116 protein-coding genes and 1 tRNA gene (1 of these 117 cut by a window edge) are annotated in these 109,196 nt (G+C 72.0%); 51 read left to right on the top strand and 66 right to left on the bottom strand.

The annotated features are described in order from the left end of the window. The 4 genes from ABLE68_RS01330 to ABLE68_RS22270 form a co-directional block, all read left to right on the top strand. Window positions 1–725: the end of an acetolactate synthase gene (locus tag ABLE68_RS01330; RefSeq protein WP_348869274.1), read on the top strand. It extends 910 nt beyond the left edge of the window; only the last 725 of its 1,635 coding nucleotides appear in the window; its start codon lies off the left edge, out of view; it ends in the stop codon at window positions 723–725. Beyond that, window positions 718–1,206, top strand: coding sequence for a GNAT family N-acetyltransferase (locus ABLE68_RS01335; protein ID WP_348869276.1), 489 nt, complete (start codon window positions 718–720; stop codon window positions 1,204–1,206). Before ABLE68_RS01330 ends, ABLE68_RS01335 begins: the two co-directional genes overlap by 8 nt. Next, window positions 1,206–1,565: a thioesterase family protein gene (locus tag ABLE68_RS01340; protein ID WP_348869277.1), complete on the top strand. Its 360-nt coding sequence runs from the start codon at window positions 1,206–1,208 to the stop codon at window positions 1,563–1,565. The genes ABLE68_RS01335 and ABLE68_RS01340 overlap by 1 nt, the downstream gene beginning before the upstream one ends. 82 nt (window positions 1,566–1,647) lie before the next feature. Then, window positions 1,648–1,722 (top strand): 50S ribosomal protein bL37, encoded by a 75-nt coding sequence (locus tag ABLE68_RS22270; protein WP_369759046.1) that lies wholly within the window; start codon window positions 1,648–1,650, stop codon window positions 1,720–1,722. A gap of 80 nt (window positions 1,723–1,802) precedes the next feature. On the opposite strand, the gene rsrA is transcribed toward ABLE68_RS22270, so the two are convergent. From rsrA to ABLE68_RS01365, 5 genes are all read right to left on the bottom strand, one after another. Then, window positions 1,803–2,084, bottom strand: a complete 282-nt coding sequence (gene rsrA / locus ABLE68_RS01345; protein ID WP_348869278.1) for a mycothiol system anti-sigma-R factor — start codon at window positions 2,082–2,084, stop codon at window positions 1,803–1,805. After that, complete coding sequence (locus ABLE68_RS01350) at window positions 2,084–2,710, bottom strand: sigma-70 family RNA polymerase sigma factor (protein ID WP_348869279.1); 627 nt, start codon at window positions 2,708–2,710, stop codon at window positions 2,084–2,086. Before ABLE68_RS01350 ends, rsrA begins: the two co-directional genes overlap by 1 nt. 92 nt (window positions 2,711–2,802) lie before the next feature. Continuing rightward, window positions 2,803–3,453: an alpha/beta hydrolase family protein gene (locus ABLE68_RS01355; RefSeq protein ID WP_348869280.1), complete on the bottom strand. Its 651-nt coding sequence runs from the start codon at window positions 3,451–3,453 to the stop codon at window positions 2,803–2,805. Continuing rightward, window positions 3,450–4,202, bottom strand: a complete 753-nt coding sequence (locus ABLE68_RS01360; RefSeq protein WP_348869281.1) for an SOS response-associated peptidase — start codon at window positions 4,200–4,202, stop codon at window positions 3,450–3,452. The genes ABLE68_RS01355 and ABLE68_RS01360 overlap by 4 nt, the downstream gene beginning before the upstream one ends. A 16-nt stretch (window positions 4,203–4,218) precedes the next feature. Further along, window positions 4,219–4,935 (bottom strand): hypothetical protein, encoded by a 717-nt coding sequence (locus ABLE68_RS01365; protein ID WP_348869283.1) that lies wholly within the window; start codon window positions 4,933–4,935, stop codon window positions 4,219–4,221. Window positions 4,936–5,050: 115 nt separating this feature from the next. Here ABLE68_RS01365 and ABLE68_RS01370 point away from each other — a divergent pair, with 115 nt between their 5' ends. The 4 genes from ABLE68_RS01370 to rsgA are packed head-to-tail and all read left to right on the top strand — an operon-like array spanning window position 5,051 to window position 9,264. Continuing rightward, window positions 5,051–6,415: a sigma-70 family RNA polymerase sigma factor gene (locus tag ABLE68_RS01370; RefSeq protein WP_348869284.1), complete on the top strand. Its 1,365-nt coding sequence runs from the start codon at window positions 5,051–5,053 to the stop codon at window positions 6,413–6,415. A 38-nt stretch (window positions 6,416–6,453) separates the two neighbouring features. Further along, a complete protein-coding gene (locus ABLE68_RS01375) occupies window positions 6,454–6,978 on the top strand; it encodes a DoxX family protein (RefSeq protein WP_348869286.1) in 525 nt (174 codons plus the stop codon). 19 nt (window positions 6,979–6,997) lie between these two features. Beyond that, a complete protein-coding gene (gene aroA / locus ABLE68_RS01380; protein ID WP_348869287.1) occupies window positions 6,998–8,269 on the top strand; it encodes a 3-phosphoshikimate 1-carboxyvinyltransferase in 1,272 nt (423 codons plus the stop codon). Next, the gene (rsgA, locus tag ABLE68_RS01385; protein WP_348869289.1) at window positions 8,266–9,264 is read left to right on the top strand and encodes a ribosome small subunit-dependent GTPase A; all 999 of its coding nucleotides are present in this window, start codon (window positions 8,266–8,268) and stop codon (window positions 9,262–9,264) included. Before aroA ends, rsgA begins: the two co-directional genes overlap by 4 nt. Here the strand turns inward: rsgA and ABLE68_RS01390 are convergent. Continuing rightward, window positions 9,261–9,692, bottom strand: a complete 432-nt coding sequence (locus tag ABLE68_RS01390; protein WP_348869290.1) for a DUF2231 domain-containing protein — start codon at window positions 9,690–9,692, stop codon at window positions 9,261–9,263. The two genes, rsgA and ABLE68_RS01390, sit on opposite strands and share 4 nt — an antisense overlap. Window positions 9,693–9,733: 41 nt before the next feature. Between ABLE68_RS01390 and hisN the strand changes: the two genes are divergently transcribed. Together hisN and ABLE68_RS01400 are read left to right on the top strand one after the other, a co-directional pair. Beyond that, window positions 9,734–10,606, top strand: a complete 873-nt coding sequence (hisN, locus tag ABLE68_RS01395; protein ID WP_348869292.1) for a histidinol-phosphatase — start codon at window positions 9,734–9,736, stop codon at window positions 10,604–10,606. 39 nt (window positions 10,607–10,645) lie between these two features. Beyond that, entirely contained in the window at window positions 10,646–11,077 is a 432-nt protein-coding gene (locus ABLE68_RS01400) for a CBS domain-containing protein (protein WP_348869294.1), read from the top strand. Window positions 11,078–11,084: 7 nt separating this feature from the next. Here ABLE68_RS01400 and ABLE68_RS01405 read toward each other — a convergent pair whose 3' ends face one another. Next, window positions 11,085–12,125, bottom strand: a complete 1,041-nt coding sequence (locus tag ABLE68_RS01405) for a PP2C family protein-serine/threonine phosphatase (RefSeq protein WP_348869295.1) — start codon at window positions 12,123–12,125, stop codon at window positions 11,085–11,087. A gap of 54 nt (window positions 12,126–12,179) precedes the next feature. Here ABLE68_RS01405 and ABLE68_RS01410 point away from each other — a divergent pair, with 54 nt between their 5' ends. After that, a complete protein-coding gene (locus ABLE68_RS01410) occupies window positions 12,180–12,548 on the top strand; it encodes an FKBP-type peptidyl-prolyl cis-trans isomerase (protein WP_348869297.1) in 369 nt (122 codons plus the stop codon). Between the two features lie 7 nt (window positions 12,549–12,555). Here ABLE68_RS01410 and ABLE68_RS01415 read toward each other — a convergent pair whose 3' ends face one another. Beyond that, entirely contained in the window at window positions 12,556–12,804 is a 249-nt protein-coding gene (locus ABLE68_RS01415) for an RNA-binding S4 domain-containing protein (protein ID WP_348869298.1), read from the bottom strand. Window positions 12,805–12,818: 14 nt separating this feature from the next. Beyond that, the gene (locus ABLE68_RS01420; protein ID WP_348869299.1) at window positions 12,819–14,084 is read right to left on the bottom strand and encodes a DUF445 domain-containing protein; all 1,266 of its coding nucleotides are present in this window, start codon (window positions 14,082–14,084) and stop codon (window positions 12,819–12,821) included. 46 nt (window positions 14,085–14,130) lie between these two features. Between ABLE68_RS01420 and ABLE68_RS01425 the strand changes: the two genes are divergently transcribed. From ABLE68_RS01425 to ABLE68_RS01435, 3 genes are read left to right on the top strand one after another with little or no spacing between them, the layout of a single operon-like run. Then, window positions 14,131–14,529 carry an FAD synthase family protein gene (locus ABLE68_RS01425; protein WP_348869300.1) on the top strand — a complete coding sequence of 133 codons (399 nt, stop codon included), beginning with the start codon at window positions 14,131–14,133 and terminating at the stop codon, window positions 14,527–14,529. Window positions 14,530–14,569: 40 nt separating this feature from the next. Next, a complete protein-coding gene (locus tag ABLE68_RS01430; RefSeq protein ID WP_348869301.1) occupies window positions 14,570–15,868 on the top strand; it encodes an APC family permease in 1,299 nt (432 codons plus the stop codon). 12 nt (window positions 15,869–15,880) lie between these two features. After that, window positions 15,881–16,690: a ceramidase domain-containing protein gene (locus ABLE68_RS01435; protein ID WP_348869303.1), complete on the top strand. Its 810-nt coding sequence runs from the start codon at window positions 15,881–15,883 to the stop codon at window positions 16,688–16,690. On the opposite strand, the gene ABLE68_RS01440 is transcribed toward ABLE68_RS01435, so the two are convergent. The 8 genes from ABLE68_RS01440 to ABLE68_RS01475 all read right to left on the bottom strand — a co-directional run bounded on the left by ABLE68_RS01440 (window position 16,667) and on the right by ABLE68_RS01475 (window position 24,303). Continuing rightward, complete coding sequence (locus ABLE68_RS01440) at window positions 16,667–18,124, bottom strand: LLM class flavin-dependent oxidoreductase (protein ID WP_348869305.1); 1,458 nt, start codon at window positions 18,122–18,124, stop codon at window positions 16,667–16,669. The two genes, ABLE68_RS01435 and ABLE68_RS01440, sit on opposite strands and share 24 nt — an antisense overlap. Next, the gene (locus tag ABLE68_RS01445; RefSeq protein ID WP_348869307.1) at window positions 18,121–18,633 is read right to left on the bottom strand and encodes a nuclear transport factor 2 family protein; all 513 of its coding nucleotides are present in this window, start codon (window positions 18,631–18,633) and stop codon (window positions 18,121–18,123) included. The genes ABLE68_RS01440 and ABLE68_RS01445 overlap by 4 nt, the downstream gene beginning before the upstream one ends. Before the next feature lie 9 nt (window positions 18,634–18,642). Then, window positions 18,643–20,379: an alpha/beta hydrolase gene (locus ABLE68_RS01450; RefSeq protein ID WP_348869309.1), complete on the bottom strand. Its 1,737-nt coding sequence runs from the start codon at window positions 20,377–20,379 to the stop codon at window positions 18,643–18,645. A 168-nt stretch (window positions 20,380–20,547) separates the two neighbouring features. Further along, a complete protein-coding gene (locus ABLE68_RS01455; RefSeq protein WP_348869310.1) occupies window positions 20,548–21,237 on the bottom strand; it encodes a RibD family protein in 690 nt (229 codons plus the stop codon). Continuing rightward, window positions 21,230–22,000 carry a lysylphosphatidylglycerol synthase domain-containing protein gene (locus ABLE68_RS01460; RefSeq protein WP_348869311.1) on the bottom strand — a complete coding sequence of 257 codons (771 nt, stop codon included), beginning with the start codon at window positions 21,998–22,000 and terminating at the stop codon, window positions 21,230–21,232. The genes ABLE68_RS01455 and ABLE68_RS01460 overlap by 8 nt, the downstream gene beginning before the upstream one ends. Further along, window positions 21,997–22,896: a glycosyltransferase family 4 protein gene (locus ABLE68_RS01465; protein WP_348869313.1), complete on the bottom strand. Its 900-nt coding sequence runs from the start codon at window positions 22,894–22,896 to the stop codon at window positions 21,997–21,999. The genes ABLE68_RS01460 and ABLE68_RS01465 overlap by 4 nt, the downstream gene beginning before the upstream one ends. Window positions 22,897–22,900: 4 nt before the next feature. Then, window positions 22,901–23,281, bottom strand: a complete 381-nt coding sequence (locus ABLE68_RS01470; RefSeq protein WP_348869314.1) for a 6-pyruvoyl trahydropterin synthase family protein — start codon at window positions 23,279–23,281, stop codon at window positions 22,901–22,903. Further along, window positions 23,281–24,303 carry a zinc-dependent alcohol dehydrogenase gene (locus tag ABLE68_RS01475; RefSeq protein ID WP_348869315.1) on the bottom strand — a complete coding sequence of 341 codons (1,023 nt, stop codon included), beginning with the start codon at window positions 24,301–24,303 and terminating at the stop codon, window positions 23,281–23,283. The genes ABLE68_RS01470 and ABLE68_RS01475 overlap by 1 nt, the downstream gene beginning before the upstream one ends. A 48-nt stretch (window positions 24,304–24,351) precedes the next feature. Here ABLE68_RS01475 and ABLE68_RS01480 point away from each other — a divergent pair, with 48 nt between their 5' ends. Both ABLE68_RS01480 and ABLE68_RS01485 read left to right on the top strand, forming a co-directional pair. After that, complete coding sequence (locus ABLE68_RS01480; protein ID WP_348869317.1) at window positions 24,352–26,370, top strand: CDP-alcohol phosphatidyltransferase family protein; 2,019 nt, start codon at window positions 24,352–24,354, stop codon at window positions 26,368–26,370. Between the two features lie 62 nt (window positions 26,371–26,432). After that, window positions 26,433–26,750: a hypothetical protein gene (locus tag ABLE68_RS01485; RefSeq protein WP_348869318.1), complete on the top strand. Its 318-nt coding sequence runs from the start codon at window positions 26,433–26,435 to the stop codon at window positions 26,748–26,750. A gap of 1 nt (window position 26,751) precedes the next feature. Here ABLE68_RS01485 and ABLE68_RS01490 read toward each other — a convergent pair whose 3' ends face one another. The 4 genes from ABLE68_RS01490 to ABLE68_RS01505 form a co-directional block, all read right to left on the bottom strand. Further along, window positions 26,752–27,462, bottom strand: a complete 711-nt coding sequence (locus tag ABLE68_RS01490; RefSeq protein WP_348869319.1) for an anti-sigma factor family protein — start codon at window positions 27,460–27,462, stop codon at window positions 26,752–26,754. Beyond that, on the bottom strand, window positions 27,459–27,974 hold the full coding sequence (locus ABLE68_RS01495; protein ID WP_348869320.1) for a sigma-70 family RNA polymerase sigma factor: 516 nt from the start codon (window positions 27,972–27,974) through the stop codon (window positions 27,459–27,461). Before ABLE68_RS01495 ends, ABLE68_RS01490 begins: the two co-directional genes overlap by 4 nt. Window positions 27,975–28,038: 64 nt before the next feature. Continuing rightward, window positions 28,039–30,177, bottom strand: a complete 2,139-nt coding sequence (locus ABLE68_RS01500) for a DEAD/DEAH box helicase (RefSeq protein WP_348869321.1) — start codon at window positions 30,175–30,177, stop codon at window positions 28,039–28,041. Between the two features lie 204 nt (window positions 30,178–30,381). Then, complete coding sequence (locus ABLE68_RS01505; RefSeq protein WP_348869323.1) at window positions 30,382–31,476, bottom strand: phosphatase PAP2 family protein; 1,095 nt, start codon at window positions 31,474–31,476, stop codon at window positions 30,382–30,384. Window positions 31,477–31,570: 94 nt separating this feature from the next. On the opposite strand from ABLE68_RS01505, the gene ABLE68_RS01510 reads away from it, so the two are divergent. From ABLE68_RS01510 to ABLE68_RS01520, 3 genes are read left to right on the top strand one after another with little or no spacing between them, the layout of a single operon-like run. Continuing rightward, window positions 31,571–32,611, top strand: coding sequence for a lysylphosphatidylglycerol synthase domain-containing protein (locus ABLE68_RS01510; protein ID WP_348869324.1), 1,041 nt, complete (start codon window positions 31,571–31,573; stop codon window positions 32,609–32,611). After that, window positions 32,611–33,702, top strand: coding sequence for a glycosyltransferase family 4 protein (locus tag ABLE68_RS01515; protein ID WP_348869326.1), 1,092 nt, complete (start codon window positions 32,611–32,613; stop codon window positions 33,700–33,702). Before ABLE68_RS01510 ends, ABLE68_RS01515 begins: the two co-directional genes overlap by 1 nt. Beyond that, complete coding sequence (locus ABLE68_RS01520; protein WP_348869327.1) at window positions 33,699–34,466, top strand: PIG-L deacetylase family protein; 768 nt, start codon at window positions 33,699–33,701, stop codon at window positions 34,464–34,466. Before ABLE68_RS01515 ends, ABLE68_RS01520 begins: the two co-directional genes overlap by 4 nt. 12 nt (window positions 34,467–34,478) lie before the next feature. On the opposite strand, the gene ABLE68_RS01525 is transcribed toward ABLE68_RS01520, so the two are convergent. Together ABLE68_RS01525 and ABLE68_RS01530 are read right to left on the bottom strand one after the other, a co-directional pair. After that, window positions 34,479–35,579 (bottom strand): hypothetical protein, encoded by a 1,101-nt coding sequence (locus ABLE68_RS01525; RefSeq protein WP_348869328.1) that lies wholly within the window; start codon window positions 35,577–35,579, stop codon window positions 34,479–34,481. 1 nt (window position 35,580) lies between these two features. Further along, a complete protein-coding gene (locus ABLE68_RS01530; protein WP_348869329.1) occupies window positions 35,581–36,075 on the bottom strand; it encodes a SigE family RNA polymerase sigma factor in 495 nt (164 codons plus the stop codon). Window positions 36,076–36,218: 143 nt separating this feature from the next. On the opposite strand from ABLE68_RS01530, the gene ABLE68_RS01535 reads away from it, so the two are divergent. The 9 genes from ABLE68_RS01535 to ABLE68_RS01575 all read left to right on the top strand — a co-directional run bounded on the left by ABLE68_RS01535 (window position 36,219) and on the right by ABLE68_RS01575 (window position 45,891). Then, window positions 36,219–37,133 carry a transporter substrate-binding domain-containing protein gene (locus ABLE68_RS01535; RefSeq protein ID WP_348869330.1) on the top strand — a complete coding sequence of 305 codons (915 nt, stop codon included), beginning with the start codon at window positions 36,219–36,221 and terminating at the stop codon, window positions 37,131–37,133. Beyond that, a complete protein-coding gene (locus tag ABLE68_RS01540) occupies window positions 37,130–38,038 on the top strand; it encodes an amino acid ABC transporter permease (protein ID WP_348869331.1) in 909 nt (302 codons plus the stop codon). Before ABLE68_RS01535 ends, ABLE68_RS01540 begins: the two co-directional genes overlap by 4 nt. 11 nt (window positions 38,039–38,049) lie before the next feature. Continuing rightward, entirely contained in the window at window positions 38,050–38,793 is a 744-nt protein-coding gene (locus ABLE68_RS01545; protein ID WP_425475641.1) for an amino acid ABC transporter ATP-binding protein, read from the top strand. An 11-nt stretch (window positions 38,794–38,804) separates the two neighbouring features. Then, entirely contained in the window at window positions 38,805–40,004 is a 1,200-nt protein-coding gene (locus ABLE68_RS01550; RefSeq protein WP_348869333.1) for an aminomethyl transferase family protein, read from the top strand. Continuing rightward, on the top strand, window positions 40,001–41,590 hold the full coding sequence (locus ABLE68_RS01555) for a phytoene desaturase family protein (protein WP_348869334.1): 1,590 nt from the start codon (window positions 40,001–40,003) through the stop codon (window positions 41,588–41,590). The genes ABLE68_RS01550 and ABLE68_RS01555 overlap by 4 nt, the downstream gene beginning before the upstream one ends. A gap of 213 nt (window positions 41,591–41,803) precedes the next feature. Next, window positions 41,804–42,811: a hypothetical protein gene (locus tag ABLE68_RS01560; RefSeq protein ID WP_348869335.1), complete on the top strand. Its 1,008-nt coding sequence runs from the start codon at window positions 41,804–41,806 to the stop codon at window positions 42,809–42,811. A gap of 48 nt (window positions 42,812–42,859) precedes the next feature. Beyond that, on the top strand, window positions 42,860–43,663 hold the full coding sequence (locus ABLE68_RS01565; RefSeq protein ID WP_348869336.1) for a COG4705 family protein: 804 nt from the start codon (window positions 42,860–42,862) through the stop codon (window positions 43,661–43,663). A 54-nt stretch (window positions 43,664–43,717) separates the two neighbouring features. Next, window positions 43,718–45,424 carry an MFS transporter gene (locus ABLE68_RS01570; RefSeq protein ID WP_348869338.1) on the top strand — a complete coding sequence of 569 codons (1,707 nt, stop codon included), beginning with the start codon at window positions 43,718–43,720 and terminating at the stop codon, window positions 45,422–45,424. Next, window positions 45,421–45,891, top strand: a complete 471-nt coding sequence (locus ABLE68_RS01575; protein WP_348869340.1) for a GtrA family protein — start codon at window positions 45,421–45,423, stop codon at window positions 45,889–45,891. The genes ABLE68_RS01570 and ABLE68_RS01575 overlap by 4 nt, the downstream gene beginning before the upstream one ends. Before the next feature lie 8 nt (window positions 45,892–45,899). Here the strand turns inward: ABLE68_RS01575 and ABLE68_RS01580 are convergent, their stop codons facing one another. The 5 genes from ABLE68_RS01580 to ABLE68_RS01600 form a co-directional block, all read right to left on the bottom strand. Then, the gene (locus ABLE68_RS01580) at window positions 45,900–46,733 is read right to left on the bottom strand and encodes an ABC-2 transporter permease (protein WP_348869341.1); all 834 of its coding nucleotides are present in this window, start codon (window positions 46,731–46,733) and stop codon (window positions 45,900–45,902) included. Continuing rightward, window positions 46,730–47,683 carry an ABC transporter ATP-binding protein gene (locus ABLE68_RS01585; RefSeq protein WP_348869342.1) on the bottom strand — a complete coding sequence of 318 codons (954 nt, stop codon included), beginning with the start codon at window positions 47,681–47,683 and terminating at the stop codon, window positions 46,730–46,732. The genes ABLE68_RS01580 and ABLE68_RS01585 overlap by 4 nt, the downstream gene beginning before the upstream one ends. 74 nt (window positions 47,684–47,757) lie before the next feature. Next, window positions 47,758–48,084, bottom strand: a complete 327-nt coding sequence (locus tag ABLE68_RS01590) for a hypothetical protein (protein WP_348869344.1) — start codon at window positions 48,082–48,084, stop codon at window positions 47,758–47,760. 60 nt (window positions 48,085–48,144) lie between these two features. Beyond that, a complete protein-coding gene (locus ABLE68_RS01595; RefSeq protein ID WP_348869345.1) occupies window positions 48,145–49,509 on the bottom strand; it encodes a sensor histidine kinase in 1,365 nt (454 codons plus the stop codon). Next, on the bottom strand, window positions 49,506–50,171 hold the full coding sequence (locus tag ABLE68_RS01600) for a response regulator transcription factor (protein ID WP_348869346.1): 666 nt from the start codon (window positions 50,169–50,171) through the stop codon (window positions 49,506–49,508). The genes ABLE68_RS01595 and ABLE68_RS01600 overlap by 4 nt, the downstream gene beginning before the upstream one ends. A gap of 98 nt (window positions 50,172–50,269) precedes the next feature. On the opposite strand from ABLE68_RS01600, the gene ABLE68_RS01605 reads away from it, so the two are divergent. From ABLE68_RS01605 to ABLE68_RS01620, 4 genes are all read left to right on the top strand, one after another. After that, complete coding sequence (locus ABLE68_RS01605; protein ID WP_348869347.1) at window positions 50,270–51,700, top strand: hypothetical protein; 1,431 nt, start codon at window positions 50,270–50,272, stop codon at window positions 51,698–51,700. An 84-nt stretch (window positions 51,701–51,784) separates the two neighbouring features. Further along, entirely contained in the window at window positions 51,785–53,080 is a 1,296-nt protein-coding gene (locus tag ABLE68_RS01610) for a bifunctional DedA family/phosphatase PAP2 family protein (RefSeq protein ID WP_348869348.1), read from the top strand. Beyond that, window positions 53,077–54,339 carry a COG4705 family protein gene (locus ABLE68_RS01615; protein WP_348869349.1) on the top strand — a complete coding sequence of 421 codons (1,263 nt, stop codon included), beginning with the start codon at window positions 53,077–53,079 and terminating at the stop codon, window positions 54,337–54,339. The genes ABLE68_RS01610 and ABLE68_RS01615 overlap by 4 nt, the downstream gene beginning before the upstream one ends. Window positions 54,340–54,490: 151 nt before the next feature. Continuing rightward, the gene (locus ABLE68_RS01620; protein WP_348869351.1) at window positions 54,491–55,099 is read left to right on the top strand and encodes a TetR family transcriptional regulator; all 609 of its coding nucleotides are present in this window, start codon (window positions 54,491–54,493) and stop codon (window positions 55,097–55,099) included. Here ABLE68_RS01620 and ABLE68_RS01625 read toward each other — a convergent pair. The 7 genes from ABLE68_RS01625 to ABLE68_RS01655 all read right to left on the bottom strand — a co-directional run bounded on the left by ABLE68_RS01625 (window position 55,080) and on the right by ABLE68_RS01655 (window position 61,325). After that, a complete protein-coding gene (locus tag ABLE68_RS01625) occupies window positions 55,080–56,213 on the bottom strand; it encodes an FAD-dependent oxidoreductase (RefSeq protein ID WP_348869353.1) in 1,134 nt (377 codons plus the stop codon). The two genes, ABLE68_RS01620 and ABLE68_RS01625, sit on opposite strands and share 20 nt — an antisense overlap. Further along, complete coding sequence (locus ABLE68_RS01630) at window positions 56,200–57,021, bottom strand: glucose 1-dehydrogenase (RefSeq protein WP_348869354.1); 822 nt, start codon at window positions 57,019–57,021, stop codon at window positions 56,200–56,202. Before ABLE68_RS01630 ends, ABLE68_RS01625 begins: the two co-directional genes overlap by 14 nt. After that, a complete protein-coding gene (locus ABLE68_RS01635; RefSeq protein ID WP_348869356.1) occupies window positions 57,018–58,088 on the bottom strand; it encodes an NAD(P)H-dependent amine dehydrogenase family protein in 1,071 nt (356 codons plus the stop codon). Before ABLE68_RS01635 ends, ABLE68_RS01630 begins: the two co-directional genes overlap by 4 nt. 67 nt (window positions 58,089–58,155) lie before the next feature. After that, window positions 58,156–58,659 carry a nuclear transport factor 2 family protein gene (locus ABLE68_RS01640; RefSeq protein ID WP_348869357.1) on the bottom strand — a complete coding sequence of 168 codons (504 nt, stop codon included), beginning with the start codon at window positions 58,657–58,659 and terminating at the stop codon, window positions 58,156–58,158. Window positions 58,660–58,789: 130 nt separating this feature from the next. Continuing rightward, window positions 58,790–59,575, bottom strand: a complete 786-nt coding sequence (locus ABLE68_RS01645; RefSeq protein WP_348869358.1) for a hypothetical protein — start codon at window positions 59,573–59,575, stop codon at window positions 58,790–58,792. Between the two features lie 5 nt (window positions 59,576–59,580). Beyond that, window positions 59,581–60,390: an ABC transporter permease gene (locus tag ABLE68_RS01650; protein WP_348869359.1), complete on the bottom strand. Its 810-nt coding sequence runs from the start codon at window positions 60,388–60,390 to the stop codon at window positions 59,581–59,583. After that, the gene (locus tag ABLE68_RS01655) at window positions 60,387–61,325 is read right to left on the bottom strand and encodes an ABC transporter ATP-binding protein (protein ID WP_348869360.1); all 939 of its coding nucleotides are present in this window, start codon (window positions 61,323–61,325) and stop codon (window positions 60,387–60,389) included. The genes ABLE68_RS01650 and ABLE68_RS01655 overlap by 4 nt, the downstream gene beginning before the upstream one ends. Before the next feature lie 68 nt (window positions 61,326–61,393). Here ABLE68_RS01655 and ABLE68_RS01660 point away from each other — a divergent pair, with 68 nt between their 5' ends. Then, the gene (locus ABLE68_RS01660) at window positions 61,394–62,080 is read left to right on the top strand and encodes a response regulator transcription factor (RefSeq protein WP_348869362.1); all 687 of its coding nucleotides are present in this window, start codon (window positions 61,394–61,396) and stop codon (window positions 62,078–62,080) included. Continuing rightward, entirely contained in the window at window positions 62,077–63,483 is a 1,407-nt protein-coding gene (locus ABLE68_RS01665) for a sensor histidine kinase (RefSeq protein WP_348869363.1), read from the top strand. Before ABLE68_RS01660 ends, ABLE68_RS01665 begins: the two co-directional genes overlap by 4 nt. Here the strand turns inward: ABLE68_RS01665 and ABLE68_RS01670 are convergent. The 10 genes from ABLE68_RS01670 to ABLE68_RS01715 all read right to left on the bottom strand — a co-directional run bounded on the left by ABLE68_RS01670 (window position 63,452) and on the right by ABLE68_RS01715 (window position 71,203). Further along, complete coding sequence (locus tag ABLE68_RS01670) at window positions 63,452–63,694, bottom strand: ferredoxin (RefSeq protein WP_348869364.1); 243 nt, start codon at window positions 63,692–63,694, stop codon at window positions 63,452–63,454. The two genes, ABLE68_RS01665 and ABLE68_RS01670, sit on opposite strands and share 32 nt — an antisense overlap. After that, window positions 63,691–64,926: an NADH-ubiquinone oxidoreductase-F iron-sulfur binding region domain-containing protein gene (locus ABLE68_RS01675; protein ID WP_348869365.1), complete on the bottom strand. Its 1,236-nt coding sequence runs from the start codon at window positions 64,924–64,926 to the stop codon at window positions 63,691–63,693. Before ABLE68_RS01675 ends, ABLE68_RS01670 begins: the two co-directional genes overlap by 4 nt. After that, window positions 64,923–65,522, bottom strand: a complete 600-nt coding sequence (locus tag ABLE68_RS01680) for a hypothetical protein (protein ID WP_348869366.1) — start codon at window positions 65,520–65,522, stop codon at window positions 64,923–64,925. The genes ABLE68_RS01675 and ABLE68_RS01680 overlap by 4 nt, the downstream gene beginning before the upstream one ends. Beyond that, on the bottom strand, window positions 65,519–66,430 hold the full coding sequence (locus ABLE68_RS01685; RefSeq protein ID WP_348869368.1) for an FAD:protein FMN transferase: 912 nt from the start codon (window positions 66,428–66,430) through the stop codon (window positions 65,519–65,521). Before ABLE68_RS01685 ends, ABLE68_RS01680 begins: the two co-directional genes overlap by 4 nt. Continuing rightward, the gene (locus ABLE68_RS01690) at window positions 66,427–66,708 is read right to left on the bottom strand and encodes a hypothetical protein (protein ID WP_348869369.1); all 282 of its coding nucleotides are present in this window, start codon (window positions 66,706–66,708) and stop codon (window positions 66,427–66,429) included. Before ABLE68_RS01690 ends, ABLE68_RS01685 begins: the two co-directional genes overlap by 4 nt. Before the next feature lie 85 nt (window positions 66,709–66,793). Further along, window positions 66,794–68,149, bottom strand: coding sequence for a sensor histidine kinase (locus ABLE68_RS01695; RefSeq protein ID WP_348869370.1), 1,356 nt, complete (start codon window positions 68,147–68,149; stop codon window positions 66,794–66,796). Next, window positions 68,146–68,835: a response regulator transcription factor gene (locus ABLE68_RS01700; protein WP_348869371.1), complete on the bottom strand. Its 690-nt coding sequence runs from the start codon at window positions 68,833–68,835 to the stop codon at window positions 68,146–68,148. The genes ABLE68_RS01695 and ABLE68_RS01700 overlap by 4 nt, the downstream gene beginning before the upstream one ends. 17 nt (window positions 68,836–68,852) lie before the next feature. Further along, window positions 68,853–69,317: a DUF2231 domain-containing protein gene (locus ABLE68_RS01705; RefSeq protein WP_348869372.1), complete on the bottom strand. Its 465-nt coding sequence runs from the start codon at window positions 69,315–69,317 to the stop codon at window positions 68,853–68,855. A gap of 122 nt (window positions 69,318–69,439) precedes the next feature. Beyond that, a complete protein-coding gene (locus ABLE68_RS01710; RefSeq protein WP_348869373.1) occupies window positions 69,440–70,171 on the bottom strand; it encodes a YoaK family protein in 732 nt (243 codons plus the stop codon). A 54-nt stretch (window positions 70,172–70,225) separates the two neighbouring features. Beyond that, window positions 70,226–71,203 (bottom strand): alpha/beta hydrolase, encoded by a 978-nt coding sequence (locus ABLE68_RS01715; RefSeq protein ID WP_348869374.1) that lies wholly within the window; start codon window positions 71,201–71,203, stop codon window positions 70,226–70,228. 109 nt (window positions 71,204–71,312) lie between these two features. Between ABLE68_RS01715 and ABLE68_RS01720 the strand changes: the two genes are divergently transcribed. From ABLE68_RS01720 to ABLE68_RS01730, 3 genes are all read left to right on the top strand, one after another. Beyond that, window positions 71,313–74,084: a helix-turn-helix transcriptional regulator gene (locus tag ABLE68_RS01720; protein WP_348869375.1), complete on the top strand. Its 2,772-nt coding sequence runs from the start codon at window positions 71,313–71,315 to the stop codon at window positions 74,082–74,084. Window positions 74,085–74,216: 132 nt separating this feature from the next. Further along, entirely contained in the window at window positions 74,217–74,936 is a 720-nt protein-coding gene (locus tag ABLE68_RS01725; protein WP_348869376.1) for an alpha/beta fold hydrolase, read from the top strand. A 16-nt stretch (window positions 74,937–74,952) separates the two neighbouring features. Then, on the top strand, window positions 74,953–75,855 hold the full coding sequence (locus tag ABLE68_RS01730; protein WP_348869377.1) for a DUF5996 family protein: 903 nt from the start codon (window positions 74,953–74,955) through the stop codon (window positions 75,853–75,855). A 12-nt stretch (window positions 75,856–75,867) separates the two neighbouring features. On the opposite strand, the gene ABLE68_RS01735 is transcribed toward ABLE68_RS01730, so the two are convergent. Together ABLE68_RS01735 and ABLE68_RS01740 are read right to left on the bottom strand one after the other, a co-directional pair. Next, on the bottom strand, window positions 75,868–76,131 hold the full coding sequence (locus ABLE68_RS01735) for a metal-sensitive transcriptional regulator (RefSeq protein ID WP_348869378.1): 264 nt from the start codon (window positions 76,129–76,131) through the stop codon (window positions 75,868–75,870). Window position 76,132: 1 nt separating this feature from the next. Continuing rightward, window positions 76,133–76,528, bottom strand: coding sequence for a DUF302 domain-containing protein (locus ABLE68_RS01740; protein ID WP_348869379.1), 396 nt, complete (start codon window positions 76,526–76,528; stop codon window positions 76,133–76,135). A 78-nt stretch (window positions 76,529–76,606) separates the two neighbouring features. Between ABLE68_RS01740 and ABLE68_RS01745 the strand changes: the two genes are divergently transcribed. The 3 genes from ABLE68_RS01745 to ABLE68_RS01755 are packed head-to-tail and all read left to right on the top strand — an operon-like array spanning window position 76,607 to window position 79,323. Beyond that, window positions 76,607–78,772 (top strand): MMPL family transporter, encoded by a 2,166-nt coding sequence (locus ABLE68_RS01745; RefSeq protein ID WP_348869381.1) that lies wholly within the window; start codon window positions 76,607–76,609, stop codon window positions 78,770–78,772. Between the two features lie 27 nt (window positions 78,773–78,799). Further along, a complete protein-coding gene (locus tag ABLE68_RS01750; RefSeq protein WP_348869382.1) occupies window positions 78,800–78,967 on the top strand; it encodes a hypothetical protein in 168 nt (55 codons plus the stop codon). Next, window positions 78,964–79,323, top strand: coding sequence for a carboxymuconolactone decarboxylase family protein (locus tag ABLE68_RS01755; protein WP_348869383.1), 360 nt, complete (start codon window positions 78,964–78,966; stop codon window positions 79,321–79,323). Before ABLE68_RS01750 ends, ABLE68_RS01755 begins: the two co-directional genes overlap by 4 nt. A gap of 57 nt (window positions 79,324–79,380) precedes the next feature. Here the strand turns inward: ABLE68_RS01755 and ABLE68_RS01760 are convergent. The 6 genes from ABLE68_RS01760 to ABLE68_RS01785 form a co-directional block, all read right to left on the bottom strand. Next, window positions 79,381–79,454: transfer RNA gene (locus ABLE68_RS01760), tRNA-Met, on the bottom strand. A 48-nt stretch (window positions 79,455–79,502) separates the two neighbouring features. Next, entirely contained in the window at window positions 79,503–82,544 is a 3,042-nt protein-coding gene (locus ABLE68_RS01765; protein ID WP_348869384.1) for a UPF0182 family membrane protein, read from the bottom strand. Between the two features lie 21 nt (window positions 82,545–82,565). Next, a complete protein-coding gene (locus ABLE68_RS01770; RefSeq protein WP_348869385.1) occupies window positions 82,566–83,156 on the bottom strand; it encodes a PPA1309 family protein in 591 nt (196 codons plus the stop codon). Beyond that, a complete protein-coding gene (locus ABLE68_RS01775) occupies window positions 83,153–84,205 on the bottom strand; it encodes a YlbL family protein (RefSeq protein WP_348869386.1) in 1,053 nt (350 codons plus the stop codon). Before ABLE68_RS01775 ends, ABLE68_RS01770 begins: the two co-directional genes overlap by 4 nt. A gap of 35 nt (window positions 84,206–84,240) precedes the next feature. Next, window positions 84,241–84,486, bottom strand: a complete 246-nt coding sequence (locus ABLE68_RS01780; protein ID WP_348869387.1) for a hypothetical protein — start codon at window positions 84,484–84,486, stop codon at window positions 84,241–84,243. Between the two features lie 46 nt (window positions 84,487–84,532). Further along, entirely contained in the window at window positions 84,533–84,955 is a 423-nt protein-coding gene (locus ABLE68_RS01785) for a molybdenum cofactor biosynthesis protein MoaE (RefSeq protein WP_348869388.1), read from the bottom strand. A gap of 31 nt (window positions 84,956–84,986) precedes the next feature. On the opposite strand from ABLE68_RS01785, the gene ABLE68_RS01790 reads away from it, so the two are divergent. Both ABLE68_RS01790 and ABLE68_RS01795 read left to right on the top strand, forming a co-directional pair. Beyond that, on the top strand, window positions 84,987–86,318 hold the full coding sequence (locus tag ABLE68_RS01790; protein ID WP_348869389.1) for a zinc-dependent metalloprotease: 1,332 nt from the start codon (window positions 84,987–84,989) through the stop codon (window positions 86,316–86,318). Further along, window positions 86,315–86,890, top strand: a complete 576-nt coding sequence (locus ABLE68_RS01795; protein WP_348869390.1) for an NUDIX hydrolase — start codon at window positions 86,315–86,317, stop codon at window positions 86,888–86,890. Before ABLE68_RS01790 ends, ABLE68_RS01795 begins: the two co-directional genes overlap by 4 nt. A gap of 70 nt (window positions 86,891–86,960) precedes the next feature. Here the strand turns inward: ABLE68_RS01795 and ABLE68_RS01800 are convergent, their stop codons facing one another. The 3 genes from ABLE68_RS01800 to ABLE68_RS01810 all read right to left on the bottom strand — a co-directional run bounded on the left by ABLE68_RS01800 (window position 86,961) and on the right by ABLE68_RS01810 (window position 89,680). Further along, complete coding sequence (locus tag ABLE68_RS01800) at window positions 86,961–87,503, bottom strand: M48 metallopeptidase family protein (RefSeq protein ID WP_348869391.1); 543 nt, start codon at window positions 87,501–87,503, stop codon at window positions 86,961–86,963. Between the two features lie 9 nt (window positions 87,504–87,512). Continuing rightward, window positions 87,513–88,568: a PHP domain-containing protein gene (locus ABLE68_RS01805; RefSeq protein ID WP_348869392.1), complete on the bottom strand. Its 1,056-nt coding sequence runs from the start codon at window positions 88,566–88,568 to the stop codon at window positions 87,513–87,515. A 317-nt stretch (window positions 88,569–88,885) separates the two neighbouring features. Next, complete coding sequence (locus tag ABLE68_RS01810; protein WP_348869393.1) at window positions 88,886–89,680, bottom strand: enoyl-CoA hydratase/isomerase family protein; 795 nt, start codon at window positions 89,678–89,680, stop codon at window positions 88,886–88,888. Window positions 89,681–89,882: 202 nt separating this feature from the next. Between ABLE68_RS01810 and ABLE68_RS01815 the strand changes: the two genes are divergently transcribed. Beyond that, window positions 89,883–90,041: a DUF5679 domain-containing protein gene (locus tag ABLE68_RS01815; protein ID WP_089503918.1), complete on the top strand. Its 159-nt coding sequence runs from the start codon at window positions 89,883–89,885 to the stop codon at window positions 90,039–90,041. A 136-nt stretch (window positions 90,042–90,177) separates the two neighbouring features. Then, entirely contained in the window at window positions 90,178–90,954 is a 777-nt protein-coding gene (locus tag ABLE68_RS01820; protein WP_348869394.1) for a hypothetical protein, read from the top strand. Between the two features lie 12 nt (window positions 90,955–90,966). On the opposite strand, the gene ABLE68_RS01825 is transcribed toward ABLE68_RS01820, so the two are convergent. From ABLE68_RS01825 to ABLE68_RS01850, 6 genes are all read right to left on the bottom strand, one after another. Continuing rightward, on the bottom strand, window positions 90,967–91,128 hold the full coding sequence (locus tag ABLE68_RS01825; RefSeq protein ID WP_348869396.1) for a hypothetical protein: 162 nt from the start codon (window positions 91,126–91,128) through the stop codon (window positions 90,967–90,969). A 104-nt stretch (window positions 91,129–91,232) separates the two neighbouring features. Then, a complete protein-coding gene (locus ABLE68_RS01830) occupies window positions 91,233–91,439 on the bottom strand; it encodes a hypothetical protein (protein ID WP_348869397.1) in 207 nt (68 codons plus the stop codon). A 36-nt stretch (window positions 91,440–91,475) separates the two neighbouring features. Then, complete coding sequence (locus ABLE68_RS01835) at window positions 91,476–91,640, bottom strand: hypothetical protein (protein ID WP_348869398.1); 165 nt, start codon at window positions 91,638–91,640, stop codon at window positions 91,476–91,478. 59 nt (window positions 91,641–91,699) lie between these two features. After that, window positions 91,700–92,032, bottom strand: coding sequence for a WhiB family transcriptional regulator (locus ABLE68_RS01840; protein ID WP_348869399.1), 333 nt, complete (start codon window positions 92,030–92,032; stop codon window positions 91,700–91,702). Between the two features lie 136 nt (window positions 92,033–92,168). After that, a complete protein-coding gene (locus tag ABLE68_RS01845) occupies window positions 92,169–92,405 on the bottom strand; it encodes a hypothetical protein (protein ID WP_348869400.1) in 237 nt (78 codons plus the stop codon). Between the two features lie 144 nt (window positions 92,406–92,549). Continuing rightward, complete coding sequence (locus ABLE68_RS01850; RefSeq protein ID WP_348869401.1) at window positions 92,550–94,580, bottom strand: ATP-dependent DNA helicase UvrD2; 2,031 nt, start codon at window positions 94,578–94,580, stop codon at window positions 92,550–92,552. Between the two features lie 77 nt (window positions 94,581–94,657). On the opposite strand from ABLE68_RS01850, the gene ABLE68_RS01855 reads away from it, so the two are divergent. Further along, the gene (locus ABLE68_RS01855; protein WP_348869402.1) at window positions 94,658–94,909 is read left to right on the top strand and encodes a mycoredoxin; all 252 of its coding nucleotides are present in this window, start codon (window positions 94,658–94,660) and stop codon (window positions 94,907–94,909) included. 10 nt (window positions 94,910–94,919) lie between these two features. Here the strand turns inward: ABLE68_RS01855 and nudC are convergent, their stop codons facing one another. Beyond that, window positions 94,920–95,828 (bottom strand): NAD(+) diphosphatase, encoded by a 909-nt coding sequence (gene nudC, locus ABLE68_RS01860; RefSeq protein WP_348869404.1) that lies wholly within the window; start codon window positions 95,826–95,828, stop codon window positions 94,920–94,922. Window positions 95,829–95,890: 62 nt separating this feature from the next. On the opposite strand from nudC, the gene ABLE68_RS01865 reads away from it, so the two are divergent. From ABLE68_RS01865 to ABLE68_RS01875, 3 genes are read left to right on the top strand one after another with little or no spacing between them, the layout of a single operon-like run. Further along, entirely contained in the window at window positions 95,891–96,724 is an 834-nt protein-coding gene (locus tag ABLE68_RS01865) for a bestrophin-like domain (RefSeq protein ID WP_348869405.1), read from the top strand. Beyond that, the gene (deoD, locus tag ABLE68_RS01870; RefSeq protein ID WP_348869406.1) at window positions 96,721–97,428 is read left to right on the top strand and encodes a purine-nucleoside phosphorylase; all 708 of its coding nucleotides are present in this window, start codon (window positions 96,721–96,723) and stop codon (window positions 97,426–97,428) included. The genes ABLE68_RS01865 and deoD overlap by 4 nt, the downstream gene beginning before the upstream one ends. Before the next feature lie 27 nt (window positions 97,429–97,455). Continuing rightward, window positions 97,456–98,526, top strand: coding sequence for an NAD(P)-binding domain-containing protein (locus tag ABLE68_RS01875; protein WP_348869407.1), 1,071 nt, complete (start codon window positions 97,456–97,458; stop codon window positions 98,524–98,526). A 151-nt stretch (window positions 98,527–98,677) separates the two neighbouring features. Here ABLE68_RS01875 and ABLE68_RS01880 read toward each other — a convergent pair whose 3' ends face one another. Together ABLE68_RS01880 and ABLE68_RS01885 are read right to left on the bottom strand one after the other, a co-directional pair. Then, window positions 98,678–101,851, bottom strand: a complete 3,174-nt coding sequence (locus tag ABLE68_RS01880) for an ATP-dependent helicase (protein ID WP_348869408.1) — start codon at window positions 101,849–101,851, stop codon at window positions 98,678–98,680. After that, window positions 101,848–105,051 carry an ATP-dependent helicase gene (locus ABLE68_RS01885; protein WP_348869409.1) on the bottom strand — a complete coding sequence of 1,068 codons (3,204 nt, stop codon included), beginning with the start codon at window positions 105,049–105,051 and terminating at the stop codon, window positions 101,848–101,850. Before ABLE68_RS01885 ends, ABLE68_RS01880 begins: the two co-directional genes overlap by 4 nt. 45 nt (window positions 105,052–105,096) lie before the next feature. On the opposite strand from ABLE68_RS01885, the gene ABLE68_RS01890 reads away from it, so the two are divergent. The 3 genes from ABLE68_RS01890 (at window position 105,097) to ABLE68_RS01900 (ending at window position 107,681) form a co-directional block, all read left to right on the top strand. Next, entirely contained in the window at window positions 105,097–105,690 is a 594-nt protein-coding gene (locus ABLE68_RS01890) for a DJ-1/PfpI family protein (RefSeq protein WP_348869410.1), read from the top strand. 207 nt (window positions 105,691–105,897) lie between these two features. Further along, the gene (locus ABLE68_RS01895) at window positions 105,898–107,055 is read left to right on the top strand and encodes a CaiB/BaiF CoA transferase family protein (RefSeq protein ID WP_348869411.1); all 1,158 of its coding nucleotides are present in this window, start codon (window positions 105,898–105,900) and stop codon (window positions 107,053–107,055) included. Further along, window positions 107,052–107,681, top strand: a complete 630-nt coding sequence (locus ABLE68_RS01900; RefSeq protein ID WP_348869412.1) for a class I SAM-dependent methyltransferase — start codon at window positions 107,052–107,054, stop codon at window positions 107,679–107,681. Before ABLE68_RS01895 ends, ABLE68_RS01900 begins: the two co-directional genes overlap by 4 nt. A 39-nt stretch (window positions 107,682–107,720) precedes the next feature. Here the strand turns inward: ABLE68_RS01900 and ABLE68_RS01905 are convergent, their stop codons facing one another. Continuing rightward, window positions 107,721–109,178: a benzaldehyde dehydrogenase gene (locus tag ABLE68_RS01905; protein ID WP_348869414.1), complete on the bottom strand. Its 1,458-nt coding sequence runs from the start codon at window positions 109,176–109,178 to the stop codon at window positions 107,721–107,723. Window positions 109,179–109,196: the final 18 nt, after the last annotated feature.

Here is a 109,196-nt window from a genome sequence, read left to right on the forward strand (position 1 = left end):
CCGGCTCGGTCAGTGGTGACCTGTCCTCGGTCTTCGATGGGCTGCAGACCGCTCTCGAGGGAGCGGCAGCCCGTCCCGACTGGTCCGCCTGGGTCGGCGACCTGCAGGCCTCCGTCGCTGCCGCGACCGAGCGCGACGCCGCCCTGCTCGGTGCCGAGGCCGACCCGATCCACCCGGCCCGCATCTACGGCGAGCTGCTCCCCCGGCTGGCCGACGACGCCGTGGTCATCGGCGACGGCGGTGACTTCGTCAGCTTCGCCGGCAAGTACGTCGAGCCCCAGCGACCCGGCGGCTGGCTCGACCCGGGTCCCTACGGCTGCCTCGGCGCCGGCCTCGGTGCCGCGATCGCCGCCCGGCTGGCCCGTCCGTCGTCCCAGGTCGTGCTGCTGCTCGGTGACGGCGCTGCCGGCTTCTCGCTCATGGACGTCGACACCCTGGTGCGCCACAACCTCCCGGTCGTGATGGTGATGGGCAACAACTCCGCGTGGGGCCTCGAGAAGGGCCCGATGCAGATGCTCTACGGCTACGACGTGATCGCGGACCTCGCGCCGCACACGCCGTACGACAAGGTCGTGCAGGCGCTGGGTGGTGGCGGCGAGACCGTCACCGACCCGCGCCAGATCGGGCCGGCCCTGGATCGTGCCTTCGCTGCCAACGTCCCCTACCTGGTCAACGTCATCACCGACGTCGAGGCCGTCTACCCGCGCAGCAGCTTCGGTGTCTGACGTCCTCGTCCGCCGCGCCAGGCCCGAGGACCTCGGCGCTGTCGGCGAGGTGACCGTCGCGGCGTACGAGGAGTTCACGCTCGGCCCGGACGACCCCTACCTCGACCACCTGCGCGACGCCGCGCGGCGCGATCGCGAGGCAGAGCTGTGGGTGGCCGAGCAGGACGGTGCGATCGTCGGCACCGTCACGGTGACGCCCGAGGGCTCCGCGTGGCGCGAGATCGGCGAACCCGGCGAGGGTGAGTTCCGGATGCTGGCCGTCTCGCCCGCAGCGCGGGGCGCCGGGGTGGGCGCCGCCCTGACCGAGCTGGTCCTGACGCGCTTCCGCGAGGCCGGGTGCCACGCCATCGTGATGTCGAGCCTGTCGGCGATGAGCGCCGCGCACCGCCTCTACGGCCGGCTCGGCTTCGAGAGGATGCCGGAGCGGGACTGGTCGCCGCTGCCCGGTGTCGACCTGATCGCCTTCCGCAAGGAGCTCTGATGGACGCCACGCTGCGCTTCACCGTCACCGAGTCGGACACGGCGTCGGCCGTCGGCTCCGGCAGCCTGCCGGTGCTCGGCACGCCCCGGCTCCTGGCCTGGTGCGAAGCGGCCACCTGCGCGGCGATCGACCCGACCCTGGCGGCCGGATCGACGAGCGTCGGCACCCGGATCGAGCTCGAGCACGTCGCCGCCAGCGCCGTCGGCCAGGAGGTGGAGGTCACCGCGTCCGCGTCGTACGTCGACGGGCGCCTGCACCGCTTCACCGTCGGCGCCCGCAACGTCGGTGGGAAGGTGATCGGCACCGGCGAGATCACCCGCGTGGTGGTCGACGCCGAGCGGTTCATGTCGCGGGTCTGACCCGATTCGACCACCGTCGGGTTGTTTGAGAGACTGACCGTTGGCCCTCGAGGCCAGACACGTCCCGATCAGGAGGAACACCATGGGCAAGACCGGCCGCAAGCGCCGCGCTCGCAAGAAGAAGGGCGCGAACCACGGCAAGCGCCCCAACGCCTGAGCGCATCACCGAGCACGTCGAAATGCATTGAGCCCCCAGCCATCAGGCCGGGGGCTCGTTGCTTTGTCGGACGCCGGGACTCAGCTCTCGGTGACCTGGATCTGGACCTGGACCTCGCGGATCCGCAGCAGCACCCGCTGGCGGAGGTCGTCGGGAGCGGCCTCGGAGCAGGAGCGCGCGACGACGGACTTCACGGTCCGCTGGAGGTCGTACTTCTCCAGGCAGGGGTTGCAGCTGTCGAGGTGCACGCGGACCTCGGAGCAGTCGGCCTCGTCGAGCTCGTTGTCGATGAAGTAGACGATCCGCTCGAAGAAGTCGGCGCAGTCGCCGGCCGTGGGCTCGCCGGGGTGCTGGTGGCTCATCACTTGCCCCCGTCGCGACCGACGGTCAACAGGTCGTTGTCGCGGACGTAGTCCGAGAGCAGGTCGCGCAGCTGGCGGCGTCCTCGGTGCAGGCGGGACATCACGGTCCCGATGGGGGTCTCCATGATCTCGGCGATCTCCTTGTAGGCGAAGCCCTCGACGTCGGCGAGGTAGACCGCCAACCGGAACTCCTCGGGCAGACGCTGCAGCGCGTCCTTCACCTGGGAGTCGGGCAGGTGCTCGAGAGCGTCCATCTCAGCCGAGCGCAGGCCGCTCGACGTGTGCGACTCGGCGCGGTGCAGCTGCCAGTCCTCGACGTCCTCGGACATCGACTGCTGCGGCTGCCGCTGCTTCTTGCGGTAGTTGTTGATGAAGGTGTTGGTGAGGATGCGGTAGAGCCAGGCCTTCAGGTTCGTGCCCGGCCGGAACTGGTGGAAGGAGGAGTACGCCTTCGCGAACGTCTCCTGCACCAGGTCCTCCGCATCCGCGGGGTTGCGGGTCATCCGCATCGCGGCGGAGTAGAGCTGGTCGAGGAACGGCAGCGCGTCCCGCTCGAAGCGGGCCGAGCGCTCGGCCTCGGTCTCGGTGTCGACGTCCACAGGGGGCGTCTCGATGGGATCAGTCATTACGTCCCAGGGTAGCCCCGTGGTGGGGGGTTCGAGCACTGCCAGCATGTGAGAAGAACACACCGACCTCGCCGGTCATTCCCCTGCCGCGTTCAGGGAGCCTGGCCCCCGCCGGTGACCTCGCGCACGATCCACTCCAGGACGGCCTCGACGATGATCTCCATCGCGTCGGCCTCGGTGATGCCGGCCCGGGCGGGGACCTTGAAGCCGTGGTCGGCCTCGGGCACGACGGCGAGGTCGAGGTCCGCAGGGAACGACTCCGGTCGCCCCATGGTGTCGCGCTCGCCCTGGACGACCAGGATCGGGACCCGGGCGCCGCGCAGCTCGTGCAACCGCGACTTCTCGGGCTTGCCCGGCGGGTGGAGCGGGAAGGCGAGCGCCAGGCACCCGCTCGCGCCGAGCTGGTGGGCGCACCGGGCGGCCGACCGGGCGCCGGCCGAGCGACCGCCCACGACCAACGGGGTCCGGGTGCGGAGCGCGTTCGCGGCGGCGACCAGGCCCTGGTCGAGCGTCGGAGGCGCCGTCGCGACCTTGCGGCCCGCGACCTTCCACGGCTGCTCGAGGCGGACCACGGTGATGCCGTTGCGCGGCAGGTGCGTCGCCAGCGCCTCGAGGTCGCGGGTGTCGATGCCGTTGCCGGCACCGTGGCTGAGCAGCAGGGTGGCGACCGGCGAGCGCGCGCGATCGGTGACCAGGCGCGCCTCGCCCTGAGGGGTGTCGATCCGGCGTTCCTGGCTGGTCACGACGAGGCTCCGTCGAGGGGCAGCGGCTCCAGCAGCTCGGGCCCGTTGTTGCGCACGTTGCTGACCAGCGTCGACACCGGGTAGGCCTCGAGCCGACCGGGGGCGGCCGGCACCAGGAGGTCGAGCAGGTCCGGTCCCTCGGCGGTCGTGTCGAGCCAGGCGGACCAGCGGTCCCGCTCGACCATCAGCGGTGCCCGGTCGTGGATGTGGCCGAGGTCGTCCTCGGCGTCGGTGGTGATCACCGTGCAGGTCCAGCGGAAGCGGTCCGGGTCGTCGTCCGACTTGGTCGGGTCACGCCAGATCTCGTAGAGACCGGCCATCGCCAGCACGCCGTGGTCCTTGGGTCGGATGAAGAACGGCTGCTTGAGCGGCTTGCCGGCCTTGGTCCTCTGCTCGGTGGGGTACCACTCGAAGTAGCCGTCCGCCGGGAGCAGGCAGCGACGCTTCGCGAAGGCCCGTCTGTACGCCGGCTTCTCGGCGACCGTCTCCATCCGCGCGTTGATCATCCGGTTGCCGATCGACGGGTCCTTCGCCCAGGACGGCACCAGACCCCAGGTCAGCGCCCGGAGCTGTCGCTGCGGCGGCTCCTCGCTCTCCTTCGACGGCGGTCTCTCGACGACGGCGTAGACCTCCTTGGTGGGCGCGACGTTGTAGTCGGGCGCCAGCGGCGCGGGGACGCGGATGTCGAGGACGTCGAACTCCTCGGCGAGGTCCTCGGGGCGCCGGCTGGACGCGTAGCGGCCGCACATGCGGCCACTGTAGAGGTCAGACGCGGGCGAGCTCGTCGAGCAGCGCGGCGGCCGCGTCGTCGGTGTCGGGGAGGCCCTCGATCCAGATCCGCGCATGCGGGTCGGCGGTCCCCTCGAGCATCTTGCGGAGCAGGCCGACGCGGCGAGCGATCCGCTCGTCGCGCGGCGCCAGCACGACCAGTCGCCCGGGGGCGATGTGGCTGATCGTCTCGGCGCCGGTGAAGACGGTGCGCACGGTCGCGCCGAGCTGCGCGACCCGCATCGAGCGGGTCAGCGAGTCGCCGGTCGGGGCCGGCGCCGCGACCACGACCAGTGCGTGGGAGTGACGGCCCTCGTCGGCGCGGTAGTGGTCGGCGAGCCGGCTGCGCAGGTGAGCGAGGCTGGCGAGCCCGGTGAGCGGGTCCTCGCACGAGAGCCCGTGGAGGTAGCCGAGCGCCGCGTCGCTCCAGGCCACGGCGAGTGCTCGGGTCTCCTCGAGCGACGGCTCGGTCCCACGGACCAGCCGCGAGGTGGTGGCGAGGCTGTCGATGACCTCGGCCAGGGACAGACCGTCCCGGGCGAGGGTGGCGCCTGCGACCTCGCAGGCGACCACCGTGCCCGATCCCGAAGCAAGGGCCTCCCCGACTGCCTCGAAGCGGGGCGGCAACGCCGCCCGCAGCTCCGAGGACAGTTCCCGCCCTGCTTCGGGATCGCCCGTGGCCGTCCGGCGCTTGCGCGTCGAGATCCGTCCCACGGTGGCTCCCCCTCTGTTGGTCTGCCGGGGATGGAACGCGGGTCGCTGTGACCCATGACGCGAAACTCGTAACAATTTCTGCGTGATCTTTTGGCACCTCGTCCGTTGAGCCTGCGTGGCCGCCCCCGTCTCGACCATCGACGGCCCCAGCGACGCCGAGCTCATCTCTGCCGTTCGGGGTGGCGACGTCGACGCCTACGGAGACCTGTTCGCCCGTCACGTCGAGGCCGCGCGACGCCTCGGACGACAGCTGGTGCCCGGTCCCGACGTCGACGACCTGGTCTCCGAGGCCTTCGCCAAGGTGCTGGTCGTCCTGCAGCGTGGCGGCGGTCCCGACCTGGCCTTCCGCGCCTACCTGCTGACCGCCATACGTCGCCTCCACGTCGACCGGATCCGGGCCACCTCGCGTCTGCACACGACCGACGACCTCACCCCGTTCGACCCGGGTGTGCCCTTCCGCGACACCGCGGTCGAGGGCTTCGAGAGCGGCGCCGCCGCCCGTGCCTTCGCGGCCCTGCCCGAGCGCTGGCAGCTGGTGCTGTGGCACACCGAGGTCGAGGAGCAGAAGCCGGCCGAGGTCGCCGTCCTGCTCGGGATGACCCCCAACTCCGTCTCCGCGCTCGCCTACCGCGCCCGCGAGGGACTGCGCCAGGCCTATCTCTCCATGCACGCCAGCACCGCCGACGACGACGCCTGCGAGCGCACCCGCGCCCAGCTCGGCAGCTACGTCCGCGGTGGACTCTCGCGTCGTGAGGCGGCCCGGGTCGAGCAGCACCTCGAGGAGTGCCGCGCGTGCGCGGCGATCTATCTCGAGCTCGCCGAGGTCAACTCCGACCTCCGGGCCGTGCTCGCCCCCCTGCTGCTCGGCGCAGCGGCTGCGGCCTACCTCGCCGGCTCCGCCGGCGGCGCGGCCACCGCGACCGGTGGCGTCCTGGTCCTCCTCGGCCGGGCCCGCGACGCTGTCGTCACCCACGGCCCGACCGCCGCCGTCGCCGGCGCCGCTGCGTCCGCGGTCGTCGCCGGGCTGGTGCTCACCCTCCACCACGGCGACCGGCCCGTGCCCGACGCCCAGGACACGCCGATCATCGGCAGCACGCCGACCGCGGGTCAGCAGCAGAGCCCGGCGCGTCGTACGCCGGACCAGCGGACGTCCTCGCGCACCGCGGTCAGCAACCCGCTCACCGGCTCGGCGCCGACCGTCTCGCCGACTGCCACCCCCACCACGCCGCCGACCGCCGACCCGACCACGACCGGTCCCACGAGCAACCCGACCAGCTCGGGCCCCACCTCCCGCCCGTCGGACAAGCCGAGCCAGGGCCCGCCTGACGAGCCGCGCACCACGGATCCGTCGCCGCTGGTCCACGTCGGCGCGACCATCGCGGCCGACCCGGACGGGATCGGCGTCGGGGTCGACCTCGGCATCGCCGGGCAGCCGCTGCCGACGGTCTCGGTCACGATCCCGGTCCCCGGCGCTCGCTGACAGGCTTGCCCGGCGGCCCAGCCGGGTAAGGAGTGAGCATGACCGTCAGCAGACTGATCGCCCGCCCGATGCTCGCGTCGATCTTCGTCGTCGGCGCGGCGACCGCCCTCAAGAACTCCTCGGGAACGGCCGCCAAGGCCGACCCGGTGACCTCGCGCCTCGTGCCCCTCGCGAAGAAGGCGGGCATCCCGTTGCCGGAGGACCCCGAGACGCTGGTGAAGATCAACGCCGGCGTCCAGATCGCCGCCGGGCTCGCACTGGCCACCGGGCGCGCCCCGCGTCTCTCGGCCGCCGTGCTCGCTGCGTCCTTGATCCCGACGACCGCGGCCGGACACCGCTTCTGGGAGCACGAGGACGACGCCACCCGCACCCAGCAGCGCCTGCACTTCTTCAAGAACGTCTCGCTCGTCGGGGGCCTGATCATCGCCGCCGGTGACACCGAGGGGAAGCCGGGCGTGGCCTGGCGGGCGCGCCACGGCGTGCGTGACGCCCGACGCGAGGCGAAGCGCCTGGCCCACGACGCCCGCCGCGAGGCGAGACTCGCCCGAGCCCGCATCGGCTGACGCCGATAGGGTTCGGGGCGTGAGCGACGCCGTACCCGACCCCTGGCCGGCACCCCGTGCCGCCCACCCTGTCGACGCCGTCGTCTCGCTGCCCGGCAGCAAGTCGCTCACCAACCGCGCGCTGGTGCTGGCGGCGATCGCCGACGGCCCGTCCGTCGTACGCCGTGCGCTCCGATCGCGCGACACGTCGTTGATGGCGGCCGCCCTGACCTCGCTCGGCTCGCACGTCGACACCTCCGGTGACGACTGGGTCGTGACGCCCGGTGCCTTCGACGGCGACGCCGCCGTCGACTGCGGGCTCGCCGGAACCGTGATGCGGTTCGTGCCGCCGATCGCCGGCCTGTCGACCGCCACCGTGTCGTTCGACGGCGACCCGCACATGCGCCAGCGGCCGATCGGCGAGATCCTCGGCGCCCTGCGCACGCTCGGCGTCGGGGTCGACGGCGACGCCCTGCCGTTCGCAGTCCGCGGCTCCGGTGCAGTCCGCGGCGGGACGGTGGTCGTGGACGCGTCCGCGTCGTCGCAGTTCATCTCCGCGCTGCTGCTGGCGGGAGCGCGTTACGACGACGGCGTCGACGTACGCCACCAGGGCAAGCCCGTGCCGTCGCTCCCCCACATCGACATGACCGTCGCGATGCTGCGCGAGCAGGGCATCGAGGTCGACGACGCCGATGCCGATCGCTGGGCCGTCGCGCCCGGACCGGTCAAGCCGGTCGATCGGCTGATCGAGCCCGACCTCTCCAACGCCGCTCCGTTCCTCGCCCTGGCGGCCGTCTCCGGTGGCACCGTCACGGTCCGCGACTGGCCGCGCTCGACGACGCAGCCGGGCGACTCCCTGCGCCAGATCCTCACCACCATGGGCTGCGAGGTCGAGCTCGGCGACGACGGCCTGCGCGTGACCGGCAGCGGGACGCTGCTCGGGATCGACGCCGACCTCCACGAGGTCGGGGAGCTGACGCCCGCGATCGCCGCGCTCTGCGCCCTCGCCGACGGCCCGTCCCACCTGCGCGGGATCGCCCACATCCGCGGTCACGAGACCGACCGGCTGGCCGCGCTCGCCACCGAGCTCGGCGCCCTCGGCGCCGACGTCACCGAGCACGACGACGGGCTGAGCTTCCGTCCCGCTCCCCTCCACGGCGGGGTCTTCCACACCTACGCCGACCACCGGATGGCGCACGCCGGCGTGATCCTCGCGGCCGCGGTCGACGGCGTCCTGGTGGAGAACGTCGCGACCACCAGCAAGACCTTCCCCGACTTCGCGGGCTTCTGGTCAGGGCTCGTCACCCCATGACCGGGCGCTACTCCGACCAGGACATCGAGCACTACGACCGTCCCCGTCGACGTACGCGCCCCCGCACCAAGGAACGACCCACCTACGACGACGCGGTCGACGGCGTCGTCATCACCGTCGACCGCGGTCGCTACACGCTGCTGGTCGACGGCCACAAGGTGATGGCGATGAAGGCCCGCCCGCTGGGTCGCAAGGGGGTCGTGGTCGGCGACCGGGTGCGGGTGGTCGGCGACACCTCGGGCGACGACGGCTCCCTGTCCCGGATCGTCGAGGTGCGTGAGCGGCTCACGACCCTGCGTCGTACGGCGGACGACGACGACCCCGTCGAGCGGGTGATCGTCTCCAACGCCGAGCAGCTCGTCGTCGTCACCGCCCTGGCCGACCCCGACCCGCAGCCGCGGCTGATCGACCGGGCCCTGGTCGCGGCGTACGACGCGGGCATGCAGCCGCTCCTCTGCCTCACCAAGGCCGACCTCGCCGACCCGGAGACGTTGCTGGTGACCTACCGGTCGCTGGGCGTGCCGTGGGTCGTGACCCAGGTCAAGGGGCCGGGCGGCAGCGACCTGACCGAGCTGCGCGAGCGGCTGGCCGACAAGACCAGCGTGCTGCTCGGCTCGAGCGGCGTCGGGAAGTCCACGCTGGTCAACGCGCTGGTCCCCACCGCCCACCGCGACGTCGGGATCGTCAACGCGGTCACCGGTCGTGGGCGGCACACCTCGACGTCGGCGTACATGCTCGCGCTCCCGGACGGCGGCTGGATCGTGGACACCCCCGGCATCCGGTCCTTCGGGCTCGCGCACGTGCAGCCGGAGCGGCTGATCGAGGCGTTCCCGGACCTCGACGAGATGACCGAGGACTGCCCGCGCGGCTGCACGCACGGCACCGACGAGCCGGAGTGCGGTCTCGACGAGGCGGTGGCCAACGGCGAGGCCGACCCGCTGCGGGTCGAGTCGTTCCGGCGGCTGCTGGCCGCGCGGAGCGAACCGCTCTACTAACCCCACACCGCCCGGGCGCCGGCCTCGCCGGTGAGGAACACCCACACCAGCAGCAGCACCGCGGCGATCCCGAGCAGCACGTCGAGCACGATGCGCAGCGCACCCGTCCGGGTCGCGAACCACCCGGAGGCGAGCGCGACCACGCCGAAGGCGATCGTGATCCAGAGGAGCTGTCCGGCGCGGTCCTCGTGCTCCTGGACCTGCGGGCTGCTCCGCAGCTCGGGCTTGTGCTCGAGGAAGTTGTCGCCGGTGAGGTAGGCCGCGACGATCGCGCCGGTCGCCACGAGGGCCAGCACGACCATCGGCCAGCGCAGCTTCAGCCGCCACCGCGGGACCAGGAACAGCAGTGCGCCGATGCCGGCGAGGGGGCCGAAGATGACCGCCGCGTGCACCACGAGCGGGTGCAGCGGAAGGCCGTTGATCTCCATGCCTGCAAGGTAGAGGCGGTTGATGAGAATAGTGTGAGGCCGTGCCGACGAAATCCACGGACTACACCGACGACCTGCGACTGGCGCACGTCCTGGCCGATGACGCCGACTCGATCAGCGAGAGCCGGTTCAAGGCCCTCGACCTGCACGTGATGAGCAAGCCCGACCTCTCCCCCGTCACGGACGCCGACCAGGCGGTCGAGGAGAGCATCCGGCGTACGTTGTCGCGGGCCCGGTCGCGCGACGCGATCACCGGCGAGGAGCAGGGTTCGAGCGGACACAGCCAGCGGCGCTGGGTCATCGATCCGATCGACGGCACCAAGAACTTCGTGCGCGGCGTCCCGGTCTGGGCGACGCTCATCTCGCTCGTGGTCGACGACGAGGTGGTGCTCGGCGTGGTGTCGGCGCCGCTGCTGCAGCGGCGCTGGTGGGCCTCGAAGGGCAACGGCGCCTGGACCGGGCGCTCGCTGCTCAAGGCCACCCGCTGCCAGGTGTCCGACGTACGCCGCCTCGAGGACGCCTCGCTGTCCTACGCGTCGCTGTCCGGCTGGGACGAGCGGGACCGGCTCGACGACTTCCTGTCGCTGATGCGGCGCTGCTGGCGCACCCGTGCGTACGGCGACTTCTGGTCCTACATGCTCCTCGCCGAGGGAGCCGTCGACATCGCGGCCGAGCCCGAGCTCGAGGTCTACGACATGGCCGCGCTCGACATCATCGTGCGCGAGGCGGGTGGCCGGTTCACGTCGCTGGAGGGCACCGACGGGCCGTTCGGCGGCAACGCGCTCGCCACCAACGGTCACCTGCACGAGGCGGCACTCTCGTTCCTGGGCACGCTGCCGGACGACGACGACCCGGACACGCTGCGCACCGGACCGGGTTCGGTCTCCGACCTCCGGACACACCGACGCGACTGACCCCTCGCGTGTGAGCCCGGTCACGGCTACCGTCGTGGGATGCGGATCAGTGACGTGCTCCAGGCCAAGGCCAGTCGCGAGGTCATGACGATCAGCCCGGACGCCGGCGTCCGAGAGCTCCTCGCCGTGCTGGCCGACCACAACATCGGCGCGCTCATCGTCAGCAGCGACGGGGTGACCCTCGAGGGCATCGTCAGCGAGCGCGACGTCGTGCGCCACCTGCACTCCGAGGGGACGGTCGTCAACAACGTCGTGCGCGCGATCATGACCGAGGTCGTCGAGACCTGCGACGAGGACGCCGTGGTCGACGACCTGATGAAGATCATGACCGACCGCCGGATCCGTCACGTCCCGGTCGTCCACGACGAGCGGATCGTCGGGATCATCAGCATCGGCGACGTGGTCAAGCACCGCATCGACCAGCTGGAGTTCGAGCGCGACCAGCTCGACTCCTACGTGCACCAGACCTAGCGCGCGGTCAGCGGGACTCGCTCTCGGCGAGGACCAGCGCCATGTCGTCCTGGAGCTTGCGACCGCTGTGGGCGAGCAGGTGGTCGACCAGGTGGTCCATCGCCTCCTCCACCGTGCCGGCGCCGAGCTCCGCCGCGAAGTCGTCGAGCGGGAAGAAGTCGCCGTGCTTGTCGCGCGCCTCCACCAGGCCGTCGGTGTAGAAGAGGATCCGGGCGCCGACGGGCCAGGCGTGCTCGGTCAGGACCGGGTCGGAGCCCAGGCCGAGCGGCAGCGTCGGCTCGCCCGTGTCGAGGGTCGTGGCCTCGTCGCGGACCACGAGCAGGGGCGGGTGGTGGCCGCAGTTGGCGAGCGTGACCCGGTGGCCGTGGAACTCGCCGACGATCGCGGTCACGAACTCCTCGTCGCCGACCATCCGGGCCAGGGTCTGGTCGATCGTCCGCGATAGCGCACCCAGGTCCGGCTCGGTGAACGCGGCGGCGCGGAAGGCACCCAGCACCGCGGCCGCGGTCTGCACGGCCTCGAGTCCCTTGCCGCGGACGTCGCCCACGATGACGCGCACGCCGTACGGCGTGGCAGCGACCTCGTAGAGGTCACCGCCCACCAGCGCCTCGGCGGTCGCGGAGACGTAGCGGGCAGCCAGGCCGACCGAGCCGATCGCGGTCGGGATCGCACGGAGCACTGCTCGTTGAGCGGTCTCGGCGATGACGGTCATCCGCTGCAGCTGACCCTCGCGCCGCTCGCGCAGCGCGGCGCCCTGGACGCCGACCACCCCCAGCAGACCGCACAGCCCGACCCGGATGAACCAGTCGAACGTGCCGAACGACTCGAGCCAGGCGCCGGACAGCAGGGCACACACCAGTGCCGCGCCGGCCACGACCGCCGTACGCCGGGCGGTCGTGAGCAGGCTGGCAACGATCGCCGACCCCGCGAAGACGGCGACCAGTTGCGCGGGCGTGGTGATGGAGAGCAGCACCAGGAAGGCCAGGATCACGAAGCCGGCGAGGAGGCCGGTGTCGAGTCGGCGCGAGCCGAGGTGCGGGGAGGTCACCCCACGATCCTGCCAGTCGGTGGGGCGTCGGGCGGGACGTTTAGGCTGGGCGGCATGGACAAGCCTGAGATCGACTTCTTCGACCCCGAGCCGCCGACCGACCTGGTCGTCACCGAGATCACCGAGGGCGACGGCCCCGAGGCCACCTCGGGCTCGACCGTGTCGGTGCACTACGTGGGCGTGGCCCACTCGACCGGCGAGGAGTTCGACGCGTCGTACAACCGCGGCGCTCCCCTGCAGTTCCGCCTCGGCGTCGGCCAGGTGATCTCCGGCTGGGACAAGGGCGTGGAGGGCATGAAGGTCGGCGGTCGCCGCCAGCTCGTGATCCCGCCGCACCTCGGCTACGGCGACCGGGGCGCCGGTGGCGTCATCAAGCCCGGCGAGACCCTGATCTTCGTGGTGGACCTGCTCGGCGTCAGCTGACGCTGACCTACCAGGGCAGTCCGTCGTCGAAGGTGCCCTCGTCGGCGACCCGGGCGGACTGCCCGGCCAGGGTCACCACGTCGCCCGGCACGAGCTGCCGGCCGCGGCGGGTGTCGACCTCACCGTTGACGGTGACCTGGCCCTCCTGGATGAGCGGCTTCGCCTCCGCCCCGGAGTCGACCAGGTTGGCGAGCTTGAGGAACTGACCCAGCCGGATCGACTGGTCGCGGATCGGGACGTCCATCGGCTCGCTCATGGCGCCATTGTCGCTCACCCGAGCACAACGCTGACCGTGTGGATCAGGACGCCGACGAGCCCGCCGACGATCGTGCCGTTGATCCGGATGAACTGCAGGTCCCGGCCGACGTGCAGCTCGATCCGGCGGGCGGCCTCCTTGCCGTCCCAGCGCTCGATCGTGTGGGTGATCACGGTGGTGACCTCGTCGCCGTACCTCTCGACCGCGAAGACCGCGGCGTCCGAGGCGAGGCCGTCGAGCCGGGCGCGCAGCGTCTCGTCGGTGACCAACCGCTCGGCGAAGGCCGACACCTCCTGCAGCAGGCGGAGGCGTACGGCGCCCTCGGGGTCGACCAGGGAGGCGGTGAGCGACCGGCGGAGCGCGTTCCACAGCGACACCGCGGACGTGACCACCTGCGGCTGGTCGAGCAGCCGCTCCTTGAGGGCCTCGGTGCGCTGCTGCGTGTCCGGGTCGTGCAGCAGGTCCTGCGCCAGCTGCGCGAGCATCGAGTCGAGCGCCAGCCGGGCGTCGTGGCGCGGGTCGGCGCGGATGTCGGCGACCCAGCGCAGCAGCTCGCGGTGGAGCCGCGAGATCACCGCGTCGTTGAGCCGCGTCGGCGCCCACCACGGCGCCCGCTCGCCGAGGATCTCGGCGACGGCCTCGGGGTTGTCGACCAGCCAGCGGTAGAGCTCGTCCAGGGTCAGGTCGACCAGCCCGTGGTGCAGGTCGTCGCGCACGGTCTCCTCGAGCAGGCTCCCCAGGAGCGGGGCGATCGGCTCCTCGTGGAACCGCGGCACCATCGCGTCGCGGATCAGCGCCTCGATGTGGTCGTCGCGCACCCGGCCGAGCGCGATCACAGCGACGTCGGAGGCCTCGTCGACGGCCTTGCGGGCATGGGCGGGTACGGCGAGCCAGCGGCCGACCCGCATCGAGATGGTCGCGGCGGCGACCCGCTCGCGGATGATGTCCTCCTGGAGGAAGTTCTCCCCCACGAACTCCTCCAGCCCGCGGCCCAGGTCGTCCTTGCGCTTGGGGATCAGCGCGGTGTGCGGGATCGGCAGGCCGAGCGGGTGCTTGAAGAGCGCCGTGACGGCGAACCAGTCGGCGATCGCACCGACCATCGACGCCTCCGCGCCGGCGTTCACGAAGCCCCAGAAGCCGTCCTGGTCGAGCGTCGCGACGTAGACCGCCGCAGCGGCCAGCAGGAGCGACACCGCGAGGGTGCGCATCCGGCGCAACCCCCTGCGGCGCTCGACATCGGCATCGGGGTCCGGGGTGATCATCGTGACGGTGTCGGTCATCGTCCCGCGATTCTGCCCCACGAGACCCCATGTCAGACTTCTCCGCATGTCTCGCACCGTCATCACCTTCGGCACGTTCGACGTGTTCCATGTCGGACACCTCCGGGTGATCGAGCGCGCCGCCGCCCTGGGCGACCGGCTCGTGGTGGGCGTCTCCGCCGACGAGCTGAACCTGCGCAAGAAGGGCCGCGAGCCGGTCTTCAGCCAGGCCGAGCGCCTCGCGATCGTCGCCGCGCTCAAGCCGGTCGACGAGGTCTTCGTCGAGGAGAGCCTCGAGCTCAAGCGCGAGTACATCCAGAAGTTCGGTGCCGACGTCCTCGTCATGGGCGACGACTGGGCCGGCCGGTTCGACGAGTTCAACGACATCTGCGAGGTCGTCTACCTCACGCGTACGCCGGCCATCTCGACGACCGCCCTGATCGAGAAGATCTCCGGCGGCAGCTGATCGGGCACGCCTGTCGGCGCCGACCCCTACGGTGTGGTCCGTGACCGCTCCGCTGCCGCCCGAGCCAGCCGCCGTGCCCGCGCACCCGGGCGGGCTCGGCGTCGCTCACGGCGCCGCCCTCACCCTGGGTGCGGTGCTCGGCACCGGCGTCATCTCGCTGCCGGCGCTCGCCGCCCGCTCCGCCGGTCCTGCGTCCCTGGTCGCCTGGGTCGCACTGGTGCTGCTGTCGGTGCCGCTGGCGACGACGTTCGCCGGGCTGGGCGCGCGCTACCCCGACGGCGGCGGCGTCTCCACCTACATCCGCCGCGCGTTCGGCGGCCGGCCCGCGACCGTGATCGGCTGGTGCTTCTACTTCGCGATCCCGCTGGGCGCGCCCGCGGCGGCCGGCTTCGCGGGCGCCTACGTCGCCGACTCGATCGGCGGTGGTCGCCAGAGCCAGCTGCTCACCTCGGGACTGCTGATCGCCGTCGTGGCCGTCATGAACTGGTACGGCGTACGCGTCTCCGGCCGCGTCCAGCTCGTCATCGCGGCCGCCCTGGCACTGCTGCTCGCCGTCGCCACGCTGGTCTCGCTGCCGCACGCCACGCTCGACCACCTGACCCCGTTCGCGCCCCACGGCTGGATGGCGATCGGCCACGCCGCCGCGCTGCTGATCTGGGCGTTCGCGGGGTGGGAGATCGTCACGTCGCTGTCGTCCGACTACCGCGACCCCGCGCGCGACATCACCCGCGCGACCTGGATCGCGATCGTGGTGATGGGCGTGCTCTACCTCGGCATCGCCTTCGCGACCGTGGCCGTGCTGGGCGAGGGGCCGAGCAAGGCGCCGCTCTCCGACCTGCTCGTGCTCGGCTTCGGCGAGCCGGCACGTGGCGTGACCACCGTGGTCGCCGTGCTGCTCTCCCTCGGTGCGATGAACGCCTACTTCGCCGGCAGCGCCCGGCTGGGTGCGGCGCTCGGCCGCGACGGCTCGCTCCCGGCCTGGTTCGCGGAGGGCGCGATGGCCGGCGAGGTGCCTCGGCGGTCGCTGGCCGTCGTCACCGCCGGCGCGCTGGCCACCCTGCTCGCGATCGCCGCGACCGGCATCGCGCTCGAGCGGACGATGCTGCTGGTGACCGGAGCGTTCGCGCTGGTCTACGTCGTCGGCACGGCCGCCGCCATCCGGCTGCTGCCGCGCGGGAGCTGGGTGCACCGGGGCGCGGTCGTGTCGTTCGTGTCGTCGCTGGCGCTGCTCGCCGTCAGCGGGAAGTACCTCCTTCCCCAGGTCGTGGTCGGCGCGCTCGCGATCGCGTGGACGATGCGCTCGTCGGCGCGTGCTGTCCCACCAGCCGCCGTGACCTGACAGCCTGTGCCGGTGACCCGCTCGCTGCGACCTCTCGCCTACGCGTCGGTCGTCGCCGTGCTCTCGACCGGGCTGCTCGTGCTCGCCGTCGGCTACGGCTGGCTCGGACCCGACGTCGGGCGCGGGGACAACTTCTGCGAGGCGGCGAGGTCCGGCTGGGTCAAGCAACCCGCCAACACCTGGTCCAACCTTGGCTTCGTGGTCGCCGGGCTGCTCGTCGCCTGGCGCGCCGGTCGGGTCGACCAGCTCGGCGAGGTGCTGCCCCGGCACACCGGCCTGGCCACGGCGTACGCCTGCCTGGTCGTGCTGCTCGGACCAGCGAGCGCCGCGATGCACGCCACGCAGGCCGAGGCGGGCGGGCAGCTCGACCTGCTGAGCATGTATCTCGTGGCGTCGTTCGCGGCGGCGTACGCCCTGATGCGGTGGTACCGACGGAGCACGCTCTTCTTCGCCCAGCTGTTCCTGCTCTTCGTGGCGGCCTGCGAGCTGGTCGGCAACCTCCTCGGCACGGTCCCGGTCGTCGAGCAGCCGGGCAACGTCGCGTTCGCGGGGCTGCTGCTGACCGCGGTGGTCCTCGAGGTCCGTCTGTGGCGGCGCGGTGGCACCCGCACGAACCTGTGGTGGGGCGCAGCCTCGCTGGGCGCGATCCTGCTGGCCTTCGCGATCTGGAACGTCACCAAGTCCGCCTGGTGCGATCCCCACTCGCTGCTCCAGGGGCACGCCGCCTGGCACCTGCTCGACGCGGTGTCGGCGTACCTCCTGTTCCGGCTGTGGGCCAGTGAGCGTCCGCCAGCACGCTCAGTAGAAGCCGTAGCGCGCTAGCGGCTCGACCAGCTGGTGCTCCTCGTAGGAGAGGTGCGAGCCCATCGTGTCGGCGAGCAGGTCGACGGCTGCACGCAGCTGCACCATCCCGTCGTCCTGCCCCGGATCGGACGGTGCCACGACCGCCACGAGGGCCCGGTCGACCTCGTCGAGGACGCCGGCGATCACGTGGTGCTCCTCCTCGAGCCGGTCGATCACCGGCGCCAGCGCGGTGTCGCGGGCGCGCAGGTGCGGGAACATCGACTGGTCCTCGATCGAGTGGTGCGTGGTGACCACGCGGCAGTAGGACTGGCAGTAGGCGCCGAGCGCCCAGTCGTTCTGACGCATCGTCATCGCGTTGATCAGCGACCGCGCTCGGCCGGCGTCGACGGCGCCCGCCTCGACCTGGTCGATGATGTCGAAGAGCTGGGCGAGCTCGGAGCGCAGGTGGTCGTGCACGTCGACCAGGTGCTGCCCGGTCGCCCGCTCCTGCGCGGTCCAGGCGATCGGCGGGTGGGGTGACGTGTACGTCGGGCGGGTCGACTCGTCCCACGGCGCCCGGTCGCTGCGGCGGGTGCCGTCGTCGGGGGTGGCTCGGACGGCCGGACCCGCTGCCATGACGACCTCCGGCTCGGGCACGGGTGCCCGGCGCGGCGCCCCGGCGCGCTCGGCGGCGACCAGGTCGCGCACCGCGGGGGCCACCTCGACGCCGTACCGCCGGATCTCGTCGGGGTCGTCGCTGCCGAGGATGAACGTGCTCGTCCCGTGGGTGAGCGTCAGCTCGGCCAGGCGCTCGGCCCACGACGGGTCGGTCGAGGGGGTCACGTTGTAGAGGCGGCGGATCGTCGACGGGTCGCGGCCGGCGGCGACCGCGGCGTCGTCGATCCGGGCGTTGCGCTCGGCGAGGGTGTCCACCGGCACGTAGGACTCGCTGGGCAGCCAGCCGTCGCCGACACGTCCGGTGAGCTCGAGCATCCGCGGGCCGATGGCGCCGATCCAGATCTCGACGTCGTGGGCCGGCGTGGGACCCGCGGACCAGGTCGAGCGGATCACGCCGATGCCCTCGTCGAGCGCGCGCAGCGCCTCCCCCGGCGTACGTCGTGGGCCACCGGCGGCGACGATCGCGTCCCAGAAGGCGCCCGCACCGATACCGAGCTCGACCCGGCCACGGCTGATCAGGTCGAGGCTGGCGACCGTCGTGGCCAGCACGTGGGGCGGGCGCAGCGGGAGGTTGGCGACGTTGGTGGTGACCCGCAGGCTCGACGTACGCGCCAGGATCGTCGCGAGCAGCGCCCAGGCGTCGAGGAACCGACGTTGGTAGGGATGGTCCTGCACCGTCGCGAGGTCCAGCCCGGCCGCCTCGGTCAGCAGCGCCAGCTCGACGACCCGGTCGGGGGCGGCCGCGTCGGGTGTCAGGAAGGTGCCGAACTGGAGGTCCTGGCCGTAGTCGGTCACGCCTCGGAATCTAGCCGAGCGAGCAACTGGTAGACGCGGTCGGTGCGGTCGCGGCTGCCGGCCGGTCCGGGTCGCTCGGCGTCGCGTCGCAGCCCCGCGTCGGAGCGGGTCCACTCGCGGATCGCCCAGCGCTCCTTGACCTTCCAGGCCCCGTCCTCGCGGACCAGGTCGTCGACGTAGCGGAAGGCGGTGGTGAAGTTGAGGGCCGGCTCGTCGGCCGGGGTGCCCCAGTGGATCGCCGTCCCGTAGGTCTCGGCGACGGCCCGGTCGCCGCGCACCTCGGCGAGGTGGTTGCCGACGACGTGCATGGTGCCGCCGAGGTGCGGGAGTCCGCGGCGCAGCCAGGCGACGTACTCGTCGGCGCTGCCGTCGAAGCCGGTGTGGTGGTCGATGCCGTCGCGGGCGTAGACCGCGCGGATGTCGTCGTACTGCAGCCGGTCGACGGCACGGCAGTAGGCCAGCACCAGGCGGTGGATCTCGTCGCGGTCGCTCAGCAGGTCGGAGGCCATGGCCGATGTCTACCAGTGCAGGTCGGTCTCGGTGCGGGCTTCGTAGCGGTGCCAGGTGACGGTCCCGCTGACAGCGAGGTCGCGCACGAGGCGTACCTCGTCGAGCTCGAACGTGATCGTCCGGCTCCCGGAGTAGGTGAAGGTCCCGCCGTGGAGGCCGACGCCGTGGCCGGAGTAGTTGTTCCACCAGCGGTCGATGACGTCCGCGACGGTGGCGTCGACGGTGCGCTTCGTCCCCAGGTCCCTGCTGCTGCGGGGGAAGACGTCCATGGCGTCGACGGGCGGGATCGTCGTGGCCGACGGCTTCGGGGTGCGGTGCGGGTGGCGCACGAACTGGCGCACGAGGTCGCTCGCCACGCCGTCGGTGTCGCCGAGCGCCGTGACGTGGAAGCTGTCGGGGATCACGATCTGGGTGGCGTTCGGGAACTGCTGCAGGATCATCGCGCCCTCGGCCGGCGTCGTGATCGAGTCGAGCTCGCCGCTGAGGACCAGCACCGGGACGTCGGGGTAGCTGCCGCCGGGTGGCATCGGCGGTCCGGCCGGGTCGTCCGCGGGAGCGGTCGGCCAGCGCAGGCACCAGTTGAGCATCTGCCAGTCGGAGGCGACGTACTCCCGCACGGTGAAGGGCCCGTAGGTGTGCGGTCTCGTCCTCGTCCGGTGACGCAGGGCCTTCTCGTACTGCGTGCGGCGCTCGGCCGGGCTCGCGGTCATGTCGTAGACCTGCGGGTAGTCGTGGCACGCAACGGCGGCGTCGAGGCCCTCGCTGTAGGCGCGCGGGTTGCCCGCGTCCGTGCCGCCTCCGGTCGCCTCGGCGACGAGCCGCAGCAGCGGTGCCCGGTCGCCGCGCAGCGCAGAGCGCATCGCCGCGGTCATCTCGCGGTAGAACGGCGGGCCGTACGTCGCGCCATACGCGATCGCTACCAGTGCCGGCGCGTCGACGGTGACCTTCATCCGGCGACCGTCGGCGTCGTGGGCCGTGCCGCGCCACGGGTGCTTGCGGACGATGGCGAGGACCCGGTGGAGCGTTGCCCTCCACCCCGGGTCGACCTTCTCGAAGGAGCGGGTCATCGCCGGTCCCTGCGTGGGGTACCACCCTGTCTCGCCGTACGCCGGATAGGCGCCGTCGGCGATGACGCTCCGGACCAGGTCGGGATGACGACCGGCGAAGACCTGGACGAAGAAGGTGCCGTAGGAGTCGCCGTAGACGTCGAGGTCCGTCAACTGCAGCGCATCAGCGACCGCAGCGAGGTCGTCGGCCGACAGGGCGGTCGTGTAGTCGTCGGCCCGGTCACCCAGGCTCCGCCCGCAGCGACCGGCCGCGACGTCGTACGCGACCTTCAGGTCCTGGAGGTCCGGGCAGTCGAGCGCCGCGGACCTCCCTGTTCCTCGTTGGTCGACGAGGAGCAGGTTGCGGTGGTCGAGGAGGTGGCGGTACATCCCGGTGAAGTAGTCCACCGAGCCGGTGGTGCTGTAGCCCGGCCCACCTTCGTGCGGCACCAGCGTCCCGACGTCTGGCCCGTGCTCGGCCGGCACGAACGCAAAGCCCACCTTCAGCGTCCCCTGGCTCGGCACGCCGGGCTCCCACTGTCGGGTGATCGAGCCGCACAGCGCGCGCTGGGTGACCTTGCAGGGATGCAGCGTCACGGTCCCGACGACGACCGTGTCGTCGTCGGCCTGCGTCGGTGTCGGGGCAAGGAGTGCCGCCGCCAGGGCCGCGACGACTGCCGTACCCACCGCGATCCTCATGGCCTGACGCTACTCGGGCGGCACCGGTGGTTGAGGAGGTGCTCTGAGACCGTCTCGAGACCACTGCAGACCGGTCACACCGGAGGCACTTTCGGGTTGTTCGCACGTTCGTACGTGATCTACGTACGAACGTGTGAACAACGGAAACGCAACCCCTGTCGGGAGCGCCTACTCCCCGAACCGATCCGAGAGCGCGTAGCGGAGCAGGACGACCTCGCCGATCGGGCGTACGTCGACCAGGGTCGCCCGTCGGTCGGCGTCGTAGGGGAACCGGCCGTCGCTGACAAAGCGGCGGGCACGCGAGTCGCCGACGAAGAAGGGAGCGACGACGAGCTGGAGCTCGTCGGCGAGACCGGCGGTGAGGAACTGGGTGTGCAGGGTGCCGCCGCCCTCGACCATCAGCCGGTGCACGCCCCGCGCGTGCAGGTCCTCGGCCAGGCCGGCCATCGAGACCCGGGGGCCGCCGTCGATGACGGTGGCGACGGCGGAGAGGCGGGAGCGAGCGGCGGGAACGGCGCCGGACGTGCAGTAGACGAGCTTCTCGGACTCCCCGGTGGTGAAGAAGCGCGACGACGGGTCGAGCCGACCACGGCAGGTGACGGTGACCTTGACCGGACTGGGCTTCAGACCGCGGGCGATGCGCTCGTCGCGACGGCCGGGCTCGCGGACCAGCAGCCGCGGGTCGTCGTTGCGGACGGTCGCGGCGCCGACCATGATCGCGTCGCACGCGGCCCGCTCCCGGTCGACCCGGTCGAGGTCTGCGTCGTTGGAGAGCACGAGCCGCTGGTCGGAGCCGCTGTCGAGGTAGCCGTCGAGCGACATCGCGCAGCTCAGCAGGACGTAGGGGCGCTCAGCCACGGGCGACCACTCCCCGGGTGAGGACTCCCCGGGTGAGGACGACGGCGCCGGGGAGCGTGGCGACGAGGGCGAGCACGCCGTACGCCACCGCGACCGTCGCTCCCTGGGACGCACCCAGCCCGGCGCCGGCGAACGCCCAGGCCGCAGCGCCCTCACGCGGACCCCAGCCCGCGACGTTGAGCGGGATCGCGGCGGCGAGCATCACGACGAGCGCGAGCGGCACCAGCTCGGTGACCGAGGCGTCGGTCCCCACGGCCCAGGCCGCGACCAGGAAGACCGCGACGTGGCCGGAGGCGGCGACCAGCGAGGTGAGGACCACGACCGGCCAGCGGACCGCGGCCGCCACCACCGCCACGCCCGCGACGATCGCACCCGGGGGGAACGGCCCGACCAGCAGGATCGCCCCCGTGGCGACCACCTGCACGACCTGACCGAGGGTGCGCTCGGCGGCGACGCCCGAGACTCCGTGCCGGAAGGCCCGGTGCACGTCGCCGAGCACGCCGCCCGGCAGCGTGGAGTTGAGGAACTGCGAGCGGTAGTACGCCGCCACCGCGGTCCCCAGCGGTACGTCGTCGCCGAACCCGCTCGCCACGCGCTGCCACCGCCACGCACAGCACAGCGTGGTGACGGCGGTGATCGCGACCGCCGCGACGAGCGCGACCGGGTTGACCGCGCGGGCGGCGTCGGCGAACGGACCGGCCCCGACCCGCCACACCACCACCGCCAGGATCGTCAGGCCGCCGAGGACCTTCGGCCACCTCATCGGACGGCCTCGAGGGCGTCCGAGACCAGCGCCGCGGTGCGGTCCCAGCCGGTCAGCTCGGCGCGACGGGTGCGCGCGGCAGCGCGGAGGCCCGAGCGGTGCGACGGCGACGTCAGCCACGCCCGCAACGCAGCACCCAGGGCGTCCGCGTCACCCACAGGCACCAGCACGCCCCCACCACCGAGCGCCTCACGCACGCCGCCGACGTCGGACGCGACCACCGGCACTCCGCGGGCGAGCGCCTCGGTCACGACCATGCCGTAGGTCTCGGCGCGCGAGGCGAGCACGAGCAGGTCGGCCTCGGCGTACGTCGCGTCCAGGTCGGCGCGCGCCATCGCGCCGCTGAGCCGGACGACGGGCGGCAGCGAGGAGGCGAAGTCCGGCTCGATCTCCACCGACCCGACACCGCGGCAGGTCCAGTCGAGGTCGGAGAGCGACGCCAGGGCGGCGGCCAGCACGTCGTAGCCCTTGAGCCGGGTCACCGCCCCGACGCTCAGCAACGCACCCCCGGACGGTGATCCGACCGAGCAGGGCGCGGGATCCACCCCGGGTTCGGCGACGAACACCCGCTCCAGCCCGTAGCGCTCCACCAGCTCGTCCCGGGTCCACCGGCTGGTCGCGATCACGCCGGCCACGGCGCGCAGCAGCGGCCCCTCCCACGGCTCCCAGCGCGGCAGGTGCACGAGCACGACGAGACGCACCCGGGACGCGTCGGCGATCAGGTCGGACGACGTGAGCAGGCCGTCCAGCAGCACGAGGGCGCCGTCCGGGACGGTGGCGATCGACGAGTGCTCGACGAGTCCGAGGGCCGAGGCGATGCGCCGGTCGTAGACGTTCCCACCCGACGGCCGGGCCGGGTCGTCGACGTCTGCGGGGCGCACCAGGTGGATCGCCATCCGACTAGAGCGACCTCTCGTAGCTCGCCCATGCGACGTGCGACTCGTGCAGCGTGACGGTCAGCCGGGTCACCGGCCCCAGGGTGGCAGCGCCGTCGGCCAGCCGGTCGGCGACGGTGCGGGCCAGCACCTCGGTCGAGGTGTTCACCCCGGCGAAGTCCGCCTCGTCGTCGAGGTTGCGGTAGGTCAGCGCGCCGAGCACGTCGTGCAGCAGCTCGGCGGCCGCGCCGATGTCGAGCAGGATCCCGTCGGGGCCGAGCTCGGGTCCGGCGAAGGCCGCGTCGACGACGTACGTCGCGCCGTGCAGACGCTGCGCCGGTCCGAACACCTCGCCCGTGAAGCTGTGGGCGATCATCATGTGGTCGCGCACCGTGACGGTGAACATCAGGCAGTCCCCCGGTAGTCGATCGTGTGGCAGAGCGCCCGCAGCTGTCCGTCGGCCAGCCGGTCCATCACCGCCGGCAGCTCCTCGAACGGGGACGACCCGGTGAGCAGCGCGTCGTAAGCCGGGTCCCCGAGCAGCCGAAGCGCGAGCGCGAGGCGGTCCGCGTGGGTGCGCGACGAGCGCCGGGCCGGCGAGACCCGGCCGACCTGGCTGGCCCGCAGCGACAACCGGCTGCTGTGGAACGAGCCGCCGAGGGCGACCTGGACCCGCTGGTCGCCGTACCAGCTGAGGTCGAGCACGGCGCCCTCCGGCGCGAGCAGGTCGAGCGAGAGCTGGAGCCCGGACGAGGTGGCGCTCGTGTGCACGACCGCGTCGCGACCGTGCGGCGCGAGACCGGGGACGGCGAAGCCGACGCCCAGGGCGTCGGCGACCTCCGCCCGGCCCGGCTCGATGTCCACCAGCGTCACCTCGACCCCCGGGATCGCGGCCAGCAGGCGCGCGACCGCGCAGCCGACCATGCCCGCTCCCACCACGGCGATCCGGTCGCCGACCAGCGGCGCCAGGTCCCACAGCGCGTTGACCGCGGTCTCGACGGTGCCGGCGAGCACGGCTCGTCGAGCCGGCACGTCGTCGGGCACCACCGTCACCGCGTCGGCCGGGACGACGTACGCCGTCTGGTGGGGGTGCAGGCAGAAGACTGTCCTGCCGAGCAACGACGACGGACCTTCCTCGACGACACCGACGCTCAGATAGCCGTACTTCACCGGCCCCGGGAAGCCGCCGACCTGGAAGGGCGCCCGCATCACGTCGTGCTGCCCGGCCGGCACTCGCCCGCGGTGAACCAACGTCTCGGTGCCACGGCTGACGCCGGAGTGCAGCGTCCGCACCAGCACCTCGTCCGGGCTGGGCTCGGCCAGCAGCTCGGGCCGCAGCTCGCCACGGCCGGGCTCGCGCAGCCAGTACGCCAGCGCGTCACGCGTGGCGGTGAACCGTGGCGGGGCCGATGCCGTAGGGCTGGTCACACCCCCACACACGGAGGCGCGGTGCCCCAGGTTCAGCATCCGGCGAACGTGATCACGCTCGTGCGGGCCGGGCTCGCCGTGACGGTCGCGATCATCGGCCCGACCGGCCTCGGCCTGGCGCTCGTGGTGGTCGCGCTCGCCCTGGACTGGGTGGACGGGCAGGTCGCGCGCCGTACCCACACGGAGTCGGCGTTCGGCGCCCGCTTCGACATGGAGACCGACGCGTTCCTCATCGCGGTGCTGAGCGTGTACGTCGCGATCGACGCAGGCTGGTGGGTCCTGCTGATCGGCGCCGCGCGCTACCTGCTCTGGCTGGCCGAGCGGGTCTGGCCCTGGCTGCGCCGGCCGGTGCCGCCGCGCCACTGGCGCAAGGTGGTCGCGGCCGTTCAGGGCATCGTGCTCGCAGCCGCGGCGTCGCAGCTGCTCCCCGAGCAGCTGACCGATGCTGCGCTCGTCGTCGCGCTCGCGCTCCTCGCGGAGTCCTTCGGTCGCGACGTCTGGTGGCTACGGCGCACCCGGAAGGTCGACTCGCCGTACCCCACCGGCGGCGGGCTGACGATGCTCGCCATCGGCGTGGTCTGGATGGCGATCGTGCTTCCGCAGAGTCCCGGCGACCTGGTCCAGCTGCCCGTCGAGGTGCTGCTGGTGGTTGCGGTCGCCCTGCTCCCGTGGCGGCGCGTCCGGCTCGTCGCGGCAGTCGTGCTCGGCGTCGCACTGGGAGTCGTCGTGGTGCTGCAGGTCTTCGACACCGGCTTCGAGAAGATCCTGGACCGTCCGTTCGACCCGACCGCCGACTGGGTCTACCTCGGCCCCGGCGTCGGCGTGCTCGGTGACTCGATCGGCGTCCCGGCCGCCCGCGCGACGGCGGTCGCGGCCGGCGTCCTTGTCGTCGCGGTGCTGGTGCTCCTGCCGCTCGCGACGGTCCGGGTCGCCCGCTCCGTCGCCGGGCACCGCCGGGCCGCACTCGTCACCAGCACCGTCGTCGTCCTCGCCGCACTGACCCAGGTCGGCTCGAGCAACGCCGCGGTCCTGGCGTACGACGAGGTCGTGCAGGTCCGGGCCGACCTCGCCGACCGACGGACCTTCGGTCACGAGATCGACACCGATGCGTACGCCGACACCTCCGGCGACCAGCTGCTTCCCGGGCTGCGCGGCAAGGACGTGCTGGTGGTGTTCGTCGAGTCCTACGGCCGGGTCGCCGTCCAGGACACGACCTACTCCCCCGGCGTCGACGCGGTCCTCGACGACGGCACCCGCAGGCTCGCGGCCGCTGGCTTCCACGCGCGCTCCGGCTTCCTCACCTCGCCGACCTTCGGCGCCGCGAGCTGGCTGGCGCACTCGACCCTGCAGTCCGGGCTCTGGGTCGACAGCCAGCAGCGCTACGAGCAGCTGCTCGGCGACGACCGCCTCACGCTGACCTCGGCGTTCGAGAAGGCCGGCTGGCGCACGGTGTCCGACGTCCCGGCCGACACCCGGGACTGGCCCGAGGGTGAGGACTTCTACGGGTTCGACCAGATGTACGACTCCCGCAACGTCGGCTACCAGGGACCTCAGTTCGGGTACGCCTCGATGCCCGACCAGTTCACGCTGCAGAGGTTCCAGGAGCTCGAGCTGGACCCGACCGACCGGTCGCCGGTGATGGGCGAGATCGACCTGGTCTCCAGCCACCACCCGTGGGCGCCCTCCCCACTGCTGGTGCCCTGGGGCCAGGTCGGCGACGGATCGGTCTTCGACGGCGCACCGACCCAGCCGAGCTCCTCCGACGTCCAGACCCTCTACGGCCAGTCGATCGAGTACACGATGGGCACCCTCGTCTCCTGGCTCGAGCAGCACCCCGACCCAAACCTCGTGCTCGTCGTCCTCGGTGACCACCAGCCGCACTCCTACGTGAGCGGGTCCAGCCCCGGCCACGACGTACCGATCTCCGTGATCGCCCAGGACCCCTCGGTCCTGCACCGGATCCGCAGCTGGGGATGGGACACCGGTCTGCACCCGGCACCGGACGCGCCGGTCTGGCCGATGGACAGCTTCCGGGACCGGTTCCTCGCGACCTTCGGGCCGATCTAGACCTACGGGGTGGCTTGTTCATCTCGATGTGGTCAACTGCGTCCGTGTCAGACAGTCAGCTGGTGGGGACGAACGGGAGCATCCTGTTCCATCTCGAAGGACTCACCTTCCTCCGCAGCAAGTCGGGCGCGGCCGCCCGCCACGTCGACCCCGTGCACGAGGTGCCGTGGGAGCAGGTCGAGCGGGCCACGGTGGTCGAGTCCTCGACCGGGCGCACCCGGGTGCAGGTCACCGTCAACGACGGCCGCCCCGCCAACGGCAAGGACCCCCACGAGGTCAAGGTCAAGCACAAGCTGACCGACTCGGCCCACGAGTTCGTCAAGCTGGTCAACGAAGAGGTCGAGGGCCGGCGCCAGTGGCGTCAGGCCGCCGAGCAGTAGGTCAGCCCGCGAGCTCCAGCACCGGCCGCCCGTCGGCGGTGCGGATCTCCACGGCCGCGATGTCGTCGCGGACGAGCGCGGTCGCGCCGGTGAGGTGCATGGTCTTGCCCGGCAGCGCCTTCCAGGTGGCGACCTGCTCGACGTCACCGTCGGTGGAGCGCACCACCATGGCGTACGTCGTGGCCGCCGACCCGGTGTAGCCGGGCGGGTGCTCGTCGGCATCGGTATAGCTGCACTCGAGGTCGAGGCGGGTGCCCCACCCGACCGAGGTCAGCGAGACGCTCGCCTGGACGACGTTCTGGTCGACCGACGTCATCGGCTCCGAGGCGGCCGTGCTCGCCGGAGAGGTCGGCGCCGCCGACGGTGTGTCGTCACCGGTCAGGGCCGTCGCCGCCACGACCGACGCCGTGCCGACCGCGAGCACGGCCGCGGCAGCGACCAGTCCGGTCAGCACCCGGCGCCGGCGCTGGCCGCGCCGTACCTCGCGGACCAAGGACGGCAGCAAGGTCTCGGGCAGCGGTTCAGGCGCGGGGACGGACTCGACGACATCGAGCGGCACCTGGGCCAGCAGGCCGGGCAGGCCCGCGAACTCCCGGACCGCCCGGGAGCAGCTCGGGCAGGAGGCCAGGTGCCGCTCGAAGACCAGGCGCTCCTCGGGCGCCAGCGCCCCGAGGACGTAGGCACCGCCGTCGAGCTCGTACGGGCACGTCATGCCACGACCCCCATCTCTTCCAGGGCGAGGCGCAGGGCGCGCAACGCGTAGTGGGTGCGGGACTTCACGGTCCCGACCGGGATGTCGAGGCGGCGGGCGGCCTCGGCGACCGGGAGCCCGCGGTAGTAGCACTCGAGGAGCACGGCGCGGTGCTCCGCGGAGAGTCGGGTCAGCGCCTCGGCGACCACCCACGACAGCAGCACCTGGTCGGTGCGGTCGGGCTCGCCGGTGCCGTCGGGCACCTCGGCGACCGTGACCTCGCTCTGGGAGCGCTTGGTGCGCCACTCGTCGATCACGATGTTGCGGGCGACCTTGAACAGCCAGGCCCGCACGGAGCCCTGCGACTCGTCGAGCACCGGGAGGCTGCGCCACGCGCGCAGCAGCGTCTCCTGCACGACGTCCTCCGCCCGGGCCCGGTCGTAGCCGGTCAGGCGCAGGCAGTAGCCCCAGAGCGCGGCTGCGTGCTCGTCGTGCAGCTGCTGCATCACGGTGACCGGCGTCGGCTCCGACATCACACCTCCCACCCGTGCCACGGACGAACGACGGATTCGGTTCAGTGTCACCCCGTCGGCCTGGTCAGGCGGGCAGTGCCTCCAGTGCGTCGGTGAGCAGCGTGACCAGGGCCTCCAGCTGGACGTCGACCGACGACGGGACCGTCTCGCCGGCACCGTCGAGCGCACGGGCGGCGAGGCCGGCCTTGCTGTCGATGAGCTCGGCGATCCGGCTGTCGATGGTCTGCGCCGCGATGACGCGCCACGCGGTGACCGGCTCGGACTGCCCGATCCGGTGCACGCGGTCGATGGCCTGCGTCTGCTCGGCGTCGGTCCAGGAGAGCTCGGCGAGCACCAGGTTGGACGCGACCTGCAGGTTGAGGCCGACGCCGGCGGCGGTCAGCGAGCAGACGACGACCTCGACCTCGGGGTCGTTGACGAAGTCGTCGATGTTCTTCTGGCGCGTCTTCGGCGTCTGGTCACCGCGGATCGAGGTGTAGCGGATCCCGCGCCTGGCGAAGGTCTCCTCGGCGACGTCCATGACGTCGATGTGCTTGGCGAAGAAGACGACCTTGCCGACGTTGCGCGCGAGCTGGGCGGCGTAGTCGGCGGCCAGCCCGGCCTTCGCCTGACCGATCCGGCGCATCATGCTGAAGACGTTCTCGCCGCTGGAGCTGTCGGTGTCCTCGCGCTCCCACGTCGCGACCTGGCGGACCAGGTCGTGGTCGATGCCGTCGACGACGCGGCCCGACGTACGGGTCGCGAGCGCCATCTCGTAGCGCTCGACCAGCCGGCGGGCGAGCTCGCGCTCGCTGTCGCGGATCGAGCGGCCGGCCTCGTCGTCGAGCTCGACCGGCAGGTCGGCGATCCGGCGGGCCGGGATGTCGGCGGCGACGTCGACCTTGCGACGCCGGACGATGCCCATGTCGACGACGGCGCGACGAGCCGCGGGGTAGAAGCCCGGATCGGCCGGCGTCAGGCCGGTCTCCTCGAGGGCGACCATCAGCTCACGCAGCGGCTTCTTGTCGTCGATCCAGCCGAGGAACTGCCAGATCGCGCGGAAGTCCTCGATGTCGTTGATCAGCGGGGTGCCGGTCAGCGCCATCATCAGCGGCCGGTAGGTGCGCTGGCGGATCTTCTCGGCGATCTCGAGGACGTGCTGGGAGCGCTGCGACGACTTGTTCTTGATGAAGTGGGCCTCGTCGACCACCATGCCGCGGAAGCCGTGCTCGCCGATCCAACCGACGTGTCGGTCGAGGACCTCGTAGTTGACGACCACGATGTCGGCGAAGCCGTCGATCGTCTCGCCGTCGCCGTGGATCACGGTGGCGGTACGACGCGGGGTCCACAGCCCGACCTCGCGCGCCCAGTTGGTCTTGACCACGTTGGGCACGACCACGAGCAGCGGGTAGGCGTTGGCGGCCTGGGCCGCGAGCAGCGCCTGGGCGGTCTTGCCGAGACCCGGCTCGTCGGCGAGCAGGTAGGTGCGGTGGCCGGCCTCGGCGGAGGCGACCAGCTGAGCCTGGTGGCGCATCAGCTCGAGGCCGCCGGGAGCCTTCAGCGAGGTGGGCTCGGGCAGCTCCATGCAGGACGTCGCGCCGGCGGCGGCCGTCTCGAACGAGCGGAAGAGCGGGCCGAGCAGCTCCCAGCTGACCAGCCGGTGGGTGCGGGCCTTGGGCGCCTGCGCGGCGGAGAAGTCGGGGACGAGGAAGGGGTTGGACAGCTGGCGGGCGATGACCGACTGCGGGACGGCACGACGTTCGGTCGCCGCGTGGGTCGCGGCAGCCTCGTCCTCCTCCGGCTCATCGAGCTCCTCGGCCTCGAGACCACCGGCGAGGATCATCTCCCGCTTCAGCGCCTTGGCGGCGTCGGAGACGACGGCGTCCTCGGCGAGCAGCGCGAAGAGGGACGTGTCGCGGGCCGCGGTCTTGGCGAGGATGGTCGCGATGCCGTCGAGCCGCTTGAGCTGCTCGGCGCGCTGCGCCTCGGTCGTCTCGGTGTCGGCCTTGATCCGGGCGCGCTCGTCGCGCACGAGCAGCGCGACGACCTGGAACTTGGTGCGGACACCGGGCATCGCGGAGCGGCGCTCGACGGCGTTCTCGACCTCGCGCACAGCGCGAGCGAGCACCGGGATGATGCCCTCGTTGTCGAGCGGGCGTCCCCGGCGCTGAGCGCGCTGGGGGGTACGGCGAGCGCCCGACTGGCGCTGGCCTCCTCGAGCCACAGGCTCCTCCTCAGGAGTTACTGCCGCGGGAACCGGCGGGCGGCGTGACCGCCGCACACGGTCCCCGGACCGGGCGAACGCGCGTCGTACGACGTGACCGGGTGGGCCACTGACGACGCGATGCGGTCCACTGAGCTGCACCAGGACCGCGGGGACGCAGGCCCGACGGGCGCTGCGTTGCAGCCATGGTAGCGCGGACCGGCCTCAGGCGCGCAGGCGGCGCGACCGCACGACCTCGCGAGACTCCGACCCGGCCGAGCCGAGCGGGGGCCGGCCTGCCGGGTAGATCGTCAGGTGGCCCAGACCGACGGCTGCGGCGGCGATGACCAGCCCGGCGACGTCGTCGACGAAGAAGTGCCACCCGAGGTAGATCGTGGCGACGATCGTGAGCGCCAGGTAGACCGACATCACGAGGGTCGCGCGGCGGAAGCGGTAGTAGGCGAGCATCAGCACGATCACCGTGGTGACCCCGACGTGGAGGCTCGCGAACGCCGAGATCTGCGCGAAGGAGTCGTGCGCGGCCGGGTCCGCGAGAAGGTCGGCGCGCTGCCCCAGGTAGAGCGCCTGGGTGCGCGTCACGATCGTGTGCGGGAGCCCCGCGAAGTCCTGGGGTGCGTTGTCGAAGGGACCGAGCGACGGCACCAGGTAGTAGCAGCCCACCCCGAGGATCCAGACCCAGATCGCGGAGGCGAGGAAGACCATCCCGTCGCGCAGACGGTCGGCGAACACGACCGCCGCCACGAACGCGATCGTCACCAGCGTCGGGAATGACTCGTAGACCAGCACCAGGGCGTACGCGGCCCAGTGCACACCGAGCGCGGAGTGGAGCAGCACCGCCGGCGAGTGCCCGAGGAAGAGGGCCCGGTCGAGCCTGGTCAGGGCGTCGTCCTGCGGCGCGTTCAGGACGTCCCAGCTCTTCAGGTTGTGGTAGCAGAAGTAGACGAGGTGGTACGCCAGCAGACCGCTCGCAGCGAGGCCCAGCCGGCGCAGGGGCCACCGGCGGCGAAGCATCGCGCCCACCACCCGGGGGCGCCGGGACCCGCGCGGGGTCCGGCGTACGGCGTCGAGGACCGCGAGCGCGGCGAACACCCCCACCGTGATCGCGACCCGGCTGCGCAGGATCTCGCCGTGCGGGTCCCGCAGCGGGATGCCGACCTCGTGGGAGCGCCACAGGGTGATCGCGGCGAACACCACGACCACCAGCCAGGTGCGGAGCAGCCACCGGTGGTCGGGCTCGACGTCGGCCGAGCCGTCGTCCCCGACCGGCGGGCCGGCGATGTAGGGGACGGAGAGGCGCACCCCGCGACGATCGGGCAGCGAACCTGCCAACGACCTGACCGTGGGACTGGCGGCGTTCAGGTCCTTGGCAGGTTCGCGCGAAGACCCTGTCCAGGTGAGCGCGACCGTGACCCACCCCCCGACCCCGGGTCTCGCCGCGCGGGGACGGTGGCTGCTCGGCGGAGCGGTGGCGGTGGGACTGCTCGTCGTGGCGTTGCCGTCGATGACCGGGGTGCCGTGGGCGAGCACCTGGACGGTCGTGAGCTCCGTGCCGGTGCTGGAGCTGCTCGCACTGGTCGCACTCTGGGCCCTGGGTCTGCTCAGCCACACCGTGACCCTGACGGCGGCGCTGCCGACGCTGTCGCACCGCCGCGCGCTGACGTTGAGCCTGACCGGCAGCGCCGTCGCCAACGTCCTCCCGCTGGGCGGCGCGGCGGGCATCGCCCTCAACCACCGGATGACCCGGCAGTGGGGCTTCACCAACCCGCAGTTCGCGGCGTACACGATCGTCACGAACGCGTGGGACGTCCTGGTCAAGCTGGCCCTCCCGCTCGCCGTGGTCCCGGCGTTCGCCCTGCTCTCCGACGCTGCGGTCCGACCGGTCCTCGGCCCGTCGCTGCTGGCGTCGGGGGTGCTCGCCGTGGTCGCGGGGCTGGTCGCCGCCGCGCTGTCCCGCCCCTCGGTGGCGGCGCGCGTCGGCGGTCTCGCCGACCGCTTCCTCGGGGCCGCGCTCCGGCTGACCCGGTCGCAGCGGGAGCTGAACATCCGTGACGCCCTCGTCGAGGTGCAGGCCAGCTGCGGCCACGTCGTCCGCACCCGCTGGGTGCGTCTGACCTTCGGCATGGCGCTCTACACCGCGCTCCTCTTCGCCCTGATGTGGGCGTGCCTGGCCGTCACGGGCTCCGGGCTCGCGCCGGCTGCCGTGCTGGGCGGCTTCGCCGTCGAGCGGCTGCTGACGCTCGCCGGCATCACCCCTGGCGGCGCCGGCATCGTCGAGATCGGCCTCACCGGCGCCCTCATCGCCCTCGGCGGCGCCCCGGCCGGTGTCGTCGCAGGCGTCCTGCTCTACCGGGCCCTAACCTTCGGCCTCGAGATCCCGGTCGGCGGGATCGGGCTGGCCGCCTGGCTGTGGCTCCGCCGGCGGGAGGTGGCCTGATGCGCATCGTCCACGTCAGCGACTGCTACCGACCCAGGATGGGTGGCATCGAGCTGCACCTCGGTGACCTCGTCGAGCACCAGCGCGCCGCCGGCGACGACGCCCGGATCGTCACCTCCACCCCGGCCGGGGAACTGGTCGACGACCCCTGGGTGCACCGGCTCGACTCACTCTGGGACCTGAGGCGGGTCCTCGACGACCTGGCGCCCGACATCGTCCACGTGCACGTCTCGGTCCTGTCGCCGCTCGCCACCCTGGCGGCCCGCCGCGCCGCGTCGACGGGTGTCCCGACCCTGGTCACCGTGCACTCGATGTGGTCGCGGCTCGGCCCCCTTCCCGCCACCGCGAACCTCCTGCTGCGGCTGCGCGGGTGGCCGATCACGTGGTCCGCCGTCAGCTCCGCCGCGGCCGCCCCGCTGCGCACGATGCTCGGCCCTGACGTCCCCGTCCGGGTGCTGCCCAACGCGATCGACGCCGACCGCTGGCAGGGCAGGTGCGCTCCGGACGGCGCCGTCCCCACCGTGGTCAGCGTGATGCGGATGACGCACACGAAGCGGACCCTGCCGCTCGCGCGGATCCTGCTCGACGTACGCCGCCAGCTGCCCGCCGACCGGCCGCTGCGCGCACTGGTCGTCGGTGACGGCCCGCAGCGGGCGGCGCTCGAGCGGTTCGTACGCCGCCACGACATGACCGACTGGGTGGAGCTGCCGGGTCGCCTGGACCGGTCGGAGATCCGGCGCGAGCTGGCCCGGAGCTCGGTCTACCTCGCGCCGGCCGAGCTCGAGTCCTTCGGCATCGCCGCCCTGGAGGCCCGGACCGCGGGCCTGCCGGTGGTCGCGAGCTCGCACAGCGGCGTCACGGAGTTCGTCACCCACCTGCGCGAGGGCCTGCTCGGCGAGACGGACGCAGCGCTCGCCGCCCACGTCACCCGGCTCCTCGCCGACGACGCGCTGCGCACGACGATCGCTCGGCACAACGCAACCACCCGCACCCGGCACGACTGGGCCGCGGTCCTGCGCCGCACCCAGGACCTCTACCTCGAGGCGGCGTCCGCGCGGGTCCCGCGGCTCACCCTGGTGGGGTCCACGTGACCTACACGATCGTCTCCTTCCACGCCCACCCCGACGACGAGTCGCTGCTGACCGCAGGCACGCTCGCGCGCGCGGCGGCGGACGGACACCGGGTGGTGCTGGTGGTGGCCACCGCCGGGGAGGCCGGCCTGGCCGCAGATCCCACCGGGCTCGGTCGACGGCGCACCCACGAGCTCGCGGCCTCGGCCCGCGCGATCGGCGCGGCCCGGGTCGAGGTGCTCGGCTACCCGGACGGCCGGTTCGCCGAGACCGACACCGAGGAGGCCGCGGAGCTGCTCGCCGCGATCCTGCGCGAGGAACGGGCCGACGTGCTCACGACGTACGACCGAGCGGGCGGCTACGGACACCCCGACCACGTGCAGGTCCACCGGGTCGGGCACCGGGCCGCCGAGCTCGCCGGCACCCGGGTCCTCCTCGAGGCGACCATCGACCGCACCCTCATCGCCCGGCTCCTCGCGGTGCTGCGGCGCGTCCCGGCGTCGATGCCGGAGCTCCCGGGGTCGCACGAGGTCTACACGGCGCGGGCGGACCTCACCCACCGCGTCGACGTACGCCGGCACCTGCCCGCGAAGCTCGGCTCGATGCGCGCGCACGCCAGCCAGACCGGCGGCGGCAGCGGACCCCGCACCCTCGCGCTCCTCCTGCGGCTGCCGCGCCCGCTGGCGCGGACCCTGCTCGGCCAGGAGTGGTACCGGGAGGTCGGCCGGGTCCCCGGCCGGCAACTCGAGGACGACATCTTCGCGACGCTCCGCAGCGCGCGCTGACGCAGGCCGCGCTCAGCCGGCGTCGACCAGCACGCAGCGCGCCAGGAGCACGCTGCAGCGGGTGATCCGCTGCGTCTGCCCGTCGTCGGTGACGACGGGCGAGACCAGGTGCTCGTCGTCCTCCCACGCCCAGGCCAGGGTCCGGAACCCCCATCCCTCCGGGGCGGTCAGCGTGGTGTCCTCGGTGGCGTCGACGGTCTGCGCCTCGAGCGAGCGGATCGAGGTGACCTCGCCGCCGAGCGTGCCCCCAGGTGCGATCACCAGCCACTGCCCGCCCGGGCTGACCTCGAGGTCGTCGTGCACGGGCAGGTCCCGCACCCGGGTCAGCTCACCGGCGTCGGAGAGCTGGGCGAGGTAGGGCGACTCCGACCCGACGACCAGCCCGGCCGCGGTGGCACGCTCGACCTGCTGCCCCGGAGCGGTCTCGGTCAGGTCGACCGTCTCCCCCGTGGTGAGCGGCAGCCAGAGCACCCCGGACTCGAGGCCCTGGGCGACGACGCGGCCGTCGTCGGTCACGGCCCGGACGAAGACCGTGGTCCCCTTCTCCGGGTCGCCGGCGTCGACCGTGACGCCACCGAAGCCCTCCCCGTCGGACGCGGTGTCGAAGCCGGTCAGGGTGGCGCCGTTGTCGTCCGTGACGATCATCGCGACGTAGTCGCCGTTGGGTGAGATCGCCGGGGGCACGTCCAGGCGGGCCTCGATCCGGTGCGGCTCCGTGCCGCGGCCCCACCACCAGGTGTCGTCGGCGCGCCAGGCGAGCCACGCGTCACCTCCGGCGTCGACCGACCACCACTTCCCCGGGACCTGCTGGCCGTCGACGTACAGCCGGTCAGCGAGCACGTACGGCGTCGCGGGGGCCGTCCGCGGCAGGGTGCCCGTCGGCGCCGGCACCGGCTGCGGCATCGGCTGCGGGGACGAGCCTGCGTGGAACGCCTCCGCGAAGACGGCCGCCAGGATCACGACGAGCACGACGGCAGCCGCCGCGAGCAGCGACGGCCAGCGTCGCGGCGTGGGGATCGGCTCCTGCGCCAGGTCCGGCAGGGCCGGGATCCGCAGACCGGACGCGATGGTGTGGAGCTCGCGTCCCAGGGTCTCCTCGACGTCGATGTCCATCTCAGCTCTCCTTCCCGATCGCGGCCCGCAGCGCCTTGAGGGCGTGGTGGGCGGTGGACTTGACGGTGCCGCGCGAGCACCCGAGGGCGTCCGCGATCTCCTGCTCGCCGAGGTCCTCGTAGTAGCGCAGGACGACCACCGCCCGCTGTCGCGGTGGCAGTGACTGCACGTGCGGCCAGAGCACCATCCGGTCCTCGGGACCGCCCGCCGCGACGGCGCGCGGCTCCGGCAGCTCGTCGGTGAGCAGCTCGAGCCGCCGTGCCTTCGGGCGTCGCGAGGACAGGTAGGTGTTGGTGAGCATCCGGCGCAAGTACGCCGCGGGCACGTCGGCCCGACCGATCCGGTCCCAGGAGCGGTAGGCCTTGAGCAGCGTCTGCTGCGCGAGGTCCTCGGCGTCCGCGTGGTTGCCCACGAGGAGGTAGGCGTAGCGGTAGAGCGACGGCCACCCGACCTCGGCGTACTCCTCGAACGTCGGCGCGGGCGCGCTGCTCGTCATGCGGTCGATCATCCGGCACCACCCTTCCTCTCCTCTGACTCCCGAGGTCACCGAAGTGGTTGTGTCGAGGCCCTCACCAACGAAACATTTTTCTGCCATCCTGCGAGCGGATGCACATGCGTCCCGACCGAGGAGGCAAGCACATGCTCAAGCGGCACTCACTGGTGGTGGCAACGGCGGCCCTGGCCGCTCTCTTTCTCGGTGGGTGCGGGTCGGACAGCGGCGGCAGCGACGCCGCGGATGCGCCACCGGCAGGCAGCGGTGTCTGCGGCGAGGGCACGCCCGACGGCCTCCTGAAGGAGGTCTGCGACAAGGGCACCATCACGGTCTCGACGGACCCGGCGTACCCGCCGCAGTCCTCGCTCGACCCGAAGACCGGGACGTACGTCGGCTTCGACATCGACGTCGCCACCGAGATCGCCAAGCGGCTCGGTGTCGAGGTCGCCTGGGAGTCGCCGTCCTGGGACGTCATCACGGCCGGCAGCTGGAACGACCGTTGGCAGATGAGCGTCGGCTCGATGACGCCGACCAACGCCCGGCAGAAGGTCCTCGACTTCAGCCAGCCCTACTACTTCACGCCCGCGGTCGTCGTGGTCAACGCCGACAACTCCAGCGTCTCCGACCTGTCGACCGACCTGGACGGCAAGAAGATCGGCGTCTGCTCGGGCTGCACCTACGAGCAGTACCTCGACAAGAGCCTGGCGATCAACGGCTTCGACTTCGACTTCGTGATCGACGACGCCGACATCCACGGCTACGACACCGACACGACCGCGCTGCAGGACCTCGCCCTCGGCGACGGCACCCGCCTCGACGCCGTCATCACGTCGAGCACGACCGCGCAGGGCTACATCGACGCCGGCAACCCGGTGAAGATCGTCGGCGACCCGGTGTTCTACGAGCCGCTCTCGGTGGCCATCGACAAGTCCTCCGAGGCCGACCCGACCAGCCTGGCTGCCGCGGTCGACAAGATCGTCGGCGAGATGCACGACGACGGGACGCTGTCCGAGCTCTCGAAGAAGTGGTACGACGGGGCTGACCTGACGGTCCAGAAGTGACCCGAGGACCTCGGGTCGACGGGGCGGAGTCGCCGCTGGAGCGGCTCGCCCTCGCCAGCGCCCGCATCCCGTTCCGGTTGAAGGTGGCCGCGGTCTGGGTCGTGATCTTCGTGCTGCTCGGGCTCTTCGTCCTGGCCGCCGGCTTCGACAAGGGCTGGATCCGCGACAACATCCGCTACATCGAGGGCGGGCTCCGCTACACGCTCGTCATGGCCGTCGGCGGCATCGTCATCGCGATCGTGCTCGCGACCCTCGGCGCCCTGGCCCGGCTGTCGCGCAACCCGATCGCCTACGGCATCTCCGGCTTCTACGTCTCGTTCTTCCGGGGCACGCCGCTGATCGTCCAGATGTTCCTGCTCTACCTGGCCCTGCCGCCGGTGGGCCGCAACCTCACCGACAAGTACAGCTGGCTCCCGGAGGGCTTCGAGTCCGCGCTCGTGCTGGACGCGGCGGTGGCCGGCACGATCGCGCTCGGCCTCAACTACGGCGCCTACATGACCGAGATCTTCCGGGCCGGCATCCAGGCGGTCGCGATCGGCCAGTCCGAGGCGGCCGACGCGCTCGGCATGACCCACGGCCAGAAGATGCGGAAGGTGATCCTGCCGCAGGCGTTCCGGATCATCATCCCGCCGACCGGCAACGAGTTCATCGCGATGATGAAGGACACCGCGCTGGTGTCGTTCCTCGGCGTGACGGTCGCCAGCGCCGAGATGTTCCGGCGCGCGCAGCTGCTCGGCAAGGCCGACTTCAAGAACCTCGAGGCCTACCTCGCGGTGGCCCTCCTCTACTGGGGCCTGACCGCCATCTTCTCGTTCTTCCAGCGTCGCCTGGAGAACCGCCTCGAGCGTGGCTACGTGCGGACGTCGACGCGCATCACCGTCATCCAGCACGACGGAGGGCTGTGATGAGCGAGCCCATCGTCCGCATCGAGGGACTCCACAAGAGCTTCGGCCACCTCGAGGTCGTCAAGGGCGTGGACCTCGTGGTCGAGCGGGGTGAGGTGGTGGTGATCTTCGGCCGGTCCGGGTCGGGCAAGTCGACGCTGCTGCGCTGCGTGAACATGATCGAGGACCCGACCGAGGGGACCATCGAGGTGTCCGGCGTACGCCTCTCGGGTGGGCACCGCACCCGTCGCAAGCGGCGCCAGATCCGCGAGCTGCGGCTGCGCACCGGGATGGTGTTCCAGCAGTTCAACCTCTTCCCGAACATGACCGCGCTCGACAACGTCATGTCCGGCCCGATGTGCGCCGGCCAGGGCAAGGAGGCCGTGGTCAAGAAGCGTGCCCTCGACCTCCTCGACCGGGTCGGGCTCGCCGACAAGGCCGGCGAGCACCCGATCCGGCTCTCGGGCGGTCAGCAGCAGCGGGTCGCGATCGCCCGCGCCCTGGCGATGGAGCCCGACGTGATGCTCTTCGACGAGCCGACCTCGTCGCTCGACCCGGAGCTCACCGGCGAGGTGCTGTCGGTGATGACCTCGCTGGCCACCGACCTGCACATGACGATGATGGTGGTGACCCACGAGATGGGCTTCGCCCGCGAGGTGGCCGACCGGATGTGCTTCTTCCACGAGGGTCGGATACTCGAGGAGGGTCCGCCGGCGCAGATGGTGTCGGCACCCACCCGCCCGGAGACGAAGACCTTCCTCGACGCGGTGCTCTGAAAGGACGACTGATGATCAGGACGACGCCGTTCCACCCACGGCTCAGCGAGCTCAACTCGCAGCACCTCTTCACGCACTGGCAGGGCCAGCTCTCACCGCTGCGCTACACCCACGCGCCGAAGCACGAGTACTTCGCGGTCCGCAACAGCGTGGGCGTCTTCGACACCTCCCCGCTCTACAAGTACGCCGTGACCGGCCCGGACGCCGAGCGGCTGTTCGCGGGCTCGCTGGTGCGCGACATCCGGACCTGCCGGCCGGGTCAGGCCCACTACACCGCGTGGTGCGACGACCGCGGCTACGTCATGCACGACGGCGTGGTCTTCCGTCACTCGGCCGACGAGTTCCTGCTGACCGCCGGGCGGCCCGCGCTGTCGTGGTTCCAGGAGCTCGGCGCCGGGCTGCGGGTCGAGCTCGAGGACGTCACCGACAGCTACGGCATGCTCGCCGTCCAGGGTCCCCGCTCGCGGGCCGTGCTCGCTGCGCTGGCCCCCGAGGCCGAGAGCCTCGCCTACTTCGACCACGTGCCGGCCAAGGTCGCGGGCGCACCGATCACGCTCTCGCGCACCGGCTACACCGGTGACCTCGGCTTCGAGCTGACCGTCGCCGCCGACGACGCCCTCGCCGTGCTCGACGCCGTGCTCGAGGCCGGTGGGCCGCACAGCATCCGGCCCTTCGGCGAGGAGGCGCTGATGACGCTGCGCATCGAGGCCGGCCTGCCGCTCGTCGACGTGGAGTGGCACGACGCCCGGCTGACGCTGAGCGACGCCGACTGCGTGACCCCGAAGGAGCTCGGCCTCGGCTGGATGCTCCGCGGCGTGCGCGACGGGTCGCGCCGCTTCGTCGGCTCCGAGGCGATCCGCAAGGAGCTGGTCGACGGTACGTCGCGGTGGGCGACCACCGGCATCGTCGTCGACGCGGCCGACTGGGACCGGCTCTACCGCGAGGCCGACCTCTTCCCACCCAAGTCCGAGCACCCGCTGCCCTACGAGTCGATGATCCTGGACGCCGATCGCAACGAGGTCGGCTACTGCACGAGCTTCGTCTACTCCCCCGTGCTCCAGAGCCACATCGGCATCGCCCGGGTCCGTCCCGACCTGGCCGCCGCCGGCACCGAGCTGCGCCTCGAGCTCGCGGTCAACCACCACAACACGACGGTCCGGGTCACGACGACCTCGATGCCGTTCTTCGAGCCCGACAGGAAGAAGTCATGAGCAGCACCCATGAGTACGACGCGATCGTCGTCGGCGGCGGCCACAACGGCCTGACCCACGCGGCCTACCTCGGCAAGGCCGGACTGCGCACGCTGGTGCTCGAGAAGAACGCGATGGTCGGCGGCGCCGCGATCACCGAGGAGCTGATGCCGGGCTTCTCGTTCACGACGTTCTCCTACGCGCTCAGCCTGCTGCGGCCCGAGATCATCCACGAGCTCGACCTGGTCAAGCACGGCTTCCTGCCGCTGATGATGCCGTCGTCGTTCCACCCGACCGGCGACGGCGACTACCTGCTCTTCGGCGACGACCACGCCCAGAACCTGCAGGAGGTCCGCCGCCACTCGCCGCGCGACGCGGACGCCTACGAGCGCTACCACCGCGACCTCGACCGGGTCTGCCAGGCGATCCGGCCGCTCTTCGACAACGCGCCGCCGAACATCTTCGGCAGCGACCCCGAGGACGCGGTCGACGTGAAGTGGCTGATGGACCACCTCGGCGGCATCGACCGCAAGACGATGCACGACGTCGTACGCCTCCTGACGGGCAGCGCGTCCGACTGGCTCGACGACTACTTCGAGCACGAGGCGATCAAGGGCTACCACGCGTCCTCGTCGATCATCGGCTCCAAGGTCGGCCCGATGTCGCCGGGCTCCGGCCTGGTCCTGCTCTTCCACAAGATGGGCGAGCACGACGGCCACCTCGGCTCGTGGGCCTTCCACAAGGGCGGCAACGGCGGCTTCACCCAGGTGCTCGGTCGAGCCGCGCAGGCGTACGGCGCGGAGATCCGTCTCGGTGCGCAGGTCTCCTCGGTGCTGACCGACAACGGCCGCGCGGTCGGCGTCGTGCTCGAGGACGGCACGGAGTTCCGTGCCCCGGTCGTCGTCTCGGCGCTCGACCCCCGGCGTACGTTCCTCGAGCTCGTCGAGCCGCGCGAGCTCCCGCTCGACCTGGTCGACAACATCCGCCGGATGAGGTTCCGCGGCGTCTCGGCGAAGGTCAACTTCGCCCTCGACGGCCTCCCGGTCTTCCCCGCCCTGCCGGACACCGTCGACCACTACGGCGGCTTCCTCAACATCGGCCCGACCATGGAGTACGTCGAGCGGGCCTTCGACGCCGCGAAGTACGGCTGGTACAGCGACAAGCCCTTCATCGACGCCGCGATCCAGTCGGTCGTCGACCCCGACATGGCCCCTCCGGGCAAGCACGTCATGTCCTGCTTCGTGCAGTACGCGCCGTACGAGCTGCGCGGCAGCGACTGGGAGACCGAGCGCGACCACTTCGGCGACAAGGCGCAGGCCGTGCTGGAGTCCCACTTCCCGGGCTTCGGCGACCTGGTGCTCCACCGCGAGGTCGTGACGCCGGTCGACATCGAAGCGCGCACCGGCCTGACCGAGGGCAACATCTTCGCCGGCGAGTTCCTGGCTCCGCAGATGTACTTCTTCCGCCCCGCGCCGGGCTGGAGCCAGTACGCCACCCCGATCGACGGCTACTACCAGTGCGGCTCGGGCACCCACCCGGGCGGCTGCGTCATCGGCTCCCCCGGCAAGCTGGCCAGCCAGCGGGTGCTGCGCGACCTCGGCCGTTGACGTCGGGCGGGCTAGGGAAAAGCCCGGTCGAACCGCACCCTCACGGTCTGCGTGAGTCCCGAGCAGGCGGCGGATCGACCGGGCAACCTGTCTCCCAGTGTCCGGAAGCACCTGCCCGCAAACCCCACCCGATTGGGTGAGATTCACGGGTTCGTCGATCTGTTGACCGCCACCGGCCCCTCGCACGACACTCGACGTCGTGATGGGCAGCCCGTGAGCAGACTCGTGGCCGCCGCGTCGTGGTTCGCCCTCGTGACCGCGGCCGGGATCCTGGAGAACCGATCCGTCGTCGCGACCAGCCAGGCGAGCTCGGACCGGCTCGAGCTGCTGGCGTACGCCGTGCTCGCCGTGCTGGTCCTCGTGGTCGCGCCCCTGACCGCTGTCGTCGCCGCCGCCCGGCTCCGGCTCGCCGGCCGCTCGCGTCCCGGTCTGCGCGGCGCCCTGGTGCCCCTCCTGGCACTGCCGGTCGTCCCCCCGCTGGTGGCCCTGGCTGCCGTCACACCTCTGGCCGCGGCCCCGCTCTGGGCGCTGGGGTCCGTCGTCGTGCTCGTCGCCGTCGCGAAGCTCCTGACCTCGCCCGCGAGGTACGGCGTCGCAGCCGCCGTCGGGGTGTGCGTGGCGACGACCGCGATCGCGGCGTGGCCGGCGCTCACCTGGGTCGAGGACCAGGCCGACGTACGCCAGCAGCGCGCGTCGGACGATCAGCTCGTCGACGACTACCTGCACACGCTGAACACCTACGAGCACCCGATCTACACCTTCTCGGGCAACGTCGACCGTTTGCCCGAGATCGCCGCCGTCGAGTCCACCGTCGTCTCCGACATCGACCCGCGCACCTCCCTCGTCACGGCCCCCGCGGGAACCGAACCACCCTGCGAGGCCGGCACCGTGGACGTCCACGCGGTCCCGGTCCCGTCGGGGACCGACCCCGAGGACTACCTCGACGCCGTGACGACGACCTGCACCACGGTGACGGGCGGCGCCGTCCTCGCGGAGGAGACGACCGTCTTCGCCGACGGGCGGCCGACGTCGAGCCGCTACACCGTGGTCGTCCCGGAGCCCGACCAGACCGAGGTGATCATCAGGGTGGGCCCGGACGCGGTCGCCTACGCCGGTCCGGTGAAGGCCGCCGAGGACCTCGTGGGTCAGGTCGTCCTGCTGGACCCGAGCACCGTCAGCCGCGCCGACGTGAGGGACGGGTACGTCGCCTTCCAGCACTGACGCGCCCAGTCAGGTTGTCGACAGGTTGCGGCCCCTAGCGTCCGGACCATGACGCCACGAGTGTTCCGCGCGCCGAAGGTGCCCGAGGTCTTCCTGCTGTTCTGGATCATCAAGCTGCTCACCACCGGGATCGGTGAGGCCGGGGCGGACTTCATGGGCTCGGTCAGCATCCCGCTGGCCGGCATCGTCGGGGTCGGCGGCTTCTTCGTCGCCCTGTGGTTCCAGCTGAAGGCCGACGCCTACCACCCGGTCCGCTACTGGGTGACGGTGCTGATGGTGGCGCTCTTCGGGACGATGATCGCCGACGGTCCACACGTCGCGCTCGGGACGCCGTACTACGTCGACTCGATCATCTACTTCGCGTTGCTGTGCGGCCTGCTCACCTGGTGGCAGCGCAGCGAGGGCACGCTGTCCGTGCACTCGATCACGACGGCCCGGCGCGAGCGGTTCTACTGGGGCACGGTGCTGCTGACCTTCGGTCTCGGCACGGCCGTCGGTGACACCACCGCCATCAACATGGGACTCGGGTTCGCGTGGTCGATCGTCCTCTTCGGCGTGCTGATCCTGGTCCCGTTCGGACTGTGGCGACTCGGACTGAGCGCCACGGCGGCGTTCTGGGCGTCGTACGTCCTGACCCGACCGCTCGGCGCCTCGGTGGCCGACTGGCTCGGCAAGCCGCCCTCGCAGGGAGGACTCGACTGGGGCGACGGCACGGTGACCGCTCTCGGCCTCGCCCTGTTCGCACTTCTGGTCGGCTACGTGACGATCACCCACAGCGACGTCGAAGGTGCCCACGTCCACCGTGACGCGGGTCCGCCCGTCGACCGGGAGCGGACCGAGGTCCTCGACTGACCGGCGCCCTCGCAGTCAGGTTGCCGGCAGGCACCGCTCCCTAGCGTCGTCACCATGACCCTGGCCGTCGGCGCGGATCCCCTGGGCGGCGCCGGGGCGTTCGCACGGCTCCGGGACGCGCGCTGGGCTCCGGTCGCCGCCGCCGTCGCGGTGTCGGCGGCGTTGCAGCTGGTGTGGGTGCACTTCCTCGCGACGTCGGGCGGTGACCTGGCCGCGCAGGACGCGTGGGCCGAGTTCGCCCACGCGCACCCGGGCAGCGCCTACGACCTGGCCTGGTACGGCGGCATGCACCCGGCCTCCTACAGCGCGATCTCGCCGTTCGTGATGGCCGGGCTCGGGGTGCGGACGACGATGATGCTCGCCACGACCACCGCGGCCGCGCTGCTCGCCTGGCTCCTGACCCTCCGGACTGCGCGGGGTGGGTCGCGGTTCGTCCCGGTCGTCGTGGGTGCCGCCGCCCTGATGGGCAACGCGGTGTCGGGCCGGGTGACCTTCGCGCTCGGCACGACGGTCGCGCTGGCCGCGGTGTGCATGGTCGTGGTGCGACCCGGCGGCATGCCCCGGCTGGCGCGCGGTTGCCTGGTGGCCGCGCTCGCGGCGACGGCCACCGCGTGCAGCCCGGTCGCCGGCCTCTTCCTCGGGGTGGTCGCCGCGGCCCTGTGGCTGGGCGGTCGCCGTCCTGCGGCGTACGCCGTCGGCGTACCGGCCGTGCTCGTGGTGGCCGCGTCCGCCTTCCTCTTCCCCTTCTCCGGCCAGCAACCGATGAGCTGGAGAGCGGCGGTGCTGCCGGCCGCGATGGCGGTCGCGGTCGTCCTGCTTGCGCCGCGCGGTTGGCGCGAGCTGCGTACCGGCTCCGCTGTCTACCTGCTGATGGTCGTCCTCGTCTGGCTGGTCCCGACGCCGATCGGCACCAACGTGACCCGGCTCGGCCTCCTCTTCGGCGGAGTCACACTGGTCCTGGTCGCGCTGCGCGGCCGGTGGCGCAGCTCGGTCGTCGCCCAGCGGCTCGGAGCACCAGTGGCGGCGGTGCTCCTGGGCGTCGCCCTGACGACGTCGGCTGCGTGGCAGGTGAGCATCGCGGCCCACGACGCGGTGCACAGCCGACCGGCCACGTCGCTGGACTCGGACGTCGCGCCGCTGGTCAGCGTGCTCCGTGCCGGCGGCGCCGGCCTCGGCCGGGTGGAGGTCGTTCCCACGCGGAGCCACCGTGAGGCCGCGGCACTGGCGCCGTACGTCGCTCTCGCGCGCGGCTGGAACCGGCAGGCCGACGTGGACCGCAACCAGGTCTTCTACGAACACGGCGCCCTGACCGCGACGACGTACCGGACCTGGTTGCACCGCTGGGCCGTGCGGTACGTCGTGGTCGCCACCACCTCGCAGCCCGACTACGGCGCGGCCGGCGAGTCACGGCTGGTGTCGGGAGGCCTCGACTATCTCGAGCAGGTGTGGTCGGACCCGAGCTGGACCGTCTACGCCGTCCGCCACCCGGCGCCCCTCGTCCGGCCGGCCGCGGCCGTGTCGGCCTTCGACTCCGACGAGCTGACGGTGGCCGTCCCGGCCGCCGGTCACTACGTCGTCAAGGTCGAGACGTCTCCCTGGCTGACCGTGACCGGCGCCGCCTGCCTCACCGACCTGGACACCGTGCACCCCGGGCGCAGCACGCGCGGCGACAACTGGGTCGTGCTGCAGGCCCCGAGCGCAGGCACCTACCGGATCGCCGCGCCCTACCAGGTCCCGCGCGGGACGAGGTGCGCCGGATGATCTCGACGAGACATCGGGAGGTCTTCACCTTCCTGGCCGTGGGCGGCGCCGGCTACGTCGTCGACGTCCTCGCGTTCAACTGGCTGCGGACCCTGCCCGTCCTCGCCGGCGTCGACCCCGCATTGTCGAAGGTGCTCGCGGTCGCGGCCGCGATGGTCGTGACCTACCTCGGCAACCGAATGCTGACCTGGCGCGACCAGCCGACCTCCGACAGCCGGCGCCAGGTCGCCCTCTTCGTGCTCTTCAACCTGGTCGGGCTCGGCATCTCGGTTCTGACCCTCGTCCTGACGCACGACGTCCTCGGGTGGACCAGCCGCCTGGTCGACAACCTCTCCGCCAACGTGGTCGGCCTCGCGCTCGGGACCCTCTTCCGCTACTGGTCCTACAAGCGCTTCGTGTTCGGCGCCGTCAGCGACGGGTCGGTGGAAGAGGCCGAGGCGTCCGCGGTCGGCGCCGGCTCCGGCTGACCGCGGGGTCAGACGTCCCGACGACGGAGCGCCACGCCCGCGCCCGCCAGACCCACGACCACCCAGGCCACCATCACGGCCAGCCCGGTCCAGGGCGAGAGCGCGTGCGGCGCGGCGAGGGTCGTCGAGAAGCTCTGACCGGCGCCGGTCGGGAGGTAGGCCGCGATGTAGGTGCCCCAGCTCGGGAAGACGAGCTCCAGCAGGATCGGCACGACCAGGATCACGGCCAGCGTCGCGACCAGGGCGCCGGGCGTGCTGCGGACGGTCCAGGCCAGGACGCTGCCCACGAGGCCGACGAGGGTCAGGTAGACACCGGTGCCGACGACGACGCGCAGGGTGCTGCCGTCGCTCAGGCTGTACGTCGGCCGGTGACCGGACAGCACGGCCTGGGCGACAAGGAAGGCCACCACCGAGGCCACGATCATCGAGGTGCCGACCACGACCGTGAAGACGACGGCCTTGGCGATCAGGACCGGGAGCCGCTTCGGCACGGCGGCGAAGGTCGCGCGGATCATGCCGGAGCTGTACTCCCCGCTGACCACCAGGACTCCGAGCGCGGCCATCAGCAGCTGGCCGAGGTAGTAGCCCTGCAGCGGCCCGGACGCGACGACGTCCTCCGGGTCCAACCCCGCCGGGTTGCGCGTGTTGAACGCGATGACGGCACCGAAGACCACCATCGCGGTCACCGCGGCGGCGAGGACGAGGACGGTGGAGCGCAGGCTCCAGAACTTCACCCACTCCGAGGCGATGACGCCGCGGAGGGTCACCGGCCCGTCGACCCGACCTGCGACGGGCTCCCTCAGCGGAGGGGTGGTCGGCTGCTCGATCCCGGTGGCGGTCATGAGACGAGCTCCTCGGTGGTGGGGCGGCCGTCGGTGTCCTGGTAGTCCAGGGAGTCGCGGGTCAGGGCGAGGTAGGCGTCCTCGAGAGAGCCCGCTCGCGGGGCGAGCTCCCACAGGGTGATGCCGGCTTGGGCGGCCAGCGTTCCCACCTCGCGGCTGGTGGTGCCCGTGACGGTCAGCGACCCGACCGGATCGTCGGGCTCGGCGCTGTTGACGGTGACGGTCGCACCCGCCCGTCCCAGCTGCTCGGCGAGGCGCTCGCCGTCCGGGGTGACGACGCGGATGGACTCCACCGCTGCCTCGCGGATGAAGTCGGCCATCGGCTGGTCCCGCAGCAGTCGACCCTTGCCGATGACGATCACGTGCTCGGCGGTCACCGCCATCTCGCTCATCAGGTGCGACGACAGGAACACGGTCCGGCCCTCGCCCGCCAACCGGGTGAGCAGGGCCCGGATCCATCGGATGCCGTCGAGGTCCAGCCCGTTGACCGGTTCGTCGAGGATGAGGGTGCGGGGGTCGCCGAGCAGCGCCGCGGCGACGCCGAGCCGCTGGCCCATGCCGAGGGAGAACCCACCCACCCGCTGGTGGGCCACGTCGGTGAGCCCGACCATGTCGAGGACCTGGTCGACGCGAGAGCGCTTGATCCCGCTCGTCAGGGCCAGGGACACCAGGTGGTTGCGCGCGCTCCTCCCCGGATGGATCGCCCGGGCCTCGAGCAGCGCGCCGACCTCGTTGAGCGGCGCCGCGTGCTCGGCGTACTGCTTGCCGTTGACGAGCACCGTCCCGGACGTCGGTCGGTCCAGGCCCATCATCATCCGCATCGTGGTGGACTTGCCGGCGCCGTTCGGGCCGAGGAAGCCCGTGACGACCCCGGGCTTGATGGTGAACGACAGGTCGTCGACCGCGAGCTTCTCGTCGTAGCGCTTCGTCAGCGTGCGTGCTTCGATCATGTCGAGCCACCTTCATCTAGTACGACACGTGCACAGTGCCCAGTCCGCGACCGTTCCACCGGCACGTCAGGTGCTCATCTGCGAGAGGTCCCACGGGCGGGTGGCCGCGAGGCGTCTGCCGGCGGCCCCGACGGGTCGGTCGGTGTCGCGGACACCAGGAGCCCGACGCCGAGGAGGATTCCGATCGCACCCAGCTGGCCGACCCCGACGAGCACGAGGACCGTGACCGCCACCATGACCGGCACCCGCAGCAGGTCGCGCGGGTCCTTCATCTGCGTGGCGACCAGGAAACCGGCCACCGCCCCCAGCAACGTGAGGAGGCAGAGCGGGAGCAGGTGGGACTGCAGCACGGCCGCAGCGACCAGCACACTGGCCAGCACCGCCGTCGTCGCCCGGGACATGGACCGACAGTGACGGACCGAACCTGCAACCGACCTGATCGGTGACCGACGGCCCGCCGGTCACGCGCGGGGCAAGGTCAGGATGAAGGTCGCACCGGTGTCGGCCTCGCCCACGCGCACCGTCCCACCCATCGACCGGGCGACCCGCTGGGCGATCCCCAGCCCGAGGCCGGTGCCTCCGCGGGAGGAGATCCCGACCTCGAAGAGCTTGTCCCGCTCCCCCGCGTCGATGCCCGGACCGTCGTCCTGGACGGAGATCTCGACAGCTCGCGGCGCGTCGACGGCGGTGAGGGTGACCGTGGTGCGCGCGTGGGCGACCGCGTTGTCGACCACCGGCGCGAGCGCACGCAGCACCAGCTCGCGCGGCCCGGCGACCCGTGCGGTCGATCCCGTGGTCGCGTCGACGAACGTCAGGCCCGTCGGCACCATCACCCGGACGCCGTCGACGACGTCCGCGACGACGGAGGTCGAGGCCGTGCCAGCGGCGGCGTGGTCGCGGGCGACGTCGACGAGGGTGGTGATGACGTCCGACATGGCGCGCGCCGAGGTCGCGATCTGCTCGAGCTCGGCCCGCGCTTCGTCGTCGTCGACGCCACGGAGCAGGGCCAGGTCGGCACTGCCCTGGATGGCGGTGAGCGGCGTGCGCAGCTCGTGGGCGAGCTCGGAGGTGAGTCGCTGCTCCGAGCGGATCGCCATCGAGACCCGGTCGAGGAGCCCGTCGAGGGTGTCGCCGAGCTGGGCCAGCTCGTTGTCGGGCCCGTCGAGCTCGAAGCGGTGGGTGAGGTCGTGCTCGCTCCAGTCGGTGGCGCGCTTGGCCATCTGCGCCACGGGCGCGAGGGCCTGGGTGGTGACCCGGCTCGCGATCGCCGCGGAGATCCCGATCACGAGCAGGCCGATGCCGATCGTGGCGGCCAGCGCATACATCTCCGAGCGCTCGTACGGCGTCGTCTCCTGGCTCACGACCACGACCCCGGACTGGCCGGCCTGCGTGGTGAAAGGCACCGCGCGCAGCCGCAGCTGGTCGCCGGCGTTGACGTTGCGGATGGTGGAGGTGCTCGCCAGGTCGTCGGCCTTGTCACGGGCGTCGTGCTCGATGGTCCCGGCGACGAGGTCTCCCTGGTCGTCGTAGACGCGCACGCCCGGGTCCAGCAGGTCGTCGGGGACCGAGACCTGGGTGCTGCCAGCCGTGGAGTTGGCCTCGACGACGGCGATCACCGCGTCCGCGCGGTCCTCGAGGACGCGGTCGATGTCGCGCTGAGCCGTGTAGCCCAGCAGCACCTGCACGCCGACACCGACGCAGAGCATGACCGCGGTCATCAGCAGGACCGTGGACACCACGATCTGGCCGCGGAACGACCTGGGTGCCCACCGGCGCAGCCGTCCCCGGAGGCCGAACGGGCGGGCGCTCCAGGCCTGGTCGCTCACTTGACGGTGAACCCGACTCCGCGGACGGTGTGGAGCCGCACCGGCGAGTCCACCTCCGCGAGCTTGGCGCGGATGCGGCGTACGTAGGAGTCCACGGTGTTCTCGTTGACGATCGCGCCGTCGGGCCAGGCGGCCGCGACGACGGCCCGGCGGCGTACGACCTCGCCGGGACGGGAGGTGATCGCGGCGAGCATCCGGAACTCCGTCGGGGTCAGCAGCGCCTCGCGGCCCTCGCACACGATCGCGTGCCGGGCGGGGTCGAGCAGCAGGTCGTCGGGCGCCCCGGCGACGACGAGCCGGCCGCGCTTGGCGAGCGCCTCGACCCGCGCGATCAGCTCCTTCACATCGAAGGGCTTGGGCAGGTAGTCATCGGCGCCGGCGCTGAAGCCGGCGAGCCGTTCGTGGACGGCGCCGAGCGCGGTCAGGAAGATGACCGGAGCGGACTGGCCCGCCGAGCGCAGGGCGAGGCAGACGTCGCGGCCGTCGGCGTCGGGCAGCCCGATGTCGAGGATGATCACGTCGATCGCGTCGTTGGTGCCGAACAGGCTGAGCGCCTCGCGCCCGTCGTGGGCGGCGACGGCGTCGTGCCCGGCGTGCTGCAGTGCGGCGAGCACGATCCGCCGGATCGCCGGATCGTCCTCGCACAAACCGATGGTCGCCATGCGTCGATCCTCCCGCGCTCGACCTGCAAACTACCTGAAACCCCAGGGACGAGATCGTGGTCAGGTCGGTGGCAGGTGCCACGGCCGACCGTGGGGACATGACCGTCCTCGACCGCGTCGCGAGCACCGGGCCGGCGCCCCTCCGGACGGCCTGGCCCCGGGTGACGCTGCTCCTCGCGGTCGCCACCGCGCTGGTACGCCTCCCGTTCCTGGCCCTGCCGCTGTCGCCGGACGAGGGCGGCTACCTGCTCGTCGCGTCGCAGTGGTCGGCCGGCCCGTCGACGTACGGCGCCTACTTCGTCGACCGGCCACCGTTGCTGATGGGGCTCTTCGGGCTCGCCGACGCCACGGGCGGCGCAGTTCCTCTCCGCCTGCTCGGGATCCTCGCGGCGGTGACCGCGGTGCTGCTCGCCGGGCGGCTCGGCGGCTGGCTGCCCGCTGCGACCGCCGCGGTCTTCGTCTCGACACCGCTCTTCGACGCGATGCAGGTGGACGGGGAGCTGCTGGCGGTGCCGTTCGTCGTCGGCGGTCTGCTCGTGCTGGTGCGGTCACTGCGTGCGACCACCCCGCAGGCGGCGTACGCCGGGAGCGTGGGCGCGGGCGTCCTCGCGACGTGCGCGGCGCTGGTCAAGCAGAACGTCGTGGACGTCTTCGTGGTCGCGGCCGTCCTCCTCGTCACCCTGGCGCTCGGCGGTCAGTGGCGCTCCGCCGTACGACGGACCGTGGTGTTCGGTGCCGGAGCGCTCGGCGCCCTGGTCGTGGCCCTCCTGCCCTCGGCCGCGCGCGGCACCGGGCCGGCGTCCCTCTGGGACGCGCTGGTGACCTTCCGCGCCGAGGCGGCGGCGGTCATCCACGCGTCGGCCAACGTGGCGACGCCCGACCGCTTCCACACGTTGCTCATCGCCCTGGCGCTCAGCGGTGCGCCGGTCGTCGTCGCGGCCGCGCTGCTGGGCTTCCGACGGCCGGAGACCGGTCCGGACCTGCGCTGGGCGGCCCTCGCCCTCCTCGCGTGGGAGCTCGTCGGCGCGGCGCTCGGCGGGAGCTACTGGCGGCACTACCTGTTGGCCGTCGTCCCGGGACTGGTGCTGCTGATGGCCGCTGTCCGTCCGACGCGGGCGACCCGCGGGGCGCTGGCCGTGGCCGCGCTCAGCACGGCGGTCTCGCTGGTCGGGTTCGCCGCCGCTCCCCCGAGCGCGGGCGCCGACCAGGCCGTGTCGGCGTACCTCCGCGACCACGCGCGACCGACCGACACGGTGGTAGTCGCGTTCGGCCACCCCAACATCGTCCGCGACGCCGGGCTCACCTCGCCGTACGAGCACCTGTGGAGCCTGTCGGTGCGGGTCCGTGACCCCCAGCTGCACGACCTCGCCGACCTGCTGGCCTCGTCCGAGTCTCCGCGGTGGGTCGTCGTGGACGGCGCGTCACTGGCGACCTGGGGCGTCGACCCCACCGCGGCGCAGGTGGAGCTCGACCGCCGCTACACCGAGGTGACGGCCGATGGCGACTGGCATGTCTTCCAACGCAGGTGAACGAGGCGCCGGTGGCCCCGAACAATCAGGTTGCTGGCAGGACGACCGAGCGAGGGTTCCCACCATGGACCTGCAGGTGTCGGCGTGACCGGCGCGATCGACTCGCTGCTGACCTCCCTCGGGCCGCTCTCGGTGCTCATCGTGATGGCCATCGTCTTCGCGGAGACCGGTCTCCTGGCGGGGTTCTTCCTGCCTGGTGACTCGCTGCTCTTCACGGCGGGGCTGCTGGTGGCGCACGGGGTCATCGGGATGCCGATCGGGCTGGTCATCGTCGCCGCGGCGGCCGCTGCGTTCGCGGGCGACCAGCTGGGCTACCTGATCGGACGCCGGCTCGGACCGCGGCTGATGAGCCGGCCGCAGTCACGTCTGCTCGACCCGGCGCACCTCGAGCGCGCGTCCTCGTTCTTCGACCGACACGGCCCGCGCGCGGTGATCCTCGCCCGGTTCGTCCCCGTCGCCCGGACGTTCACCCCACCCGCAGCCGGCGCGGGCCGGATGCCCTACCGCCAGTTCGTCATCTACAACGCAATCGGGGCCGTCGCATGGTGCACGTCGATGCTGGGAGCCGGCTACCTGTTCGGCGGCATCCCCTTCGTCAACGCCCACATCGAGCTCATCACGCTGGTGATCGTCGTCCTCTCCCTGATCCCGGCGGGAGTCGCCGTGCTCCGGTCACGGCTCCGGACGAACCCACGACTGGCTCTGTGGCTCGTCGGCGCCGGTGTCGTCGCGTGCGCCCTGGCAACGGTCGCCCTGGCTGACGCGGCGCTCGAGCGCGACGGTGTCGCCGCCCACGACGCGTCGATCAGCGACACCGTGGTCGTCCACCGCAGCGACACCTTGACGCCGCTCGCCCGAGCCGCCAGCTGGGCTGGCGGCGAGGTGAGCGTCGCTCTCCTGTCGGTCGCCGTCATCGTGACGTTGCTGATCGCCCGACGGCGGCGCGAGGCCGTGGTCGTCGGCGTCGCGATGGCAGGCGCGGCCGTGCTCGTCGTCGGCATCAAGCACCTCGTCATGCGCGCCCGACCAGGACCGGCAGACCTCCTGGGGCCTGTCGACCACGGCTACTCCTTCCCGTCCGGGCACACGCTCTTCTCGGCGGTCTTCCTGGCCATGGTCGTGTGGCTGGTGCTGCCCCATCTCGCGCGCCACTGGCGCCCGTTCGTCGTCGGCACCGCGCTGGTGCTCGCAGCGGCCGTCGGTGCGAGCCGGGTCTACCTCGGCTACCACTGGCCGACCGACGTCCTCGCCTCGTGGCTCATCGCCACCGGCTGGCTCGGCCTGCTGTACGTCGCGCTGCACGTCGTCGACCGGGGCGACACCCGCCCGGAATCACTTCCAGGTTGTTGGCAGGCACGGCACGAGAACGTGGCCTCATGACCCAGCAATCCGCTCCCGCCCGCATCGGCGCTCGACAGATGCTCAACAAGGTCCCCGAGGTCACCATCTGGTTCTGGGTGATCAAGATCCTCTGCACGACCGTCGGTGAGAGCTTCGCCGACTGGATCAACATGACCCTCGGCGTCGGCCTCGTGAACACCGCGGTGCTGTTCACCGTCATCTTCGTGCTCGTCCTGGCGGTCCAGATGACGCTGCGGCAGTACGTGCCCGTCGCCTACTGGCTCACCGTCGTGGTCGTCAGCGTCACCGGCACGCTCTACACCGACATCCTGACCGACCAGATCGGCGTACCCCTCTGGATCAGCACCACGGTCTTCTCCGTGATCCTCGCGGCGGTCTTCGGGATCTGGTACGCCCGGGAGCGCACGCTGTCGATCCACTCCATCGTCACGGTGCCCCGCGAGGCGTTCTACTGGCTGGCGGTCCTGGTCACCTTCGCGCTCGGTACGGCGACCGGCGACTGGACCCTCGAGCTCACCGGCTGGGGACCCAGCAAGGCCGTCCTCCTGCCGCTCGCTCTCATCGCGATCGTGGCGCTGGCCTGGCGTCTCGGCGCCAACGCCGTCCTGACCTTCTGGCTCGCCTACATCCTGACGCGGCCGCTCGGCGCCAACATCGGCGACTGGCTGGCGACCCCGTCGAGCGAGAAGGGCATGGGCCTCGGGACGTTCGTCACCAGCATCATCTTCCTGGCCGCCATCCTGGTGACCGTCGTCTACCTGTCCATCTCGCGGGCCGACGTCATCGAGAAGCGGGACGCACCTGCCACCGACCGTTACTACCGGCCGGAGCGGCAGCGGGCCCTGCTGAGCGGCCTGGCCGTGGTGGCCCTGGCGACCGTCGGCCTGCTCGTGTGGGCGGACAACCAGCCGCACACGAGCTCGCTCGAGGCCGAGGGTCCTGCGCCGAGCTGCTCGGGGTCGCCGATCGGCCAGGCCGAGGCGACCCAGCGGGTCGCGTCGAAGTTCCCCGCGGACTCGGTGCAGAACTACCGCACCATCACGCAGGACACCCTGCAGCTCGTCGACTCGGGAGACCAGGCCGGCGCCGCGAAGCGGGTCACCGACCTGGAGACCGCCTGGGACGACGACCAGGCCGCGCTCCAGCCGACCGACTGCCAGACCTGGATCTTCGTCGACCAGCAGATCGACCCGGTGCTCACGGCCGTCCGCGCCTCCAACCCGGACACCGGCCAGGAGGACCAGGCGATCCACGCACTGCTGGCCACCCTCGGGTAGCAACGCACGCGCCGGACACTGTTTGACAGTCACTGTCACCTGTCTTCATGCTGTCGTCCCGGCCTCCGACGAGGTCGGGACGACAGCAGGGAGACCTCCCCGTGATCCTCGACAGGTTCGCCGTGACCGACATGGTCGCGATCACCGGAGCATGAACGACCCCAGGGCGGACGCTGCCCCGTCGGTGCCGCTCCGCGAGCGGAAGCGCCTCGCGCTGCGCGCCGAGATCCAGCAGACGGCATTGCAGATGTTCGCGGCGCACGGCTTCGACAACGTGACCACGGAGGCGATCGCCGAGGCGATCGGCATCTCCCCCAGCACCTTCTTCCGCCACGTGCCGAGCAAGGAGCTGCTCCTCCTCGGCGCCACCCATCGTGGGCGGGCGCAGATCGTCGCGAACTTCCGGGCACGGCCGGCGGACGAGGACGTCGCCGACTCCCTGGTCGCGGCGATCCTGGGTCGCACCGCGCAGTTCGTCGACGACGAGGAGACGCTCGAGCTGTGGCGGCGAGCCATGGCGTCGGCGCCGGCGGAGATGCGCCGCGCGTCGCTGCTGAACCGCGAGGACTGCGACGAGCTCATCGAGGCGGTCGCTGCTCGGCTCGACGACGCGGACGAGCTGCGGGCCGGCGTCCTGGTCCGGTCGACGCTCGCCGCCGTCGAGTACGCCTACGAGTGGTGGCTCGGGCACGACGACGCCGACTCGCTGCACGACCTCACCCGGCAGGCCCTCGAGCAGGTCACCCGCGGTCTGTCCTGACCGGTCGGACCCCGCGGTAGTAGCCGCGACGTACGACCCACGGCAGCAGGACCCGGCGGATCACCCACGCGGGCAGCTGGACGGTGCGACCGTCGGCGACCACGAACAGCAGCCCGTCGTCCTGGACACCGAGGATCGAGCCCCAGCGCGACCGGGTCGCCCGGTAGGGCTGGAGCGCCGTGCCCGCCAGGTGGGCACGGACGTTGGCGGCGAGCAGCCTGTCGGCGCGGTTGCGCGCGCTCGAGCGGTGGGGATCGGTGGCCGCGACGTCGCCGATCGCGAAGACGTCCGGGTGGGCGACCGACTGCAGGGTGGGCGATACCTCGACGAACCCGCGGTCGTCGAGCAGGTCCGGTGGCAGCCAGTCGGTGTTCGGCTGCACCCTGCCGATGGCCCACAGGACGGCGTCGGCGCGGGTGGCGGGTTGCCCCGTCTGCCACTCGACGGGCTCGTCGGTGATCTCGTCGCAGGCGAAGCCGTCCGGCACCACGGCGCGGTGTCCGGGGTGCAACCGGACGCCCAGGTCGAGCAGGCGACGGCGGACCGGGTCCCAGGCCCGCGGGTGGTAGTGGACGAGCGGGCGGTCTCCCGGGAAGAAGAGGTCGACGTCCTGATGCGGCCAGCGGATCCGCAGGTTGGCCGCGGCGCTGAGGGCAGCAGCACCTCCCCCGATGACGGCGACCGACGCGGCGGACGCGACCCTCTCGTGGTACCGGCGGACGTGGTCGTCGACCTCGTCGCTCGACATCAGCGCCGACGTCCTCCAGAACCCGTTCGTGACGCCGGTCGAGACGACCAGGACGTCGTACGGCTCGACGACCTCGCTGCCGTCCGCGAGCCGCACCCGCACCTCACGCGCGACCGGGTCGAGACCGGTCAGGGAGCCGTGCACGCGGCGTACGCCGTCGAGGCGGCGGAAGCGCGCGAAGTCGATGCGGTTCTCCGCGGCCCAGTCGTCGGGCCTGGCCAGACGGACGCCGAGCTCCTGGCCGCTGACGAGCTCGGGCTTCGCCGAGATCCCGACGACCTCCACGTGACGAGCCAGGTGGATCGCGGTGAGCACCCCGATGTCGCCCAGCCCGGCGACGACGACCCGCGGCCTACCCGACGTCACCGGCGGCCCGCGTCGGACGCAGGCGCGGGACCGGCACGTCCATCGCCGGGCGTTCGCACCCGCCGTCGACGTGGAGCAGCTTGCCGGTGACCCACGCGGACGCGGGCGAGGCGAGGTAGAGCGCCGCGCACGCGATGTCCTGCGGCGTCCCCGGTCGACCCATCGGGGTGTTGGCCTCGAACTCCGCGCGCAGCGCGTCGTTGGTCAGCACGACCTCCAGACCCTGCGTCGCCACCCCGCCGACGATGATCGCGTTGACGCGGACGTACGGCGCGAACTCCCCGGCCAGGTTGCGGGTGAGCTGGTTGAGCGCCGCCTTGCCGGCGCCGTACGCCGCGAAGGAGCTGAGCACCATGTCGGAGGAACGCGAGGAGATGTTGACGATCGCTCCCCCGCCCGCCGTGTCGACCATCGGCTGGGCGACCAGCTGGCTCATGAGGAACGGCGCGGTGACGTTGAACTTCATCGCCATGTCGAAGAACCGCTCGGACGTCGCCAGGGCCGGGCGCGGTCCGGTGCCGCCGGCGTTGTTGACCAGGACGTCGAGCCGCCCGTAGACCTCGACGGCGCGTTCGACGAGTCGTCGACGGTCCTCGTCGACGAGCACGTCGGTGGGTACGGCCGTCGCCGTACCGCCCTCGCTCTCGATCTGCGCCACGACGTCGTCCAGGTCCGAGGCGGTGCGCGCGCCGAGGACCACGCTCGCACCGGCCTGCGCCAGACCGATCGCGATGCCGCGCCCGATGCCCTGGCCGGCGCCGGTGACGATGGCGACGCGACCGTCGAGCCGGAACTCGTCGAGGATCACCTCACGCGCTCCGATCCCAGCTCGGGCGCTGCGCGACCGGCCATCAGCGGGAGGTCGAGGTAGGTCTTGATGCCCGGCTCCGCGGCGACGACGTACGGGATCGCGCTGACGCAGTGGTTGGCCGTGACGACGACACCGGGGTTGCGCACGAGGCCCTCCTCGACGGTGGCCGGCTGCAGGCCCTTGAAGGTGAGCTTGACGTCGGGGTCGCCGGTGACCTCGACCTCGAAGCGCTCGCCCTCGGGGCCGAAGTCCCACGCCGGGTCGAAGTGCTCCTCGCCCATGAACCAGTTGACGCTCGCCGTCACGACCGGCACGCCGTCGACCAGTGCGCTCCAGTGGAACTTGCGCGCCGCCACCTGGCCCGGCTCGATGACGCCCACGGGCGCCTCGATCGGCTGGGTCGCGACGGCGACCTCCTGCACCGTGCGGTACTCCGGGTCGATGTCGAAGCCCATCTCGGCCACGATCATGCGGACCGACGCCTTGAAGCCCGCTCCGAGCAGGTCGACGATCGGGCCGGACTTCGCCTGCTCCGGGCTCACGCCGAAGCCCATGATGTGCCGGACCACGTCGGGGGCGTTGTAGGTCCGGATGTCGCTGAACTCCTCCGACCGCACGTGGGTGACCCGCGCGGTGAGCGCGGACACCATGAGCGGGAACCGCTCCGTGATGCCGCCGGGGTGGATCCCGGTGCCGTGCAGGGTGGTGCCGCCCTCGGCACACGCGTCGAGGATCGCCTGGCTGTTGTCCAGGTCGGGGTAGATCCACCCGACCGGGGTGACGACGTTCTTCCCCGAGCGCAGGAGAGCGACGACCTCGCTCTCGTCGGGCAGGAGCGGGCTGTAGACGACGCAGTCGGCGTCGAGCGCGAGGATGTCGTCCTTGCTGGTCGTCGCCAGCACGCCCGTCGGGCCCTCGCCGATCAGCTCCCCGGCGTCCTTGCCGTTCTTGCTCTCCGAGTGCACCCACACGCCGACCAGCTCGAGGTCGGGATGCGCGAGCACCCCCTGGATCGCTGCCTGCCCGACGCCACCGGTTGCCCACTGCACTACGCGAATCGTCATGTCTTGACCTGCTCCTCTGCCCTGCGATGGTCGGCTCTGCCCGATCGAGACCGTTGGGATGTGTGAGTCACGGAGATGCGAGTCGCGGCGGCGTGACGTCGCGGTCGGGTCGCCGACCCGGGACCGACATCGCGTCGCCGGGCACCCAGGAGGTGCGCGTCAGGAGGTCGCCGACCTCGGCGAGGTTCATGACGTCCAGCTCGTAGTCGAAGAGGCCGTCTCCCGCGTAGTGCAGCACCGAGAAGGCGGGCGCCTGGTAGGGCCTGCCGTCCTCCCAGCTGCCGGGGAGACGGTTCCACCAGTAGGTGACGACGCGGTCCCCGTCGACCATCGTCCACTCCTCGGGGAAGCTCCATCCCTCCAGGCCGGCCATGGACATGTCGAGGAAGGCCGCGATCTCGTCACGGCCCTGGACGCGACCCCACGCGGGATCGATGAAGACGGCGTCCTCGGTGAACCAGGACCCGATCGCCGCCCAGGGCGACTCCCCCGACACGCAGCGGTCGCGCTGGGCCACGTAGGCCCGGTAGGCCTCGAGGGCCTCGCGCTCCCGGTCGTTCAGCTCCGCCATGATGACAGAACCTATCAAGTTGACAGTCACCGTCAATAGTGGCGTGTGGACGGATAGTCACGGACGTTCGGACGGTTTTACTGGCGAGTAACCCACCCGAACGTCCGTGACTACCCCGACGACCTGCCGCTCACCGACCCCCGACGGGGAGGGTGACCGGGCTGGTGGGTCCGGCTCCGGTGGTCATCGCGGGGGTGAACGTGAGCTCCTTCGTGCCCGCCGGGACCGACGCCGGCAGCGGTACGGTCGCCGCGGTCTCCTCGTCCTGGTGGAACGTGATGGTCCCCAGCTCGGAGCCGTCGTCCCCGGTGACGGCGATGGTGCCGGCGCATCCCTTGTCGCCGGTGCCGCAGGTGATCTGGAGTCCCGCCTTGCCGTCGGCGTCGGGCGTGATGGTCGTGCTGGCGATCGCCAGGAGCGAGGGGAACACGACGCCGGTCGGGGTGTTGTCGCCGTTCGGGTCGAAGCACCCGTCGAACTCGAAGACCGGGTTCGTGACCACCCGACCGCGGGTGTCGGTCATGGTGAGGAAGCCGGTGAGCTTGCTGGGGCTGCCCGCCGTGTAGCAGTCGTTGCTGTGCACGTTGAGCTCGAACTTGCCGTAGCCCTCCGGAGGCATCGGGACCTCGGGGTCGGTCCAGCTCATCAGGCAGTTCCAGTCACCACCGGGTCCCACGTCCTTGTTCTCGACGCCGGCCTTGTCGCACATGGCCTGCGCGTGCAGCGAGGCCGCGGTGAGGTGGCGGCCCTCGAGGTGCGCCTGGTCGACGTACAGGTTGGCGAAGGTGGTGGTCAGCGACCGCTCGAGGCGAGGACGGGTGACGGTGCTGGAGTCGCCGCTGGTGGCGACCACGGCGGAGCCGAGACCGAGGACGACGACGAGGACGGCGAGCAGGACGAGGATGGTGCGACGCATGGTGTTCAGCCTCCCGTGATGTCGCGTCGGCGGAGCAGGACGTAGGCGGCACCGAGGCAGACCACGCACCAGACGGCGCTGGTGATGAGTCCCTGGGTGAGCGGCCCGGTGAAGCGCGGGTCGGCGAGCAGGCCGTGCCAGGCCTCGAACGGCGTGGTCAGCAGGAACGGCCGGACGGCCTCGACCCCGCCGAGGGCGCCGACGAGCTGCATGACCATGCCGATGACGACGGGTGCGGCGATGCCGACCGCGGGGTTGCGGGACCAGACCGAGAGGAGGATCGCGAGGCAGGTGAAGCCGAGCAGCGGCGGGAGCATGGTCGCCCAGCTCAGCGCCACGAGCCGCAGTGCCTCGGCGGCCGGGATGGTCTGCCCGGACAGGCCGATCAGCGGCTGGTGGCCGACCACGAGCAGGCTGGCGGCGATGGTCGAGGCAGCGAGCACGACCAGGACGACGGCGGCGAACCCGGCGGCGGTAGCGGTCTTCGCCCAGAACAGCCGGCCCCTGCTGGTCGACCGGGTGAGCACGGTCTTCCAGGTGCCGTGCTGGTCCTCGCTGGCGAAGATGTCGCCGGCGACCACGGCCGTCAGCAGCGGCAGCACCCACTGGGCGGCGAAGCCCAGGACGAGCAGCGCCAGCGCGAAGCCGTTGACGGTGGCGAACCGGCCGAAGAGCGTGTCCTTCGGCGGCCGGGACTGGCCGTGGACGACCACCACGACCACGACCGGGAGGACCAGCGCGCCGATCAGGACCGCCTTGGCACGGACCTGGGCCCGGAGCTTGCGGACCTCCCACCGCAGGGCTGCGGCGGTCATCGGGTCACCTCCGCGGCGTGGGTCGAGTCGTCGGTGAGCATGAAGAACAGCGCCTCCAGCGGTGTCTCGGTCGGGGTGAACGCCCGGAGGTCGATGCCCGCGCGCACGACGGCGGCGACGTACGCCGACACGGCCTCGTGCGGGCCGGTCACGACGAGCCCGGCGTCCGCGCTCGGCCGCACGGTCAGGTCGTGGTGCTCGGCGGCGACGGCGACGGCGTTCGCGTCGTCGGCGGTCTCGAGGAGGTAGCCGGGGTCGGGAGCCATGGTCCGGAGGTCGGCGATCGTCCCGTGGAAGGCGACGGTGCCGCGCTTCATGATCGTGACGTTGTCGCAGATCTCCTCGACCTCGGCCATGTCGTGCGAGCTGAGGAGCACCGTGAGGCCGCTGTCGGCGAGTCGCTTCACCAGAGCGCGCATGTCGCGGATGCCCGCCGGGTCCAGGCCGTTGGCCGGCTCGTCGAGCACGAGCAGACGGGGCTCGCGGAGCAGGCTCGCGGCGACGCCGAGACGCTGGCGCATGCCGTAGGAGTAGCCGCCGACCTTCTGGTCCGCCCGGTCGGTCATCTCGACGAGCTCGAGCAGCTCCTCGAGCAGCCCCGGTGGGTGGCCGCCGTCGAGGAGCGCGAGCCCCTCGAGGTTCTGCCGACCGGTCAGGTAGGGGTAGAAGCGCGGGCTCTCGATGAACCCGCCGACCCCGTCGAGGACACCGACGCCGTGCTCGGCCCAGGTCTTGCCGAGCACCGTGATGGTCCCGGCGTCGGGCCGGATCAGCCCGAAGAGCATCCGGAGGAAGGTCGTCTTCCCGGCCCCGTTGGGCCCGAGGACGCCGTACACCTCCCCCTCGGCGACGCGGACGGTGATGTCGTCGACCGCGCGCACGGACCCGAAGGTCTTGCTGACGCCGGTCGCCTCGACGGCGAGTGCTTGTTCCATGCGGCGCACCGTAGGAGCCGGAACATGAAGGGACGATGAACCGACCGTCTTGGGTGCAGAGTGGACGCGTGCGCATCCTGGTGGCCGAGGACGATGTCCGGCTCGCCGACCTCCTCGACCAGTCGCTGAGCGAGGCGGGGTGGGACGTCGAGGTCGTCCACGACGGCACCGCGGCCTACGGCCGGGCGCTGCCCGACGGGATCCCCTACGACGTGCTCCTGCTCGACTGGATGCTGCCCGGCACCGACGGCGTCGCCGTCTGCCGGCGGCTGCGCGGTCTCGGCGTCACCACACCGGTGCTCATGCTCACCGCCCGCGGGGACATCCGGGACCGGATCGACGGTCTCGACGCCGGCGCCGACGACTACCTGCCCAAGCCCTTCGACCTCGACGAGCTCCTCGCCCGGCTGCGGGCGCTGGTGCGTCGGTCGACGTACGGCGAGGACGCGGTGGTCGAGGTCGACGACCTGGTCGTCGACCCGGGCGCCCGGACGGTGCGGCGCGGGGACCGGCCGGTCGAGCTCTCCGCCCGCGAGTTCGACATCCTGCACCTGCTCGTCTCCCGAGCCGGTCGGGTCGTCTCGCGCTACACCATCCTCGACGAGGTGTGGGACGGCGAGACGGACCTGAGCAGCAACGTGATCGACGTCCACCTCGCCTCGATCCGGGCCAAGATCGACCGGCCGTTCGGCACCACCACGATCACGACCGTCCGCGGCGCCGGCTACCGGGTCGACCCGGGGACCGCCACGTGACGCGGCTCCCGCTGCGGGTCCGGCTGGTGGCCGGGTTCGTGGTCGCGATGCTGGTGCTGCTCACCGCCGCCGGCGCCTTCGTCTACTGGCGGGTGGAGTACGCCCTGGACCGCGGGCTCGACACCGAGCTCGACCAGGCGACCGCCGTCATCACCCCGCTGGTGGGTCCCAGCGGTCAGGTCACCTCGCCGGCCGCCGCCGACGCGACCGGAGCGGGCTGGCAGGTCCTCGACGAGACCGGTCACGTCCTCGACTCCGGCGGGACCGCGCCCGCCGCCCCGCTCGTCCCCGCGAACATCCTGGGCGACGTCGGGTCCGGGGTGGTCACCCAGGACATCGGCAAGCTGCTGCCGATCGCCGACAAGCCCTACCGGGTGCAGGTGACCGGACTCGAGCCCGCGGGTCACTACCTCGTCGTGGGCGTACGCCGCGACCACCGCGACGAGGCACTGCGTGAGCTGCTCCTGCAGCTGACGCTCGCAGGGCTCGGCGCCCTCGCCGTGGCAGCCTTGGTCGGCGACCTGCTCGCCCGAGCGGCCCTGCGACCGGTCGAGCGCTACCGCCGGCGTGCCGAGGAGATCGCCGCCGGCGCCGACGGGCTCCGGCTCGACGTACCGCCCGGACGCGACGACGAGGTCACCCGCCTCGGGCACACGCTCAACGACATGCTCTCAGCGCTCGAGCACTCCCTCGACCGCGAGCGCCGCTTCATCAACGACGCGAGCCACGAGCTCCGCACGCCCCTGACCCTGCTGAAGGGCAGGATCCAGCTCGCACGGCGGCGCGCTCGCACGGTCGCCGAGCACGAGGGCGTGCTCGACGAGCTCGCCGTCGACGTCGACCGGCTCGTCGACCTCGCCGACCACCTCCTGACCATGGGCGCTCCCCCGTCGGGACCTGATGCCCGCGCCGACGTCGACCAGGTCGTGGCCGCGGTGGTCGAACGCCGTCGGCTCGCCGATCCCGGCGAGGTCGCTCTCGCGCTCGGCGCCGACGCCGTCCGCGCCCGGATCGACCCTCGCGTCCTGGACCGGGTGGTCACCAACCTCGTCGAGAACGCCTTCCGCCACGGCGCACCTCCCGTGCGGGTGCGGGTCCGGGCCGCGGCGTCGGCGGACGGCGCCTCCTGGGTGGTCGTCGAGGTCGAGGACTCCGGAACGGGCATGGACCGCGACCTCCTCGAGCGGGCGCCCGGCCGGTTCACCCGCGCTCCCGACGCGCGTCCCGGACCCGGCGCGGGCCTCGGCCTGTCCATCGTCGAGCAGGCGGTGACGGCGGCTGGCGGTGAGCTCCGCCTCTGCTGCGACGGGGAGCACACGACCCACGGGGTCCCGACCACCGTCGACTGCCGTCACACCTCGGCGATGACCGTCAGCGTCGTGCTTCCTGCTGCGGACGGCTGACGTCGTCGCGGGACGCCGGGTCGGGGACCAGCCGCAGGGCCAGCTCCGGGCAGGCGGCCGCTGCCTGGCGCGCCGGGCGCACCAGCGCGGCATCGACGCTCGGGTCGGCGATCAGGGGGAACCCCCACTCGTCGAGGGCGATCCGTTCCGGGAGCAGCCGGGCGCACAGGCCGTGACCGTTGCAGCGCGTCCAGTCGACCTCGAGCCTCATGCTGCTCCTCCCGTCGGGAGCTCTCGGCGCCACGGTCGACCGCACGTGCCGTCGCGGCGGTGGGCCTCGACCTCGCGGGCGAGGGTCGCGAGCGCCGTACGCACGAACATGGCGGAGCCGTCCGGGTGGGCACAGGCACCGCGGCCCGGGAGCTGGGCGACGCGACGGAGGAGGTCGACGCCAGGATCCTGTCCGCGCCACAGCTCGTGCACGTCGCGGGCGACCGTGGGGAGCCCGAAGTAGCAGGGCCCGCACTGGCCGGCGGACTGGCCGGCCAACCAGGAGCTGACCGCGGCCACCTCGCCGAGCGCGCAGGTGTCGTGCGACAGGCGGGCCACGACCCCGGCGTTGAGCGGCAACCCGGCCGCCCGCAGGGCGGGCCGGGTCAGGGTCAGACCGCTCACGTCGCTGACCCAGCTGCCGTGGTAGCCGCCGACCAGCACGGGACGCGGGTCCACGTCCTGGTCGGGAAGCAGCACCGAGAGCGGCAGACCGGTCGGCACCTCGACGACGCCGGGGTGCGGGACGTCACCGACCAGCGTCAGCAGCAGCGTGCCGGGCTCCTCCGGTGAGCCGACCTCGGCGAAGCGGTCGGCGCCGAGTGACGAGAGCAGGGCGAGCTGGGCGAAGGTCTCGACGTTCGAGGCGTACGTCGGGGCACCGTCGACGCCGCGCTCGTGGGGCAGGACGCGACGACCGGGCGGCACCGCAGGACCGCCGTCCAGCGACCTGATGACCGAGCGGACCTCCCCGCTGACGAAGCCACCGTCCTGGACCACGACGCGCACGTGAGTGGCGTCGCGGCGCTCGCGCACCGCCGCGGTCAGCGCGGTCGCAGCGAGCCGGTCGTGCACCGCGACGGTGACCCGCGTGGTGCCCAGGGCCCGAGCGACCTCCAGCGCGCCGTCGAGCACGAGGTGGGGCGCCAGACGCATCAGCGTGCGGTCCTTCTGGCTGGCCGGCTCGCTCTCCGCACCGTTGACGAGCACGTGCGTCGCGGCGCCGTACGGCGTCGAGCGGAGCTTGGTGCCGACGGGGAACGCCGCTCCCCCGCGACCGAGCAGCCGCACCTGGTCCGCGAGCGAAGCCAGGCCGGCCTGGTCGTTGAAGCGCTGCTCACCGTGGTGCTCGCGGTGCCGGGCCAGGTCAGCGGGCCGACCGGACGTGACCCCGGCGAGCAGCCGGGCCGTGCCGTAGGCGACAGGCGCGGCTCGCGCGTCGAGAACCGTCATCGGACTCCTCCTGAGGTGAGCTGCCGACGAGCGGTCGGCAGGGGTGCGGTGTGGTGCCGGTCGACAGCGCCGAACCGCACCCACACGGCGGCCAGCACGGAGACCGCGCACCCGCCGTACAACAGCCAGGTCCACCAGCTCCCGGTGTCGGTGCCGGCCAGCACCCCGTGGCCCATCGCGAGCGCCCAGACGCCGTACGCCGTGAGGTGGACCGCCCGCCAGGCGCGGGCCCCGCGGACCGAGGCGGCCAGGCGACCGCGGGCGGCGCCGGAGATCGCGACGACCAGCAGCCCGTAGGTCGCCAGGCTGCCCAGGCCGACGGCGACGGCGCGGTAGCCGGCCGTGAACGGCACCAGCACGCCGGGGAGGCTGACGTCGACGAAGCGGTCGAGGACCAGCAGCGTCACGTGGAGGGCGAGCATCGCGACGGTCACGACGGCGGCGGACCGGTGCGCCAGCTGACGCAGGACCCGGCGGTCGCGACTCCGCGCGTCGTGGGTGCGGGCGCTGGAGGCGAGCGCGCCGAGGGTCACCGAGGCGGTGGCGGCGACGAGGGCCGCGAAGCCCGCCGCTCGGGCGAGGTACCAGAGCGTCATGCCGCGATCCCCTCGCTCGGCCAGGTCCCGAGGGTCGTGACCCGGCCGTCGGTGTCGACCAGCCGGGCATCGATGCCGGCGTCGCGGAGTCGCCCCGCGGCCGCCTCGCCCCAGACGATCGCTGCCGTGCTCCAGGTGTTGGCGGCGACGGCCGTGGGCGCCCAGACGGTCGCGGTCCGCACGGATCCCCGGGCCGGGCTCCCGGTGGCGGGATCGATCACGTGGTGCTGGACCCCGCGGTCCGAGGCCCAGGTGCGGGCGAGCACCGACGAGGTCGCGAGCCCGCCGTGGGTGAGGTCGACGCGCTCCCGCGGACCGCCCATGACCTCGGAGACGTCCACGTGCCACGGACGGGTGGTTGCGCCAGCGACGGCGAGGTCGCCGCCGATCCCGACGAGCACCGCGTGCCCGAGACGCGCGTGCACCCGCCGGGCGGCCTCGTCGACGGTCCAGGCCTTGGCGGTGGCGCCGAGATCGAGCAGCAGCCCGGGGCGCACACCGACCCGGCGGAGCTCATGGTCGACGGTGACGCCCTGCCAGTCGGCGCTCGGGCGCGGAGCCCCGACGCGGTGCGTGTGCGACCGCACGTGGTCGATGTCGTCGTCGTACCCCGCGCCCAGCAGGTGGGCGCCGACCGTGGGGTCGACCGCACCGCCGGTGAGCCGGGCGGCGTCCAGGGCCACGTCCACGAGGTCGAGGGTCAGCCGCCCGACCGGGACGAGCGCGCCCGCGGCGTCGTTGACCCGGGTCAGGTCGGAGTCGTCACGGAACCTGCTGGCCGCGTGGGCGACCTCGTCCATCAGCTGGCGCACGATCCCGCTGGCGGCGACGAGGTCCGACCCGTCTCCCCCGGCGAGGGTCACCCGGACGCAGCAGGACCAGTCCTGCCACACGGTCGAGACGGTCATGACGAGTGCGTCCCACCGTCGGAGCTGCCCGAGCTGGTGCTCGAGGAGACACCACCGCTGGACTGCTGGCTGCTGGAGGAGCTGGTGCCCGTCGAGCTGCCGGACGTGGTCCCGGAGGTGGTCCCGCCGGTGGTGCCGCTGTCCTCGCCGGACGCCTGCTGGGCGGTCGCGGCGATGCCGACCGTGAGCAGGCCGGTGCCCGCGAGGGTGCCGAGGACGATGGCAGCGGTCCGGCGACGGGCCAGGCGGAGGATGCTCGTACGTGGGTTCTCGGTCATGGCTCCACGATGCGTCGCACCGCGTCAGACGGACGGAAACGCCGACTCAAATCCCGGTCAAATCAACCTGTCAGCAGCCGGTGCGTCAGGGCCGGCCGAGCACCAGGCGCACGACCGACCAGTCGTCGACGGTCACCAGCTCGAGCCGTCCTCCGGACGCCTCGGCGCACGACCGCGCGATGTCGAGGCCCAGACCGGTCGACCCGCGGTCGCTCCGGCCACGGTGCACGGCGGTCGGCGGGACACCGGGCCCACGGTCCCGGACGTCGAGCGTCACGGCACCGTCGTCCCCCGGGGCGAGGACCACGGCGATCGCGACGCCCTCGGCGGTGTGGGCGACGGCGTTCTCCAGCAGCGCGTCGAGCGCGGCGGCGAGGTCAGCACCCGCGCACCGCACGGACACCGCGTCGGACGGGACGGACAGGGTCACGTCGCGCCCCTGGTCCTCGGCCAGTGGGGCCCAGAAGTCGAAGCGGTCACGCGTCACGGCGCTCGCGTCGCAGTGCGGCGCCGCGCCCTCGCGCTGCGGACGCCGAGCCGCGTGGATCACGGCCGTGAGCGTGCGCTCGAGCTGGGCGAGGTGCTCCTCGAGCTCGGCCTTGCCGTCGGAGTCGGGCAGCGACTCGACGTCCAGCCGTACGGCGGTCAGCGGCGTGCGGAGCCGGTGGGACAGGTCGGCCACGGTCTCGCGCTCGGCGGCGAGCAGCTCGTCGATCCGGCCCGCCAGGCGGTTGAGGGCGGCGCCGACGCGGCGTACCTCCTCGGGACCGTCGTCGGGCACCCGCGCGTTCAGGTCACCCTCCCCGAGCAGGTCCGCGGTCTCGGCAGCAGCGGTCAGGTGCCGCACCAGCCGTCGGGCGACCAGCTCCGCCGCCCCCGCGGCGAGGAGCAGGAGCAGGAGCCCGGCTCCGACCAGCACCAGCGCCTTCTCCTCCACCGCGCGGCGTACCTGGGCGTCCGAGGCGAAGGCGGCCACCGTCACCGGGCCGCCGGTGGTGGAGACCTGGATGACCACCAACGACCCGCCGTCGACCGAGCGCGTCTGGGCCTGGGAGGTCGGCCGGAGGTCGCCGTACCTGTTGTCGGCGTCGCCGTCCCCGTCGTCCGTGCCCCGCCCGCCGATCCTGCCGTCCCCGTCCGGGTCGGCCTCGTCCAGCCCGGGCACCGATGCGCCGACGCGGGTGCCGTCGCTGAGCACCACCTCGACCGGGTAGCCGTCGTCACGGTCGTTGATCCGGTCGACGTAGTCGCCCAACGCGGACGCGTCGACGGCGCCGGTGCTGATGTAGTCGGCGACGCCCTGGGCGACGTCGGTCGCGCTGTCGCGAGCCTGCTCACCGGCGGCCTGGTTCAGCAGGAGCAGGAACGGGACCGCGAAGAGCAGCAGGACCGCGGCGGCGACGCCGACGGTGAGGCCCAGGATGCGGGCGCGCAGGCTCATCGCGGCCCGGGGTCGACGAGCTTCACCCCGACACCGCGCACGCTGTGCAGGTAGCGCGGGGCGGCGGCGGTCTCCCCCAGCTTGCGGCGGAGCCACGACAGGTGGACGTCGACGGTCCGGTCGGCGCCACCCCACGGCATCTGCCAGACCTCGGCCAGCAGCTGACGCTTGCTCACCACCTCACCGGGCCGCGACGCGAGCGCGAGCAGCAAGTCGAACTCCTTGCGGTTGAGCGTGAGCTCCTGTCCCTCGACGCTCGCGGTCCGGGAGACCGGATCGACGACCAGCCCACCGACCACGACCCGCGAGTCGGCAGAGGCCGTGGGCGTCGTACGGCGGAGCACGGCGCGGATCCGGGCCATCGCCTGGCCTGCGGAGAACGGCTTGATCAGGTAGTCGTCGGCGCCGGCGTCGAGGAGCCGGACGATCTCGCGCTCGTCGTCGCGCGCGGTCGCGATCACGACCGGGACGTCGCTGGTGGTCCTGATCAGCGCGAGCACGTCCGCGCCGTCGAGGTCGGGCAGCCCGAGGTCGAGCATCACGGCCTCAGGCCGCTCGGTCTGCAGGGTCTTGATCGCCTCGACCGCCGACGCCACGGCGATCACGGTCGCACCGTGCTCCGCGAGGCCACGGGTGAGCGCCCGGCGGATCGCGTCGTCGTCCTCGACGACCAGGATCCGCACCATGGGCGCAGAGTAGTCCGTCACGACCCCACGTCGGACCACGCCGCCTCGGCACCGCTGTGACCGATCCGGGCCACCTGGACCCCGGTCGCGACGGCGGTCACGATCGCGAGGGCGCCGACCACGGTCACCAGCCACCGGGGCCACCGACCGCTCTCGGTCCCACGGCGGGTCAGCCACCAGAAGCCCGCGGCGAAGACGAACAGCGCGATCGTGAAGAACAGCAGCTGGTCACCGAGCTGCGCGTGTCGCTCGATCAGTGCGTTGTGCGGGAGCTCGCGCTCGAGGTTCTCCCCGCTGGCGGTGGAGAGCGGGGTCAGGATCAGCGCGACGAGGCTCACCGCGGCCGGCAGCGGGCCGGCCCACGCACGGAACCGCGGCACCAGCACCGCTCCGATCACCAGCACCACGGCCAGCGGCACGAACACCACCGTCGCGTGCACGAGCAGCGGGTGCACGGGGAGACCGAAGATCGTCGTGGGCATACGCGCGTTCCTTTCGTACGGCGCACCTGTCGCGCGCCGGTGCACCCACCCTCCCGACGCCGGAGTCAGCGCCACGACAAGCCGACCTCAAATCCAGGTCAAAACCGACGGCGCGACGACACCTACCTCGGGCTCGTCCAGGGGGCGTGTGACCGCGCGGTGAGTGCGGCAGCGCCGGCGGCCGCCGCGAGCACCGCGGTGACGATGCCCAGGTCCACCGACCCGTGCCCACGCACGGTCAGCACCGCCCCGACGAAGCCGCCGAGGAGCATCGTGACGATCGGCACCACACGTCGGCCGATCTTGCTGCCGGACCCACCAGCGGCCTTCGAGTCGGACGCGATCCCGGTGATCATCAGGGTCAGCACGGTGGTGGTCAGGTCAGGCACCGCCAGCTTCCGTGCCGACGCGTTCTGGATCCCCAGTGCGATGCCGAGCACGGTCACGAAGGTGACGACCGACCCGTTGCCGTAGGGACGGTCGAGCACCAGGCTCAGCGCCAGGGCCGTCCCCACCAGCACCGTCTCGGCTCCGGTCGCCCACAGGAGGTGTCGCCCACGGTGACTCCCCCGAGCGAGCCCCAGCCGACCGCCCACCAGGGCCCCGGCGAGGAACGTCCCGATCGCCAGCAAGGACGCCCACCACAGGAATCCCGGCGCCCCGGCGAAGGCGAACCCGAGGAACACGACGTTGCCGGTCATGTTCGCGACGAGCACGTGTCCGAGAAGCAGGTAGCTGAAGGCGTCGACCAGGCCCGTGACGAAGGTCAGGAGCAGGAGGATCGGCGCCAGGGGGCCGTGCGGGTCGTCAGCCGCAGGAACGATGAGGTGCCACGCCTCGCGCAGCTGGTGCATGACGAACCTCTCTGCCGGGCGGACGGGTGGCGGTGCCCCCCAGTCTGGCCGAGGTCAGACGGTGTTGCCGTCGTGGAGCTCCGTGCGGAGGAAGCCGACGGCCTGGGCGACGGCAGCGCGGGCCGGCGGCATGTCGTGCAGGGAGTTGAGCATCACGAAGTCGTGGATGACGCCCTGGTAGCGGGTGGAGACGGTCGGGACCCCTGCCTGGCGGAGCTTGGCGGCGTACGCCTCCCCCTCGTCGCGCAGCACGTCGGCCTCACCGGTGATGATGAGGGCCGGCGGAAGTCCGGTGAGCTGGTCGATGGTCGCGCGGAGCGGCGAGGCGGTGATCTGGGCACGCTCGTCGGGGTCGGTCGTGTACTGGTCCCAGAACCAGAACATGCCGGTCCGGGACAGGAAGTAGCCGTCGGCGAACCGGTGGTAGGAGTCGGTGTCGAACGCGGCGTCGGTGACGGGGTAGAAGAGCACCTGCTGGACGAACGAGACGGTGCCGCGCTCCTTGGCCATCAGCGTGAGGGCTGCGGACATGTTCCCGCCGACCGAGTCGCCGGCCACGGCCATGCGGGAGGCGTCGAGGAGGTTCGCGGCCCCCTCCCTGACCACCCACTCGGCCACGGCCCAGGCCTGCTCGATCTGCGTGGGGTACCGGTACTCCGGCGCCCGGTCGTACTCGGGGAACACGACGGCCGCGTGCGCACCGACCGCGAGGTCGCGGACGAGACGGTCGTGGGTGTGCGCGTCGCCGAACACCCAGCCGGCGCCGTGGACGTACAGGATGACGGGAAGGGTGCCGGCGGCGTCGCGCGGACGGACGATGCGGACCTTGACCGACCCGGTCGGGCCGCCGTCCACGGTCGTCCACTCCTCGTGGACGTCGGGCTTGGAGATCTCCGAGCTCTGGACGTCGTCGACCGCCTTTCGACCCTCGACAGGTCCGAGGTCGTAGAGGTACGGCGGGTTGGCGGTGGCCTCGGCGAAAGCCTGAGCGGCGGGCTCGAGCGGCAGACCGTGCGGGTTGGCGGAGGGCATGGGTCGTCTCCTTCAGGGTGGTGGTGCCTCGTAGGCTGTGACGGCGACGTTAGGAATCGCCGGCCCTCGTCTGCATCAGTCGCGTGACTCATATCCATCGGGAGGTGCCGTGACGCAGCGGGACGACGGTGGTCACGGTCTTCTCGGGCGCGACGCGGAGCTGACCGACGTTCAGCACCACCTCGCACGTGGCGGGCAGGTGGTGACGGTGCTCGGCGTCGCGGGCACCGGCAAGACGTCCCTGCTGTCGGCGGCGGCGCGATCGGCTGCTGCCGGCGGTGCGGCGGTCATCCGGGTGCAGGGCCGATCGACCGAGACCATGCTCGGGTTCGCCACGCTGCTCGACCTCCTCGACTCGCGGGTGGCGAGGGAGTCCGACACCGCCGTCCTGGCCGACTCGATCCGGCGACGCGTCTCGGGTGAGGACGAGGACGACGCTCCCGAGGCACTCAGGCTGCGCCGCGACGTCCATCAGTGGTTGCTCGCTCTCGAGCCATCTCGTCCTCTGCTGGTCGTGATCGACGACCTGCAGTGGGTGGACCCGGCCTCCTGGTCGGTGCTGTCGTTCGTCGCGAACCGGCTCGACCAGACCCGGGTCTCCTTCCTGATCGCGTCCCGCGCCGACACGGCCCCACCCGGCCTCGACGACCAGACCGTCCTGGACCTGTCGGCGCTCAGCCAGACCGATGCCGTCGCGCTCCTCGAGCGCGACGGCCCGGCCCTCGATCCGGTGACGCGCGCTGCCATCGTCGAACGAGCGGCCGGCAACCCGCTCGCGCTGCTCGAGCTGGCACGGGTCAGCGGCAGCGCGGTCGGCCAGGGAGCGCCCCTTCCCCGTGCCGTGCCCGCGGCGATCGAATCGGCCTTCGCCGCCGACCTGCCGACCCTCCCCAGCGCCACCCGCGACTTCCTCCTGCTGATCGCCGCCGGTGGCAACGATCTCGGGGTCCTGTCCCAGGCCGTCGGGCCGGCGCGGTCCGTCTCCGAGCTCCTCGAGCCCGCCGAGCGGGCCGGGCTCGTCCGGGTGAGCGGCCAGCGGGTCGCGTTCCGACACCCGCTGATCGAGTCGACCGTCTACGGCGTGGCCAGCAGCGCCCAACGCCTCGAGGCCCACGCTGCCCTGGCGGATCTCTACGCCACTGACGACGACCGGACGGTGTGGCACCGTGCGGCGGCGACCGACCGACCGGACGAGACCGTCGCGGCCGCACTCATGGCCAGCGCCGAGCGGATGCAGAAGCGCGGCGCCCAGCAGGAGGCCGCAGACGCGGCCGTGCGTGCTGCTGAGCTCACGGTCGACCCGGACCTGCGCGACAGCCGTCTCCTCGCCGGGGTCAGCATGTCGTCGGGGATCGGCCACGTGCACAAGATCGCTGCGCTCGCCGACCACCTCCGCCGCAGCTCCAACGACCGCCTCGTACGAGCGCGCTCCACGCAGCTGCACGCCTACGCTCTCGCCCAGACCATGCAGCCGGCCTCGGCCCAGGACATGTTGCAGGCGTCGTTGGCCGAGCTCATCGACCTCGACGACGAAGCCGGCTGGGCGGCCCTGACCGTCCTGGCGTGGCTCACCTACCAGACCTGTCGTCGCCACGACGTCCTCGCCGAGTGGCTCGAGCGCTATGAACGGACGACCCGTCACGGGGCGGACGTCCATCCCCTCAACGCAGGAGCCCGTGCCTACATCGTCGCGGCGCTCCATCCCTTGTCGCGGCCGCCGGAGCTGCTCGGCCTTCTCGAGACGGCACCCGATCACCTGCCCGGACGGGAGACACCGCACGCCGACGCGGCGTACAACATGCTCCTCGGCGCCACCGCGTGGCTGCTCGACGAGCACGCGACCGCGCACCAGCGCCTCATCCGGGCGACCGACCTCATGCAGCGTTCCGGCGCACTCCAGTCACTGCCGCAGGCGACCATGATGCTCGGGCAGGTGCAGTTCGACATGGGCCGCTACGACGACGCTCGCCGGTCCGGTCGTCTCATGATCGACATCAGCGAGGCCCATGGCCTGCACTTCTACCGCGCCGCGGGACGCGAGCTGCGTGCCCGGGTGGAGGCGGTACGCGGCGACCACCAGGAGTCGCTGCGGGAGATCGACTCGCTGTTCGCCGAGACCGAGCCAGGACAGACGGTCTCGCTCGAGGCGAACCTGATCACCGCACGCGGCTACGCGTTGACCGGTCTTCGTGAGCACGAGGCGGCCTACCAGCAGCTGCGCCAGCTCTTCGCCGCCGACGGGACCCCGGTGCATCCGCACGTGTCCTACGGCTCGCTGGGCGATCTGGTCGCCGCAGCCAGTCGGGTCGGAAGGGTGGCGGAGGTCGTCGGCCTGGTCAGGGCTGCCGAGGAACACCTCGGCGACGATCCCGGCGAACGGATGGCTCGGGTGCTGGCGCGAGCGAAGGCACACACGGTCGACGACGATTCCGCCGGCTCACTGTTCGAGAGGGCGATCACTGGAGCCGGCGACACGACGTGGCCGTTCGAGCGGGCCAATGCGCAGCTCGAGTACGGCGTCTGGTTGCGCCGGCAGAAGCGCCCCGCGGACGCCCGTCACCACCTGCGCTCGGCGAGCCAGCTGTTCGCCCGGCTCGGCGCACAGTCCTGGGTCGCCGCCGCGGATGCCGAGCTGCGGGCATCCGGCGTACGACTGGACGACGACAGCGACTCGCAGACGGCCCGGTGGCGTGAGCTCACCTCCCAGGAGCGCGAGATCGTCCTGCTCGCCGCCACCGGCCTGACCAACAAGGAGATCGCGCAGACCTTGTTCCTGTCGCCGCGAACGGTCGGCGCGCATCTCTACCACGCCTATCCGAAGCTCGGGGTCACGTCGCGGACCCAGCTCCGCGACGTCGTCAAGCAGCTCGACGTCGGCTGACGCACGCGGGGCTCCGGGCCGAAATAGGTCACGCGACTGATGCCTGGCATCGGTGCCGCTCCCGAGGATCAGGGGGTGCCGATCGGCACGACCCGCAGCCGCTCACGGGTGGCACTGTCGAAGGAGACCCCTATGTCCGACACCCCGACCGTGGTCCTGGTCCACGGCGCCTTCGCCGACGCGTCCAGCTTCGTGAAGATCATCCCCGAGCTGCTGGCCGACGGGACCCGGGTCCTCGCGCCCGCCGTCCCCAACCGCAGCCTCTCCGGCGACGCCGGCTACATCGCGTCCGTGGTCCGTCAGATCGACGGCCCTGTCCTCCTGGTCGGCCACTCGTACGGCGGCGCCGTGATCACCGTCGCCGGGACGGAGGACAACGTCGTCGGCCTGGTCTACCTCGCCGGCTACGCCCTCGACGAGGGCGAGAGCCTGGGCGAGCTGCAGGGTCGCTTCCCCGACTCCGCCCTGGCGCAGGCGCTCGTCTACACGCCCTACCCGGTGGAGGGTTCGGACGAGCCAGGCACCGACGTGAGCGTCGACATCGAGAAGTTCCCGACCGTCTTCGCCGCCGACGTCGACCCGGCCATCACCCGGGTCATGGCCGTCTCCCAGCGACCGCTCGCCGGGGCCGCGTTCGGCGAGCCGGCCTCCGCGGCGGCGTGGAAGACCAAGCCCGCCTGGGGCACGGTGTCCTCGGCCGACACCACGATCAACCCCGACGTCGAGCGGTTCGGCTACGAGCGTGCCCAGATGACGGTGACCGAGATCGACTCCTCCCACGCGGTGATGCTGTCCCACCCCGCTGAGGTCGTCGCGGTCATCCGCGAGGCGCTGACCAGCGTCACCGGCTGACGGGAAGGGGCAGCCCGTGACCTCGACCCCGCAAGCCCCCGAAGCATGGCCGGCCGTTCCCCTCGCTGCCTGGCAGGACACCCGCGACACGGTCCACCTGTGGACCCAGGTCGTCGGGAAGACCCGGATGGCGCTGACCCCGATGCAGAACCACTGGTGGAACGTGCCGCTCTACGTGAACGCCGTCGGGCTCACCACGTCGCTGATGCCGCTGGGAGCTCGGGGCAGCTTGGAGGTCACCTTCGACTTCGTCGACCACGAGCTCGTCCTCACCGTGACCGACGGGCGGCGGCGCCAGCTCGAGCTGGCGCCGCGCACCGTGGCCGACTTCTACGCGGAGTACCTCCGCAAGCTGGCCGAGCTCGACGTCGAGGTCACCCTCAACCCGATGCCCACCGAGATCGCCGGTGCCATCGCGTTCCCGGACGACACCGAGCACGCGGCGTACGACGCGGAGGCGGTCAACGCCTTCTGGCGCTCCCTGGTCTCGGCGCACCGGGTGCTGAGCCGCTTCCGGTCGGACTACCGCGGCAAGTGCAGTCCGGTGCACTTCTTCTGGGGCGCGTTCGACCTCGCGCTCACCAGGTTCTCCGGACGTCCGGCGCCGGTCCACCCCGGCGGCGTGCCGCACTGCCCGGACTGGGTCATGGTCGAGGCCTACAACGCCGAGGTGTCGAGCTGCGGCTACTGGCCAGGTGGCGCCAGCGAAGGCGTGTTCTACGCCTACGCCTATCCGGAGCCGCCCGGTTTCCGCGAGCACCGGACCTACGCTCCGGGCAGCTACTTCGACCACGATCTCGGCGAGTACGTCCTGCCGTACGCCGACGTACGCCGGGCCGTCGACCCCGACGGCACCGTCCTCGACTTCCTGCGCGAGACCCACGAGCTCGCATCCTCCACGTGGCCACCGCCGCCGTGACCGGACGGCAGGTCACGCGAGCGACAGGAAGAGCTTCTCCATCTTCTTCACGTCGACGCTGTCGATGCCGTCACCCGTAGCGAGGCACTGCTGCAGGCCACTCGCGACGATCGCGAAGCCCGCCCGGTCGAGCGCCTTGGAGACCGCGGCGAGCTGGGTGACGACGTCCTCGCAGTCACGCCCCTCCTCGAGCATCCGCAGCACACCGTCGAGCTGACCGCGAGCGCGCTTGATGCGGTTGATGACGGGCGTCATCTCGGTGGGGTCGAGCTCCATGTCAGTGCTCCTCGGTGAGTGCGGCCAGGGCCGCGGTCAGGCGGGACCCGGCTTCGGCGGCCACCTGCTCCAGCCCGGGGACGAGGTGCGTCATGAGGGCGGGGTCGAAGGCTTCGATCACACAGGTGTCGTCGTCAACGGATCGTACGACGACGTTGCAGGGCAGCATCGCCGCGATCGACGGATCGACCTGCAGGGCGGCGTGTGCGAGCGGGGGTCGACAGGCGCCCAGGATGATCTGGCGGGGTACGTCGACGTCGAGCTTCGCCTTCAACGTGGCGGCCACGTCGATCTCCGTCAGGATCCCGAAGCCCTGCTCGGCCAGCGCGGCGCGCGTCGCGGCCACGGCGGCGTCGTACGCAAGGGCCACGGTGGAGGTCAGGGTGTAACTGGCCATCGGTGCTCTCCTCGTGGATTCTTGGGTACCCTAGGGGGTATTTGGAGATCCTATCGTATACCCCCTAGGGTATTGCACATGACGACGACACACTCCCATCGGCGCGGAGCACCGACCGAGGCTGAGACCGACCTCCGACCCGGACCACTCGGCCGGCTCGGGGTCTGGGTGAGCGACCACGCCCGCCTCATGGGCACCGTCTGGCTCCTCCTCGTCGTGGCCCTCGGCGTGTTCGCGCCCCGGGTCGAGTCGGAGCTCTCCGGGGCGGGCTGGCAGGCGAACGGCTCGGACTCGGTTGCCGCCCGTGAGCTCGCCCAGCAGCACTTCGGCGGCAACGCGTCGACCGCGATCCAGGTCGTCGTGCACTCCACGGACGGACCGGTCACCACAGGGGCCGGGAAGCAGATCCTCGCCGACGCCACCGCGATGCTGCAGAAGGACCCGCGCATCGCGGACGTGGTCCAACCTCAGCCCGGCGCAACCCTGAGCCAGGACGGGAGCACCGCAGTCCTGCTGGCCGGCGCCAACGCCGACCCCAACGAGATGGTGCGGGTCGCCGACGACCTCAAGGGGCCGCTGCAGGACCACTCGAGGCCGGGAGTCGAGGTGAACCCCACCGGGGCCTCACTGCTCTGGTCGGACTTCAACGAGGCCAACCTGTCGGCGATGCTGAAGTCGGAGATGGTCTCCTGGCCGATCACGCTCGCGATCCTGGTGCTGGCGTTCGGTGCGCTCGTCGCTGCGGGTCTCCCACTGATCCTCACCCTGGCCGGTCTGGTCGCGTCGGCGGGCTCGCTGGTGCTGATCAACCACCTGGTGCCGGTCTCCATCTGGGCCATGAACTTCGCGATGATGTTCGCGCTGGCGCTCGGCATCGACTATGCGCTCTTCCTGGTCGTGCGCTACCGCGCCGCGAGGGCCCGTGCCGGCAGTACGCCGCGGCAGGCGATCGCCGAGACCATGGACACCGCGGGCAAGGCGGTGCTCCTGTCGGGGGCGACCGTGCTGATCTCGCTGTCGGCGGTGATGCTCGTCCCCTCGCCGTCCTTCCGCTCGATGGCCGGCGGGATCATGCTCGCCGTCGTCTTCGTGCTCGCTGCGACCCTCACGCTGCTGCCGCTCGTGCTCGCCAAGCTGGACCTGCGCATCAACAAGCTCGCGCTGCCCTGGTCGCGCTCCGGCGAGCACCGCTCTGCGAGGTTCGCCGCCTGGGGCGAGCGGCTCTGGAGACGGCCGATCGCCTTCGGCCTCGCAGCCCTGGTCGTGCTCCTGGTCCTGGCCGCTCCCGTCCTGGGTCTGCGGACCGCGATGCCCTCGATCAAGGTGCTGCCCGAGGACGCCTCGGCCCGGGTCGGCTACGACCTGGTCCAGCAGTCGTTCGGCGCCGGCGCCCCCGGCACGCTCACCGTCGTCGTCGACAAGACCGACGCCAAGGCTGCGGAGTCAGTGCTGGCCGATGACCGCGGGATCGCCGGCACCATGCCCGGGGTCGACGCCACCGACGGGTCACCGTACGCCCTGATCCAGGCCGTGCCGACCGTGGATCCGTCCGACCCGGCACTGGGCGAGACGGTCGACCGGCTCCGCGCCGACCTGCCGTCGAGTGCGGTCCTCGGAGGTGCAGCAGTCGAGAACCTCGACCTGAAGGACCAGCTCGACGCGTCCACGCCGCTCGTCGTCGGAGTGATCCTCGGACTCGGCTTCCTGCTCCTGCTCGTCGCACTCCAGGCGCCGTTGATCGCGCTCCTGGGCACTCTCGCGAGCCTGCTGTCGACCGCGGCCGCCTTCGGGGTGGCGCGGCTCGTCTTCCAGGAGGGCTGGGGTTCTGGGCTCTTCGGCTTCGAGCACCAGGGCTTCCTCGATGCGTGGGCACCGGTCTTCTTCTTCGCCATGATCTTCGCGATCGCGATGGACTACACGGTCTTCCTCCTCGCCTCGGCCAAGGAGCACTACGAGCAGTCCGGGGACCCGAAGGACGCGATGGTCGGCTCGCTGGCCCACTCGGGCCGGGTGATCTTCGCCGCCGGGGCGGTCATGGTCGCCGTGTTCTTCACCTTCGCGCTGTCCGGCCCCCTGCCCCCGAAGGAGATGGGGATCATCCTCGGGGTCGCCGTCCTGCTCGACGCCTTCCTGGTCCGGCTCGTGCTGCTGCCCGTGCTGCTCCGCCTGACCGGGCGGGCTGCCTGGTGGGCTCCCACGTGGCTCACCCGGGTCCTCCCCGACATCCGTTTCTCCCACCACTGACCCGACCACCGAGAAGAGGAGCGACCCATGTGTCGTGCCATCACCTGCAAGACCTGCGGCAAGGCCACCTGGGCCGGCTGCGGGCAGCACGTCGAGCAGGCCCTCGCGGGCGTCGCGCGCGCCGACCGTTGCGCCGGCCACCCGAAGGGCGAGACCCCCGGCCTGCTTCGCCGCATGTTCGGAGGACGGTCGTGACCACCGACCACGCCCACGGCAAGGACGTCCTGGATGCTCTCAGTCCGCTCCACCGTGAGCTGCGCCGCGCCGTGCCGGACGTCTACCAGGGCTTCGGCGAGCTCCACAAGGCGGCGTTCGCGCCCGGCGCGCTCGACCAGCGCACCAAGGAGCTGATCGCGCTCGCCATCGGCGTCGTCGAAGGGTGCGACGGCTGCATCGCCTCCCATGCCCAGGCAGCGGCACGAGCCGGCGCCAGCAAGCAGGAGGCCGCTGAAGCCATCGGCGTCACGTTCCTGATGAAGGGTGGACCGGCGACGATCTACGGACCCCGCGCGTACGACGCCTTCTGCGAGTTCGCCGACGCCGACGCCTGATCCAGGCGCACGTGCAAGAGGCCCTCACAGTCAGACTGTGAGGGCCTCTTGGCTTTGTAGCGGGGGCAGGATTTGAACCTGCGACCTCTGGGTTATGAGCCCAGCGAGCTACCGAGCTGCTCCACCCCGCGCCGGTGAATACAACCTTACAGACCGGGGTGGGGCGAGCCAAATCGGGGTCAGGACGACGGGCTGGCGCTCGGGCTCGACGACGGACTGGTGCCGTCCGACGGGCTCGTGGACGCGCCGGAGCCGTCGTCCTCGGACCCGCGCTGGTCGGCGAGCTCGATCGCGTTCTGGACCGCCTGCTGCGCCTCGTCGACCTTCTTCTGGTACTCCGCCAGGTTGCCGGCGGCGAGCGCATCGTTCGCAGCCGTGTAGGCGGCGTCCGCCTGCTGGAGGTAGGCGTCGATCCGGGCGTTGATGCTGCCGGTGGACCCACTGCCGGAGTTGTCCCCGCCGTTGCCGCCGTTGTTGTTGCCGCCCCCACCCGTGCTGCCACCCGAGTCGGCCGGGACCCCGAGCATGTCGCGCAGCGCGTCGAGCAGGGTGGTGCCCTGACCGATCTCGTTGCCGTAGCTGACGAACACGTAGCGCAGGATCGGGAAGCTCGAGTCCGAGGACGACCGGCTGGCGTAGACCGGCTGGACGTACATCAGCCCGTCGCTGATCGGGAAGGTGAGCAGGTTGCCGTACTGCGGCTGCGCGCCACTGCGGTTGAAGTTGGCGATCAGGTCCGCGATGGTCGGGTCGGAGGCGAAGGCGTTCGCAACCTGGCCGGGACCCTGGGTCTGGTCGTTCGCGGTCGGCAGCTGGAGCACCCGGAAGGTGCCGTAGTCGTCACTGGTCGCGTCGGAGTCGACCGAGACGTACGACGCCAGGTTGTTCTTCTGGTAGGGCACGTAGACCGACGTCACCGAGAAGGTGTCCCCCGCGGTGGTGTTCGGGTTGTCGACGAAGAGCCGGTACGGCGGCTGGAACGTGCCGGTGGCGTAGGGGTCCTCGGGCACCTCCCAGCGGTTGTTGCCCTGGTAGAAGTCGCCCGGGTCGGTGACGTGGTAGCGAGCGAACTGGTAGCGCTGCACCTGGAACAGGTCCTCGGGGTAGCGCAGGTGCTGCAGGAGGTCCTCGGAGATCGCCGACTTCGGCTCGACGGTTCCGGGGAACGCGCCCTCCCACGCCTTGAGGATGGGGTCGTCCTCGTCCCACTCGTAGAGCTTGACCTCGCCGGTGTAGGCGTCGACGGTCGCCTTCACGGCGTTGCGCATGTAGTTGATCTCGTCGGTCGGCAACGTCTGGAGACCCGTGTTGGTCTGCAGGGAGTCGTCGGTCATCTCCTTGAAGGAGTCGAGCTTCGAGCTCGGGTAGCGGTCCGTCGTCGTGTAGCCGTCGAGGATCCACTGGATCCGGCCGTCGACGACCGCCGGGTAGGGGTCGCTGTCGACGGTGAGCCACGGCGCGACCTTCTCGACCCGCTCGCGCGGCGAGCGGTCGAAGAGGATCTTGCTGTTGTCGTTGACCCGGCCCGACAGGACCAGGTTGGTCTCGCCGTACTTCATCGCGAACATCAGCTTGTTGAAGGTGCTGCCGATCGAGGCGTCGCCGGGACCGTCGTACGTCGTCGTCGTCCCGGTGTCCTCACCGCCCGTCGGCAGGTTGAGCTCGACGGACTTCGCGCTGTCGCTGGACTTGCCGACGATGGAGTAGTCCGGGCTCTGCTCGCCGTAGTAGATCCGGTCCTCGAACGGGCCGGAGAGCGACCGCGCGAGACCGTCCTGGCCGGCGTTGATGCCCTGGGCCCACCCGATGCCCGACTGGTCCCCGGTCGCCTGCGAGTTGTCGATCTGCTCGCTGTCGTCCTCGGGCCGCTGGTTGGCGTAGGCGGCGATCAGGCCGTTGCCGTGGGTGTAGACGGTGTGCAGGTTGGACCAGTTGCGGTCGCTGGACGGGATGCCGGACTGGTCGAGCTCGCGCGCGCCGAGCACGAGCGCACGGTCCGTGCCCGCGATCGGGTAGCGGTCGACGTCGAGCACCGGGGCCACCGAGTAGTAGGCCCGGCCCTGCTGGATCTGCTCGAAGGCGTCGCGGACCAGCTTGGGGTCGACCAGCGGCACCGACGACGTCTTGTCGTCGAGGTTGGTGAGCGAGGCGGTGAGCGCCTTGGACGGGTTGAACTCGTCCACCTGGACGTCGTCGATGTCGTACGCCGCACGCGTCGCGTCGATGTTCGCCTTGATGTACGGCGCCTCCTTGTCGGCCTCGGACGGCTTGACCTGGAACTGCTGCACGATGCCGGGCCAGATGAGCCCGAGCAGGATCGCGGAGACCGCGAGCAGGCCGAGGCCGACCGAGGGCAGCAGCCAGGTACGGCGCCAGACGTTGACGAAGAAGAGGATCGCGCAGACGACCGAGATGCCGAGCAGGATGTTCTTGGCCGGCAGCACTGCGTGGTCGGCGGTGTAGTTCATGCCGGTGAACAGCGATCCCGACTGGTGCACCAGGTCGAACCGGTCGAGGTAGTAGTCGGCGGCCTTGACCAGCACGAAGAGGCCGAGCAGCAGCGACAGCTGCGCCTGCGCCGGCCCGGACAGCCGGTCCCGCGAGGTCTGCAGCCGGATCCCGCCGTACAGGTAGTGGACGACGGCGGCGGCGATCAGGGCGATGACGAGCGCCGCCATCGTGAAGTCGACCAGGTAGTGGAACCACGGCAGGTCGAAGACGTAGAAGCCGATGTCCTTGTGGAACCAGACGTCCTCCTGGTGGAACGGCACGCCGTTGCGCCACAGGAGGTAGTTGCGCCACTCGCCGATCGCCGAGCTGCCCGCGAAGGCGCCCATCGCGACTGAGACGCCGATCAGCAGCCAGGTGCGGATCGGGGTGATCGCGTCGCGGTAGCGGTCCAGGCCGTTCTGCTCGGGCGAGTTCGGCCGGAAGAAGGGCCGGAACCGGTAGGCGAGGTAGATGTTGACGCCGACGATGATCGCCATCAGCGCACCGAAGACCAGGAACAGCCCGGCCTTGGTCCAGAAGAGGGTCGTGAAGACCTCGGAGTAGCCACCGCTCTTGTACCAGAGGCGGTCGGTGTAGAGACCCGCGAACGTCGAGAGCCCGAGGAACGCGATCACCAGGACCACCGCCGTGATGATCAGAGCGCGCGAACGGCGCGAGCTCCTCGGCGGCGGCGGCGCGCTCGCCGACTCCTCGTCGAACAGCTCACTCATCGCTGGTCACCCATGTGTCGGTCACTCCGGATCTTCCTCGAGGGTCGTGCCGAGTAGCTCCAGCAGCCCCGGCACCAGGTCGGCGCCGCCGACCACGGACTGGTCGTCGTCGTGCGCGCGCAGTCGCAGTGCACAGTACGTGGCGCCTGCGCGGGTCACGCCCGCCACGATCCGGACCTCCTGGCGGTCGGGGTGCTCGCGCGCGAACTCCTCGGCCGAGGCCCGGTCGTCGGGGATGTCTCGGTCCGCGTCCGGCGGCAGCACCAGGCGCTCGACGACCGCAGCGCAGCCGACGACCTCGGCCGGCCAGACGATCGACTCCAGCACCGTCTCCAGCGGCTGGTCCGGAGCGAGGTGGTCCTGCTCGATCGAGGTCAGCGACCCCTCGGCGGACGCCGCGTCGAGGCCCATCATCGAGGCGAGCGCGGGCTCGCGGGCGACCAGCGCGGCGGTGTCGACGAGGGCGTACAGGCGGGCCGGCCGGTCCCAGCCCTCACCGGCGACGTGGCCCTCGATCTCGAGCACGGCCGAGGCCAGCGCGGGATCGACGTCCAGCTGCGGGTCGAAGGGCGCGTCGGGCTGCGGCTCGTCAGCGTTCAGGTCGTCGCTCACGAGTCCCCCTTGCACGTCGGCAGGTCGGCGTCGTGGTCCTTGGCCCAGGCCTCGATCGAGTCGCGGGCGCTGTGCATGGTGGGCGCCTCGACCAGGCGCATGTCGCCGTTCGGCGCACCGACGGCCTCGTCGCAGTTGTCGGGCGGGACCATGAACAGCTTCGCGCCGGCGTTGCGGGCGGCGACGATCTTCTGCTGGATGCCGCCGATCGGCCCGACGTTGCCCGAGGCGTCCATGGTGCCGGTGCCCGCGATCGTCTGACCGTCGGTCATCGAGCCGGGCGTGAGCGTGTCGTAGATGGCGAGCGAGAACATCAGGCCCGCGCTCGGTCCGCCGATCGACGGGTCGATGCCCACCGTCACGTCGAACGGGAACTTCGTGGTCTGGGTGCCGATCTGGATGCCGATCTGCGGCTTGCCGTCGACGTCCGCCGGCGTCACCGACACCGTCGACTTCTTCTTGTCCCGCTCGATCGTGAACTCGATCGGCTGGCCCGCCTGCGCGCCGGTCACCGCGTCGACGACGTCGTCCCCGTTGGCGACCTCGGTGCCGTCGATCGCCACGATCACGTCGTTGGCCTCGAGCTTGCCGTCCGCGGGGGTGCCCTTGCCGACGCCGGCGACGACGGCCTCGGTCACGTCGTAGCCCATCTCCTCGAGCGCGACCGCGGTGGCCGCGTCCTGCGAGGAGGTCATCTCCTGCTGGCCCTCCTTGCGGTTCTGCTCGGGCGTCTCGTCCTCGCGGTAGATCGCGTCGTAGGGGTAGACCGCGTTGGACCGGCTGATCCAGTCGTGCATCAGCTCGAAGATGTTGTTGTGCGCGTCCGGCTGGGAGACGTAGACGGTGGTCATCCGCAGCTCACCGTCGTCGCGGTAGGTCGGGTGGCCGTCGACCTGGATGATCTCCTTGCCGTCGCTGTTGGTCCCGAGGACGTTGACGGTCAACCCGGGCGCGTAGGTGACGTACGGCAGCGACTCGAACGCGGCTGCGACCCAGAGCGCGAGGAGCAGCGGCACGGCCAGGATGCCGGCGAGGGTGCGCTGCGTCATGCGGCCAAGACTGTCAGATCAGCCCTAGAGGCCGGTCAGGAGACCCGACGCGAGGGGCGTACGGCGATGCCGCTGCTCCGGTCGCGTGCCGGCTGCGGCGCGGCGTAGCCGGGTGCCGGTCGGCGCCGGCGACGGGTGTCTCCGTCGAGGGCGCTGCCCAGGCGGCGTACGGCGACGTCGCGGTCGACCTCACCACGGCCCTCCCGGCCGAGCCAGCCGACCCACAGCATCGCCACGGCCGTGACCACGACCGACGGCACCAGCCAGAGCAGGATCTCCACACCGTGAGGGTACGGAGCGCGAGGCCCCGGCCGACGCAGGCTCGCCCTAGGGGGTGCCGACCCACTCGTCGGTCCCGTCTCCGAAACGCTGGTGCTTCCAGATCGGGACCTCGGCCTTGAGGGTGTCGATCAGCGCCCGCGACGCGGCGAAGGCGTCCCCGCGGTGGGAGGAGGTCGTGGCGACGACGACGGCGATGTCCCCGATGTCGAGGCTGCCGGTGCGGTGCACCGCGGCGACGCCCTGCACGTCGTACTCCTCGGCGACGCGGTCGCACACCTCGCGCAGCTTCGCGAGCGCGGTCGGGTGCGCGGTGTAGTCGAGTCCGGTGACGCCCTTGCCGTGGTCGTGGTCGCGCACCCGGCCGACGAAGAGGGTCAGGCCGCCGGAGGCGTCGTCGTCGAGGGCGGCGACGACCTCGGCGACGTCGAGCGGGGTCTCGCGCAGATCGACGAGGCGTACGGCGGGCACGGGCAGACACTATCCGCGTACCGTTGTCGGCATGAACGACAAGCCGGGTGACACCCCCGACAACGGCGACCAGAACCCGTTCAAGGGCACGCCGTTCGAGCAGTTCTTCGGTGCCATGGGCGGGGCCATGGGCGGCGCCGGAGGGGCCGGAGGAGCCGGGATGCCGGACCTCAGCATGCTCTTCAACCAGATCCAGTCGATGATGCAGCCGCACGACGGCCCGGTGAACTGGGACTTCGCGCTCGACCTGGCCCGCAAGACCGTGGCCCAGTCGCCCGACCCGACGCCGTCGCAGAAGCAGCGCGACGCCGTCGCCGACGCGCTCCGGCTCGCCGACCACTGGCTCGACGCGACCACGGAGTTCCCGTCCGGGGTGAGCTCGACCGCTGCCTGGAGCCGCGCCGAGTGGGTCGTCGGCACCACCGACGTGTGGAAGGTGCTGGTCGAGCCGATCGCCGAGTCCTCGGTGCAAGCCCTCAGTGGGGCACTGCCCGACGAGGCCGCGGAGATGACCGGTCCGATCCTCGGCATCCTCGGCCAGGCGGTCGGCGGGATGCTGGCCAGCCAGATCGGCTCGGGCCTGGGCGCCCTGGCCTCCGACGTGCTCAGCGTCTCCGACATCGGGCTGCCCCTCGCGGCGCCCGGTCAGGCCGCGATCGTCTCGGCCAACCTGGACGCCTTCGCCGACGGGCTCGACGTCAGCGCCGACGACCTGCTGCTCTACGTCGCCCTGCGCGAGGCGGCCCACCAGCGGCTGTTCGCCCACGTCCCGTGGCTGCGCGACCACCTGATCAGCGCGGTCACCGACTACGCCCGCGGCCTCGAGGTCAACGCCGCCGGCATGTCGGCGAAGATCGAGGAGCAGATGCGCGGGATCGACCCGACCAACCCCGAGTCGATGCAGGAGATGCTCGAGGGCGGCATGTTCGAGATCGACCGCTCCCCCGCCCAGGAGGCCGCTCTCCAGCGGCTCGAGGTCACCCTCGCCCTGGTCGAGGGCTGGGTCGACGAGGTCGTCGGCCAGGCCACGGCCGAGCGGATGCCGACGGCGGCCAAGCTGCAGGAGATCTTCCGCCGCCGGCGCGCGGCCGGTGGCCCCGCGGAGCAGACCTTCGCCACCCTGGTCGGTCTCGAGCTGCGGCCGCGCCGGCTGCGCGACGCCTCGACCCTGTGGGGCTCGCTGCGCACCCGCCAGGGCACCGAGGCCCGTGACGGCGTGTGGATGCACCCCCACCTGCTGCCGACGGCCGCCGACCTCGACGACCCGTTGGGCTTCCGCGAGGACGCCTCCGCCCCGGCCGAGCTCAGCGACGAGGACTTCGACGCCGAGCTGCAGAAGCTGCTCGACCCGCCGCAGGAGTGAGCCTCCACGCCGACGCGCTGGCCGTCCTCGACGGCTGGTCAGCGCCCAGCGCCGCCCAGGAGCAGCTGCGTGAGCGGTACGTCGCCCACCTGCGCGACCGTCCCGACGCGCTGACCCGTGAGTGCCGGCCCGACCACCTCACCGCCAGCACGCTGGTGCTGAGCTCGACCGGCGCCGAGGTGTTGCTGACCCTGCACGCCAAGGCCCGCCGGTGGTTCCAGTTCGGCGGCCACTGCGAGCCCGGCGACGCCACCCTCACCGGAGCGGCGACCCGGGAGGCGACCGAGGAGTCCGGGCTGACCGGCCTCGTGCTCGACCCGGTCCCCGTGCAGCTCAGCGAGCACGCCGTACCCTTCTGCGGCCCGGACGGGGACGTGCACCACCTCGACGTCCGGTTCGTGGCCGTCTGCCCACCCGGGGCCGAGCACGCCGTCAGCGACGAGTCGCTCGACGTGCGCTGGTGGCCCGCCGACGCGCTTCCCGAGCCGCAGCCGGACCTGGTGGAGCTGGTCGCTCTGGCGCGCTCCCGGTGGTTGAGGAAGGACGAAGTCCTGTCTCGAAACCCCGGGTAGCCGACGTCGGCGACGGGCTGCGGGGGTTTCGAGACGGGCGCAGAACGCCCTCCTCAACCAACGGCGGTGCTCAGTCGATCTCGTCGTCAGGTGCTTCACCCGGGGGCGAGTCGAGCCGGGCCGCGGCGGACCACCCGACCAGGTAGCCCTTGGCGCGCTCGGCCTTCGGGTAGCGGTCGACCCAGCTCCAGAACTTCGCGTTGTGGTTGGACTCGAAGAGGTGGGCGAGCTCGTGGATCAGCACGTAGTCGATGACCCACGACGGCATCCCCTGCAGCCGTCCGGAGAGCCGGATCGAGCGGTCGCCGGGCGTGCACGAGCCCCAGCGGGACTCCTGGTTGTCGACCCACTGCACCGACTCGGGGATGGCGAGGCCGCCCAGGTAGCGGTCGCTGAGGTTCTTGGCGCGCTTCATCAGGTCCTCGTCGGTGGGCTTGCGCCTGCGCTCGGACTTCTCCAGCCGGGCGAGCATGGTCTCGACCCACTCGGCCTCCTGCTTGCGCGAGAGGGAGGCGGGGATCATCACGATCACGCGGTCACCGTCGCGGTAGGCCGAGACGGTCCGGCGCCGCCGCTTGGAGCGGCGTACCTCCACCTCGGGCTGCTGCGACATGACGAGAATCTATCGGTTCGCCCAGGCCAGAAGACGCTCCTTCGGCCAGGTGTTGACGATCCGATCTGCGTCGATCCCGGCCTCCTCCGCCCGCTCGCAGCCGTAGACCTGGAAGTCGAGCTGACCCGGGGCGTGGGCGTCGGAGTCGATCGAGAACAGGCAGCCGAGGTCGCGCGCCAGCTCGAGCAGCCTGGTCGGCGGGTCGCGGCGCTCGGGGCGCGCGTTGATCTCGACCGCGGTGTTGCTCTCGACGCAGGCCTCGAAGACCGCCTTCGCGTCGAACTGCGACTCCCCCCGCGTGCCCCGGTTGCCCATCACCATCCGGCCGGTGCAGTGGCCGAGCACGTTGGTGCGGGGGTTCCGGACCGCGCCGATCATCCGCGCGGTCATCTCCTTCTTGTCCATCTTCAGCTTGGAGTGGACGCTCGCGACCCGGACGTCGAGCTGCGCGAGCAGCGCGTCGTCCTGGTCGAGGGAGCCGTCGTCGAGGATGTCGACCTCGATCCCCTTGAGCAGCGTGAAGCCGTCGCCTCCCAGAGATGACAGATGGCTGTTGACCGCGTCGACCACGCCGAGCTGCCGGGTCAGCCGCTCGGGGCTGAGCCCGTGGGCGACGGTCAGCCGCGGCGAGTGGTCGGTGAGCACGAGGTAGTCGTGACCGAGCTCGATCGCGGTGAACGCCATCTCCTCGATCGGCGAGCCGCCGTCGGACCAGTCCGAGTGGGAGTGCAGGTCACCGCGCAGCGCCGCCCGCAGCTCGGCACCGCCGCCCGTCAGCGGACCCCCGTGCTCGCGCTCGAGCGCCGCGAGCCGTTCCGGCAGCTCACCGCGCACCGCCGCGGCGATGACCTTGGCCGAGCTCGCACCGATCCCGGGCAGGTCCGTCAGCGTGCCGTCGTCGACGGCGGCGGCGACCGCCTCGGCCGGCATCGGCAGGATCGTCGCTGCCGCGCCGCGGAACGCCTTGACCTTGTAGGTGTCCTCGCGCGCCCGCTCGAGCAGGAAGGCGATCCGCCGCAGCGCGGCCACCGGACCCCCGTCGTACGTCGCCTCCGACTGCGCCACGCCGAAATCCTCCCAACTGTTTTTCGTCCACACCCCGTGGAGAGCCATTGTCGCTGGTCAGCGGCGGGTACGGCGCTCGGCGGCCCCGCTCGTCCACAGCGCGCTCCCGGGTTTCCGGGTCGTCCTCCACCGGAGGACCCGGTTCTCCACAGGTTTGTCCACAGCCTTGTCCACAGGGTGTCGCTGCGGTGCGTTGACCCTGCCGGTGCGCTGCTCCTAGCGTGTGCCGCAGATGAGGCCCTCGGCCCACGGAACGGACGCTCGCAAGGGGAAGGCAAGCGTCCAGGACGTGACCGGGGGCCTCCTCATGTCTCCGCCTACTGGCCGGTGAAGACGGCCGGCCGCTTCTCCTGCGCCGCGCGGATCCCCTCCTGCAGGTCCGCGGTCGCCAGCGTGATCGGCTGGGCCATCGCCTCCCACTGCAGGCAGCTCTCGAAGTCGGCGTGGCCTCCGTCGGCCAGGGCCAGCTTGGTGAGCTTGCTCGGGATCGGTGCGGTGTGCGCGATCCCCTCCGCCGTCGCGAGCACCTCGTCGAGGAACGACGCGGGCTCGATCACCCGGGAGACCAGGCCGAGTCGCAGCGCCTCGTCGGCGTCGACCACGCGGCCGGTGAGCAGCAGGTCGCGCGCGTGCGCCTCGCCCACGGCGTTGGGCAGCAGGAAGGTGGCGCCCATGCCGGGGTGCATGCCGAGCTTCACGAACGGCACGCCCATCTTGGCACCGCCGGCGGCGTAGCGGAGGTCGCAGGCGAGGGCGAGGCACAGGCCGGCCCCGATCGCCGGGCCGTTGATGGCGGCGATGGTCGGGACCTCGAGCTTCCGGATCGACAGCCACGCCCGGTAGAACGCGATCATCCGGGTGCGGAGGTGGTCGACCGTCGCGTCCGGCTCACTGGCGATCCACGACGTGTTGCCGCCGGAGCAGAACGCCGAGCCCGATCCGGTCACGACGACGGCCCGCAGCGAGCGGTCGGCGGCCAGCTCGTCGACGGCCTGGACCCAGGACGCCGTCATCTGGTCGGACATCGCGTTGCGCTGGTCGGGGTTGTCGAGGGTCAGCACGGCGACCCCGTCGGCGGGTCGGGACAGGCTCAGGTGGGTGAGTTCGGACATGGGCACAACGTACTCATCCGGGCCCCGACGCGCCGTGACCCGATTCACCGCTGAAACGCGTCTTTCGGTGTGCCTCCTACGCCTGCGCCCAGGCGTGTCGTAGGGTCGTGTCGGCTCGGTGGCACCCGTCACTGAGCTTCCGACGGGTCTTCCCCTTCACCCCGTCGCGACGACCGAATAATGAATAGGCAAGGAGGCCGTCATGGCGGAGACCTGGAGCGGCGAGTTCTACTGCGTGAAGTGCAAGGAGAAGCGCGAGGCCGAGGGCGAGGTCAGGGTCAACGACAAGGGCACCCGGATGGCCAAGGCTGTCTGCCCCGTCTGCGGCACGAACCTCAACCGCATCCTCGGCAAGGCCTGACGCACTAGCGCGTAGCGCCTCAACGAGCTTCGTACGGCGGCATCGGCCCGGTCTCTGACCGGGCGGGTGCCGCCGTCGGTGATTTGTGGCTGTGGATAGCCGGTGCGCACCGAACTGAGCGGGTAGACCGCCCTGCATGAGAATCCCGCCGAGCCGGCTGCGGCCGGGCCTGCACGTCGTACGCCGCGACGACCGGCACCTCCAGATCGGCCTCGACCACCCGTGGCGGGTGATCGTCCCCGACCTGCCCGACGTCCAACGGCTGCTCGCCGACCTGGCGGCGGGCCGGTCCCCGGCTCCGACGACGCCCGAGTCCCACCGTGCACTGCGGGACCTGGTCGCCGCGGACCTGCTGGTCGACCCGGCCACGACCACGGAGCGCACCCACGCCCTGGTCTCGGTCGAGGCCACCGGGCCGGCTGCCGCCGACGTGCTGCGGCTGCTGCGGGCGGCCGACTGCCGCGTGGCCGAGAGCGAGACCGACCGGGCCACGGTCGCGGTCCTGGTCGCCGAGGGCGAGCCGGACCGTGCGTCGGTGGACGCCCAGGTGCGGGCGGGTCGCGCACATCTCGTGGTGAGCCGGACACCGGGAGGGTTCACGATCGGCCCGTTCGTCGTACCCGGCCGCACCGCCTGCCTGCGCTGCGTGGACGCCCACCGCGGCGAGCGCGACCCGCGCCGGGCCGTGGTGGTCGAGCAGCTGGCCGGTCGCTCGGCTGGACCCTCCGATCCCGCACTCCTGGCCGTCGCCACCGCCTGGGCGGTCCGCGACCTCCTCAGCTGGCTCGACGGCCGGGTCCCGTCGACCTGGTCGGCGAGCGTGACGATCGGCGCCGACCTGGCGCCGGCGCGTCAGGAGTGGACCCGGCACCCGCACTGCGGCTGCTCGTGGGCCGACGACCTGGTGGGCTGAGGCCCGGCTGGCCTACCACCACTCGCTGTCGAGCTTGCCCTCCATGGCACGCAGGTGGGTGCGCGAGCACTCGTCGCAGTAGACCCGCTTGCGGCCCCGCTCGACCGCGGTGGTCCAGCTCAGCGTCTTCGCCTCGTCGTCCTCGATCCGGCCGCAGAAGTCGCACGTCGCCATGCGGCCACCGTAACCCCGGACGAGACGCCGAGAGCCGGCCCCGACGTACGTCGGAACCGGCTCTCGGTCTCTGTCACCCGCGATCAGGGTGAGGTGGATGTTGCCTACAGTGCGCGGGCGAGGGCGAGACGCGCCTGCTGCGCTGCCTGCTCGGCCTTGCGGCTGAGTCGGCGGGCACGGGCCAGGTTGTGGCCGCGCTGGAGCTCCTGCGCCTCTCCCAGGCGCGCGGCCATTTGTGCGCGCGCCAGGTTTTCATGCATGAGATTCATGTCGATCAGTCCGTTCGGGTTCGTGTTCGCGATGGTGGTCATGGGAGTCGTTGTCGACTTTCTTCGTTCGCCGCGCGCTCAGAGCGTGCGGGCAGTGGCGAGCCGGGCCTGCTGGGCGAGCTCCTGCGCGATGCGGTCGGAGCGCAGCACTCGGGCGAGCTGACGACCCGGGCGGCACACGCGTGCCTCCTCGAGACGAGCGCTCACCTGGGCACGGACCAGGTTCTCGTGGGTGAAGGTCATGGCAGTTCCTTTGACGTCGTTGTCGAAAAGAGGTGGGTTGCTGGACGCTGCCTGGCGGATCAGGCGGCGACTTCGTTCTTGCGGGGACGGCCGCGGGGCCGCTTGCGGGGGATCACCACGCCCTGGAGGAAGAGCTGGCCGCCCCAGACACCCCAGGGCTCACGGCGCTCGAGGGCGCCGTCGAGACACAGGGACCGGACCGGACAGTCCAGGCACAGGGCCTTGGCGAACTCCACGTCGACGGGCGACTCGGCGAACCACAGCTCCGGGTTGTTGACCCGGCACGGCAGCAGGTCCTCGTCGATGTTGTTGGCCTGGTCGTGCAGCTGACCGAGGCTGAACACCTCATCGGACACAGTCCCATCGGTGCGGACGAGTTCACTGATGGTCATGTTTTCACCTCCTTCTTCTGACCTTGATCGCGTTGGGTGGTTGCGTTGTGGGGCCGAAAACCAGTTCTGAGAAACAGAAAGGCCGCGGATCCCGGTTCGGGTTCCGCGGCCTGGAGGCTGCCGATGCTGTTGGTTCTCAACAGGTCGGTGGTCTCCAGGCACTGGTCCCCGGGAAGTAGGACTGAGCGAGGCCCATGTCTGCCTTGACGGCGCCCTTCGAGCCGGCGATGTCCGTGCCCCGCTCGCGCACGACGAGCGTGGCGGTGGTGCAGGCATCGACGCCTCGGACGGTCGCGCCGAAGGCGTGACCAGAAATGGGCATGACGAAGCGAGACGGGGTCTGAGCCGTCTTCCAGAGCTTGTTGCTGTTCATTCGGGCCACCTCCTTCGGTGCTTCATGCGCCGGTCTTGCCATGACCGTGGTGCGCTGGCTTGTGGGTTCTGAGGAAAACTATCGTCTGCCCGTTGTAATGGGCAAACGATTTAATGGGTATTTCTCAAAAAATCTTCGGACGTCTCAGCCGACCACGCTGAGGACGTCTTCGCCGTAGCGGTCGAGCTTCTGCCGACCGATCCCGTTGATGCGCAGCAGGGCCTCCGGGGTGCGCGGCTTGTGCTCCGCGATGAGCTGCAGGGTCGCATCGGTGAAGACCACGAACGCCGGCACGCTCTCCTCCCCCGCCCGGTCCTTGCGCCACTCGCGCAGTCGCTCGAAGAGCTCCTCGTCGTACGACGCCGGGCAGTCCGCGCACCGTCCGCGCTTCTTCTCGGCGCCCGTCGACAGGGGACGACCGCACTCACGACAGCTCGCGACCTTGCGGTTGCGGGGCAGCTCACGCCCGGCGCGGGCCTCGTCGGGCAGCAACTGGTCGAGGAACCGCGACGGCTTGCGGGACGCGCGGCCGCCCGGGTTGCGGGCCAACGACCAGGACAGCGCGAGGTCGACGCGGGCACGCGTCATGCCGACGTAGAGGAGCCGGCGCTCCTCCTCGATCGCGAGCGGGGTGTCGGCGTAGGTGATCGGGAGGGTGCCGTCCTGGAGGCCGCACAGGAAGACGGAGTCCCACTCCAGGCCCTTGGCGGCGTGGAAGGTCGCGAGGGTGACGCCGTCGGCGACCGGGGCGTGCTGCTCGGCGGCACGGCGGTCGAGGTCGTCGACGAACGCGTTGAGGTCGGGGTTGGTGGCCGCGAACTCGGTGGCCGTGTTGAAGAGGGCGTTCCAGGACTCCCAGCGGTCGCGCGTCTGCCCGCGAGCGGTCGGCGCCTCGGTGGTCCACCCCATGCCGGCGAGCACGCCGCCGACCGCCTCGACCAGGGAGCTGCCGTCGGCCTCGCCGGAGCGAGCCGCGCCCCGGATGCGGGTCACCGCCTCGCGGACCTCGGGCCGGTCGAAGAACCGGGCGGCACCGCGGATGACGTAGGGGATGCCGCGCGCGGACAGGGCCTCCTCGAACGTCTCGGACTGGGCGTTGATCCGGAAGAGCACCGCGATCTCGGCCAGCGACCGGCCGGCGTCGCGCAGCCGCACGATCTGGGCGGCGACCGCCTCGGCCTCGGCGACCTCGTCGAGGCGCTGGGTGTAGGTGACCGTCGGTCCGGACGGGCGCTGGGCCCGCAGCTCGACGCCGCTGCTGGCCGAGCCGGCGAGCAGGGTGTTGGCGGCCGAGACGACCTCCGGCGTGGAGCGGTAGTTGCGCACCAGCTCGATCGAGGTGGTGCCGGGGAACTTGGCCGGGAACTCGCGCAGGTAGGTCGCGTCGGCGCCGGCGAAGGAGTAGATCGTCTGGGCCGGGTCGCCGACGACGCACAGCTCGTCGCGGCCGCCGAGCCACAGGCCGAGGAGCGCGGACTGGAGCGGCGAGACGTCTTGGTACTCGTCGACGACGAACCACTTGTACTGACGTCGCACCTGGGCGGCGACCCGCTCGTCGTCGGCCAGCATGCCGGCGGTCAGCAGGAGCACGTCCTCCATGTCCATCCGGCCCTGGCCGCGCTTGACCTCCTCGTAGCCCGCGAACACCCGGGCGACGGTCTCGTGGTCCTGGCCGGTGACCGAGCGGCCCCGGGCCCGGGCGATGCGGGTGTAGTCGTCGGGGTGGACGTTGCTGACCTTGGCCCACTCGATCTCGGAGGCGAGGTCGCGGAGCAGCGCCTGGTCGGCGTTGAGCCGCTGCCGGCGGGCCGCCGAGGCGAGCAGGCCGATCTTGGACTCGGTCAGCGTCGGGAGCTCGTGGCCGCTGGTGCGCGGCCAGAAGTAGCGCAGCTGGCGCAGCGCGGCCGAGTGGAAGGTGCGAGCCTGCACTCCCCCCGCGCCGAGCACCCGGAGACGCCCGCGCATCTCGCCGGCCGCCCGGGTGGTGAAGGTGACCGCCAGGACCTCGGTCGGCGCGTAGACGCCGGTCGCGACGCCGTGGGCGATCCGGTGGGTGATCGCCCGGGTCTTGCCGGTGCCGGCACCGGCGAGCACCCGGACCGGACCCCGGAGCGCCTCGGCGACCTGACGCTGCTCGGGATCGAGCGCGTCGAGCAGGTCGGGGGCAACGGTCATGCGCGGGAACAACTCCTCGGAGCGGATGGTTCTATGAACGACGTACGAAACCCTAGACGCCGGAGGCGACAGTCCGAATGAGCGGCACTTTCACGATGTACTCCACTCCGTGGTGTGGCTACTGCCACCGCCTGAAGGGCCAGCTCGACCGCGAGGGCATCGCGTTCGACGTCGTCGACATCGAGCAGAACCCCGAGGCCGCGCAGATCGTCGAGTCCGCCAACAACGGCAACCAGACGGTCCCCACGCTGGTCTACGCGGACGGCACCGCCCAGACCAACCCGTCGCTGGCCCAGGTGAAGGCGAAGCTGGAGTCGCTGGCGGTCTGATCCCTCGGGATCACCACTGGCCGGGCAGCGGCCCGCCGTACCAGTGCTCCACCAGGGAGCGGCTGATCGAGACGCCGCCGGGGAGCACGAGGGTGCCGGCCTCGGCGAGAGACTTCATCTCCGCGCGGGTGAACCAGCGCGCGTCCTCGATCTCGTGCTCGTCGACGGTGACGTCGGTGCTCGTCGCCCGCGCGATGAAGCCGACCATCAGGCTCGCCGGCAGCGGCCACGGCTGGTTGCCGAAGTACTCGACGTCGCCGACCGTGATGCCGACCTCCTCGGCGACCTCACGGCGTACGGCGTCCTCGAGCGTCTCGCCCGGCTCGCAGAAGCCCGCCAGCGTCGAGAAGCGCCCCTCGGGCCACACCGACTGGCGACCGAGCAGGCAGCGCTCGTCCTCGGAGCCCGGGTCGCCCGAGGTGACGACCATGATCACGGCCGGGTCCGTGCGCGGGAACTGCGTGTGCCCGTTGGCGCAGGTCAGCTCGTGGCCCGCCTTCTTCGGCGCGAGCGGCTCCCCGCAGCGCGGGCAGAAGCGGGTGGCGAAGAGCCACTCGGCGAGACCGAGCGCGTGGAAGACGAGCGGTGCGCTGGCGACGGCGTCGTCGGCGAGGTGAGCCAGCAGCCCACGCAGCGGCGCCCACTCGCCCTGGGCGGCCTTCGAGATCTCGGCGTCGACGATCACCGCGAACCAGGCGCGGCCGTCCTGCTCCCCGAGGAGGACCCGCAGCCCCTCGGGTGCGTCGTCGGGTGAGACCCAGTCGATCCGGCCGTCCACCGGCTTGATCCGGGTGCCGGACACGACGAGGACCCGCGTCTGCGGGTCGGCCCACCGCTCCGCCAGCCAGGCGTCGTCGGCGCGGTGCTCGGCGGTCCGGTCATGAGGGTTGGCCGCGAGCTTCTCGTGGGGGAACGTCACCCTGCGGAGCGTAGTCCGGCACTTCGGTCACATTTCGTCCGGTCCCGACGGAGGATGGCGCCGTGATCCTGCTGCTCATCGCGCTCGCGGCCGCCGTCGCGATCGGTCTGTCGCTCGCCCGCGCCGTACGACGCCGGCACCCGGAGGGCCCGGTCGACGGAGCCCGACGGGAGTGGATCAACGTCGAGGACCTGACCGGTCCGGTCGTGACCCTGGTGGCGCTGCTCCTCGCCTTCATGCTGGTGCAGGCCAACAACTCCTACCAGCGCGCCGAGGAGCACGCGGCGACCGAGGCCGGGTTGGTCGAGTCCGAGTACAACGCGGCAGGGCTGCTCGACGAACCGGACCAGGGCACGTTGCAGGGCGACCTCGTCTGCTACGCCCGGGCGGTGGCCGACCTCGGGTGGCCGCGGATGGTCGAGGGCGAGGCACACCCCGTGGTCAACCTCTGGAGCGCGCAGATCCAGCAGGACCTGCGCGTCGCCGTCGACACCGACGCCGACCGGGTGGGGCTCAGCAACCTGGTGCCGCTCCAGTCGGACCTCACCACCAGTCGCGACGAGCGGCTGGCGGAGACGAAGCCCGCCGTACCGGCCGCGATGACCTGGCTGATCGAGCTGGCGGCCCTGCTGGTGATCGTGCTGCTGATCGGCTTCACGTGGCACCTGCGCCGGCTCGTGCGCCTCTCCCTGGTGCTCACGATCGGCGTGCTCTTCCTGCTCCTCGTCGTCGGCATCAACGAGCTCGACACACCGTTCTCCGGCGCGATCAGCATCTCGCCGGACCGGATGAAGGCCGTCAGCGCGCGGATCGAGTCGGGCGGCGTCGACGTGACCGGTCTGTGCGCCGCGGATGGCAGCCCGGTCGCCGGATCGTCCTATTCTCTCGGTCCGTGAGCACGCACATCGGCGCCCAGCCCGGCGACATCGCACCCCTCGTCCTGATGCCCGGTGACCCGCTTCGCGCGAAGTGGATCGCGGAGACGTTCCTCGAGGACGCCCGCTGCTACACCGAGGTCCGCGGGATGTACGGGTTCACGGGCACCTGGCAGGGCCACCGCGTCTCGGTCCAGGGATCCGGCATGGGCCAGCCGTCCTTGGCGATCTACGCCACCGAGCTCTTCACGGAGTACGACGTGCAGTCGGTGATCCGGGTCGGCTCCTGCGGCGCGATGACCGACAGGCTCGCCGTCCGCGACATCGTGATCGCCTCGGGTGCGTGCACCGACTCGTCGATGAACCGGATCCGCTTCGAGGGACTCGACTACGCCCCGGTCGCCGACTTCGGGCTGCTGCGCGCGGCGTACGACGCGGCCGCTGGTCGAGACGGCGTGCACGTCGGGCTGATCTACAGCAGCGACTCCTTCTACGCGGCCCGCCCGGAGCTGGCCGCGCGGATGGTGGAGTACGGCGTGCTCGCGGTCGAGATGGAGGCGAGCGCGCTCTACACGATCGCCGCGAAGCTCGGCCGCAAGGCGCTGGCCATCTGCACGGTCTCGGACCACATCGTCACCGGCGAGGAGACGAGCTCGCAGGAGCGCGAGCAGACCTTCGGCGACATGGTGGAGATCGCACTCGCGGCGGGCGTCGCTCAGGACTAACCGCACCCGCCCGGGCGTTGCCCGGGTGTGGAGATCTTCGACGCGGTGGTGGTCGGTGCCGGACAGGCGGGCCTGTCCGCGTCGTACCACCTCCGGCGACGCGGGATCGCGCACGTCGTGCTCGACGCCGACGCCACCCCGGGCGGCGCCTGGCAGCACCGGTGGGACTCGCTGACCATGCACGACGTGCACGGCATCGCTGCGCTGCCCGACTCGGAGTCACCGCGCGACGAGGCCGGCCGCGCGAACACGGTCGTGCCGGCGTACTTCTCGGACTACGAGCGCCGCTTCGACCTGCCGGTCGTGCGACCCGTGCGCGTCGACCGGGTCACCGAGGAGGGCGACCTCCTGGTCGTGCACGCAGGCGACCGCACCTGGACGACCCGGACGCTCGTCAACGCGACCGGGACGTGGTCGCACCCGTTCCTGCCGCGCTACCCCGGCATGGAGACCTTCGCCGGCGAGCAGCTCCACACGGTCGGCTACCCGGGGCCTCTCCCGTTCCGCGGCCGCCGGGTGGCGGTCGTCGGAGGCGGCGCGTCGGCGGTGCAGCTGCTCGGTGAGATCGCGCCGGTCGCCGACACCCTGTGGTTCACCCGACGCGAGCCGGTCTGGCGCACCGACGACTTCACGCCGGACGCCGGCCGCCAGGCGGTGGCGCTCGTCGAGGAGCGGGTACGCCGCGGGCTGCCGCCCGCCAGCGTGGTGAGCGTGACCGGGCTGGCGCTGCGCGAGCAGGAGCGCGAGGCCGAGCGGCTCGGGGCCTACGAGCGACACCCGATGTTCACGGCGATCGAGCCGGACGGCGTACGCATGGCCGACGGGTCGTTTGAACCGGTCGACGTGATCCTCTGGGCGACCGGGTTCCGTCCGGCGGTCGGCCACCTGGCGCCGCTGCACCTGCGCTCGGAGCACGGCGGCATCCAGCTCGACGGCACCACGGCGGTGGCGGACCCGCGCGTGAAGCTGGTCGGCTATGGCCCGTCGGCGAGCACGATCGGCGCCAACCGGGCCGGGCGGGCCGCCGCGAAGGGCGTGGCCGCCTGGTTGGCTGCGGGAGCGTCGGCCCCCGCAGCCGAGGCGATCACTTCGCGGTGACCTTCTTGGCGATCAGGCCGCCGACGGCGACGAGCGCGAGCACGATGACGAGCTTCTTGACCATGGGATCTCCTCGGGGTGTGAAGGGGGTTCGGATCCGGATTCATCCTGCACCCACCGTCCAAGCAGCCGCGCACCGGATCGGTCGTCCTCACAGGGCGCCGAGCAGCTGCTCCAGATCGGCGCGGTCCGGCAGATCCTCGGGCTCGACCAGCTGGCCGGTGCGGACGTAGTAGAACGCCGCGCGGACCGACGTGAGCGGCACGTCGAGCAGCTCGGCCCAGGCGACGCGGTAGATCGCCAGCTGCAGCGGGTCGGCGGTCGCGGACCGGTGGGTCTTCCAGTCGACGAGCAGGTAGGAGCCGTCGGGATCCGCGTAGACCGCGTCGATGCGGCCGCGGACGACCTGGCCCGCGAGCACGAGAGCGAACGGCGCCTCCACCTGGTGGGGCGTGCGTGTCGCGAAGGGTCCTGCCTCGAAGGTCGCGATCAGCTCCTTGAGGTCGGTGTCGTCGTCGATGCCGGCGTCGCCGCGGCCGGGCAGGTCGCCGTAGTCGAAGAGGTCCTGCTGGCCGAAGCGTGCCTCCACCCAGGCGTGGAACCGGGTGCCGAACCGGGCCGCCGACGACGGTGGCCGCGGCATCGGTCGCGCCAGCTCACGGGCGAACGTGTCGGGGTCGTCGCGCAGGCGGCCGAGCGCGGTTGCGGACAGGCTGCTCGGGAGGGGTACGGCGAGGTCGGTGCTGCGGTCGCGGCGCGACTCGGCCAGCAGGCGGTCGAGCTCGGCGTCCCAGTCGGCGACCTGGGCGGTCTCGATCATGTCGAGCCCGGAGTCAGCGGCGTTGGCGTCGACCTCGCGGACCCGGCGCGCGGCCTCGATGCGCAGCGCGGCCTCGCGGCCGACTCCCGTCGCGGGCCACGGCCGGGACGGGTCGACCGCGGCGTACGGGTTGGGGTCGCCCTTCTGGGGCTTGTCGCGCCAGCCGTCGGTGGGCTCGCCCCAGGCGTCCAGCTGGTCGCGCACCACGGCCTGGTAGGGCGACGGACCGAACGGCGTCGCCCGCGGACTCCACAGGTAGGAGGTCACCGAGAGCCGGTGGGCCGCCCGGGTGAAGGCGACGTAGCCGAGCCGGAGCTCCTCCTCCGCGTCGTGCTCACGGGTGTCGGCCCGGTAGGTGTCGAGCGCGGCCTTGTCCCAACCCGCGAGCTGCGGGAGGTCGTGGGCGTCACCGCGCAACGGCGCGGGGAGGATCGACGGCGACGAGGTCCACAACGTCCGCGACCGGTTGGACGGGAAGCGGGTCTCCCCGACGCCGACGAGGAACACCGACGACCACTCGAGGCCCTTCGACCGGTGGACGGTCAGCAGCTTCACGGAGTCGGCCTCGGTGGGGGTGGCGATGTCGAGACCGTTGCCCTGGTCGTCCTCGGCCGTGAGGTAGGCGAGCAGCGCGGGCAGCGTGACGTCGCCGTCGACCGCCTGGAACTCCGCGACCGCCTTCACGAACAGGTCGAGGTTGTCGCGCCGTGCTGCCGCGGCCGGGCTCACCGCCGAGGCGAGCTCGACGTCGGTGCCGCTGGTGTCGATGATCCGCCGGACGATGTCGAGCAGCGGCTCCCCGACGTACATCCGCAGGGTGCGCAGCTCGCCGGCCAGCAGCGCGAACCGCTCGAGCGCCTCCGGGGAGTACGGCGCCTCGCCCGGGTCGGACAGGGCGTCGTCGAGCGACGGGATCTCCGCGGGGTCGATGCCGTCGGCGATCTCGAGCAGCTGGTCGGTGACCGACCCCGCCTCTCCCCCGCGGCCCTGCCGACCGGCGATCTCCTGCGCGCGGCGGCTGAGCAGACGCAGGTCGCGCGGGCCGATCGCCCAGCGGGGGCCGGAGAGCAGCGTGAGCAGGGAGGCGTTGGCGGTGACGTCGTGGAGCAGGTGGAGGATCGCGACGATCTCGGCGACCTCGGGCAGCCGCAGCAGGCCGGAGAGGCCGACGATCTCGACCGGGATGCCGGCGCCCGTCAGCGCGTCGAAGACGTCCTCGGCGTGGGCGTTGTCGCGGGCGAGCACGCCGATGTCGGACCACGCGTCCTCGTGGGCGGCGGAGACGGCCTCGACCAGGTGGTCGAGCTCGTCGGCGTGGGTCTCGAAGACGCCGAGCGTCACCTCACCGGTCGCGGCCTCGGGCTTGGCGACGAGCGGCTCGACCTGGCTGAACTTCGCGTAGAGCGGCTCGGCCAGGCGGTTGGCCACCTCGAGGATGCGGGCATCGGAGCGCCGGTTGACCGTGAGCGGGTACGTCGGGACCGGGCTGCCGTCGGCCGCGGGGAAGGTCTCGCCGAAGTTGAGGATGTTGGAGACCGAGGCGCCGCGCCAGCCGTAGATCGCCTGGTTGGGGTCGCCCACCGCGGTGACCGCGTGACCACCGGCGAAGAGCCGCGACAGCATCACGGCCTGGGCGACCGAGGTGTCTTGGTACTCGTCGAGCAGCACGACCTTGAACTTCGTGCGCTCGAGCTCGCCGACGTCGGGCTGCTCGCTGGCCAGCCGGGCGCCGAGCTCGATCTGGTCCGAGAAGTCCATCAGCCCGAGGTCGCTCTTGAGACGGCGGTAGGCAGCCACCAGCCCGAGCAGCTCGGCACGCCGGTCGATGGCGGAGATCGCGCTCTCCACCGGCGCGCGGTAGGTGACGCGGTTCTTGCCCGCGACCTCCTCGGCCAGCGCCCGCTCGAACTGGACGCGAGCGTCGGCATCGAGCGCGCGGACGTCGTCGGGCGCGACGAGGTGCTCGCTCATGGCGCTGTCGAGGGCGAGGAGGTTCTGGATCGCGGTCGCCGGGTGGTCGGTCAGGTGGCGGACCTCACCGGTGAAGCGGTCGACCGCGCGGGCGCCGAGCTGGTAGCGCGCCGCGTCGGTGATCACCCGGGTGTCGGGCTCGTGGCCGATCCGCAGGCCGTGGTCGGTCAGGAGCCCCGCGGCGTAGGCGTTGTAGGTCGCCACCGTCGGCTCGAGGACGTCCTCGCCCTCCTCATCCACCTCCTCGAGCGCACCGGCCTCACGGAGTGCGTCGCGGATCTTGCGGCGCAGCTCGCTCGCGGCCTTGGTGGTGAAGGTCAGGCCGAGCACCTCGTCGGGCCGGACCTGGCCGGTGGCGACGAGGTAGACGACCCGGGCCGCCATCAGCGTGGTCTTGCCGGAACCGGCGCCGGCGATCACGACCGCCGGGGCGAGGGGCGCGGAGATCGCGGCCCACTGCTGCTCGCTCGGGACGAACGGCGTGTGCATCACGCGGGCGAGGTCCTCGGGCGTGCGGATGTCCTGAGGAGTCACAGGCTGGTCACCGACCCCGCACCCTTGATCGGGCAGATCGGCACGAACGAGCAGTCGCGGCAGTGCTGCCCGGCCACCGCCGGGAAGGTCTCGGCCCGCAGCAGCGACGCGGCGTGGGCGAGCCGCAGCCGCAGGTCGTCGCGCCCCGGGCCGTCCTCCGGCTGGACGTCCTGGGACTGCACCACGGCCGTGTCGCCGCCGTCGGTGAGCCCGAGCTGGACGAGCTCGGCGCCACCGGCGTGAGCGCCCGGCACCTGGTCGTCGAGCGCGCCGTGGTCGACGGCGTACTGGTAGAGGCCGAGCTGGACGTGGGACTCGACCGCCTTGTTGGTCGGCTTGGTGCGGCCGGTCTTGAGGTCGACCACGACGACGTTGCCGTCGGCGTCGAGCTCGAGACGGTCGGCGTAGCCGGACACCTGCACCCGCTCACCGCTCTCGAGCTCGACCACGGTCGAGAACGGCGCCTCGGTGCCGATCAGCTCGCGCGGGTTGGAGAGGTGCCACTGCAGGAACCGGCCGATCGCGGCGCGCACCCGCTCGTGCTCCCGGATCTTCGACCACGGGGTGCGGAAGTCGAGGCGGTCCCAGACCGCGTCGACGTGCTCCATCAGGGCGTCGACCGCGGGCTCGACCTCGCCGGCGGCGACCCGCTGGGCCAGCGCGTGGAGCAGCTCGCCGAGGTTGGCGGACTGGTGGGCGCGGGAGACACCACCGGCCTCGCGCTCGAGGAACCACTGGGTCGGGCAGACGGCCACGGAGTCGAGCACCGTGGCCGAGACCGGCACCGGCTGGTCGGGGTCGCGGAGCGGCTGGACGGAGCGGCTCGCTGAGCGGGTGCCCCACCAGGTCGACGGGTCGGCCATCCGGACCTCCGGCGCCAGCCTGGCCAGCCGGCGGGCCGCGGCGTCGCGCAGGGCGTCGCTCGTGGCGGGGTCGGCGAGCGTGCGCCGCAGCTCGCTCACCAGCCCGGTCATCGACAGCGGCCGCGCCGGGCGACCCACCACGGTGTCGACGTTGACGCCCAGCTCCTCGAGGAAGCGGGACGGCTGCTCGCCGTCGTCCTCGGCCGAGGCGACCGCGGTGACGACGAGCCGCTGCCGGGCACGCGTGCAGGCGACGTAGAAGAGCCGACGCTCCTCCATCAGCAGCTCACGCACGGAGACCGGCGGGACCAGGCCGTCCTCGCCGATCCGGTCGGCCTGGAGCAGCGTCGAGCGGCGGCGCAGGTCGGGCCAGCCGTCCTGCTGGACGTGGGCGACGACGACCAGCCGCCACTCCAGGCCCTTGGAACGGTGCGCCGTGAGGAGGCGTACGGCGGCGCCGCGGGCGCCCTGCTCGGCGAGCGTGTCGGCGGGGATCTGCTGCTGGACCAGCGTCGCGAGGAAGGCGCGCACCCCGACGTGGTCGCGCTGCTCCTCCGAGCGGGCCGCGACGTCGAAGAGCGCGCACACCGAGTCGAGGTCGCGGTGGGCCCGACGGGCCGCGCCGCCACCGAGGTCGACCGAGCGTCGCAGTCGCTGCGGCCACCCGGTGCGCGACCACAGGGTCCAGAGCAGCTCCTCGGCCGAGGCGCCACCGACCAGCTCCTCGCGGCCGTCGACGAGCAGCTGGGCGAGCGCCCGGGCGCGGACCACCTCGGGGCCGTCGAGCCCGTCGAGGAACCCGGGCTCGAGGACCGCAGCGCGGACCAGCTCGCGCGAGGTGCGCGGCGGCCTGCCCTCGGCCTTGCTCCGCTCCTTCTCCCGCGCGCGCAGCCGTCGCGCGAGACGGCGTACGTCGCCCGCGTCCATGCCCCCGAGCGGGCCGAGCAGCAGCGCCTCGGCCCGGGCGACGTCGAGGTGCTCGACGTGGTCGACGTCGGTGTTGTCGAGTTTGACCACGGCCCGCATGGCGTCGAGCAGGGGCAGCACAGCCGGGTCGCGGACCAGCGGCACCTCGTCGCTGGCGACCTCGACCGGCACGCCGGCGGCGCCGAGGGCGCGACGCAGCGGCGGGATCGACGTGCGACCCGAGCGGACGAGGACGGCCATGTCGTCCCAGGGGACGCCGTCCTCGAGGTGGGCGCGACGGAGCAGGTCGGCGAGGTGCTCGGCCTCGGCACGCTCGGTGTCGAAGGTGCGGACGACGACCCGGCCCTCGCCGAGCGGACCCGCCTGGGCCTGGGGAGACAGGAACGCCTCGCGGGCCTCGAGCGGGATCGAGCCGGGCAGGGCCAGTCGGTGGGCGAGCCGCTGGGACGCGACCAGCAGCCTCGGCCCGAAGCGGCGGGTGGTGCGCAGCGCGACCACGTCGGCGGGTGCGCCGTCGGCGCGTGGGAACGCCGACGGGAAGTCGAGGATGCCGCGCACCTCGGCGCCGCGGAAGCCGTAGATCGACTGGTGGGGGTCGCCGACCACGGTGAGGTCGCGGCCGTCGCCGGCCAGCGCCCGGAGCAGCGCGACCTGGCCGGGGTCGGTGTCCTGGTACTCGTCCACGAAGACGTGGCGGAACTGGGCGCGCAGCTCGTCGCGGTGGACCTCGGCCTCGATCGTGGCCCGGCGGATCAGGTCGGCGTAGTCGATCGCGCCCTGGCTGTCGAGGCTGTCGAGGTACTGGTCGAGGAAGAGCCCGGCGGCCACGAACTCGGGCAGCCCCTCGGCCTCGCCGAGCGTGCGCAGCTCGTCGCCGTCGAGGCCCTTCTCGCGTGCGCGGGACAGGACGGTGTGGACCTCGCGGGCGAAGCCGCGGGTGCCGAGCGCCCGGGACAAGGAGTCGGGCCAGGTCACCGACTCGGGGTGGTCGGTGAGCAGCTCGCGGAGCACGACGTCCTGCTCGGGAGCGCTGAGCAGCCGCAGTGGTGCCTCGTAGAGCTCGGCCGGCGAGTAGCGGCGTACGAGGGCGTAGGCGAAGGAGTGGAAGGTCGAGCTCAGGGTCGTCGACATGGTGCGACCGAGGCGGGCGGTGACCCGGTCGCGGAGCTGCTCGGCGGCCTTGCGGGAGAACGTCAGCGAGAGGACCTGGTCGGGTCGGGCGCCGCGATGGTCGATGCGGTCGACGATCGCCTCGACCAGCGTCGTGGTCTTGCCGGTGCCAGGTCCGGCGAGGACGAGGAGCGGTCCGCCGGGGTGGTCGACGACGCGCTGCTGGTGCTCGTCGAGGGTGGGCACGTCGACCGCGACGTCCGGCCGCACGAGGCGGTAGGAGATCGCGGTGGCCGTCATGTGGCTAGCCAACCATCCGTGACCGACACCCGGTTGAATGGGCGCATGGCGAGCCCCCGAACTGTTGCGATCCTGGCCTTCGACGACATGGAGGTGCTCGACTTCGCGGGCCCCTACGAGGTCTTCAACGTCGCCGGCGAGCTGGGTAAGGGCAATCCCTTCTCCGTCTTCTCCGTCGGGCTGACCGGCGCCCCGGCCGTTGGGCGCGGCGGCTTCACCGTGCAGCCGACGTACTCCCTCGACGACGCTCCGCCGTCCGACCTCCTGGTCATCCCCGGCGGTGCCGGGACCCGGCCGCTCCTCCAGGACGAGCGGCTGCTCGCCTGGGTGCGCGAGCGCGCCGGCGAGGTCGAGCTGCTGCTGTCGGTCTGCACGGGGGCGCTGGTGCTCGGTGCAGCCGGCCTGCTGGAGCGGCAGTCCGCGACCACGCACCACGACGCCTTCGACGAGCTGGCAGCGCTGTCGCCGACGACGACGGTCGTGCGCGGGCAGCGGTTCGTGCGGTCGAGCGACCGCATCGTGACCTCGGCGGGGGTGTCGGCGGGCGTGGACGCGAGCCTGTACGTCGTGCAGGAGCTGACCGGTCAGGCGACCCGCGACGTCACGGTCACCGAGATGGAGTGGATGTGGCAGTCGTGAGCTGCCCGAGCCTGAGCCTGCGAAGGCTCGGACTCAGCAGCCAGGTCGAGTAGCCGCGCGAGCGACGGAGGAGCTCGCGACCGGCGTATCGAGACCGACCAGGGGTCTCGATACGCTCGCTGGCGCTCGCTACTCGACCAACGATCGAGGAGCGCGTTGGCACGTCTCGCCGTAGGACCGGTCCCTGCCCCTCAGTAGCGTGCAGCCATGACCGAAGGCCCGCTCTCCGACCTGCTCGTGATCGACCTGACCCGCGCGCTCGCCGGCCCGCACGCCGCGATGATGCTCGGCGACATGGGCGCTCGCGTGATCAAGGTCGAGTCGCCGACCGGGGACGACTCGCGTGGCTGGGGGCCGCCGTTCCTCGGTGACGGCGACGACCGCGAGTCGTCGTACTTCATGTCGGCCAACCGCAACAAGGAGTCGCTGGTCCTCGACCTCAAGTCCGAGGACGACCGCGACGTGCTCGCGCGGCTCGTCGAGCGCGCCGACGTGCTGATGGAGAACTTCCGGGTCGGCGTCCTCGACCGGCTCGGCTTCCCGGTCGAGCGGCTGCACGAGCTCAACCCGCGGCTGATCGTCCTGTCCATCACCGGCTTCGGCCACGACGGTCCGGAGGCGTCGCGCTCCGGCTACGACCAGATCGCGCAGGGCGAGGGCGGGCTGATGTCGATCACCGGCACCGAGCAGCCGACCAAGGTCGGGGTGCCGATCGCCGACCTGATCGCCGGGATGAACGGCGCGTACGGCGTGCTCGCCGCTCTCCACGAGCGGTCGCAGACCGGTCGCGGGCGGGTCGTCCGGACCTCGCTGCTCGCCGGGATGATCGGGGTGCACGCCTACCAGGGCACCCGGTGGACGGTGGCCGGTGAGGTGCCGGGTCTCGCGGGCGACCACCACCCGTCGATCTCGCCGTACGGCATGTTCGCGACGGGGTCGGCGCCGGTGCAGATCGCCTGCGGCTCGGAGGGGCTGTGGCGGGCGCTGTGCGGGGCGTTCGGCTGGGACCCGGCCGAGGCGGAGTTCGCGACCAACGCGCTGCGCGTCGCCAACCGGGCCGCGCTGGTCGAGCGGATCGAGACGCTCTTCGCCAACCAGCCGGCCGAGCACTGGCTCGCCGCACTCGCCGAGGCGGGGGTGCCGTCGGGCAAGGTGCGCTCGATGGACGACGTCTACGGCTGGGACCAGACGCTGTCGCAGGGGCTGCTGCTCGACGTGGAGCACGCGACCAAGGGGCCGCTGCAGCTGCCGGGCTCGCCGATCCGCTTCGACGAGAACCCCTTCTCCGGCGGGCGTTCCGAGCACCTCGCTCCCCCGACCCTCGGCCAGCACAACGAGTCGATCCGGGAGTGGCTGGACTCGTGAGCCGTGACTGGCAGGAATGGCACCGCAGCTACGACGACCCCACCTCGTCGATCTCGCTGAGACTCGAGACGGTGCGCGCCCAGCTGCGCCTCCTGCTCGACGCGGCCAACGGTCTGGTCCGCCTGCTCAGCCTCTGCGCCGGCGACGGGCGCGACACCCTTCCCGTCGTGGCCGCCTCGGACGTCGCCGTGCAGGGGGTGCTCGTCGAGCTCGACCCCGTGCTCGCGGAGCGAGCACGCCGAAACGCGCCGCCCGGTATCGAGGTCCGGACCGCCGATGCGGGCACGACCGCGTCGTACGCCGACGCCGTCCCCGTCGACGTGCTCCTGGAGTGCGGCATCTTCGGCAACATCACCGACGACGACATCGTCCGCACCGTGCGGTCGACCCCGTCGCTGCTGCGCACGAACGGCCACGTCATCTGGACCCGGGGCAACAACGTGCCGCTCGACCCCTCGTCGTACGACGGCGACCCGGCCGAGATGGTGCGGTCGGTCTTCGCCGAGGCGGGCTTCGAGGAGATCGCGTTCGTGTCGCACCCCGCGGGCTTCCGGGTGGGCGTGCATCGCTGGCCGGGTGCGACGGGGGCGCCCGACTCGGACGTCCGGCTGTTCGAGTTCGTCTAGGCGGGTCGGACGGTGCGGAGGTCCGCGGCCTCGCCCCGCTCAGAAGGGGTACGGCGCGATCTCGGGCCGCATGGTCAGCCACTGGATCTCGGTGAACGACTCGATGTTGGCCTGGGCCCCGCCGATCCGGGAGCCGTTGCCCGACGACTTGGTGCCACCGAACGGCGCGTTCGCCTCATCGGAGACGGTCTGCTCGTTGATGTGCACCTTGCCGGAGCTGACCCGGTCGGCGAGCCGCATCGCGTCGGCGAGGTCACCGAGGATGCCGACCGACAGGCCGTACTCGTTGTCGTTGACCAGCGCGACGGCCTCGTCGAGGGTCGAGAACGACACGACCGGAGCGACCGGGCCGAAGATCTCCTCGGTCCACGCCGGGTTGTCCCGCGCGACGTCGGCGAGCACGGTCGGCTGGTAGTAGGGCCCGTCGTTGGTGCCGCCGGCGAGCAGCCGGGCACCGTGCTGGACGGCGTCCTGGACGATGCCGTCCACGCGCTTGAGCTGCTTCTCGTCGATGATCGGGCCGAGGGCGACGGTGCCCGACTTCGGGTCGCCGACCGGCAGGTGCGCGGCCTTCTCGGCGAGCGCCGCGACGTACTCCTCGTAGACCGACTCGTGCACGATGTGCCGGCCCGAGGTCATGCAGATCTGGCCCTGGTGCATGAACGCACCGAACGCACCCGCCGAGGCCGCCTTGGCGACGTCTGCACCCGGGAGGACGACGAGAGCGTTGTTGCCGCCCAGCTCGAGGTGGGCGCGCTTGAGTCCGCGGGCCGCGGCCTCGCCGACCTTGCGCCCGGCGGCGGTCGAACCGGTGAACGCGATGACCGCGACCTCGGGCGCCTCGACGACGGCCGCACCGATCTCGCCGTCCCCGGGGACGAGCGAGAGCAGGCCGTCCGGCAGGCCCGCCTCCTGGAAGATCCGGAGCAGCACGACGCCGCCGCAGACGGCCGTGCGCGGGTCCGGCTTGAGGAGCACGGCGTTGCCGAGCGCGAGCGCGGGCGCGACGGCGCGGATGCTGAGGATCAGCGGGAAGTTGAACGGCGCGATCACGCTGACGACCCCGGCAGGGCGACGGCGCGCGAAGGACCAGCGGTCCTCGTTGGTGGTCAGCACCTCGCCCGCAGGGTGACCCGGCAGTCCTGCGGCCTCGTAGCACTCGCCGGCCGCGATGTGGGTCTCGAGACCGGCCTTGGGCGGGATGCCGCCGGACTCGCGGACGATCCAGTCCTCGATCTCCGCGGCGTGCTCCTCGAACAGCTGGCCGGCCCGACGCAGGACTGCGGCCCGCTCCTCGGGCTTGACCTGAGCCCACTCCTGCTGGGCCTTCGCGGCGACGGTCGCCGCACGGCGTACGTCGTCCACCGACGCGACGCCGTACTCCCCGAGCCGCTCGCCGGTCGCCGGCTCGATCGCAGCGGCGGTGCCGCCACCCCCGTCCGTCCAGCCGTCGATGAAGATCTTGCCGGTCCAGGTCTGCGGGTCGAGGAAGGTCATGACTCGAGTGTTGCTCGG

It is taken from the genome of Nocardioides pollutisoli (assembly GCF_040045055.1).
GTDB classification, from domain to species: domain Bacteria; phylum Actinomycetota; class Actinomycetes; order Propionibacteriales; family Nocardioidaceae; genus Nocardioides; species Nocardioides tweenelious.

Excerpts from the sequence above, each read along its gene's own strand:
- ABLE68_RS01340 (WP_348869277.1), top strand. The coding sequence starts at position 1,206 with ATGGACGCCACGCTGCGCTTCACCGTCACCGAGTCGGACACGGCGTCG.
- rsrA (WP_348869278.1), bottom strand. The coding sequence starts at position 2,084 with ATGAGCCACCAGCACCCCGGCGAGCCCACGGCCGGCGACTGCGCCGAC.
- ABLE68_RS01350 (WP_348869279.1), bottom strand. The coding sequence starts at position 2,710 with ATGACTGATCCCATCGAGACGCCCCCTGTGGACGTCGACACCGAGACC.
- ABLE68_RS01360 (WP_348869281.1), bottom strand. The coding sequence starts at position 4,202 with ATGTGCGGCCGCTACGCGTCCAGCCGGCGCCCCGAGGACCTCGCCGAG.
- ABLE68_RS01375 (WP_348869286.1), top strand. The coding sequence starts at position 6,454 with ATGACCGTCAGCAGACTGATCGCCCGCCCGATGCTCGCGTCGATCTTC.
- rsgA (WP_348869289.1), top strand. The coding sequence starts at position 8,266 with ATGACCGGGCGCTACTCCGACCAGGACATCGAGCACTACGACCGTCCC.
- ABLE68_RS01390 (WP_348869290.1), bottom strand. The coding sequence starts at position 9,692 with ATGGAGATCAACGGCCTTCCGCTGCACCCGCTCGTGGTGCACGCGGCG.
- ABLE68_RS01400 (WP_348869294.1), top strand. The coding sequence starts at position 10,646 with ATGCGGATCAGTGACGTGCTCCAGGCCAAGGCCAGTCGCGAGGTCATG.
- ABLE68_RS01410 (WP_348869297.1), top strand. The coding sequence starts at position 12,180 with ATGGACAAGCCTGAGATCGACTTCTTCGACCCCGAGCCGCCGACCGAC.
- ABLE68_RS01415 (WP_348869298.1), bottom strand. The coding sequence starts at position 12,804 with ATGAGCGAGCCGATGGACGTCCCGATCCGCGACCAGTCGATCCGGCTG.
- ABLE68_RS01420 (WP_348869299.1), bottom strand. The coding sequence starts at position 14,084 with ATGACCGACACCGTCACGATGATCACCCCGGACCCCGATGCCGATGTC.
- ABLE68_RS01425 (WP_348869300.1), top strand. The coding sequence starts at position 14,131 with ATGTCTCGCACCGTCATCACCTTCGGCACGTTCGACGTGTTCCATGTC.
- ABLE68_RS01445 (WP_348869307.1), bottom strand. The coding sequence starts at position 18,633 with ATGGCCTCCGACCTGCTGAGCGACCGCGACGAGATCCACCGCCTGGTG.
- ABLE68_RS01450 (WP_348869309.1), bottom strand. The coding sequence starts at position 20,379 with ATGAGGATCGCGGTGGGTACGGCAGTCGTCGCGGCCCTGGCGGCGGCA.
- ABLE68_RS01460 (WP_348869311.1), bottom strand. The coding sequence starts at position 22,000 with ATGAGGTGGCCGAAGGTCCTCGGCGGCCTGACGATCCTGGCGGTGGTG.
- ABLE68_RS01465 (WP_348869313.1), bottom strand. The coding sequence starts at position 22,896 with ATGGCGATCCACCTGGTGCGCCCCGCAGACGTCGACGACCCGGCCCGG.
- ABLE68_RS01470 (WP_348869314.1), bottom strand. The coding sequence starts at position 23,281 with ATGTTCACCGTCACGGTGCGCGACCACATGATGATCGCCCACAGCTTC.
- ABLE68_RS01490 (WP_348869319.1), bottom strand. The coding sequence starts at position 27,462 with ATGACGTGCCCGTACGAGCTCGACGGCGGTGCCTACGTCCTCGGGGCG.
- ABLE68_RS01495 (WP_348869320.1), bottom strand. The coding sequence starts at position 27,974 with ATGTCGGAGCCGACGCCGGTCACCGTGATGCAGCAGCTGCACGACGAG.
- ABLE68_RS01515 (WP_348869326.1), top strand. The coding sequence starts at position 32,611 with ATGCGCATCGTCCACGTCAGCGACTGCTACCGACCCAGGATGGGTGGC.
- ABLE68_RS01525 (WP_348869328.1), bottom strand. The coding sequence starts at position 35,579 with ATGGACATCGACGTCGAGGAGACCCTGGGACGCGAGCTCCACACCATC.
- ABLE68_RS01530 (WP_348869329.1), bottom strand. The coding sequence starts at position 36,075 with ATGACGAGCAGCGCGCCCGCGCCGACGTTCGAGGAGTACGCCGAGGTC.
- ABLE68_RS01535 (WP_348869330.1), top strand. The coding sequence starts at position 36,219 with ATGCTCAAGCGGCACTCACTGGTGGTGGCAACGGCGGCCCTGGCCGCT.
- ABLE68_RS01550 (WP_348869333.1), top strand. The coding sequence starts at position 38,805 with ATGATCAGGACGACGCCGTTCCACCCACGGCTCAGCGAGCTCAACTCG.
- ABLE68_RS01555 (WP_348869334.1), top strand. The coding sequence starts at position 40,001 with ATGAGCAGCACCCATGAGTACGACGCGATCGTCGTCGGCGGCGGCCAC.
- ABLE68_RS01565 (WP_348869336.1), top strand. The coding sequence starts at position 42,860 with ATGACGCCACGAGTGTTCCGCGCGCCGAAGGTGCCCGAGGTCTTCCTG.
- ABLE68_RS01570 (WP_348869338.1), top strand. The coding sequence starts at position 43,718 with ATGACCCTGGCCGTCGGCGCGGATCCCCTGGGCGGCGCCGGGGCGTTC.
- ABLE68_RS01575 (WP_348869340.1), top strand. The coding sequence starts at position 45,421 with ATGATCTCGACGAGACATCGGGAGGTCTTCACCTTCCTGGCCGTGGGC.
- ABLE68_RS01580 (WP_348869341.1), bottom strand. The coding sequence starts at position 46,733 with ATGACCGCCACCGGGATCGAGCAGCCGACCACCCCTCCGCTGAGGGAG.
- ABLE68_RS01585 (WP_348869342.1), bottom strand. The coding sequence starts at position 47,683 with ATGATCGAAGCACGCACGCTGACGAAGCGCTACGACGAGAAGCTCGCG.
- ABLE68_RS01590 (WP_348869344.1), bottom strand. The coding sequence starts at position 48,084 with ATGTCCCGGGCGACGACGGCGGTGCTGGCCAGTGTGCTGGTCGCTGCG.
- ABLE68_RS01600 (WP_348869346.1), bottom strand. The coding sequence starts at position 50,171 with ATGGCGACCATCGGTTTGTGCGAGGACGATCCGGCGATCCGGCGGATC.
- ABLE68_RS01605 (WP_348869347.1), top strand. The coding sequence starts at position 50,270 with ATGACCGTCCTCGACCGCGTCGCGAGCACCGGGCCGGCGCCCCTCCGG.
- ABLE68_RS01615 (WP_348869349.1), top strand. The coding sequence starts at position 53,077 with ATGACCCAGCAATCCGCTCCCGCCCGCATCGGCGCTCGACAGATGCTC.
- ABLE68_RS01620 (WP_348869351.1), top strand. The coding sequence starts at position 54,491 with ATGAACGACCCCAGGGCGGACGCTGCCCCGTCGGTGCCGCTCCGCGAG.
- ABLE68_RS01635 (WP_348869356.1), bottom strand. The coding sequence starts at position 58,088 with ATGACGATTCGCGTAGTGCAGTGGGCAACCGGTGGCGTCGGGCAGGCA.
- ABLE68_RS01640 (WP_348869357.1), bottom strand. The coding sequence starts at position 58,659 with ATGGCGGAGCTGAACGACCGGGAGCGCGAGGCCCTCGAGGCCTACCGG.
- ABLE68_RS01645 (WP_348869358.1), bottom strand. The coding sequence starts at position 59,575 with ATGCGTCGCACCATCCTCGTCCTGCTCGCCGTCCTCGTCGTCGTCCTC.
- ABLE68_RS01650 (WP_348869359.1), bottom strand. The coding sequence starts at position 60,390 with ATGACCGCCGCAGCCCTGCGGTGGGAGGTCCGCAAGCTCCGGGCCCAG.
- ABLE68_RS01655 (WP_348869360.1), bottom strand. The coding sequence starts at position 61,325 with ATGGAACAAGCACTCGCCGTCGAGGCGACCGGCGTCAGCAAGACCTTC.
- ABLE68_RS01670 (WP_348869364.1), bottom strand. The coding sequence starts at position 63,694 with ATGAGGCTCGAGGTCGACTGGACGCGCTGCAACGGTCACGGCCTGTGC.
- ABLE68_RS01675 (WP_348869365.1), bottom strand. The coding sequence starts at position 64,926 with ATGACGGTTCTCGACGCGCGAGCCGCGCCTGTCGCCTACGGCACGGCC.
- ABLE68_RS01680 (WP_348869366.1), bottom strand. The coding sequence starts at position 65,522 with ATGACGCTCTGGTACCTCGCCCGAGCGGCGGGCTTCGCGGCCCTCGTC.
- ABLE68_RS01685 (WP_348869368.1), bottom strand. The coding sequence starts at position 66,430 with ATGACCGTCTCGACCGTGTGGCAGGACTGGTCCTGCTGCGTCCGGGTG.
- ABLE68_RS01690 (WP_348869369.1), bottom strand. The coding sequence starts at position 66,708 with ATGACCGAGAACCCACGTACGAGCATCCTCCGCCTGGCCCGTCGCCGG.
- ABLE68_RS01695 (WP_348869370.1), bottom strand. The coding sequence starts at position 68,149 with ATGAGCCTGCGCGCCCGCATCCTGGGCCTCACCGTCGGCGTCGCCGCC.
- ABLE68_RS01700 (WP_348869371.1), bottom strand. The coding sequence starts at position 68,835 with ATGGTGCGGATCCTGGTCGTCGAGGACGACGACGCGATCCGCCGGGCG.
- ABLE68_RS01705 (WP_348869372.1), bottom strand. The coding sequence starts at position 69,317 with ATGCCCACGACGATCTTCGGTCTCCCCGTGCACCCGCTGCTCGTGCAC.
- ABLE68_RS01710 (WP_348869373.1), bottom strand. The coding sequence starts at position 70,171 with ATGCACCAGCTGCGCGAGGCGTGGCACCTCATCGTTCCTGCGGCTGAC.
- ABLE68_RS01715 (WP_348869374.1), bottom strand. The coding sequence starts at position 71,203 with ATGCCCTCCGCCAACCCGCACGGTCTGCCGCTCGAGCCCGCCGCTCAG.
- ABLE68_RS01725 (WP_348869376.1), top strand. The coding sequence starts at position 74,217 with ATGTCCGACACCCCGACCGTGGTCCTGGTCCACGGCGCCTTCGCCGAC.
- ABLE68_RS01735 (WP_348869378.1), bottom strand. The coding sequence starts at position 76,131 with ATGGAGCTCGACCCCACCGAGATGACGCCCGTCATCAACCGCATCAAG.
- ABLE68_RS01740 (WP_348869379.1), bottom strand. The coding sequence starts at position 76,528 with ATGGCCAGTTACACCCTGACCTCCACCGTGGCCCTTGCGTACGACGCC.
- ABLE68_RS01745 (WP_348869381.1), top strand. The coding sequence starts at position 76,607 with ATGACGACGACACACTCCCATCGGCGCGGAGCACCGACCGAGGCTGAG.
- ABLE68_RS01750 (WP_348869382.1), top strand. The coding sequence starts at position 78,800 with ATGTGTCGTGCCATCACCTGCAAGACCTGCGGCAAGGCCACCTGGGCC.
- ABLE68_RS01765 (WP_348869384.1), bottom strand. The coding sequence starts at position 82,544 with ATGAGTGAGCTGTTCGACGAGGAGTCGGCGAGCGCGCCGCCGCCGCCG.
- ABLE68_RS01775 (WP_348869386.1), bottom strand. The coding sequence starts at position 84,205 with ATGACGCAGCGCACCCTCGCCGGCATCCTGGCCGTGCCGCTGCTCCTC.
- ABLE68_RS01790 (WP_348869389.1), top strand. The coding sequence starts at position 84,987 with ATGAACGACAAGCCGGGTGACACCCCCGACAACGGCGACCAGAACCCG.
- ABLE68_RS01800 (WP_348869391.1), bottom strand. The coding sequence starts at position 87,503 with ATGTCGCAGCAGCCCGAGGTGGAGGTACGCCGCTCCAAGCGGCGGCGC.
- ABLE68_RS01810 (WP_348869393.1), bottom strand. The coding sequence starts at position 89,680 with ATGTCCGAACTCACCCACCTGAGCCTGTCCCGACCCGCCGACGGGGTC.
- ABLE68_RS01815 (WP_089503918.1), top strand. The coding sequence starts at position 89,883 with ATGGCGGAGACCTGGAGCGGCGAGTTCTACTGCGTGAAGTGCAAGGAG.
- ABLE68_RS01820 (WP_348869394.1), top strand. The coding sequence starts at position 90,178 with ATGAGAATCCCGCCGAGCCGGCTGCGGCCGGGCCTGCACGTCGTACGC.
- ABLE68_RS01825 (WP_348869396.1), bottom strand. The coding sequence starts at position 91,128 with ATGGCGACGTGCGACTTCTGCGGCCGGATCGAGGACGACGAGGCGAAG.
- ABLE68_RS01830 (WP_348869397.1), bottom strand. The coding sequence starts at position 91,439 with ATGACCACCATCGCGAACACGAACCCGAACGGACTGATCGACATGAAT.
- ABLE68_RS01835 (WP_348869398.1), bottom strand. The coding sequence starts at position 91,640 with ATGACCTTCACCCACGAGAACCTGGTCCGTGCCCAGGTGAGCGCTCGT.
- ABLE68_RS01840 (WP_348869399.1), bottom strand. The coding sequence starts at position 92,032 with ATGACCATCAGTGAACTCGTCCGCACCGATGGGACTGTGTCCGATGAG.
- ABLE68_RS01845 (WP_348869400.1), bottom strand. The coding sequence starts at position 92,405 with ATGAACAGCAACAAGCTCTGGAAGACGGCTCAGACCCCGTCTCGCTTC.
- ABLE68_RS01850 (WP_348869401.1), bottom strand. The coding sequence starts at position 94,580 with ATGACCGTTGCCCCCGACCTGCTCGACGCGCTCGATCCCGAGCAGCGT.
- ABLE68_RS01855 (WP_348869402.1), top strand. The coding sequence starts at position 94,658 with ATGAGCGGCACTTTCACGATGTACTCCACTCCGTGGTGTGGCTACTGC.
- ABLE68_RS01885 (WP_348869409.1), bottom strand. The coding sequence starts at position 105,051 with ATGACGGCCACCGCGATCTCCTACCGCCTCGTGCGGCCGGACGTCGCG.
- ABLE68_RS01890 (WP_348869410.1), top strand. The coding sequence starts at position 105,097 with ATGGCGAGCCCCCGAACTGTTGCGATCCTGGCCTTCGACGACATGGAG.
- ABLE68_RS01895 (WP_348869411.1), top strand. The coding sequence starts at position 105,898 with ATGACCGAAGGCCCGCTCTCCGACCTGCTCGTGATCGACCTGACCCGC.
- ABLE68_RS01905 (WP_348869414.1), bottom strand. The coding sequence starts at position 109,178 with ATGACCTTCCTCGACCCGCAGACCTGGACCGGCAAGATCTTCATCGAC.